Source organism: Streptosporangium sp. H16 (assembly GCF_051918855.1).
Taxonomy (GTDB): Bacteria; Actinomycetota; Actinomycetes; order Streptosporangiales; family Streptosporangiaceae; genus Streptosporangium.
Genome location: NZ_JBPXMD010000001.1, coordinates 568,958 through 682,656, shown reverse-complemented (window position 1 = coordinate 682,656; position 113,699 = coordinate 568,958). Strand labels below are relative to the sequence as shown.

Sequence of the window (113,699 nt, the reverse complement as noted above, 5' to 3'; positions counted from 1 at the left end):
CGGCCAGACCGCGACCCTCCAGACGCGGCTGGCCCACCAGGGCCGCGCGCACACGGTGCAGCTGGCCGTCACCCGGCTCACGATGCCGGGCGAGCCGCAGGAGATGGTCGCGGTCATGATCCTGCCGCTGGAGGCGCAGGTGGCGGGGCCGCCCCACGGCCCGGCCGACCGCTCGGACGCCACCCTGGTCATGGCCGCGGCGCGCCGGCAGGAGCTGCTGGCCAGGATGACCCGCCTGCTGCTCGACGAGGAGAGCCTGCGCCAGCCGGTGACCGTCACCAGGGCCTCCCGGCTGCTGGCCGCCGAGTGGGCCGACTGGGTGATCGCCGACGTGGTCCGCGACGGCATGCCCAGGCGGGCCTGCGTGCTCGGCCCGAGCGACAAGCCGGTGACCCAGCTGGTCCGCCTCGCCGAGGGGATGAACCCGCTGACCGCGCCGGCCGTCGCGCACGTGCTGACCGGAGGTTCCGGCGTGGTGCACGAGATGCTGGAGGACGACGGGCTGCTCGGCGACGTCCCCGGTGGCCCGCCGCTGCTGCGGGTGATGGGGGCCGCCTCGGTGCTGATCGTGCCGATCGGCGGTGAGGAGGGCGTGCTGGGCTCGCTGACCCTGGTGCGGCTGCGCGACCGCGAGCCGTTCTCGCTGGCCGATCTCGGGCTGATGGAGGAGATCGGCGTCCATCTGGGGCTCGCGCTGCGCGCGCGGCGCAGCTTCCAGACCCGCTCGCGGGCGGCCGACGCACTGCGTACCAGCGTGGTGCCCCGGAGCCTGCCGGACATCCCGGGATTCGAGGCGGCGGCCATCTACAACGCGGGCTCCAGCCCGGTCGGCGCCGAGTTCTACGACGTCTTCCGCGCCGGCGAGGGGTGGGGGTTCGCCCTCGGGGGCGCCGCGGGCAAGGGTGAGGAGGCCGCGTCGGTCAGCGCCATGGTGCGCAACGGCCTGCGCGTGCTCAGCGTCTGGGAGACCGACCCCGGCGAGGTGATGCGCAAGCTGAACCAGGCCCTGACCGCCCAGCACAACGGCATGTTCGTGATGGCGGTGACCGGGTTCATCAAGGCGCGCAAGATCAGGCTGGCCAGCGCGGGGCACCACCCCGCCGCGCTGCTGCTGCCCGACGGCGGGGTGCGGTTCACCGCCGGGGGCGGCGTTCCGCTGGGCATCGCCCCCGAGGCGGAGATGTTCACCGAGGAGGTCACGCTGACCTCCGGCCAGACCCTGGTCTTCTACTCCGACGGCCTGGTGGCCTCGCAGAACGAGCTGGGCGAGTCCTACGGCGAGACCAGGCTGGCGGACGTGCTGGCGCGTTGCGTGGCGCAGTCTCCCGCCGAGATCGTCAAAACCGTGGAGGAGGACCGGCACGCTTTCTCCGGCGGGAGAGTTTGGGATGAGATCGTGATACTCGCCCTCCGTGTCGTATAGCTTGACTAACTCGGTGTGACCCGTCGGTCCCGCCGAGCGACGAGGGGCCGCGCCCGGCGGCGCCCGTGTCCGACGAAGTGGGGCGGGGTATGGGATCGCTTCAGGATCGGCCCTCTTCGGGTCGGGGCGAACCGGGCGAGGGGGCCCGTCCCTCCTTCTCCGGCCTGGCCGGGTCCGGGATGCTCGGATGACCTCCATCCACCAGGCCGCGGTGTACGGCTCCGACGGGCGTTTCCTGGCGATGGCGCTGCCCTTCGTCCGGGACGGGCTGGCCAAGGGCGACCCGGTGATGGTCGCGACCACCTCGGCCAACCTGGAGCTTCTCGGGGGTGCCCTGGGCAGGGACGGCCGACTGGTCGACTACGCGGAGACGGCGTTCCTGGGCCGCCGGACGGTGGAACGTGCCACCGCCTTCCACCGCTACTGGCAGCGGCGCGGCGCCGAGGCCCCGCGCGGCGGGCACGTGCGGATCCTCGCCGAGCCGGTGTGGGCCGGACGCGCGCCCGCCGACGTGCGGGCCTGGCAGCGCATGGAGTCGGGCCTGAACCTGCTGCTGCGCGCCACCAACGTGTGGATGATCTGCCCGTACGACGAGAGGACGGCGGATCCGGGGGTGGTGGCGACCGCGCGGCGTACCCACCCCACGCTCTCCGAGGACGGCGTCTCGATGACGCCCTGCCCCGAGTACGCCGACCCCGCGGCCTTCATCGGCGAGTGCGACTCCTTCCCGCCCCTCGAACCGCCGGGTGACTCGGCCGCCGCGCACGCGGAGACGCTCCACGCCCTGCGGGTGTTCGTCACCGGCCACGCGTCCTTCATGGGGCTGAGCCACGACCGCGCGAAGCTGCTCTCGGTCGCCGCCTGCGAGGTGGCCGCCCTGCTGGGGCCGCCCGTGACGGTGCGGATGTGGGAGCGGCTGGGCGCGATCACCTGTCACGTCGACCGCCGGGGCGGGCGTGTCGCCGATCCGGTCGCCGGCTTCCTCCCGCCGGGTTCGGTGGCCGGCCCAGGCGACGGCCTGTGGATCGCCAGGCAGCTGTGCGACCGCCTCGACATCCACAATGACCGGCGCGGATGCGTGATCCAGCTGCACGTCCCGAGTGCCAGGGCCGAGGAGTCGCGGCAGAGCAGGTCCTATTAGCGAGCTCGGTTCCCTGCCGAGGGTTTGGCTTTGGCGGAGATCGGGGTATGGTTGACCTCATACAGACGTGTGCCTAAGACGCAGGCACCCCTGAAGGAATCACAGGCCTTCCATGCCTAATCTCCTCCCAGAGGTGTGCCGTGAACATTGCATTCGTCTCCTCCGAGGCTCTCTCCTCCACCCAGGACGAGTCCGACCTCGCCGCCCAGCGCGCTCACCTGATGGCAGTCGCCCGTGAGCTCGGCCGCGAGCACAAGGTCACGATCTACAGCCGGAGGAACTCCGACTCGGAGAAGTCCAAGGTCCGCGTGTCGCAGGGCGTCACGCTGGAGAACCTGACCGCCGGGCCCGCGCAGAACCTTCCCGAGGACAGCGTCCTTCCCTACCTGTCCGACCTCGGCGACCAGCTGATGCACCGCTGGGGGCAGGAGCGCCCGGACGTCATCCACGCGCACTCCTGGACCGGCGGGCTGGCCGCGATCGCCGGAGCGAACGGCCTCGACGTGCCGTTCACCCAGACCTTCAGCAGCGAGAACACCCGCGACGCCAAGAAGGTCCGGCTGCAGCGGGCCATCGGGCGCCGGGCCAGCGCGGTGATCGCCGGGTGCGGCGACGAGGAGAGCTCGCTGATCCGGCTGGGCGTGCCGCGCCGCAACATCTCGGTCATCCCGTGCGGCGTCGACGTCGAGCGGTTCCGCCGCCAGGGTCCGGCCGCCGCCCGCGGCACCCGGCCCCGCCTGCTGCACGTCGGCCCGCTCACGGCCGACAAGGGCGTGCACACCGCGATCCGCGCGCTGGAGGGCATCCCCGAGGCCGAGCTGATCATCGCCGGTGGTCCCGCGTCCGTGGACCTGGAGCACGACGCCGACGCGCACCGCATGATGCTGCTGGCCAAGGAGATCGGCGTCGACGACCGGATCACCGTTCTCGGTCACATCCCGCACTCCTCGGTCGCCAAGCTGATGCGCAGCGCCGACGTGGTCGTCTCGCTGCCCAGGGAGGCGCCGGCAGGCGTCGTGGCGCTGGAGGCCATGGCCTGCGGCGTTCCCGTCATCGCCTCCGCGGTGGGAGCCCACCTCGACTCCGTGGTGGACGGGGTGACCGGCCTGCTGGTGCCCGCCGACCGCCCGGCGCAGACCTCCCGCCTGACCCGCGAGCTGCTCGCCGACCCGACCCGTCGCACCGCGCTCGGCTTCGCCGGTGCCGACCGCGCCCGGTCCCGCTACTCGTGGGAGCGGATCAGCCAGGAGCTCGTCCACGTCTACGAGAACGCGCTGTCCGGCTCCGCCCGCTGACCGCGCCCGCCGCGCCGGCCGGCACCGCGGGCCGCGCGGGGAACGCACTCCGAGACCGGGGGTCCTGAGAAGGGCCCCCGGTCTTTCGCGTACGGAACGCGTGGTGACCGGGTCGCGCGGGGCCCCACGACCGAATCGCGTGACACCCGCGACCGGCTCCCGCGACGCCTGGAACCGGGTCGCACGGTCCCGCGACCGGCTTCCGCGACGCCTGGAACCGGGTCGCACGGTCCCGCGACGTCTACGACCGGGTCGCGCGGCGGTGCAGGACGACGCCGAGACCGCTGGCGGCCAGCAGGACGACCCCGGCCACGACCAGGATCACCGCGCCGCCCACGGCCCCGTCCGTCCAGTCCCAGACGGCCTCGGGGACGGCGAGCGTCAGCCCGGCCACGCCACTGACGATCAGCACCCAGGTGCGCCGGCGCCCGTACAGCGCCAGGCAGGCCAGCGCGATCACCGCGGTCAGCCAGTATCCCCAGGCGCCTCCGTCCCACAGGACGGGCCACTGGCCGCCGAAGATCGCGATGGCGGCGCCCATGCCCAGCCCCAGGTCGCGCGGGACGAGCAGCCCGGCGAGGGCGGCCACCAGGATGAGCACGCCCAGCGCGACGTAGGCCAGGCCCCAGCCGGCGCCCTCCTCGGCGGAGGCGTCCATCAGGCCGGTCACCGTGAGCAGGGCGAAACCGCCGCAGGCCAGCAGGCCGATCGCGGTGGGCAGCAGCGCGTAGGCCGCCGCCGCGGCCACCAGCCCGGCCACGCCGGCGACGAGCACCTCCTGGCGGTCGACCGCCACCCCGGCGCACAGGGCCGCCGTGCCCGAGCCCAGCGCGGCGAGCGTGGCGGCGACCCTGCCCTGCACGGCGGCCGTCCTGCCGGTCGCCGACCGCGCCGCCGCGCCGAGCCCCGCGGCCACCGCCAGCAGGAGGAACGTGACCACGGCGAGGACCGTGATCCTCGCCGGCTGGGTCATCCGGTCCCAGCCCAGGCCGACGAAGGCCGCGGCACCGGCCAGGACGAGCCCCCCGCCGACGTACGCGAGGATCTCGCTCCACCTGACCCGGTCTCCCGCTCCCGGCTCGCGCAGCGCCTCGCCGACGGCGAGGGCGACCGGCTCCACCTGCTCGGCGCGGAGCTCACCGGACTCCACCAGCCGGGCCAGCGCCCGTCGTACGGCGTCAACGTCGTCCATGTGCGAAATCGTGGCACAGCCGGGCCGGGAGAGCACCCCCCGAACCCGTGGGACGTATGCGAAAACGGGATACCTCTGTTACTGGAGTGCAATCGTTGCTTTGATGTTCCCATGTCGATTCGTGGCACGTTCCTGGGCGTCCTGGCCGCCTCCCTCGCGTTCTCCTCGCTGACCGCGCCAGGCGCGTCCGCGCAGGCGAGCCCGTCCGCCGCTCCCGGGTGGGGCGCCCCGGTCCTGGTGGAGAACTTCAACGGCACCCGCGTCGACGGCCGCAGGTGGGTCGTCTACCACTCCCCCGGCGCCGAGACCAACCCGCGCACCGGGCGGGCCACGAGCGTGGGCGGCGGCGTCCTGCGGCTCAAGGGCGGGTTCTACGGCGGCAGGGACCTGTCGGGGGGCATCGCGACCCGCAGCGCGCAGCGATACGGGCGCTGGGAGGTGCGGCTGCGGGCCGAGCGCGGCGCGGGCTACACCCCGGTGGCGCTGCTCTGGCCGTCCGACCAGGGCGGCGGGGAGTACGCGGAGGTCGACTTCGCCGAGATCATCGACCCGAGCCGCAGGTCGGGCGGGATCTTCGTGCACCGCGGCGACCGGCCCCAGGCCCAGCGGCAGATGCGGGCCGACTTCACCCGGTGGCACACGGTCGCGGTCGACTGGCTGCCGGGACGGCTGACGTTCTGGCTGGACGGCAGGAAGGTGTGGGACTACCGGGGGCCGAACGTACCGAGGAGCCGCTCCATGCACCTGACGCTCCAGAACGACGTGACGTGCAACGAGTGGTCGCCGTGCCGCAACCGCTCCACTCCCCCGACGGTCAGCATGTACGTGGACTGGGTGAAGGTCTACCGGGCCCCCGTCCGAGCCACCGCCTGAGCCACCGCCTGAGCCACCGTCTGAGCCACCGTCTGAGCCACCGCCTGAGCCGCCGTCTGGCGGGAGCCGGTGGGGCCGGCGGGTGTCAGAGCAGGTGGGCCGCCTTGAGGGCGAGGTGGATGAGCAGGCGGTCCTCGCCGTCGGCCAGGTTCCTGCCGGTGAGCCGTTCCGCCTTGGCCAGCCGGTAGTAGAGCGTCTGGCGGTGCACGCCGAGCGCGCCGGCGGTCTCCTGGACGTGGCCGGCGCGGTCGAGGTAGCCCTCCACGGTCCTGGCCAGCTCCGGGTCCTCGGCCAGCCCGGCGATCTCCTCCGCCAGCTCCCGCAGCCCCGCAGGGGACATCCGGGCGAGCAGCCGGTAGACGCCCAGCCCCGGCCAGGTGGCGACGGGGGCCAGCGCGGGCACCCGGCCGGCGACGCCGAGCGCGTGCACGGCCTCCCGCCAGCTTCGCCAGGCCTGCGCGGGTTCTTCCCTGGGGGCGCCGACGCCCACCACCGTCGCGTACATGCCCTGGATCCGGTCGGCCAGCTCCTCCGCCTGGCCCGCCGGGACCAGGAGGGCGACCAGCGGCTCGCCCCGTACCGGGAACGCGGGGTCGGCGAGCACGGCGCGCGGGAGCGTCCACAGGGCGGCGACCCGGTCCGGGGAGGTGCGGGCGGCGATCGCCGCCACCGGGCCGCGCACGTCCTCCAGCCGCGACAGCGCCCGGGAGCGCTCCTCGGCGTCGGAGGAGAACAGCTCCCGCAGGTTCGCGCCCAGGTCCTGGCGGCTGCGGGCCTCCTGCGCCAGGGCGGTGGCGGCCCGGGAGACCAGGTCGCCGACCGAGGCGAGGGCGTCGTCGCCGAGCGTGCCGTCGTCGAGGAGCCACAGGTAGCCGTAGGTCACCTCGTGGTGCCGCAGCGGCACGCACACCCGCGCGAGCACGCCCAGGTCGGCGTCGGCGGGGATGCGGACCGGCCCGCGGGCCCCGGCGATGCCGTACCCCTCGAAGTAGGCGCGCACCTGGTCCGTCGCGCGGCGCCGCAGGATGGACTCCTGGCGCACCACGTCGATGTCGCCGCTCTGCGCGGCGTAGGCCAGGAGCTGGAAGGCCCGGTCCTCCAGGGTGGCCGAGGCGCCCAGCCTGGCGGCGATCTCGTCTACCGTCTCCTGCAACACCTCACCATTGTCGTACATATGTATGAACGCCCCACCCGTTGATCGTGGCAGATGCACATGATGGCCGCGCGAGCCGAGGTTTTAGGCTGAGAACATGCTCGGTTCTCTCCTTCTCGGCGCATCCCGGTTGCCGCTGGTACGGCGCACGGTCTCCGGCGTGCCGCTGACGCGCAAGGTCGTCGATCGCTTCGTCGCGGGCGAGACGCCCCAGGAGGCGGTCGAGGCGATCCGCGGGCTCGCCGCCGCCGGCCTGGCCGTCACCGTCGACCACCTGGGTGAGGAGACGCGGGACTCCGCCGCCGCCGCCCAGACGGCCGGGGCGTACGTCACGCTGCTCGACGCGCTGGACGGGCTGGGGCTCGGGGACCGGGCCGAGGTGTCGGTGAAGCTCTCCGCGGTCGGCCAGGCGCTCGGCGCCGACGGCGACAAGATCGCTCTGGAGAACGCGCTGCAGATCTGCGAGGCGGCCGCTGCCTCCGGGGCGAGCGTGACCCTCGACATGGAGGACCACACCACGGTCGACTCGACGCTCGCGACCCTGCGGGCGCTGCGCGAGGACTTCCCCTCCACCGGTGTCGCCGTGCAGTCCTACCTCTTCCGCAGCGAGGCCGACTGCCGTGACCTGGCGTACGGGGGGTCGCGGGTGCGCCTGGTCAAGGGCGCCTACGCCGAGCCCGCCTCGGTGGCGCACCAGAACAAGAACGAGGTCGACAAGGCCTACGTGCGCTGCCTGCGCATCCTCATGTCGGGCGCGGGCTACCCGATGGTGGCGACGCACGACGACCGGCTGATCGCGATCACCGAGACGCTCGCCGACCGGTTCGCCAGGTCCCAGGGCGAGTACGAGTACCAGATGCTCTACGGGATCAGGGCCGACAAGCAGCAGGCCCTGGCGGGAGCGGGTCACACCGTGCGCGTCTACATCCCGTACGGGGACGACTGGTACGGCTACTTCATGCGCCGGCTGGCCGAGCGCCCGGCGAACGTCGCCTTCTTTCTTCGTGCCTTTGGAGGCAAGTAATGGATGCCATCTCCACCGTTCCCGCCCCGTCCAACGAGCCGGTGCTCGGCTACGCGCCCGGCAGCGCCGAGCGCGCGGCGCTGGAGAACCGCGTCAAGGAGCTGGCCGGGGCCCAGCTCGACCTGACGATGACGATCGGCGGCGAGCAGCGGATGGGCGGCGGCGCCTCGATCGAGGTGGTCCAGCCGCACAACCACGCCTCGGTGCTGGGTCGCACGGCGGACGCGAACGCCGACGACGTGCGCTCGGCGATCGACGCGGCGCTGGGGGCGGCGCCCGCGTGGCGCGCCATGCCGTTCGACGAGCGGGCCGCGATCTTCCTGCGTGCCGCGGACCTGCTGGCCGGCCCGTACCGGCAGACGCTGAACGGCGCGACGATCCTGGGCCAGTCCAAGTCCGCGCAGCAGGCGGAGATCGACGCCGCCTGTGAGCTGATCGACTTCCTGCGCTTCAACGTGGACTTCGCGCGCCGGCTGCTCAGCGACCAGCCGGTCTCCTCGCCCGGCGTGTGGAACCGGATGGAGTACCGGCCGCTGGAGGGCTTCGTCCTGGCGATCACGCCGTTCAACTTCACCGCCATCGCCGCGAACCTGCCGTCGGCGCCGGCCCTGATGGGCAACGTCGTCGTCTGGAAGCCCTCCCCCACCCAGCAGTTCTCCGCGCACTTCACCATGCGCCTGCTGGAGGAGGCGGGGCTGCCGCCGGGCGTCATCAACATGGTGACCGGCAACGGCGCGGCCGTCTCCGAGGTCGCGACGACCCACCCGGAGCTGGCGGCCATCCACTTCACCGGCTCCACGCCGACCTTCCAGCACCTGTGGTCCACGGTCGGCGCCAACATCGCCTCGTACCGGTCCTACCCGCGCCTGGTCGGTGAGACCGGCGGCAAGGACTTCGTGCTCGCCCACCCCTCGGCCGACCCCGCGGCGCTCACCACCGCGCTGGTCCGCGGCGCGTTCGAGTACCAGGGGCAGAAGTGCTCGGCCGCCTCCCGCGCGTACGTGCCGCGCTCGGTCTGGTCGGTGATCCGCGACGAGCTCGTGGGCACCGCCGAGTCGCTCACCGTCGGGGACGTGGCCGCGGACCTGTCGACCTTCATGGGCGCGGTCATCGACGAGCGGGCGTTCGCCAAGAACAGGGCCGCGATCGACCGGGCCCGCTCGCTCGACTCGATCAACGTGCTGACCGGCTCGTACGACGACTCGACCGGCTACTTCGTGCGGCCGACCATCCTGGAGTCCGCCGACCCCACCGACGAGATCTTCGTCAAGGAGTACTTCGGGCCGATCCTCGGCGTGCACGTCTACGACGACGCGGACTTCGACACGGTCCTGGACCAGATGGAGAGCGTCTCGCCGTACGCGCTGACCGGCTCGATCATCGCCAGGGACCGCTACGCGATCACCTCTGCGTCGGAGCGGCTGCGCTTCGCGGCGGGCAACTTCTACATCAACGACAAGCCGACCGGCGCGGTCGTCGGCCAGCAGCCCTTCGGCGGGGGCCGCGCGTCGGGAACCAACGACAAGGCCGGGTCGATCCTCAACCTGACCCGCTGGGTCAGCGCCCGGACCATCAAGGAGACCTTCGTGCCCCCGATTGTCGGGGGACCATATAGGGGTGACGTCCCGCAGAGCGGGTGGCAGCAGCCCAGCCTGAAGTCACTGGGCTTCCCCGAGTAATCCCTCCTCACGGCAAAGCGATGCCCGGGTCTCGAATCGAAGGCTCGGGCATCGGCGTCGTTCTATCCGCAGCGCTCTCGGTGACCCATCGGATCGCCACCGCCTGAGCGTCTCGCATCAAAGCTCTTCGGGTACGGCGGGCAGGCGGTTGCGCGCCCTCCGGGCAAACACGGGCACCCCGGCGCGCTCCAGCGCATGGGTGATGTCCACTCCGGTCATGGGCGGGCGCCGCTTGCCCGCCGCCATTCTGACCAGGGCCGCGACCACCTCGTGAGGGCTCTGCGCCAGCAGCGAGCACAGATAGGTGTCAGGATCGGTGACGGTCAACTCGTAGGGACTCAAGGTCGCGGCAGGGAAGTCGGCGAGATTCCAGGTGATCAAGGTCTGGGCGCGGCCGGCGATAGCGGCCGCCATGTGGTGACGATCGTCGGGGTCAGAGCGAGCATCAGATCCATCAGCGAGAACGGGAACAGCACGTTGGTGTCAACGAAGACCCGCACCATCGGCATACTCCCGGGAGGTCAGTAGGGCAGATCCGCCTCTTCGACGACATCCATGATCCTGCGACGGCCTTCCGCGCGCTGTTCGCGACGAGCCTGGAACTCCAGAACATCCGCGAGGCGAACCAGGCGATGACGGCTGTCCGGCAGATACTGAGAGGGGATCTCACCCTCGTCGAGCAGACGTGCGACGAAGGGACGTGACAGCCCAAGCAGTTCGGCGGCCTCGTTCGGAGTCAGCCGAGTCTCTACCGGCAGGGCCAGGACGGCGTTGCCCTTCGCGAGGTCGTGCGCTGCCGCCACCAGGAGGCTCACCAGCGACTGGGGCAGCTCGATGTCAGTACCGTCGGGTCCTCGCAGCACCAGCAACGCCTTCGTGGCGGCCGCAGTCGCCTCCAGGTGAGCAAGCAGCTTACGATCACCGCTATCTGCCTCGACACGTGTCGCACTGGCCAGAACACCGGTGCGGGGCATGGCCACCTCCACCTCAAGCGATATCTGAAATAAGTGTAACCCGGTGTGGCCGGAAACTCCACCGCCGGAGCCAGGTGCACGACATCGCTACATAACCGCGCGTCCGCGGCCTTTGCCCGGTGGATGCCGCCGCCCCCCGATTATCGCTGGACCATACAGGGATAAATTCCCCAGACCGGTTGGCAGCACCCCATCTCGAAAGCTCGGCATCCGCACGGCAGCGGCGCATATCCCGCGGATGAACAGCGACGCCCGGGTCGCGCGTTCGAGACCCGGGCGTCGCTCGTCACTGACGTCAGACCAGAAGTCGTCCGGCGAGTTCACGCCACTGGCGCAGGGGCGGGGTCCGTGGTGTGGACGTGACGACGAAGAGGCTCACGTGGTCGGCTCCGGCCTCCAGGTGCTCCTCGACGCGGCGTGCGATGAAATCGGCGGGCCCGCGGCTCACCAGCGCGTCGACAAGCCGGTCGTCGAGGGAGTCGACGCCCTCGAACCCCAGGTCCTGCAGCAGTGCGCGGCGGTTGGGCAGGAGCGCGGCTGCGTAGGAGCGGGCCAGGCCTGCGGTGGCGGAGCGGTCCGGGTCCAGGACGACGAGCTGGGTGACGGCCAGTAGCGCGTCCGGACCGAGCAGGACCCTGGCGATCCTGGTGTGCTCGACCGGCATGCCGAGCGGGTGCGCCCCCAGGCTCGCTCGCGGGCGAGGGCGAGCAGATCCGGACCCAGCGCGGCGAGCACTCGGCGCGGGGTGACCTGCGACTCGGGCGGGCCGAACGGAGCGGCGTCCATCGCGTCCAGGTAGCCGCGCATGGTCTCCGGCGGAGGCCGAAGCGGTGGCCACGGACGTCTTCGGCGAGGTGCTCACTCTCGTCGGGGCACAGACCAGACGCCACCACACCGCCGCGACGAGTGACGACGTCCGAATCTTGAATCCGAGATCCGGATGTCGTCCGTTGGCGAGGCGGCGCCCGTTTGCCGGTGTGACCCAATCGCTCGCCGCCGGGTCCCATCGAGAGAATGGCCCGGACTTTAGCTGGTATTCCGGCCAAAGAGGTACCATGGACTCCATGGAGATCATCCCGATCAGTGAAGCGAAGGACCGGCTGACCGAGTTGGCCGACCGGGCCGCTCGTGAGCACGATCACTTCACGCTCACCCGGAACGGGCGGCCTCATGCCGTCATCGTGTCCGTGGCCGAGTGGGAGTCCCTGCAGGAGACGCTGGAGATCCTCGCTGACCCTGAGATGCGGGCCGACCTGGTCGAGGCCGCTGCCGCCGAGGCCCGCGGCGACGTGACCACCGAGGAGGAGATGGCCGCCATCATGGCGGCCCGCCTCGGCAAGGCGAGCGCGTGAGCGACCGATACACCGTCCTCCTGGATCCGCCTGCCCGCCGCGCGCTCGCCTCGGGCCTGCCCGAGACCGTGGCGGCCGCAGCCTGGGAGTTGATCACCGGTGCCATCGCACGCGAGCCGTGGCGTGTTGGCAAACCCCTCCAAGAGCCGTACGAGGGACTGCACGTCGCCCGGCGCGGAACGTATCGCGTGGTCTACCGCATCGACGAGGACAAGCACACCGTGACGATCCAGACGATCAAACACCGCCGAGACGCCTACCACCCATAACAGCTGATGGGCCGCACTCGTCGTGCGGTGACCGCCGTCCCGCCGATTGTCAAGGGGCCATACAGGGGCGACATTCCGCAGTCCGGATGGCAGCAGCCCGGCCTCAATCAGCTCGGCTTTCCCGAATAAGCCGGAAAAACCATGACGCCTGGGCTTCATACGCGACGTCCAGGCGTCATTCGTTTCCGGCTACAGCCAGGGTGTCGATCTCAACCACGACGTGCCGCCGTTCGCATCCAGCCGGTACCAGCCCGGCCCGTACGCCGCCCGTAGCGGCACCGGCTCGTGCACGGGTCCTCCCCCGGCCCGAGCAGCGGCCCCAGCTTCCGCGCTCACCCGGTCGCTGGTGCCTCTCATGGCTATGCCTGTCCGGCTGCGGCCGGATTCCGGCGGCGGTTTCGCCGTCATCGCGACCTTGACCGACGCGGTGATGCTCGGATCGGTCCTGACGGCGCCGTCGTATCCCGAACCGCTGACGTGCCGCTTGGCCGTCGACCCCGCAGCGGCCGGCGCTTGCGGCCGGGTGCCCATCGGCACCGAAACCGATCGGCCGAACCGGCTTGTGATCACTGTGAGGAGTCCGAGGCCGCGAGCGGACGGGCAAGGACCGCCGAGCCCTCATGAACGTAGTCCGGCAGGGGACGCGCCCGGCCGTCGAGGTGCCACTGCTCCAGGGCCCCGAAATAGACACCGAACAGGTAGGCGCGGACGGTGACGCGTGCCCGTGTCGGGGTGACGCCCTTGGACAGCAGCGCGGGCACAAGGCGCTCTGCGAGATCGTCCAGGGCGGTGTACACGGCCTCCCGTACCGCCGGCTCCTCCAGCACGTAACGCATGCCGCGCCAAGGGGTGTACGCCGCCTCCTCGCCGGACGGCGCCGCGGCCGCGTACACGCTCGCGACGATCCGCCGAAGCGTGCCTGGAAGATCATCCAGGTCGAGTTGCTCCTCCAGCAGGTCATGGCCAACGGCCGCGTGGGTGTCGGTGGTGAACAGACCTTCCTTGGTACCGAAGTAACGGTAGAAGGTGCGGGGCGACACCCCGGCGGCAGCTGCCACCTGCTCGACGGTCACCGCACCGTAGCCGTGTTCGTCGAACAGGTCGATCGCGGTTTCGATGATGTGGTGCATCGCGGCCAGCCGGTTGCGCTGGCGAAGGGTCAGAGGCACCGCCCAAGCGTACCGCAAATATGACTCATACCCGCCATATGGCAGTGCATGCCATCTTGACACCAAATGCCATTAGTTGCAGGATGGGGCCGTCCACCACCAGGCAGCGAGCCGCCGTCCCCGCCTCGCCCCCCGGCTACCGAACGGCACCGGTCCGGCACCCGTCCCCCGCCGGCGCGGTCGTCTCCCCGCGCGGCATCCGAACTTCACCGTACGAACGCGGTGGCCCGCCCCGCCCGGATGCGGACACCGTCCGAGGAATTGAGGATGACAATGCCCGCCCACGCCCTCGCAGGGCACCAGGTCCTCGCCACCGCCCCGCCAGCCGCTTTGCCGGCCCTCACCTGTGCCCTAGCGGTCGGCGGCCCGTCACCGATCGCGCATCCCCCTCGTCGCCACCGGCGTAGCGAACATGGCCCCGGTCCGGCAGGGCTGAACCGGTGATCGACGTTCGCATCGCACGCCGTCGCATCGCGGGGCGGGCGAGGTGAGAGTCCTGGAAACGGTGCTGGTGGTCGCCGACCTGCTGGCCTTCCTCGCCCTGGTGATCCCGATGCCGCCCGCACTGCGCCGGCTCCGGCAGGTGGCACCTGCCACGCCCGCGGCAGCGGCGGCGGCACAGGCGTTGCTGGAAGGGCCGCGCTGGCAGTTGATCCCGGCCTACGCGCTGGCGGCGGCCATCACCGCGGTGTGTCTTCTCGGTGTCCTCGCACCGGCACGCCGACCGGTCCGGCGCCCACGGCTTCGGCGGTTCGCCACCGCCGCAACCGCGGTACTGGGCGTGATGGGGCTGGTCGCCTCGACGGCGCTACCGGTCCTGTTGCCCGTGTTCTCCTTCGCACCGCCCACCGGCCCTTACCGGATCGGCACCGTGACCCATCACTGGACCGATCGCGGGCGTCCCGACGTCCTCGCCGCGGATCCACGTGCCCGCCGCGGGCTGATGGTGCAGATCTGGTATCCCGCGGACGGCGCACCGTCCGCTCCCCGGGCCGCCTACGTGCAGGACGACGACGTCTTCGTGGCCATGGCGCGCCTGGCGCGGGTGCCGGACTTCACCTTCGGACATCTGCGTCACGTGACGACGAACGCCGTCGCGTCCGCCCCCGTGGCCGCAGAACGGTCCCGCTATCCGGTGTTGGTCTTTCTGGAGGGGGCGATGGGCTTTCGCCAGATGAACACCTTCCAGATCGAGCACCTGGTCTCCCACGGCTACGTCGTCGCGGCCGTCGATCATCCGTACGCCGCCGCCTCGGTGCGTTTTCCCGACGGGCGCCGTACCGCCGGGCTGCCCGCAGACCGGCTCAGGGCTCTGATCGACCGGAGCTTCGAGCTGGCCGACGAGCGGACCGGCGAGGCTCCGGCACTCAACAGCCGCGTGCTCGACGGCGGCCTCGTCCCCTACCTCGCGCGCGACGTCACCTTCACCCTGGACCACCTGGCCGCCCTGGACGGGGCGGATCCGGCCGGCGTCCTGACCGGGCGGCTGGACCTGCGCAGCATCGGCGCCTTCGGCATCTCGCTGGGCGGCATCGTCACCGGTGAGGCCTGCAGGGCGGAGCCGCGCCTGCGCGCCTGCCTAATGATGGACACCCGCATGACCCCAGGCGTGGTGCGCGAGGGCCTGGACCAGCCGAGCATGTGGATCACCCGGGACGCCGCCACCATGCGGCGGGAGGGCTGGTCCGCCGACGACATCGACCAGCATCAGAGCAGCATGCGGGCGGTCTTCGACAAGCGGCCCGCGGACGGCTACTTCGTGCGCGTACCCGGCATGTTCCACGCCGACTTCACCGACATCTCCTCCTGGTCACCGGTGCTGTCCCGTTTCGGGCTCACCGGCTCGGTCCCCGCGGAGCGGGCGCACGCCATCCTCAACGCCTACAGCCTGGCGTTCTTCGACCGGCATCTGAGAGACCTCCCGGCACCTCTGCTGGACGGCCCCGCGCCAGGTTGTCCGGACGTACTGCTCGAGACACGCCGGCCCTGAAAATGCCTCGCCTTTCGCGAGAACACCACGAAAATGCCCCTGACGATGACAAGAGGGAAACGATGGCAGCCACGCCGGACCACCCGAGATCGGGCATCCTTGGCCGACTGTACGCGGTCAAACGGTGGATGTACCGCGGCGGCCGCCCCCATCTGGCGGCACGGGCGCTGAACCACCTGGCCGCCCTGCAGTACTCGACCGGACTGCTCGCGCCCCGCCGGGCGGTCACACTCGAGGTACGCGGCCGCTCCAGCGGCCGGACGATCGCGGTCCCGGTGGTGGTGGCCGACCACGAAGACCAGGAGTATCTCGTGTCCATGCTCGGCAACGACGCCAACTGGGTCCGCAACGTCCGCGCCGCCGACGGCCGGGCGGTCCTGCACCGAGACCGACGCCGACCGATCGTACTCCAGGAGGTCCATCCCGGTGCGCGTGCCCCGATCCTGCGCCGTTACCTGGCGTTGGCACCCGGCGCCCGGCCACACCTGCCGGTCACCCGAGATTCCTCGCTGGAGGCTTTCGCGGCGATCGCCGAAGCACATCCCGTCTTCCGGATCGGCTCATCGCGCACGGCCGGACACGCCTGACCCGCTCACCCGCCTCGACGCGGTATGACGGGACTCGGAGTGCGGCGAAACAAAAACATACGACGGCACGACAGGTCGGCACCCACCGGATCACGTAGGAGCCGGCCCGGCGTCATGCCCGCGACAGGGGTATGCCGTCCGGGAACGAGAGATCCGCGGAGGCGGTCGTGCCTCCGGTCGACCACCGCTACCCGCACATGGGCTGACGTTCCGCGGCCCGGCTGGGAGCAGCCTGATCTCAGGAGGTCCGGCTCTTCCGAACAGGCCGTGAAAAACGGTGAGGCCCGGGTTTCGCGTGCGAAACCCGGGCCTCGGCCGTTTCCGTCGTTTTCGGCTACCGCCAGGACATCGACCCCATCCGCGATGTGCCGCCGCCCGCGTCCGGCCGGTACCGGCCCGGCCCGCACGCCGCCCGCGGCGATACCCCGGCGGTGCGGGCCGGCGCCGGGCCGCACCGCCGGCCGCCGGGCGGGACTACACCGGGCAGGCGAGCGTGCTGGTGGCGCAGCAGCCGATGCTGATGAAATGCTCCGTCCGCGGCTCGCGGCCGCCGACCAGCTCGTCCAGGCTGATCTCCCCGGCCGGGTGGGCCAGGTCGGCGGTGCGGGCCTGCGGGTTCTTCCACTGACGGATCAGCTCGTTGTCGGACATCACATGTCTCCTTGGTCAAGATTCGTTGTACGTGGGATGCGGGGGCCGGTCCGGTACGAGGACCGGGCCGGCCGCCCATGGTGACCGTTGGTGGTCGTGTCCGGCGGTCCGTCGCGGCTCTCGTGGCAGAGGTCCGCGGTGCGGCGCCCGGCACGGTCTCGGGTCGGATGCTCCGGGTCTCTCAGCAGAGGTCCACGGTGCAGCACTTGTGCGAGATCACCGGAGGCCAGGTCTCCTGCGGCATGCCACCGACGACGCGCGCGAGGTGCTCGTCAAGGTCGATCTCGCCGGCGGGGTGCACGATCCCCTCGGTGCGGGCCCGGGGGTTCTTCCACTGACGGATCAGCTCGTCGTCGGACATCTCGCGCCTCCTTGGTGCATGCGGCCGCGGGTCAGCAGTAGGCCCCGGTGGGGCAGCAGCCCCAGGAGGCGATCCCTTCGGTGGCGGGCTCACGGCCGCCGATCAGCTCGTCCAGGCTGATCTCCCCGGCCGGGTGGGCCAGGTCGGCGGTGCGGGCCTGCGGGTTCTTCCACTGACGGATCAGCTCGTTGTCGGACATCTCATGACTCCTTGGTGTAGGCCGCCGGGGATCAGCAGTAGGCGCCGGTGGGGCAGCAGCCCAGGGAGAAGAAGTACTCGGTCACCGGCGGCTGGCCGCCGACCACGCGGGCGTCGTCCAGGGTGATTTCCCCGGCCGGGTGGGCCAGGTCGGCGGTGCGGGCCTGCGGGTTCTTCCACTGACGGATCAGCTCGTTGCCGGACATGACGTCACTCCTTGGTGAGATCGGTGAGATTGGTGAGATTGGTGAGATTCGATGCTTCGGGAAGCGCCGGCCGAACCGGCGCGAAGGTGGGCCGAGACCCCTCCGCGGTGGAGTGGATCAGAAGTCGCCGCCGCACCACATGCCGGTGGGGCAGCAGCCGTAGGAGATGATGTACTCGGTCCGCGGCTCGCGGCCGCCGACCACGCGGGCGTCGTCCAGGGTGATCTCCCCGGCCGGGTGGGCCAGGTCGGCGGTGCGGGCCTGCGGGTTCTTCCACTGACGGATCAGCTCGTTGCCGGACATGACGTACTCTCCTTCTGGATTGAGATTTCGTGGATCGGAATCGGAATCGGTTCATGGGGCGTGCCGGCGGGACCCGGCGCGCCTCACGCGTTCAGTGCCCCGGCTCGTTGCCGGGGCGCCGCGTCGTGAGCGAACAGCTCTCGGTAGGTCCCCTCTCGTGCGATGAGGTCCTCGTGCGTGCCCCGCTCGACGATGCGGCCGCGGTCGAGCACGAGGATGTTGTGGGCGTCGCGGATCGCGCTCAGCCGGTGTGAGATGACGATCCGCGTGACCTCGAGCCCGGACAGCGCCGCGTCGACGCGGCGTTCGGTCTCGGGGTCGAGGTGGCTGGTGGCCTCGTCCAGGATGAGCAGGCGAGGCTTGTGGACGAGGGCGCGGGCCAGGGCGACCCGCTGGCGCTGCCCGGCCGACAGCGCGGCACCGGCCTCGCCGACGAGGGTGCCGTACTTCATGGGCATGGCGCCCACGTCGTCGTGCAGGCCGGCGATGCGGGCGGCGCGCACCACCTCCTCCTCGGTGGCGTCCTCGCGACCGAGTGTGAGGTTGTCCATGATCGTGCCGTTGAACAGGTTGAGGTCCTGCAGGACGGCCCCGCAGCGGGAGCGCAGGTCGTGGACGTCGAGGTCGTCCAGTTCGTACCCGTCGTGGCGCACCGTACCGGCGGTGGGGCGCAGCAGGCCGAGGACCAGCAGGGCGATGGTGCTCTTGCCGGAGCCGGTGCGGCCGACGATGCCGAGCTTGGTACCGGGCGGGACGGTGAAGGTGAGGTCCTCGAGCACCGGCGGGGCGTCGGCCTGGTAGTGGAAGACCAGGTCCTCGACCTCGATGCCGCTGGCGGTGTGCGCGGGCAGGCGCACGGGGCCGGTGGGTTCCTCATCCGCGTCGACGATGTCGTAGACCCGCTCGATCTGGCTTCGCAGCATCGGGTAGCTCTGGCCCGCGCTGGCCAGCCCCTGAAGGGGGGCGAGCACTGCGAGGGCGACGGTGCTGGCGGCGAGCGCGGTGCCGATCGTCATCCCGCCGTTCAGGACGAGCGCGAGCCCGGTCAGCAGCAGGAGCAGCGGGGCGGCGATGGTGAGGGCCTGGTGGAAGGCCTCCAGGCCGGCGGTGATCCGGCCGCGGACGACCAGGGCGTCGCGATACGTGTCGAACAGCCGCACCCAGTGCCGCTCGGCCCGTCCCTCGACGCCGTTGGCCTTGACCGGGACCACGGCCTCCAGGGTCTCGGTGAGGTAGCTCTGCTCCTCGGCCTTGGCCGACAGCTCCCGCTGGTAAACGGCCGCGACCCGCGGGGAGACCCGTACGACCAGCAGCACGTGGGCGGCGCCCAGGGCGAGGACGACGGGCACGTAGCCGGGAGCGAGCACGGCCAGGCCGATCAGGTAGCCCACCAGGAGCGCGGCGTCCAGCACGAGGATCAGCAGCCGTTGTGTGACGGTCTCGCGCGTGGTGGAGACGCTGCCGAGCCGGGCGAGCAGGTCTCCCCTGCGGCGCTGGATGAAGAACGACAGCGGCAGCCGCAGCATGTGGCGGATGAGCTGCCGTCCCAGGGTCGCCTCGGCGCGGATGCGCAGGGTGAGCACCGCCATCTCTCTCAGCAGGGTCGTCAGCCCGGCCAGGACGGTGGTGCCGAGCACCACCACGGCGAAGAGCGGCAGGATGTCCGTCCGCCGGTCGGGGGCGAAGGTGTCGACGACCTGCTGGGTGGCGAGCGGCAGCACCAGGGCCAGCAGCTTCAGCACGGTCGCGCAGGCCAGTACGGCGGCGAGCAGGCTCCGGCTGCCGGGCATCGCCACGAAGTCGCGCAGATAGCGAAGCATCAGCCACTCCCGCATGGGAGTGCGCCGCCGGACGAACTCGGGGCCGGGCGACAGGTGGATCAGCACGCCGCCGAAGCGCCGGTCGAAGTCCTTCGTGCTCTGCCACTGGCGGCCGCCGCCCGGGTCGGCCAGGCGGACGCGCCGAGCGCCCGCCTTCTCCACGACGACGAAGTGGTGGTCGGCCAGGTAGGCGATGGCCGGCTGGTCCAGGGGGCCGAGGCGCTCCATCCGCTCGGTCCGCGCGTGCAGGCCCATGCGGGGGGCCGCGGCGATCAGGTGGGCGGCGGACACGCCGTCGCGTCCGATGCCGAGCATTTCCCGGCATTCGGCGACCCGGGTGTCCCTGCCGTGGAAGCTGGCGATCATGGCCAGGCAGGCCGCGGCGCATTCGGTGGAGGTGAGCTGGTGTCGCAGCGGGACCCTGCCCATCAGCACTCACTCCCGATGGGCGCGTCGAGCAGCAGCACGGACGGGACGCGCTCGGGCCGGGCGAGCCGGAGCAGGCCGTACCCGATGCCGGCCAGCCCGTTCATCAGGCCGGGGGTGGGGGCGGCGCCGGGTGCGCCCCAGCGGGGGCCGCGGCGGGCCAGGTCGTCGAGGAGGTGGGTCGTGCGGGCCGTCAGCAGCTCCGCCGCCTCCGGCCGGTGGCGCGACTGGATGAGCAGTTCGAGGTTGCCCAGCTCGCCGTGGCAGAGGCTGTGGTTGGCCATCGGCCCGCGCTCCAGCTCGGCGGCGAGCGCGCGGTCGAGATCCTCGGACGCCGGGCCGCCCACGCGCGACAGGCCGATGCCGGGTGCTCCGTGGCACCAGGCGTGGAGCATGTCGTCGCCGCCCTGCCCCTGCCGGTAGTCGGGCCAGCCCCGCAGGTCCGGCCGGTAGTGCTCGCTCTCGTAGGCGAAGGCGGCCAGGGCGGTGTCACGGGCGCGCGGATCACCGCCCGCCTCGGCGTAGCGGCGCAGCGCCCAGCCGATGCCGCCGGCGCCGTGGGAGAAGCCGGTCAGCGGCCGGTCGTCGCTCATGGGCGTGTGCCAGGCCACTCCGGCCCCGGTGGGGGCCGCGGTGGCCAGCAGGCGTTCGGCGCACGCCTCCGCGGCACGCCAGGCCGCGGGTGACCCGGTGGCCCGGTGAATCGCGAGCATCGTGGCCAGGGTGCCGGCGCTGCCGACGATGACGTCCAGCGCCTCGTCCTGGCCGGCCGCCTTGGCGCACGACTCGACCAGGTTCTCCACCGGCCGCGCCAGCCGCGCGTCGTCCAGCAGGGCGGCCAGGTGGATCAGGGTGTACGCGACTCCGCCGAGGCCGGTGAAGGCGCCCATGACGCCCTCCTGCGGCGGGTCCTCGGCCAGCCTCGCGAGCGGAGTGACCGCGCGCCGTGCCAGGTCGGCGTACCGCTCCTCACCTGTGACGGCGGCGCACTGCGCCAGGAACAGCGCCACGCCGGGGTAGCCGCCGTACAGGTCCCAGCTCAGCGGCTGCGACCTCCAGTACTTCTCCTCGACCAGCTCCAGCCCGAGCCAGTTGACGCGCCCGCCGGGTCCGGAGAAACAGGTGTGGCGGTCGATGAGGTCGGCGACGTCCCGGGCGGCGGCGATCAGCCGGGCCTCGTCCGGCGGGACGGCCGCGGAGGCGGGGGCGGCGGGCGTCGTGCCGACGGCGAGAGCGGCGAGCCCGGAGCGGTCCCGGGTGACCATGGACGCCCGGATGACCCATTCCTGGCGGGCGCGGTCGGCCCGGCCCATGCCGAGGACCTTGCGGACGGCGCGGCTCAGGCTGGGCTCGGGCAGGATGTCCGGGATCCGGACGCCGCCGGAGGTCCACAGGTCGCGGCTGCCGGGCCGGGTGGTGAAGATCGGGATGTCGCCTGCCCAGAGGTCCTCCGCCTCGTGGGCGATCAGCCGCTCACGGGTGCGATCGCCGCGGGTGAGCGCCCACAGGTGGTCCAGCACGCGGTCGCGGTCGAGGCCGTGGCGGAGCACGTCCGGGTGGGTGGACTCCATTATCAGTTTGCCGTACGTGCGGGTCGCCCGCGGGACGACGCGGACCTCGTCGCCGGAGAACGTGGTCAGCAGCCGGACCAGGTCGGGGGCGTCGGCCACGATGGCCTCGTAGCCGCGGCCGAATCCGGCCAGCAGGTCGTCGAGGTGGTCGGCGGGGTCTGCCGCGTCCTCGCCCAGGCGCGGGCGGTTGCGCACGCCGGGAAAGACCAGGTGTTCGCGGACCAGCCGCATCTCGTCGGTGCCCTGTCCGGTCCAGGTCGGCGTCTTCATCGGCAGCACGGCGTCCTTGTCGCCGCCCATGCCGGACAGGTCGATCACGCCGCTCTCGCCCACCATCAGCTCGGGCAGCAGGCCGCTGCGGCTCACCGACGACTCCAGGGCCAGCGCCGCCGGGTCCTCCATGAGGCGCTCGATCCCCGCCCCGGGCACCAGCGGGTGCAGCAGGGCCTCCAGGTCGACCAGCACGGGCTGGTCGCCGCAGGCGATCAGGTTCTCGCAGTGGAAGTCGGCGCCGTCGAGGGCGTGCAGCAGCGCGAGCAGCGCGCCGAGCCTGTGGTAGTAGCGGGCTACCTCCTCCCGGTCCTGGCACGGCAGGTGGGGCGCGAACTCCACCCAGCCGTACGGACCGCGGTCCAGCACGGCCAGGCGGGTGAGGTCCAGGCCCGCGACGCGCTCGTCGAGCCAGGCCAGGGCGTCGTTGAAGTGCCGGTGAACGGCCTGCGGGCGCGGCTTGTAGACCACCTGCGCGCCCCTTTCGAACGTCAGGACGCTCACCGCGCGGCCGCCCTGATGGGTGTCGCCGCCGCCCTCGACCGCCGTCAGCGGGCCGGGATCGACGCCGCCCAGCAGCGTCCGCACGATGTCGGGACGGTCCTCGGTGTAGCGGGCGAGCATCTCGCTCCGGCCGGCCGCGAACCGGTCGGCCGTCTGGGCCAGCAGCCGGGCCAGCACCGGGTACTCCTCGCACAGCGCGGCGAGCGCCTCGGGGCGCCCGAACCACCGGACGAAGTCCGCGAACCGCTCCTCGGGCGTCGCCCCCTCAAGCCGCCGTGAGACGCGCATGACGTTGAGCTCCAGCACCAGCGTCCGCGACGCCGGCGCCACGAGCCGCTGCCGGAGTTCGGCGCTCCAGGCCTCGAGCAGGGAGTCCGCCCGGACGGCCGGGCCGCACGCGTTCAGCGCGTCGCCCAGGCGCCACAGCGCGCCCTCGGCGAACGGCGCCACGATCGCCGCGAACCCGTCCTTGGCAGGCCCCCCGTCCGCGCGGGCGACGGCCTCGGCGGACGCCGCGCGCGCCGCGGCGATCGATTCGGCGGCCTGTACGGCCCAGTCCGGCCGGGCGGCACGACCGGCCAGCGCGGCGGGCTCCTCGTCCAGCAGCGAGATCAGCTCGTCGATGGTCAGCCCGGCCGCGGCCAGCCGCCGGTCGAACTGCCCGCTCTCCAGCAGCCCGTGAGCGTTCTGCCACTCCCGCAGCCGCCAGCGCGCGGTCTCACCGGCCGACTCGGGTGACCGGCCGGCGGGGATGTCTCCGCCGGTCCGGTCCAGCCGCTCGGCCAGCGTCAGTCCGCCCGCCCACCACGCCGCGCCGAGCTCGGGCGCCGCCCCCGGGGTGATTTCGTCTCCGCTCATGGCTGGCACTCTGCCGATGCGCGGCGCCGCTCACATGCGGGCGCCGCCCCCATATTCGCGCGGGCCCGCCGGGAGCCATGGGGGCATCGGCCGCATCAGGTGGAGCGCATCAGCTCGGCCGCGTGCTCGTACATGGCGGCCCGGTCGGGCAGGCCCATCTTCTGCAGCAGGCTCGCGACGTGCTTCTCCACGGTGCGGGGCGAGATGAACAGCCGTTTGCCGATGTCGACGTTGCCACGCCGCTCGGCGAGCAGGGCGAGCACCTGATACTCCCGTACGCTGACGCCCTGGGCGCGCAGCCCGCTCGGCACCTGTTCCCGTCCGGTACGGCGCTGCGCCACAGCCGCTCCGGCCCCGCGCAGCATCGCCCGGCAAGCCCCGGTGACCGCGGGGATGCCCGCCTGGTGGAAGTACTCCTCGGCGGTGCGCAGCCAGACCAGCGGCTCACCCCAGCCGTCCGCCAGGGCGGCCTCGGCGACCAGCCGGAGCCCCAGGTGGTGGGCGAGAGGGAAGGGCCGGACGGCTTCGGCGGCCCTGCCGAACGCGGCGAGCGCGCCCTCGGGGTCGCCCCGGCGGCCCAGCAGCACGGCCCTGGCCAGGTGGAGGAAGGTGCGGTTCCAGGCCAGTTCGGCGGCCGAGGTGGTCTCCGCGGCGTCGCACTCGGTGGCGCCCGCCCGGCCGGCGAGCACGTCCATGAGCACGCCAAGGCCGTACCTGCCGGTGAGGTAGTAGATGGTGGGGTTGTCGTCCTCCCACTCCCGCGCCCTGGTCAGCATCTCGCCGCAGAGGTCGCGGTCCTCCTCCAGCAGCGCGCACATCGCCTGGCACAGGCCGTAGACCACCGGCATGTGCAGGCTGCTCTCGCCGCCCCACGCGCGAAACCGCTCCAGCGCGCTCTCCATGCCTGCGCGCTTGGCCTGGTGGGCCGCGAGCGTGGCCTGGGCGAGCAGGAGGTACTGGGTGTAGGCGGTGTGGCCGAGCCGGATGGTGGACTCGACGCACGAGACGGCGAGCTCGTGGGCGTCACCGTACTCGCCGCGCAGCACTGCCGTCATCACCAGGGACGCCCGGGCGGCGTGGACCTGGCTGATCGCGCCCGCCTGGGCCGCCACCCTGTCGACCTCCTCCAACGGATCCCGCTCACCGGTGCGCAGGGCATGGTTGCCGGCCAGGCGCAGCATCGCCCGCAGTTTCCACAGCTTCAGGCCGTGGGCGTCGGCGATGGACACCACCCGCGTCAGGCACCGCTCGGGCTCGTCGAACCCGCGGGTCCGGGAGAACATCGCCATCCGCTCCCACGCCTGGCAGGCCACCTCGGGGAGGAGAACGCGTTCGGCGACCTCCACGGCCCGCCGCACGAGGGCCTCGGCCGTGGCCATCCGCTGAGGGCTCTGCTGGAGGACCCCGTGGTCGGGAACGATGAGCTGGGCCTCGATCACGTCGATGGCCGCCGTACGGGCCTCGTCCGGGTTGATCCGGAGGAGCCTGCGCAGCGCCGCGACGTGTGCCAGGCCGTCGACGGTCCCGCCGATCTCGGCGGCGACCCAGGCCAGCTTGGTGCGCAGGTCCATCTCGTGCGAGATGGTCATCGCCGGGTCGCCGCTGATCGGGAGGTCCTTGGTGAGGGCGAAGGCACGGTCGGCCTGCCCGCTCTCGGTCAGCGCGTGCAACAACCCCTGGAGGACGCGCGCCCGCAGGTCGGCGGAGGCGGACCCGAGCATGGCGTAGGAGCGTTCGAGCAGTGTGACGGCCAGGTCGGCGGCACCGTCGTCCAGCAGGCGGCGGCCGGCGTCGGCGAGCAGACCGGCCGCGCCGAGGGTGTCCCCGGCGGTCAGGCGCAGGGTGGCCGCGATCTGGCACCACTCGCCGGGCAGCCCGGGGTGCAGGCGCTCCAGCGCGTCGGCGGCGCGGCGCGCGATCGACGCCCGCTCGGCGGGGATCAGCGAGGAGCGCAGGGCCTCGGCCATCAGCGCGTGACGGAAGGCGTACCAGTCGCCGGCGGAGTCGTCCGGCGTGATGAGCCGCGCCCCCGTCCCCGCGCGCAGGAATTCCATCACCTCGCGATCGGCCAGGCCTGTGGCCTCCTGGATCGTCGGGATCGGGAAGCGGGAGCCGAAGACCGCCGCCATGCGCAGCAGCTCCTGGGCGGAGGAGCTCAGCTGGGCGGCGCGCAGCGTGATGCTGCGCACCAGCGTGGTCGGTACGTCGATCGCGGGGTCGCCGTTCAGCCGCCACCGCCGCCCGTCGTGCTCCAGGGCGCCGACGTCCGCCATGGCGGCGAGCAGTTCCTCGACGACGAACGGGATGCCCGCCGTGTCACGTTCCAGCCGGGTGAGAAGCTGCTCGGGCACGTCGTCGGGCGGGACCTCCAGGCAGGCGGCGGTCAGCCGGGCGAGCTGCTCAGGTGGCAGGGGCGCGAGCTCGACGAGGGCCGCGGTCCGCCGCTGGGCGCAGGCCTCGGCGACGGACCGTGCCGGCCCGGCGTGGCTGCGCATGTTGGCCAGCAGGAAGGCGGGCACCCCGGCGAGGTTGTCGGCCAGGTACTCGACGACGGCGAGCGTGTCGGCGTCCGCGTCGTGCAGGTCCTCCAGGACGAGCAGGCAGCCACCGTCCCGCCCGATGACGGCCAGCAACCGCAGGAGCGCCTCGGCAAGCACCATCACCGACTCCAGATGGTCGGCGACCCCCGCCCGGCGCCATTCCGGGACCAGCTTGGTGAGCGCCGGCAGATAGGGCACCAGGGCCGGATCGTCCGGCGGCTCCTTGGTCCTGGTGTAGGAGAGCAGCGCCTCGCACAGAGGTTTGAACGGGATGTCCGCGCTGAAGCCTCCCCCTCGTCCCCGTAACGCGGTCATCCCCGTGTCGAACGCTTGGTACACGCATTCCGCGGAAAGGCGGGACTTGCCTATTCCGGGATCGCCGAGCAGGAAAACCGCGCCACCCCGGCCATCTCGCGCGGCGGCCAGGCGCCGGTCGAGCTGCTCGATTTCCCTTTCGCGTCCGACCAGAATGGGGGAAGTAAATGACATGACGACAGATTAACTGTCGTCATGTCATGAAAAATGGTATTTAGGGGTTGCTCATGGAGATGGGGTTGACGGGGTCGTCCCCGCCCGCGGCCATTACCGCGTGCGCCGCGGTGTCCGGAGAGCCGAATGCGATCGTCGTCCCCGCCGTCAGGCCGGCCAGCACCAGCGCGCGGGTCACCGGGGACACCCCGGCCAGCCTGATCATGATCGATCCGGCCGGCGTGCCCAGCCGGTCCTGCCATGACGCGGCCGGTTCCCCGGCGGTCGAACGGTTCTCAGAGTCCACGGATCTCTCCTTCATCAGTCGGCCGCAACAGCAGCACCGACGGGGTCATCTCGGGAAGGGCCAGCCTGAGCAGACCGTGGCCGATACCGGCCAGGCCGTCCAGCAGGCCCGGGGTCGACGCGTGGCGGGGAGTACCGCACCGCGCTCCGTACGTGTCCAGCGAGGCCAGCAGCCTGCCGGAGTGGCGGTGCAGTGACCGCTGTGCCGCCGGGTCGCCTCGCCGGGCGAGGGCGCTCAGCGTCTCCAGACGCCCCGCCTCGCCGTGGCACAGGTCGTGTCCCTCCAGCGGGACGCCGGAGATCGGGGACACCGCCGGATCACCCGGGAGGGCGGCGTCGGACAGTGCCAGGCGCACTCCCGCCCGGCCTTGGCACCAGGTGTCCCCCTCCGCCGCGCGCGCGGCGGCGCGGGTGAGCAGACGAGCGCCGTCCGGGCTCTGCCCATGCCTGACGAGCGCCCACCCCACGCCCGCGGCGCCGAAGGCGAAACCCGGCGGCAGATCCGCCGAGGACGCCGCGGCCGCCAGGCGTTCCGCGCACGCCGCCGCCACACGGCCGGCCGCGGCCGCCGCCGCGCCGTGCCGGACGGCGAGCATCGCGGCCAGGCACCCGGCCAGGCCGTCGTGGACGTCCAGCGACGCCTCGTCGGTGACCGCCGCGCCGGCCGCCTCCACCGCGGGCTCCACCCAGCTCGCCACCTCGGCGTCGCCGAGCAGGACGCCGAGCTGCGACAGGCCGTACGCGATGCCGCCGAGGCCGCCGAATCCCCCGCAGCCCACGGCTCGTAGCAGGGCCTCGTGCGCGGCGATCCGCTCCAGCAGCCGCGGCAGAGGCCGCACCGCCATCCGGGCGAAGTCCATGTAGCGGGAGATCCCGGTGGCGCGACTCGCCTGCGCCAGGAACAGCGCGACGCCGAGGTACCCGCTGGACAACCCCGCACCCAACGGCATGATCGTCCACCGGCCGTCCTCCACCGGCTCCAGGCCCAGCCAGTTGACGGTACGGCCATCGCGGTACGCGGTCGCGCACAGACGATCCGCGATGCCCCGCGCGGCGGCCACGAGCGCCGCTGGATGGGGCACCGTGGCCGGTAACGGCGCCTCGGACGGCTCGCCGGGCGCGTGCCGCCCGCCCGCCACCCGGGCCGCCATCGACGCATGGATGATCCATTCCTGGTTCTCCCGATCGGCGGCGCCCAGCCGGGCCAGCTTGGCGGCCACGAGGTCCAGCCCGCTCTCCTGCGGACGCCACGGCAGCGCCCTGCCCCCACTGTCGCGGATCTCCCGCTCACCGGGGGACGTGCCGAAGTACGGGATGTCCCCCGCCCACAGGTCGGCCCGCTCGGACGGCACCGCGGCCGACCGCGCGGGATCGCCGGCCGACACGGCGTCCAGCAGGTCGAACACCTCGTCCCGGTCGGCGGTGGACCGCATCACGTCCGGATGCGTCGACTCGATCAGCAGCTCGCCGTAGAAGCGGGTGGGACGGAGCAGTACGCGGACCTCGGCCTGCCCGAACCGCGCCAGCGGCCCGCGCAGCAACTCGTCGCGTCCCGCCGCGACGGCGTCGTAAGCACGCCGGAAACCGGCCAGCAGGCTCGGCACGTGGTCGGCCGGGTCGGCGTCCACCCCGTTCAGCGTGGGGCGATTGGCCGCTCCGGCGAAACGGGCGACACCGCGCACCAGCCGCATCGTGTCCGTCCCGGCCTCCTCCCACTGGGCGGACAGGAACGGGTACACCCCGTCCTTGTCCCCGCCCAGGCCGGAGATGTCCAGCGCCCCCCGCTCGCCGACCATCATCTTCGGCAGCAGCGCGGTGCGCTGGACGGAGTCCCGCAGAGCGTGCAGCGCCGGGTCGGCGGACGCCTCCGCGGGCAGCGCCGCGTGGAACAGCGTCTCGACGTCGACCAGCACCGGCCGGCCCGCGCAGGCGATGAGGTTCTCGTAGTGCACGTCGATGGCGTTCAACGCGTACAACAGGGCGAGCAGCGCACCGGCGCGCGTGTAGAACCGCTCCACCTCGGCCGCGTCCGCGCACGGCTCGGCCGGCACGAACTCGGTCCAGCCGTAGCCCTCCCGCCGCACCGCGCGCGGGACGCGCAGACCGAGGCCGGGGAGCCGTTCGTTGAGCCAGTCGAGCACCTCGGCGAAGTGCAGGTACGCCTGGACCGGCCGCGGCCGGTAGACGACCTTCGCGCCGCCGGCCAGGGTCACCACGGTGACGGCGCGCCCGCCGAGATGGCTGTCGCCGACGGCGGAGAACTCCACCAGGCCCCCGGGATCGCCTCCCAGCAGTTCCCGCAGGTATTCGCGATCCACCGCGAAGCGCGTCAGGAGTTCCAACCCCGCCTCCACCGCCTGGTCGGCGGCCTGGCGCAGCAGGCGGGCGAGGACGGGGTACTCCTCCAGCAGCCCGGCGAGCCCCTTTTCGCCGCTCACCCGGTCCACGAAATCGGCGAACCGCTCGGCCGGCGTGGCTCCGGACAGCTCTCCCCTCACCCGCCGCGCGTTCAGCTCGAACACCAGGACCCGGGAGGCGATCCGCGTGAGCCGGGCCGTCAGGTCCGTCGCGAACCGTTCCCGGACCGAGGCGGGCCCAAGCCCGCCCTCCAGTCGTACCGCGCCGACGACCAGCCGCTCCACCGCCTGCCGAACGAGCGGACGCACCACGTCCGACAGGGTCGCGTCCCGCCCCGCCGGGACGCCGTACATGTCCGCGACGGCCTCCAGCGCCCCGGCTCCGGCGACGGGACGCTCCGCGTCGTGAGCGGTGGCCCGGTCAGAGGGACGCGCCGCCGCCCGGGCTCGGGGAGGCACGACGACGGACGGGCTCGCAGGGTTCACAGCCGTCAAGTATGACGATCACCGCGAACCGCAACATGGGGGCGATGCCCCCATATTTCCGCGAATCCTCCATCCGCGGCGCATACCCACCGGCCGCCGGTTCGCGACCGTCCCCGGGCCACCACCGCCCCTGCCACCGTGGAACGCGCGGAACGGCCTACGCCTGCGGAGGCGGGTAGCGGTGGACCTCCGCCCGGTGCCCGGTCGAACCTGCGAACTCGGCACCATCGGTCCGCGATGCCGGCGTCCGCCCATGACGGCAACCGGCCGCTCGGGGAGGCGTCGCCTTCAGTCCGTCTCTCGACCGCCACGGATTGCGGCATTTACATAGCCGACTATAAGATAGCCGACTATGGAAATAGTTGACGTACTGGCGATCTGCGGGAGCACCCGTGAGGGATCGCACAACCGATCGCTCCTCCGCGCCGCGCAGCAGCTGGCGGACGCCCCGTTGCGGGTGGAGGTGTGGGACGACCACGCCCGGGTTCCCCGCCTGGACGCCACCCGCGGCCGTCCCTTCCCCCAGGCCGTCAGCGCTCTGCGCGAGCGCGTGGCGGCGGCCGACGTGCTGCTGCTGGTGACGCCGGAGCTGAGCCGAGGCATCCCGGGGCAGCTGAAGGACCTCGTCGACTGGCTGTCGATCCTCGCGCCCCCGCGCCCGCTGGCGGGCAAGCCGGTGGTGCTGATGAGCGCGTCACCCAACCGGTTCGGCGGGGTCTTCGCCCAGTTGCAGCTCGGCGACATGCTGCGGCGGGTCGGCGCCGAGGTGCTCTCCGACTTCGATGTGGCGGTCGGCTTCGCCCACCGTCACATCGACCCCGACGGAGTCCTGACGGAGGAGGAGGCGCGACACGACATCACCCGGCTGTGGCAGCGCGTCCTCGCCCGCCTCGCGGATGACCGGCCGGCGGTGCCGGCGTGACCGCCGGGCGGCAGGTCGCGGCCGAACAGGGGCCGATCGGCTACGCCCTCGCCGAGGTCACCAAGGCGCACCGCGCCGAGATGCAGCGCCGGATGGCCGAGCTCGGCCTGCACCTGGGCCAGGAGCTTCTCATCGTCGACCTCCACCACAATCCCGAGACCACCCAGGCGGACCTCGTCCAGCGCATCGGCATCGAGCAGCCCACCATCGCCAAAGCGATCACCCGCATGGAGCGGGCCGGGTTCGTCGAGCGCGCTCCCGACCCCGGCGATCGCCGGGTGACCCGATTGCGGCTGACCGGACGCGGCGAGGCCGTGGTCGACGCCGTCGTGACCGCGTGGGCGCAGGTGGAAAGCCGGGCGAGCGCCGGGCTCGGCGAGGCCGACGCCGCGCGTCTCATCCGGCTGCTGCACACCGTCCGCAACAACCTCACCTGACCACCACCCGCAGGAGAACGCATGGAACTCGGACTCGCAGGAAAAGTCGTCCTGGTGACCGGCGCGAGCACGGCCATCGGCAGGGCCACCGCGCTGGCCTTCGCCGAGGAGAAGGCACACATCGCCGTCGGCTACCACACCAACCTCCAGGCCGCGGAGGAGACCGTCGTCATGGCCGAACGGCGCGGAGCCCAGGCGATCGCCTGGCGGCTCGACCTCGGCCGCCCCGACTCGCTACAGGCGGCGGTCACGCACGCACGCGACCGGCTCGGACCGGTCGACGTCCTGGTCAACAACGCCGTCCGCTGGCCGGACTGGCCAGAGCCGGGCGAGCTGTTCGAGACCGCGCCGCCCGAGCGGTTCACCGCGTCGGTGAGCGCGAACCTGGTCGGCCCCTACCTGCTGGCCCGCGCCGTGCTGGCCGACATGCGGGCGAGCGGATGGGGCCGCATCGTCAACGTCTCCACAGGGCTGGTCGAGGACGGCCTCCCCGGCAGCGTCTCCTACGTGGCCGCCAAGGCGGGTCTGCACGGCCTCACCCGGGTGATGTCCAGGGAACTCGCCTCCGCCGGCATCCTCACGAACGTCGTCATGCCGGGCTTCACCCCCGCGGACAAACCCATGCCGCAGCACCTGCTCGACAAGGCGAGCGAGGCCGCCGCGACCAAGCGTGTCAGCCACCCCGACGACGCCGCACGCATGATCGTCTACCTGTGCTCGGCCGCCAACACCAACACCACCGGCGAGGCCATCAGAACCGACGGCCACTTCCTCACCCCCGGCTGACCCTCCGGCCCCCTGCGCCGTAGAGGAGGCGGCCGTCCGCGACGGCCGGGTGGCCGGGGTCGTCGAGGCGGAGGCCGCAGGACGCCGGGGAGACCGGCGCCGCCGCGATCGAGCCGGCGATCATGAAACCGGCCCGTCCCGCCGAGCGGGACGGGCCGGTCGAAGGTATGGATCGCGCCTACCGGGCGGCCCTGTCGGGACGCTCGCTGACACGGATGAAGTTGACGATGGGATCGCCGGTCCGCGCGGTGAAGCCCACGTTGATCTGGCCGTCGGTGACCTTCACCGTGTACTGGCGGCTGACCGCGGTGTTCTCCCCGGCCTCCCGGGCGAGGTCGAGCGCCGAGATCGCGAGCTCGCCCTCGATGCCGACGTCGAAGACCCGCTTGCCCGGACGCTTGTTCCGGGTCTCGGCGAAGCCCAGTTCGACGGTGTAGACCCCCGCGGGCACCTTGTCGAACCGGTACTCCCGCATGCCCTCGCGGGCGCTCCGGTAGAGCGCCTGCTCGGTGGTGCCCTTGACGGTCTTGCTCGAGGTGCTCGTCTTGTCGCCGTTGCCCACGTAGCCGTAGCCGCCCGGCGTGTACTTCCGGTCGGCCGCCCAGACGTCGCCGACGGCGTCGACGACCTCCTTGGAGCCGCCGGCCTCGATGGCGGCCTGGAACTTCGGCACCACGACGGACACGCTGATCGGGAACGCCGGGTTGCGGCCGCTCGCCGAGCGCACGACCAGCACGCCGGCGCGGACGCTGCCGGGCTGGACCCCTTCGCTGGACGCGGTGACCTGCAGCGTCACGGACCCGCGGGCCGCGATCTGCCCACTGGCCGGGGTCACACCCAGCCAGGTCTGGCCGGAGGCGATCTCGACGGTGTACGCCGCGTCGGCCCCCAGGTTGGACAGCTCGACCGTGCCCTTCCTGGTGGAGGAGGCCGGCATCACGAGGGTGACCTCGTCGGTCGACGCCGTCACCCGGCCGGTGGCCAGGGCCGTGTCGAGCAGGTTGCGCTCACCGGCCTTGACGGTGACCTGCTTGGTGAGAGTGCCGTAGTTCTCCCCGGAGACCTCGACCTGGTGGTCACCGGCGGGGGCCTGCCCGAAGAAGGTGCCGTCGGTTCCGGTAGTGAAGGTGGCCACGTCGCCCACCTTCACCGTCGCGTCCGCCAGCGGCTTGCCGTCGTTGGCGTCGGTGACGGTGCCGGTCACCAGCCCGTGCCGCCGGGCGGCGAAGGACAGGCTCTGGCCGTCGGCGATGGCGGGGAGAGGATCGGTCTTGAAGGAGTACTGCAGGGCGTCGGTGCCCTCCGCGTTCTCGACGCCGATCGTCGCGGTCGTGCCCGCCTCGATGGGGGCGTCGATTCCGCGGTAGCGGAACCCGATGGAGCCGTCCTCACCGAGCAACGCCTCGAACGAGAAGTGGTCGTCGCTGTCGTAGAACTGCACGTTGCGCCACTCCACGACGAAGGTGCGGTGCGGCGCGGTGCCGACGGTGGCGGTGTAGAGCCCGCTGTCGTCCCACATCGCCAGGTCTTCCCAGTACGGGTAGATGGAGGCGTTGGAATCGCCGGTGGTGGGCAGGGAGGTGTTGCTCGGGAAGGCGTAGGTGTTGGCACCGAAGGTCAGGAACCCGTTGGTGGCGACCGCGCCGCGGGTGTAGGTCTTGCCGTAGAACGGGAAGGCGAACGGCAGCGTGATCATCTGGCTCTCGTCGTCGCCGCCGAGCCGCTCCTTGGTGGTGCCCTCGATGTACGGCTCGGTGCCGCTCCTGCAGGTGTAGCCGAAGGAGTCGGTGTGGCTCGCCAGCTCGATGTCCTTGACCAGGTCGCCGGTCACCGTGACGGGCACGGTGGCGTCCTGCGCGCACCGCGAGCCCGCGGCGACCTTCAGGTCGAAGCCCCGGCGGGGCAGTGTGAGCTCGTAGTGGCCCTGAGCGTCGGTGACCGCGCCGGCCGGCGTGCCCGCCGCGGTGACCGTGGCGCCGGCCTGGGGCAGACCGACGCTGGTGACCGTCCCGGACACCGTGCTCAGGGCCTGCGCCACCAGCGACGCGTCCCGGGTGACCGTCTGGTCGGTCGTGACGGTGACGGTCGCGGTGACATCGTCGTAGGTGAACTTCCTGAAGGTGATCTCGTAGTCGCCGCTCAGGAGACGGGGCAGCGTGTAGGACCCGTCCTGCGCGGTGGTGACCGTACGGCTCACCGGTCCGGAGACGCTGATGGTCGCGCCGGCCAGGGGGGACCCGCCCGAGGTGACCGTGCCGGTCAGCGTGCCCAGTTCCCCGAGCGGGGTCGACTTGACCGCGGCGTAGGCGTCGAGCATGCCCTCGCCCCAGACATAGTTGTCGGCGGCGGTGCCGCCGCAGCTCGTGTCGTCGACGTCGGCCGCAGTCCCGTCGAGCAGGGCGCGGGTGTTCTCGACGTCGTTCTTCAGGCTGGGCGACATCGACCACATCAGCGCCACCGTGGCGGCGACGTGCGGGCTGGCCATCGACGTGCCGGAGTTGGGGCGGTAGCCGCCGTCGTTCCAGGACGAGCGGATGTTCACGCCCGGTGCGGTGATGTTCGGCTTGATCTCGCCGTTCTCGCCGGGACCGCGCGAGGAGAACTCCCCGATGCGCCCGTCGGAGTCGAACGCTCCGGCGCTGTAGGCGGCGATGTTCCCGCCGGGGTTGCCGGTGCTCTCGCAGGTGACGGGCGCCCTCAGGGCCTCGTTCCCGTTGGAGAAGGTGGGGAAGATGCCGGCGGCGACCCAGGCGCGGACCATCTCGTCGTACCAGAGGTCGAGGCCGGCGCCGCCCCAGGAGTTGTTGACGACGTCGGGCGCGAGGTCGGGCCGCGGGTTCTGGTGGTTCAGATCGGTGGGCGCGAGCATCCACTGGCCGGCGGCGAGCAGCGAGTCGCTCGGGCAGCTCCTCGGCTTCACCGTGCAGGCCTTCGCGGTGATCCACTTGGCGCCGGGGGCGACACCGATGTTGTTGGCGCCGCCGTCGCCACCGACCATGGTGCCCATCGTGTGGGTGCCGTGGCCGAGGTCGTCACAGGGCACGCCGGCCGAGCATACGCCTGTCGTGTCGACCCAGTTGTAGCTGTGGTCGACACCGCCGTCGGCCCTCGTGCCGCGATAGGCGGAGACCAGCGCCGGGTGGTCCCACTGCGCGCCGCTGTCGATGCTCCCGATGACGATGCCCTCGCCGTGGTCGCCGAGTTCGTCCCACACCTTGGTGGCGTTGATACGGTCGACGTTCCACTCGACGGAGGCCGCGGTGGCCTTGACCTCCTTGGCCGGCTCCGGGTCGGGCAGCTGGACGACCCGGGACGGCTCGATCGCCGTCACCTCGGGGAGCTTGGCGATCTCGTCCGCCAGTTTCGCGTCGCCGGTCACCTTGACGGTGTTGACGATCCAGAACGGGGTGAAGTCGGCGCGTGCGGCCTTGAGGAGCTTGCGCAGGTTCGTCTGCGAGGCGGCGGCGGTCTTCGTCTTCGCCCGGTAGACCTCCTTGCCCTTCTCGGCCTTGGTCTTCGCCGTACGCGCCGCTCGCAGGTCGGCGTCGTCCTTCAGGCGCACCCAGAAGGTGGCCTTGTCGTCCTTGGACAGGTCGGCCTGGACCACCCGGTCGATCTTGTCGAACTCAGGCGCGGCCTGTGTGGCGCCGTACGCCACGCTCTGCTGGATCAGTGAGGCGAGGGTGATGGTCCCGATCAGGACCACTCGCCAGGGGCGGGCTGTGAACACACGATCTCCTTCACGGGCAGGGGGTGCCCGCGGGGGGGGAAGCAAAATGGGCGATAAGGGATCTCCCTAACCTCCGGGGAGGGTAATGAATAAATGTTGCATTTGCCCGTAATAAGGGACGGAAAAATTTACAAGGGCTTAATTCGCACCCGCGTGAGGCGAGGGAATCCGCACGGTCCCGGCTCGGCGAAACAGGCGATGACCTGGGGCTTCAACCGTCCTGCCCAGGGGGCGGGACCCGGAGGCGGGGAGCCTTCTGCGGGGTGGCGTGTTTCTGCCACCTGACGGAACACGACACGGCGGAGCACGAGAGACATCTCGACGACGCGCTGAGGAGCGTGGGCGAGACCAACGCCGAGATCGCCGCGGAGCTGTTCCTGTCGCCCGGCACGGTCGAGAACCACATCGCCGGCATCCAGCGCAAGCTGGGGGTGCGCAACCGCGTCGGTATCGCCTCGTGGGCCTGGAGCACCGGCAGAACCCGCGCCTGGCCGCACCGGGGCTGAACGGCGCCGGGCGCCACCCGTCCGGCGGCGCCGTACCGGCCGGCCGGTCGCCGCCCCCGCACACGGCCGGGACCGCAGGATCTCCCGGGACGCGGCAGGGGGTGGCGTCAGGCCGCCCGTCCCCGTGGCGGCACGACCTCCGCGGCGGGCGGCGGGCCCGGCGGGGTGCCGTCCCCGAACGGCCTGCCGCCGAGACCGTCGCGGCCGTGCGGGACGAGCCATCCGGACAGGTCCGGGCCTCCGGGCACGATGTGATGGGGATTGCTCTCGTCCAGAACGAGGTGGTAGTGACGCTTGATGTGGTCGAAGTCGACCGTGTCGCCGAAGCCGGGGGTCTGGAACAGGTCACGCGCGTACGCCCACAGCGCCGGCATCTCCGTCAGCTTGGAGCGGTTGCACCGGAAGTGCCCGTGGTAGACCACGTCGAAGCGCACCAGCGAGGTGAACAGCCGGATGTCGGCCTCGGTGATCGTGTCGCCGACCAGGTAGCGGCGGGTCCGCAGCCGCTCCTCCAGCGCGTCCAGGTGGGCGAACAGCGCGTCGTAGGCCCGCGAGTACGCCTCCTGGGTGGTGGCCATGCCCGCCTCGTACACCCCGATGTTGACGTCCTGGAAGATCCGCTCGTTCAGCTCGTCGATCTCCGCACGCAGCGGCTCGGGGTACAGGTCCGGGGCGCCGGGGCGGGCGAGGGCCGTCCACTGGGTCGCCAGGTCCAGGGTCATCGCGTCGAAGTCGTTGGTGACCAGGCGCCCGGTGGCCGTGTCGACCATCGCGGGAACGCTGAACCCGCCGTCGTATTCCGGGTCGGCGGCCAGGTACGCCTCGCTGAGGTGGCGGTAGCCGAGGACGGGGTCCCTGCCGTCCGGGCCGAGGGCGAAGCTCCAGCCGCGGTCGTCCTGGATGGGGTCGACGACGGCCAGCGAGATCGCGTCCTCCAGGCCGAGCAGCCTGCGGCTCACCACGGCCCTGCTCGCGAACGGGCACGCGCGGCTCGCGACCAGCCGGTAACGATGCGGTTCCGCCGGCCAGGCCGAGTCCGGATCCGCGGTGATCCGGGCGTCGAAGCAACTGGGAGACATCACGGATTCGGACTCTGCTCCGGGCTTCGCGGTCAATTCGCCTCCAGGGATCGTGGACGGTCTCTCCGTTGCGACCTTCCCCGTACGCACCGGGGCATGACGACTTCGAGGAGTCCGCGGAGACCGGATTCGTGGCCGCCGGGAGGGTGCCGCGACCGCGCCCCGGTTCGGGGCACCGCGGCGGTCGCGACGTGGGACGGCGACGCCCGGGTCTCCGATCGGAGACCCGGGCGTCGCCCTCGCGAGCCGCGCGTCATCGGCCCCCGGGGCCCCTCACCTCGCGCTGGACGGCCTCGGGATCCTCGGCGCGCCCCCGCGGGTCGGGGGCGCGCGCGACGGCCGCGTCCGGTCCCCGGACGCTCAGGGAGTCGGGGCGGGGGTCGGGGTCGGGGTTTCCGTCACGGTGGGGGTCGGCTCGGGGGTGGGGACGACCGGCGTCTCCGTGGGAGGCAGCGGGGTCTCCGTGGGCGGGAGGGGGGTCTCCGTGGGGGGCGCTGGGGTCTCCGCGGGAGGCGGCACCGTGGGGGTCACGACGGGCGGCGTGGGGCAGATGCTGGGCTCGCGCCACTTGCCGATCCGCCACTTGCTGAGGGACCACCAGTCGCCGCCGCGCCAGAACTTCCTGCTGGGCCGCGTCAGGTCGAAGACGTAGGCGGCCGTCGCCATCTCGCCCGTGGTCGTCTCACCCGGCGTCGTCTCACCGGGCGCCGGGGCAGGCAGGGTCGTCTCACCGGGCGCCGGGGCAGTCGGCGTCGGGGCAGGCGGCGGCATCTCGCCCGGAGCTGTGGCGGTCGGCGTCGTGACAGGCGGTGTCTCGCCCGGCGTCGGGGCAGGCGGCATCGTCGGGATTGTCTCACCCGGGGTCGTGGCGCCCGTCGTCGTGGCGGTCACCGAGACCCAGTCTCCCTGCCTGACCACGTTGCCCCGCCGTCCCGAGAGGGACTTGGTGGAATCGGTGATCGCGTACACCTTCTCGAAGCCGTCCTGGCTTCGCACCGTGATCGAGTCCTCCGCCACAGCGATCGCCTCGCCGGTCTGGGCGAACACCGTGAAGCCGCAGCCGTCCCTCGCCGGCAGCACGAACTCTCCGTGCAGCGCGCCGGGGAACGCCACCGGCGGTATCTTGGGCGGCGTCGTGGCGGTGGGAGCCGGGGTCGGGGTCAGCGTGGGATCCGGGGTAGGTGGCTCGCTCACCGTCACCGTCACGCTGGGAGTCGGCGTCTCCGGCGGCGCGGGAACGGGCGGCGGCGATGCCGCTGACGCCGAGGACACCCCGACGCCGCCCGAGGCCGCCAGCACGACGGCGGTGGCGAAGACCATCGGGCGCGGAATGCGCCAGGGTGTTCTGCCCGATCCGCTCGACGACACCTCGTTGGAACCGCCGGGGTTTGTTCGCGTCACCTTGTCCTCCATCTGGTTTGATCCGAAACCAGCGGGGGCGTCGAAGGGGTGCCTACGCCCGCCGCCGGGACCGAGGACCACCGCCCGGTCGTGATCCTCCGTCCAGGGCGCGGGGAACAGTGCCCGCTTCACGCGAACCCATGCAAGCAAAATAAGTGCACGACACCCTAAATCGGGCTTTTCAGCAGCTCACCACCGTGTTTAAAAATTCCAATTTCGACCAGATTCGTCCCTGCGACGCCCCGCATGCCGTCGGAGGTCTCACACCCGGGGGGCACCCGAATCCCGTACGGGATGTCCGGCGGGATCCTCAGTCCGCCACGTCGCGGCCGGCGACGACCCTGCCGACGCGAAGCCTGACCAGCCACTCCCCCGGTACGCCGTTGCGCCGGCCGAACTCGCGGGCGCGCTCGCGGCCCATGTACCGGCCGCCGATCTCGGTGGCCCACCTCAGCAGCTCGTCCGTGTCCGCGGAGAGGGTGACGAGTCCTTCGATCATGACGTAGGAGAACGGCGGGGTCTCGTCGTCCACGCACAGGACCACCCTGGGGTCGCGCCGCAGGCTCCTGCCCTTGACGCTGCTCTCGTGGGTGGTGAACACCACGTCGTCCCCGTCGAGCACGAACCAGATCGGCGTCACGTGCGGCCTGCCGTCGGCCCTGACCACCCCGAGCTTGCCGGTGCGCGTCCCCGTCATCACGAACTCACGCCATTCGGCGTCCGTCATCTTCTCCATCCGACGATTGTCGTCAGCCCGTCTCCCGGACGAGCGCCGGGACACGCCGCCGGGCGCGTGCGCGCCTCGGCGTGCTCAGGAGTAGGCGGCGACCATCCCGACGACCACACCGGCGAGCGAGACGAGCGTGAGGAGGCATCCGAGGACCACGGCGGCCCGGCGGCCCCGCCGTGCCCCGGAGACGTGGAGGAGGACGTACGGCAGGAAGCCCAGCACGCCGACGCCGAGGAAGGGCATGGTCAGCGCGGCCAGCACACCCGAGGTGCCGGTCGGTACGGCGCGGTCGCCCTCGGGGGTGAGCCGGGCCCGCCTGACGTCACCGGCGGTGGAGTCGGGTGAGGCGGCGACCGGGATCGCGTCGCCGCCGCCGTCGGGCGCGAAAGCGCCCTTGCAGTCGTAGCGGCCCTGGCCCAGGTCCTCGCACGAGAGGACCGTGAGCGTGCCGGGGACGCCGATGGAGCCCGTCGCGAGCTTGAGGCCGGGCACCGCGACCACGAAGGGCAGCACGCCCAGCCCCGTCCAGAGGACCAGCAGGATGGCCATGCCGACCTTCCCCGGCGTGCGTCCCGGGCCGGGGGCCGGCACCGGCTGGAAGGCGTTCGCGATGTCGTCGAATGCGCTGCTCATGGGGAGAGGATGGGGCACGCCACTTGTGAACTACCTGTTCATGGCTTGTCGCGGGTCGCCCTGGCCTCCGCCTCGGCGGCGTCCAGCTTGGCGGCCTCCTCGGGGGTGGGCGCGGTGCCGCCGAGGTGGCGGGGCTGCCACCAGACGCCCGGCGGGATCTCCGGGTAGCTCCGCTGCGCCTTGTCGAGCATCTCGGCCATGCGCTCGCGCAGGTCCGCGGTGACGGCGTCGTAGTCGTCGCCACGCTGGGGGTACATCGGCTCGCCGACCTGGATCGTGATCGGCACGTGCCGCTGCAGCAGCTTCTTGGGGTGACCCTTGGTCCACAGCCGCTGGGTGCCCCACAGGGAGACCGGGATCATCGGCACCTTGGCGCTGACGGCCATCCGGACCGCGCCGTTCTTGATCTCCTTGATCGTGAAGGACCGGCTGATCGTGGCCTCGGCGAACACGCCGACGACCTCGCCGCCCTTGAGCGACTTCAGCGCCGCGCCGAACGCGGCGGCCCCGGCCGCGCGGTCGACCGGGATGTGGTGCATGCCGCGCATCAGCGGCCCGGAGATCCGGTGGTCGAACACCTCCTTCTTCGCCATGAAACGCACCAGGCGCCCGGAGGGGCGCGCGGCCAGACCGGCGAAGATGAAGTCGAGATAGCTGATGTGATTGCTGACCAGCACGGCCCCGCCGGTCCGCGGGATGCGCTCCGCGCCCTCGATGCGGATTTTGAGGTCCAGCGCACGGAACAAGGTCAACGCCGCCCCGATGACCGGGGGGTACACGATCTCAGCCATGGCTGAACCGTACCTCAGCTCTCCCCCCGGCCCGACCTCCCCCGATCCTCTCCCGGACGCCCTCGCGGGGCCGGGCCTCAGTGCCCCCTGAACGCCTCCTCCAGCCACCACGATCCGCGCGCGCGGCTGACCCTGGCGTGGACCAGCAGGGGCCGGTCGCGGTCCCCCTCCAGCCACCGGGCCACCGCGACGAGATCCTCCCGGGCCCGTACGGTGACCGCCTCGCAGCCGAAGCCGCGGGCGACGGCGGCGATGTCGGCGGGCGGGAAGGTCACGGTCTCCAGGGGGTGCCCGTCCGGGCCGAAGTGGTGCACCTCGGCACCGTAGCCGTCGTCGTCGTACACGACGATCACCATCGGCAGGCCGAGCCGTACGACCGTCTCCAGCTCGGCGACGCCCATCAGCGCGCCGCCGTCGCCCAGCGCGGCCACCGGGAGCCGGTCCGGCTGGGCCAGGGCCGCGCCGATCGCGGTGGCAAGGCCGAGGCCGATCGACTGGAACGCCTGCGTGAAGCAGAAACCCCGCTCATCAGGGACATCGAGAAACATCGACGGATATCCCATGAAATTTCCGGAGTCGATGGAGACCACGCGTTCCGCGGGAAGCAGGTCGTCCAGCGCGATCGTCAGCGTCCGGGGGTCGATCCTGCCGTCGCCGCTCTCGTCGGTGTAGGGAACGTCCCGCCAGCGGTTCTCCCCGGCGATCCGCGCGGCCAGCCCCGCCGAGCGGTACCCGGCTCCGCCGGCGCCCGGGACGCCGGCGCTCGCACCGCCCGGGGTTTTCGCCTCGTCACGCGACACGCCGTCCCCGTCCCCGTCACCCTCGCCCTCGCCCTCGCCCTCGCCCTCGCCCTCGCCCTCGCCCTCGCCCTCGCCCTCGCCCTCGCCCTCGCCGAGCAGGCGAGTGGTGGCCCGCGCGGTGAGGGCGGCGTCGCCGGCCACGCCGAGGTGGACGGGCCGGTGAGCGCCGAGCGCGGCCTCGTCCAGGTCGACCTGGACGACGGTGGTGTCGCGGCCGATCAGCGTGCCGTGGCGCATGGTCCACATGTTGAGGGCGCAGCCCCAGCCCACGAGCACGTCGGCGTCGCGGATGAGCTCGACGGTGAGCGGCGAGGCGAACCCGCCGCTCACGTCCAGATCCCACGGACTGCCCCGGAAGAGCCCCTTCGCCACGGCGGAGGTGGCCAGCAGCGCCCCGGCCCGCTCGGCGAGCTCCTCGATCTCGCGCCGGGCCCCGCGCGCGCCCCGCCCGGCCACGAAGACGGGACGGCGGGCCGCCGCGAGGATCTCCGCCAGCCGGGCGACCCGCTCGGCCCCGGGTTCCCGAGGCGGGACGGCCTCACCGGATCCCGGCCACCGGACGGCCTGCCCGGACTCCGGTACGGCCGCCCCTGACCCCTCCCCCTCCGCGACGACCGCCGGAGCCTCCAGGCCCGCGTCCGGGACGGCCAGGCCCTGAACCTCCAGCGGAAGGTTGAGCAGGACCGTACGGCGCCCGTCGCGGGCGGTGCGGAATGCCTCGGCCGTGTCGGCGGCGGCGGTCTCCGCCGACCCGATCCGCATCGGGACGGCGCCCACCGCCTCCGCCAGCGCGACCTGGTCGACGAAGAAGTTCGAGCGGGGCTCGGTCACCTCTCCGGCCAGCACGACGAGCGGGGTGCGGCTCTTGGCGGCCTCGGCGATGCCGGTCATCGCGTTGGTGAGCCCCGGTCCCTGGTGGACGCTGAGCACGGCGACCTCGCCGCTGAGGCGGGCGTAGGCGTCGGCCATGGTCGCCGCGCCGCCCTCGTGGCGCGCGGCGACGTAGCGCGCGCCGTACGCGACCAGGGCGTTGGTCACGTGGAAGTTGCCGCTGCCCACCACCCCGAAGGCGGTGCCCACGCCGAGCGAGGCGAGGGTCCGCCCCACGACCTCGGCGACGTTCACCTCTCGACCAGGGCCAGCACCCGCAGCGGGCTGCCCGAGCCTCCGGCGATGGGCAGCGGCGGGGCGACGACCACGGCGCCGGTCACCGGGAGCCGGTCGAGGTTGCGCAGCTGGGTCAGGCCGTACTTCCCCGCGCCCAGCAGGAACGAGTGGCACGGGAAGGCGGGGTCGAAGCCGTGCGCGGCGCCCGCGTCGGTACCGACGGTCTCCACGCCCAGCCCGGCGATCGGGGTCTCCTCGGCCAGCCACCGGGCGCACTCGACCGAGACGCCGGGCGTGTGCGGGCCCGTCTCGTTCGCGTTCAGGAAGCGCTCCTGGTCGTGGGAGCGGGCGTCCCAGCCGGTGCGGTAGAGCAGCCATCCCCCCTCCGGCAGCGGCCCGTTGGCCTCCTCCCATGCCTTGACGTGCGCGATCTCCAGCAGGAAGTCGGCGTTCTCGGCCGCCTCCGCGGCGAAGTCGAGGACCACGGCCGGGGCGATCAGCCGCTCGACCGGCACCTGCGAGACGTCCTCGCCGTCCTTGCCGGTGACCCAGTGGACGGGGGCGTCGAAATGGGTGCCGGTGTGCTCGCCCGTCACGATGTCGTTCCAGTACCAGGCGGGGCCGCGGTCGTCGTAGCGGCTGATCTCCTTGAGCGCGAACGGGACGGTGTTGCCGAACGGCTCAGGCAGCCGCAGGATCGGCGTCTCCGACGACAGTGGCGCCGTCAGGTCGATCACCTCGATCCCGCCGTTCCGGATGCTCTCCACCAGGTTCCGCAACACCGACATGACGCCTCCAACGGGATTCCAACGGGACAGGACCTCGGCAGATCCTCCTACAGCGCCGTCTTCGCCCGCCACCTTCGCGTACCCACCGGTCCTCCCTGCCCGGCGACGGCCGCGCGCCGGTCCCGCCCGCCCCGGTCCGGCCGGGAATCGAGGCCGGGAATCGAGGCCGGGAAGACGGCTTCCGCGGTCGATGCTTGCCATCGCCCGCGAACAGGGCGAGTTTGGGAACTGTGAAAAAGCTCATCAACGATGTCGAGTCCGTCGTTCCCGATGCGCTGCGCGGCGTCGCGGCGGCCCATCCAGGGCTGCGGGTGGACGTGGACAACCAGATCGTGTTCCGGGCCTCGGGGCCGCGCCCCGGCAAGGTGGGTCTGGTGTCCGGCGGCGGGTCGGGGCACGAGCCGCTGCACGCCGGATTCGTGGGGTACGGCATGCTCGACGCGGCCTGCGCCGGTGAGATCTTCACCTCCCCGGTACCCGACCAGATGATCGAGGCCACCGCGGCGGTGGACGGCGGGGCGGGCGTCCTGCACATCGTGAAGAACTACACGGGCGACGTGCTGAACTTCCAGATGGCCGCCGAGCTGAGCGGCGAGGAGGGGGTGCGGGTGGAGAGCGTGCTGGTCGACGACGACGTGGCCGTGCGCGACTCCCTCTACACGGCGGGACGCAGGGGCACCGGCGCCACGCTGTTCGTCGAGAAGATCGCCGGGGCGATGGCCGAGACCGGCGCGCCGCTGGCCGAGGTCGCGCGGGTGGCCAGGGAGGTCAACGCCCGCAGCCGCTCCTTCGGGATCGCGCTGAGCCCCTGCACCACACCCGCGGCGGGCATGCCCACCTTCGATCTCGCCGACACCGAGATCGAGCTGGGCATCGGCATCCACGGCGAGCCCGGCCGGACGCGCTCGGCCATGCGCCCGGCGCGCGAGCTGGTCCACCTGGCGATGGACGCGATCCACGAGGACCTGCCGATCTCCGGCGACACCCTCGTGATGGTGAACGGCATGGGCGGCACCCCGTTGATCGAGTTGTACATCGCCTACGCGGCCGTGGTGGAGCACCTGGCGGAGAAGGAGGCGCGGGCGGCGCGTAACCTTGTCGGCAACTACGTGACGAGCCTCGACATGCAGGGATTCTCGATCACGGTGTGCCGGTTGAACGAGGAGCTCACCCGGTTGTGGGACGCCCCCGTCGAGACCCCCGCGCTGCGCTGGGGCCGCTGATGGCCTCCGGCACGGACGCCGCCCCGAGCACCGCCCTGAACACCGGCACGAACACCGGCACCGATACCGAGACACACACCGACACGGACGACACCGAGATGAACACCGCGATGGACACCGCCCTTTTCGCCGCCTGGATCGAGGAGACCGCCAGGACCGTCGCCGCGGAAAAGGAGCGGCTGACCGGCCTGGACGCCGCGATCGGCGACGCCGACCACGGCATCAACCTCGATCGGGGTCTCACCGCGGTCACCACGGCCCTGGCCGGCAAGGAACCCGGCACCCCGGGATCGCTGCTGGTGCTGGTGGGCAACACCTTGATCCGCAAGGTCGGCGGGGCGTCCGGCCCCCTGTACGGCACGGCGTTCCGCGAGGCGGGCAAGACGCTGGGCGACACCCCCGAGGTGTCCGTCGCGCAACTCCACGCCGCCCTGGAGGCCGGGCTCGCGGGGGTGCGCAAGCTGGGATCCGCGGCCGAGGGCGACAAGACCATGGTGGACGCCCTCGCCCCGGCCGTGCGGGCGCTGGAGGCGGCCGCACAGGACGGGAAAGACCCCGCGGAGGCGGTCGACGCCGCCGCGGCGGCGGCCCGTACCGGAGCCAAGGCGACGATCCCGATGCAGGCCCGCAAGGGCCGGGCCAGCTATCTCGGGCCGCGCAGCGTGGGCCACGAGGACCCCGGCGCCGCCTCCACCGCGCTCATCCTCTCCGCCCTGCACGCGGTGGTGGCGCGATGACCCGGCACACGGTGGTGGCGCGATGACCCGCTCCCCGCTCCGGCCAAAGGCGGGCGGCCGCCGGCTCGCACCCGGTCGCGGACCGGCCGGCGGACCCGTGGTGGACCCGTGGTAGGCATCGTCCTCATCTCGCACAGCGGCCCGCTGGCGGCCGAGGTGGCGCTGCTGGCCGCGCAGATCGGCGGCACGAACGTCCCGCTGGCCGCCGCGGGCGGCACCGAGGACGGCGGCCTGGGGACCAGTCCCGACCTGGTTGCGGCGGCGATCGAGGAGGTGGACCGGGGAGACGGGGTGATCCTCATCCCCGACCTGGGAAGCTCGGTGCTCACCGCCCGGCTCTTCGCGGACGAGCGTGTGGTCATCGCCGACGTGCCGTTCGTGGAGGGGGCGATCTCGGCCGTCGTGTCGGCGGGCACCGGCTGTGCGCTGCCGGCCGTGCTCGCGGCGGCCGAGGAGGCGAGGACCTTCCGCAAGCTCTGACGCCCGGAACCCCAGCCCCCGGGGAGGGCGGGGGGTCCGGGCGTGCACGCGAGGCCGGGGCGATGGTGCGGGGATCGTCCTGGTTCGGCGGACGCGCGAGACGGGCCGGCGCGTGACCAGGTGGGGACCGTCCCGGTTCCGGCGGACGCGCGAGACGGGGCTAGCGCGTGGCCAGCAGGCCCTCCAGCAGGCCGAGGACGGCCTGGACCGGAGGGGGCGTGGTGCCGAACTCCACGTCGGTCCCGCTGACGGAGTCCATCACGCTGACCGAGCTCTGCGGCAGCCCCCAGCGCTCACCGCCGTCGTGACCCACGCCGACCTCGATACCGGCGAAGGTGACGTACTCCCAGTTCTTGAGTTCCCTCCTGAGCGCCTCGTGGCCGCGCACGGTGGCCCACTCGGCGACGGCCGCGAGGATGTCGCTGAGCGTGTTCTCGCGCTCCTTCAGGTCTCCGGACTGGAGTTCCTCGATCTGGCGGTCCAGCTCGGCGCGCTGGGCGAGGAGGGCGTTGAGGTCGCTCATAGGGGGGCCTTTCAGGGGAGGTGAGAGGTATGCGGGTGGAAGCGGCACGTTCTGTCGAAGGTCGTTCACGAGAGGATCGGGCCTCCACCCGGGCAGAACCCCGCCGCGATCCGCGAGCTGCCGGAGGCTTCGCCGATCGCCGGAGAGGACATTGCCGTCATGCGTCACATAATGGTGCCGTACGAGCCCACCCGGCGTCGATCCGTCTCGGGGAATCATCACCGCTCAGAGGCATCCGGCATCGAGACGGCCGCTCGTGTCGTCGTCTCTCCCGCCGCCCGGCGGCCGCCCCGGGAGCGGCGGGTCAGGGTACGGCGTCGTGAGAGCGGGCGGTGAGGTCGAGATACTCTTCGCGGCCCAGCGTACGGACCTCGAAGCCGAGCCCGCGCCGTGCGGCGAAGCGGTGCGCGTCCTCCGGCGGCCACGGGCCGGGCAGGTGGCGGACGGGCCTGCCCTCACCGTCCACCACGAAGAGACCGGACAGCTTCTCGTGGCGGTAGACCATCAGCCCGGCCGCGCAGCCCAGGTCAGGCCCGATCTCCAGGTCGTCGGGGACCATCCGCGCGCCGAGCCCGACCCGCAGCGCCCTCCCGTGCGGGACGCGTGCCGTCCTCCCGCGCGGGACGGAGAGGTACGGCCCCCCGGGTGGCCCAAGCGCGGCACCGCGCCGAATGCGCGAGGCGTGCCACGCCTCGCGCACGGGCTTCAGGACGACGAGCAGGGGGGCGAAGAAGACCGCCAGCCACTTGGCGTCCAGCAGGTCCAGCAGCATCCCGCCCAGTGCGGACAGCCCCCGCCACGCGAACCAGCCGCCCGTCGTGACGACATAGGCCATCGCGAACAACCCCGCCGCCCCGGCGCAGACCGCGACGGTCTTCCTGGCCCTGGACATCCGGGGGACCTCCAGCCCGGTGAGGCGCGTCCAGCCGGGGGCCCGCCTGCTCAGTGCGGTGCGGACCACGCTCGACGGCGCCACCAGGGCATCGTGCACGGGAAGTCTCCGGCCGGCCGCGAAGGCGGCCACCTCATGGGCCGGCCACTCGCCGGGAAGGTCGGCGAGCACCAGCCCGTCGGCGTCGAGCACGGCCAGCCCGGTGAGGGAGCGCGTCTCCTCCTTGCCGGAGACGAGCACCCGGCGCTCGTACCGGTAGTGGTGCAGGGCGGCGGGCGCGAGCCGCAGCGAACGACCCGCCACCGGATCCGCCGCGACCAGCGTCCGGCCGTCCCAGCTGAGCGTGGTCGCCGGGCAGGGCGTGCCCTCCAGCGCCCCCTCGCACGGCCGGAGCTCACCGGACACCTCGTCGTACGGCCGGAGCCGGAGCGCCACCTCGTGGGGAGAGTAGTCGCCGCGCACCGGCAGCCCCACGTCCGCCGTGTTGCGCCACCCGCGCGCCCGGGTCTCGATGTCGGCGTAGCCCTCCCGCTCCGAGGCATGGGACCGATACTCGAAGAGCAGCCCGGCGTGCACGGCGAACGCCTCCACCAGATGGCGGGGCCTGGCCCCCGGGGAATCGAGCATGCCCCTTTCCGCGGCGTCCAGGACCGCGACCCCGTGGACGACCCCGTTCTCGCGGGGAAGGCGGTACATGACCAGGCGTGCCGCGCGTTCCTCACCGGTGAGCGGCAACCGGATCGGATGGCGCCCCGGCACGTCGACGACGAGACAGTCCTCGTCCACACGCATCTCACACCCGCCCCCGGCGAGCGATCGTGTCACCCCTATCGCTACCCCTGCCTTTCCCCCTGGCGATGCCTCTCGCTTTCCTGGAACGACGCATAAAGCACCCATAAAGTTCCAACGCCGAGATAACATCGTCTCTGATGTTGACGAGGTTTCCATGTCCGCCCTAACATCGTCTCCGAAAGAGACGATGTTCGATGTGTCCGTGGACGCGGGACCCCGCCTCGGGCGTGGTAGTAATGGGACCCACGGAGGAGGCCGGACAGACAAGTTGGTGCGCCATGACCGAGCACTTCCTCGGCGTTCTCGGTGTCGGCGAGGCGCTGGGGGTGAGCCGGCACGCGGTGCACAAGTGGCGCTCCCGCCATCCGCGCGATTCGCGTCACCCCTTTCCCGAACCCGACGTCGAGGTCGACGGAGCCCCCGGCTGGCGGGCCGATCGGCTGGAGGAGATCGCGCGGTGGCGCGACGGCCTGCCGGGCCGCGGCGCGGGCGGAGGCCGTCCTTCCGCCGCGCGTCAGGAGTACCTGAGAGCGGCGGCGGCGCGCGGCCTGGACCGGGACGAGGCGGTGCGCGCACTCGGCACGTTCACCGAGGAGTTCCCCGAGATGACCGAGCCGGAGATCTGCGCCTGGCTCATCGAGAAATGGCGCGGCTAGCACCTCCGGCGACACACACCAAACGGAAGGCGATGACGCATGCCCGAAATCGGGGGAACCACCGCACCGGGGTTCGAAGGCGTGCGCGAGGCGTTCGCGGCCAACCTGGTCGGCGGGCAGGAGGTGGGCGCCGCGGTCGGCGTCTACCTGCACGGCCGGAAGGTCGTCGACCTGTGGGGCGGGATCGCCGATCCCGCGACCGGTCGCCGCTGGGAGCGCGACACCCTGCAGGTCGTGTTCTCCACCACCAAGGGCGTCACCGCCGCCTGCGCGCACCTGCTGGCCCAGCGGGGCGAGCTGGACCTCGACGCGCCCGTCGCCGAGTACTGGCCGGAGTTCGCGGCGAACGGGAAGGAGCACATCCCGGTCCGCTGGCTGCTCACCCACCAGGCCGGGCTGCCCGTGATCGACCACCCGATCACCCCGGCGGAGGCGATCGTCTGGGAGCCGATGGTGACCGCCCTGGCCGCCCAGCGTCCCGCCTGGGAGCCGGGCACCGAGCACGGCTACCACGCGCACACCTACGGCTGGCTGGTCGGAGAGGTCGTCCGCCGGGTGACCGGCCGCAGCCTCGGCACCTTCCTCGCCGAGGAGATCGCCGCGCCGCTCGGCCTGGACCTGTGGATCGGGCTGCCGGAAACCGAGCTGCACCGGGTCAGCCGGATCGTCGCCGCCCCCGTCGACCTGGACGCGTTCGCCCGGATCGACCTGGACGCCCTGCCCGAGCCCGCGCGCGAGGTGATGCGTGCCTACGCCGATCCCACCTCGCTGACCAGGCGGGCGACGAGCGTCATCACGCCGATGCCGAACCACGACGACCCCGCCGAGCAGGTCGCCGAGATGCCCTCCACCAACGGCATCTGCACGGCCCGCGCGCTGGCCCGCTTCTACGCCGCGCTCATCGGCGAGGTCGACGGGCATCGCGTCCTCACACCCGCCGCCCTGGCTGCGGCGACCGCGGAACAGACCGGCGGCGTCGACCGCGTCCTGCGGGTGCCGGTCCGGATCGGCACCGGTTTCGGCCTGCCGACCCCCGACGCCTTCTGGTACAGCCCGACCGCCTTCGGGTTTCCCGGCTACGGCGGATCGCTCGGCTTCGCCGACCCGGCGACCGGCCTCGCCTTCGGCTACGTGATGAACCACATCCAGGAAGGCGTGCCCGACCGCAGAGCCGCCGACCTCCTTGAAGCGGTCCACGACGCGATCGGGGCCGGGGCCCGATAGGACCCCGGCCACGACAACCCGGCGTGCGGGCGACGGGGAGGTACGGGGCCGGTCATCCTCCCGGCGTGCTCGAAGGTCCTCTCCTGGGCCGCCGCGGGAGCGGGACACTCCCCCGGACGTGACCGGCCGTCACGTCCGCGCCGGCCGGGACACGGCCTACTCCTCGATGGCTCCGCCGACGCGCCGGAGATGCCGCCGGAAGGTGTACGACGGATCGGCGTCGCGCCGGGCCAGGTAGTCGTCGAAGGCCGTCTGCCGGCGCAGCGTCTCGCCCTCCCGGATCCTGCGGGCCTGCTCGCGCTCGGTCCGCCCGATCCGGCGCGCCGTCGCCAGCACCTCCTCGACGTGCTCGGCCGCGACGAACAACACGCCGTCGTCGTCGCCGAAGACGACGTCGGCGGCACTCACCAGGTACGGCCCGAATCGCGCGGTGGCCAGCGCCTCGGGTTCCCGTTCGTCCAGCCGCACCGGACCGGGCGGGTAGCGGCCGTAGCTGAACACCGGGAGGCCGATCTCCACCAGCTCCGGCGTGTCGCGGTGCAGCCCCCACACCACCAGGCCCGCCACCCCCGCCGCCTCGGCCTCCAGCACCGCCAGGTCGCCGACACACGCCTCGTCCGAACGCCCGCCGTTGTCGACGACCAGCACATCGCCGCGCCCGGCCCGGCCGAACGCCTCCAGGAACACGTCCACGCTGCCGTAGTGCCGCGCCGGCAGCGCGCGTCCCGCGATCCGGCGTCCGGGGACGACCGGGCCGATACCGGGCGGCGCGGCGCGCAGCGGCAGGCCGCCGCGGACGCAGGCATCGGCCACCAGCGGCGTGGACAGGTCGGCGAAAGCCTCCAGCATGGCGTTCTCCCCTGCTCGGGCCTCCTCGGCGCCGGCGGCGCGCGGACGCGGCGAGGGGGACGTCGACGGTGTCCCCCGATCTTACCGAGCGGCACGACCGGCACCGGGATCCGCTGACGGCCGGCCCGATCGGCCGTGCCGCTCGGGCCGGGACCGTGGTCCGGGCGGCACCGCCCGGACAGCGTCAGGGCGCCGTCAGGGCGCCGTCAGAACACGGTCAGCCGACGGCGCAGTCCCTTCCGTTGAGGGTGAAGCTCGCGGGGGCGGGCGGGGGACCGCTGGACGAGGCGACGAACCCGACCTGCACCGTCGAGCCGGGGGCGATGACCCTGTTCCAGTGCTTGCTCGTGCCGACGATCCGTGAACCGGCCTGGCTCCAGTCCGCCGACCAGCCCGAGACGAGGCGCACGCCCGACGTCGGGTAGTGGACCGTCAGTGTCCAGTCCTCGAACGCGATCGTGCCGTTGTTGCGCACGGTGATGTTCGCGGTCAGCCCCGAACCCCACGTCGTCGCGCGGTACGACACCGTGCACGACGGCGGCAGCGGACTCGGCGAGGGGAGCCCCTCCCTGGCCAGGACGGACAGCGGGTCGGACGGCGCGCTGAGGTTGCCGGCCGCGTCCCTGGCGACCACGACGTAGGTGTAGCGCTGCCCGATGACCACGCCGGGGTCCCCGGAGCTCTGGTACGAGGGATAGGTGGTCGTGCCGACCTTGGCGTAACCCGTCGCGGTCTCGCGGTAGACGTCGTACCCCGTCACCGCCACGTTGTCGCTCGACGGCTGCCAGCAGAACGCGACGCCCCGGTAGTCCCACAGGCAGGGCTCGTTCAGGCCGGTCGGCTTGGACGGGGGCACCCGGTCGCCGGGCAGCGGGGTCGGTGAGGAGGTCGGGGTCATGCCGACTGTCGCGGACACCGTGATCAGGGCGGAGGGCGAGCTGACGTTCCCCGCCGCGTCCCTGGCCACGACGTACATCGTGTACGAGCGGTTCAGCTCGCCCGAGAAGCCGCCGATCGTGCCGGTCGTGGTGGTGGCGAGGACGAAACCGCCGGCGTCCAGGCGGTACAGGTCGTAGCCGACGACCCCCGTGTCGTCCGTCGAGGGGTCCCAGCAGATGGAGGCGTAGCCGGTCGGGGTGGCGGCCTGCGGCACCGGGCAGGGCCGCGTGCCGGCGGGACGCGTCGGCGGGGTGGTGTCGTCGGCCGCCCCCACCTGAGCGACCACGTACGGGGCGCCCCTCGCCGGGGCGGCGGCCAGCGCCGTCTCTCCGGCCGGGCCGATTATCAGTGCGGCGGCGAGTAACGCCAGGGAGAGGAGTCCGAGGGTGAGAAGGACCGCCACAAAGGATCGCCTGCCGAGTTGCATGATGCCCCTATCGAACCGCGTCGGCGTGTGACCCCCCGCAGGAATTGTGAATCATCTTCGGCACCCCGTAAAGCCGCGATGTCACCGGTCGAAGAAAGCGCAGGGGGCGAGGACGGCCGGGTCTCCGGAGGGGGCCCGCCGGTCACCGCCCGAGGGTGCTCTCCCTGACCATGAGCCGGTAGCCCGCGCCCACCTCCTTCGGGGGACGGTCGGCGGGGCCGTCGATTCGCTGCTTGAGCAGGTCGACCGCGGTCCGGGCCAGCTGGGCCTTGTCGGGGGCGACCGTGGTCAGTGTCGGGGTGCTGAAACGGCCGTCCTCGATGTCGTCGAGGCCGGCCAGCGCGACGTCCTCGGGCACTCGCAGGCCGGCGGAGAGGACGGTCCGCATGGCGCCCAGCGCCAGCAGGTCGTTGAAGCAGAAGACCGCGTCGGGCGGTTCGGCGCGCTCCAGCAGCGCGGCCATCGCCGCCGCCCCCTGGTCCCTGCGGTAGCGCTCGACCGTGGCGACCGTCTCGGGCAGCCCGTGGGCGGCCATGGCCTCGCGGTAGCCGGCGAGGCGGAGCGGGGCGGTGCCGCTGGCGGCGTTGTCCTCGGCGCCCAGCGCGGCGACGCGGGTGCGGCCGAGCCCGATCAGATGCTCGGTGACGTCTCGCGCCGCCCGCACGTTGTCGATGGCCACGTGGTCGGCGGGGCCGTCGTGGATCCGCTCGCCCAGCAGCACGAGCGCGGTGGCGTCGGTGCGCGCCGCGAGCTCGTCGGCGCCGATGGCGATGGGGCTGAGGATCACCCCGTCCACCCGGTGGTCGCGGACCCCGTCCAGGATGCGCCGCTCCCGCTCCAGGCGGCCGTCGGTCTGCTCGATGACCACCAGCCACCTCAGCTCGGCCGCGGCGTCGATGACAAACCTGGACAGTTCGGCGAAGTAGGGGGCGTCGAGCTCGGGCAGCGCCAGGGCGATCACGCCGGTGCGTCCCTGACGCAGGCTCCTGGCCGACAGGTTGGGCCGGTACTCCAGTTGGGAGAGCGCCTCCTCGACCTTGGCCCGTGTCACGGGCGACACGTGGGCGTACCCGTTGACGACGTTGGAGACGGTCTTCACCGACACCCCCGCCAGGCGCGCGATGTCGCGCAGGCTCGCACCCACCCGCTCCCCCATTCCCGCCGCGGTCTCCGCCGTCCGGCTCGGCCGACGCTCCACGAACCGTACGAGATCCGATTGCGACGATCGTAACGCCCCGGTATCGACTTCCGAAGCAGCTGTTTACAACGTTGAAACAACGTTGTAGAAACCCCCTACCACGAAATGTCGCGTTAACAGAGAGGTCGTGTCTTGGCGACCACCGCCCGTCTCACCCTGGACCCCGCCTTCCGAATCGGCCCGGTGGAGCCCCGGCTCTTCGGTTCCTTCGTCGAGCACATGGGCCGCTGCGTCTACACCGGCGTCTTCGAGCCCGGCCACCCGCTGGCCGACGCCGACGGCCTGCGCACCGACGTGCTGGAGCTGACCCGCGAGCTCGGGGTGACGCTGGTCCGCTACCCCGGAGGCAACTTCGTCTCCAACTACCGCTGGGAGGACGGCGTCGGCCCGGCCGAGGAGCGGCCGGCACGGCTGGACCTCGCCTGGCGGAGCCTGGAGGGCAACCGCTTCGGGCTCAACGAGTTCATGGCCTGGGCCGCCAAGGCCGGGGTCGAGCCGATGATGGCGCTCAACCTCGGCACCAGGGGGGTGGCCGAGGCGCTGGAGCTGGTCGAGTACACCAACTACCCCGGCGGCACGCGCCTGTCGGACCTGCGCCGCTCGCACGGTGTCGACAAGCCACACGACGTGCGGCTGTGGTGCCTGGGCAACGAGCTGGACGGCCCGTGGCAGATGGGGCACAAGACCGCCGCCGAGTACGGCCGGCTCGCCGCCGAGACCGCGCGGGCCCTCAAGCGCTTCGACGACGGCCTGTCGCTGGTGGCCTGCGGCAGCTCCAACAGCGGCATGCCGACGTTCGGCGCCTGGGAGGCCGAGGTGCTGGAGGCGACGTACGAGATGGTCGACTACATCTCGCTGCACGCCTACTACGACCCCTCCGACGGCGACGCCGACTCCTTCCTCGCCAGCGGCGCCGACATGGAGCACATGATCCGCTCGATCACGGCCACCGCCGACCACGTGGGCGCGAAGCTGCGCAGCAAGAAGCGGATCAGGCTCTCCTTCGACGAGTGGAACGTCTGGTACCAGAGCCGCTTCTCCGGCGAGTCGTCGCTGGACTGGGAGGAGCGCCCGCGGCTGATCGAGGACACCTACGACGTGACCGACGCGGTGGTGGTCGGCAGCCTGCTCATCACGCTGCTGCGCAACACCGACCGGGTCGGCGTCGCCTGCCAGGCGCAGCTGGCCAACGTGATCGCCCCGATCAGGACCGAGCCGGGTGGCCCTGCGTGGCGGCAGAGCATCTTCCACCCGTTCGCGCTGACCGCGCGGCACGCCCGCGGCCAGGTACTGCGGGTGGAGCCGGAGTGCGAGGTGATCCCCACCGCCAAATACGGGGAGGCCCCCGCGATCTGGGCGACCGCCACGCACGACGAGGCGACCGGCGAGCTGACGCTGTTCGTGGTCAACCGCGACCGGAACGCCCCGTGCGCGCTGGAGCTCACGCTGCCCGAGGGGCTGCGGCCCGTGGAGCACCTGGAGCTCACCGACGACGACCTGTCGGCGGTCAACTCCGCCGACGCGCCCGACCGTGTCGTCCCCCGGCCGGGCGAGGGCCCGCGCCTGGAGGGCCGTCGCGCCTTCCTGAACCTCTCACCTGTCTCGTGGAACATCGTCCGCTTCGCTCCCCTTTCCCCCCAGGAGTAGGAACATGACCAGTCCTCTGTCCCGCCGCTCGTTCATGGGCCTGACCGGCGCCGCCGGTCTGACCGCCGCGCTGGCCGCCTGCGGCGGCGGTACCAAGCTCGGATCCGGTGCCTCCTCCCCCGCCTCGGCCGCGCCGACCTTCTCCGGCGGGGAGTACTCCGGCCCCAAGGTGACCCTGGACTACTGGAACGGCTTCACCGGCGGCGACGGCCCGCACATGCGGACCATGCTGGAGGCGTTCAACAAGGAGTACGCCGGCCGCATCGAGGTCCGCAACGTCACCCGGCGCTGGGAGGACCTCTACCCGGCCATGCCGACGGCCATCACCGCGGGCAAGGGCCCGGACGTGGCGGTCATCCACAACGACTGGATCGGCACCTTCGCCACCCGCAAGACGCTGATCCCGCTGGACGACGTGGTCGGCGCGCTGGAGCTCAGCGAGTCCGACTTCATCCCCGCGGTGTGGAACGCCGGGATCTACGAGGGCAAGCGCTACAGCGTCCCGCTGGACGTGCACAGCCTGGCCGACTACTGGAACGCCTCCCACCTGGAGAAGATCGACCTCGACGACGCCCCCGCCGACAGGGCCGGGTACGAGGACGCCCTGGGCAGGCTGAAGGAGGCCGGCATCGAGAACCCGTTCTGGATGCCCAGCAAGTGGCCCGCCCACCTGATGTTCATGAGCCTGCTCTGGCAGTTCGGCGGCGAGCTCTACAGCGAGGACGGCGCGAACGCGCTCTGGGGCTCCGAGGCGGGCGCCAAGGCCCTGGGCTGGATGGTCGAGCAGATCGACAAGGGCTTCAGCCCGGCCAAGGTCGCCCAGGACAGCCAGTACGCCGCCTTCAAGAACGACAAGGTCAGCTTCACCTGGGACGGCATCTGGCAGATCAACGACCTGAAGACCAACGCCAGGTCGCTGAAGTGGGGCATGTCCCCGATCCCGAACATCGGCGGCACGGCCGCGGCCTGGGCCTCCTCGCACAACTTCGTGATGACCTCCCAGGCGGGCAAGGACCCCAACAAGGTCCAGGCGGCCAAGTTCTTCATCGACCACATCAGCCGCCAGTCCACCGAGTGGGCCAAGGCCGGGATGATCCCGGCGCGCAACTCCGCCCGCCAGGACCCCGCGATCGCCGACCTGCCGCAGATCAGGCTGGCCTCCGACGTGAACATCTTCCGCTTCCTGCCGCCGCTGCCCGGCGTCGGGGACGTGCAGTCCAAGGCGCTGGAGCTCGCGGTGGCCAAGGCCGTGCTGAAGCAGGCGTCCCCGGCCGACGCGCTGAAGGAGGGCGTGGCGTCCGCCGACAAGCTGCTCGCCGCCAACAAGCGGAAGTACGAGAAGTGAGCCTGCTCGCCGACCGGAAGGGCCGGTCCCCTGCCGGGGACCGGCCCTCCGCCGCCGGGACCACGCCAAGGATGCGGCCCTGGACGCCGTACGCCTTCCTGGCCCCCTACCTCGCGCTGTTCACCGTCTTCATGCTGCTGCCGATCGGCTTCGGGTTCTGGACCAGCCTGCACGAGTGGGACATCAACCTCCCCGACAAGCCGTTCGTCGGGCTGGAGAACTACGCCGAGCTGTTCGACCCGGCCAGCGTGGACGGCTCGCGGTTCTGGACGGCCATGCGGGCCACCGGCATCTTCACCGTCGCGTCGGTGCCGCTGCTCATCGTGCTGCCCCTGCTGGTCGCGCTGCTGATGAACGGCCGCTTCGCGGGACGCAACGTCTACCGCGCCGTCTACTTCGCGCCGTACGTGCTGGGCGTGGCGGTCGTCGGGTTCGTCTGGCAGTTCCTGCTGGACGGCAACATCGGCCTGGTCAACCACTACCTCGGCCTGGACGTGCAGTGGACCACCGACGTGCCGCCCGCCTGGGTCGCCCTCGTGGGCGTGACGGTCTGGTGGACGCTCGGCCTGAACTCGGTCATCTTCCTCGCCGGGCTCCAGGACATCCCGCGCGAGCTGCACGAGGCCGCGATGGTCGACGGCGCCTCCGCCTGGCACCGGTTCCGCTCGGTGACCCTGCCGGGGCTGCGGCCGGTCACGGTGTTCGTGGTCAACGCCACGATCCTGGCCTCGGCCAACATGTTCGGCCAGTCCTACATCATCACCCGCGGGGCGCCCGCCGACCAGACGAAGACCGCGATCTACCTCATCGCCGAGACCGGCCTGCGCCAGTTCGACATGGGCACCGCGTCCGCGATGAGCTTCATCCTCGCCGCGTTCCTGATGGTGGCCAGCGCCCTGGTCTTCGGCGCCTTCAGAGACAGGAGCACGCGATGACCCTCGACACCCGGCGGCTGCGGCGCGCCCTGCTGCACCTGGTCCTGGCGGTGATCGCGGCGCTGTACCTGAGCCCGCTGGTCTACATGTTCGTCACCTCGTTCAAGACCCGCGAAGCGGCCGGCTCCACCGAGCCGCAGTGGATCCCCGACCCGATCTCGCTGGACGCCTACCGGCAGCTGCTCGGCAGCGCCGACAGCCCGATCATGACGTGGTTCCTCAACAGCCTCGCCGCCGCCACCGGCCACGCGGCCCTGGTCCTGGTGACCGCCGCGCCGGCCGCGTACGCGCTGGCCCGGCTCCGCTTCCGCGGCCGGAGCACGATCTTCGCGACGGTCGTGGCGACGCTGTTCGTGCCGCCGGTGGTGCTGCTGATCCCCAACTTCCTGATCGTCAACGAGCTCGCCTGGGTGGACAGCCTGCCCGCGGTGATCGTCCCGGCGGCGGCGGGGGCGTTCGGCGTGTTCTTCCTGCGGCAGTTCTTCATCACCCTGCCCGGGGAGCTGGAGGAGGCCGCCGAGCTCGACGGCTGCAACCGGTGGCAGATCTTCACCACCATCGCGCTCCCGCTGGCCCGCCCGGCGCTGGTCACGCTGTTCCTGCTGTCGTTCCTGACCAACTGGAACGACTTCCTGTGGCCGATCTTCGTGCTGCTCAGCCCCGAGTCCCTGACCCTCCCGGCGGGCCTGGGCAACTTCCAGAGCGCCAACAGCATCCGCTACGACCTGCTGATGGCCGGGGCGGTGATCGCCAGCATCCCGGTGATCCTGATCTACCTCGTCGCCCAGCGCTGGGTCATCGAGGGCATCTCCCGTTCGGGCCTGAAGGGATGAGCGGGCCCGCCGCCGGTGGGCTCTCGCCACCGTCCGCCGCCGGCTCGTAGCGTGAGCCCTCCACGACCGGCGCCGCGCCGCCGGCGCGTGCCGCCACCCGGACCCGGCGGCGGTCGCCGTCGCGCTCACCGCCCAACCCCGCGGGGGTGGCTGAGACCGTGCGGGGCGTGCTCGCGGCCGGACCCAGCGTATGGTCCTTTCCGGAAAGACGGCGGCAGGAAGGTGGGGACCCATGGCGTGGGCCGGCTACGAGCTGGAGTTCGAGGACACCTTCGAGGCTGACCGCCTCGACGAGGATCGCTGGGTTCCCCGATATCTGCCCCAGTGGAGCGACAGCGCGGCCTCCGCCGCCCGGTACGAGCTGGACGGCGGGCGTCTGCACCTGCTGATCGAGGAGGATCAGCCGCCCTGGTCACCCGAGCTCGAGGGGTCGCTCCGCGTGTCGTCGCTGCAGACCGGCGTCTTCGCCGGTCCGGTGGGAAGCACGATCGGACAGCACAGGCGCGGTTCCAGGGCCGTCGTGCGTGAGGCCCAGCGCAACGTCCAGCTCTACACCCCGAGGTACGGGCTGATCGAGATGCGGGCCAAGGCGATCGACGACCCGGGATGCATGGTCGCGCTGTGGATGATCGGCTACGAGGACGAGCCGGAGCGCTCCGCCGAGATATGCGTATGCGAGATCTTCGGCCGGGACGTCGGACCGGACAGTGTGAAGGTAGGGATGGGGCTTCACCCGTTCGGGGACCCGGAGATCACCGACGACTTCACAATGGAGACCCTGCCCATCGACGCAAGGGAGTTTCACGTCTACGCCGCCGAGTGGACGTCCGAGCACGTCGCCTTTTTCGTCGACGGGTGCCATGTCCGGACGGTTCACCAGTCGCCGGGCTATCCGATGCAGCTGATGCTGAACATCTACGAGTTCCCCGAGCCGGACGGGCCGCCGAGGCCCGGACACGCCTATCCCAAGCGGTTCACGGTCGACTACGTCAGGGGCTACCGTCCCGTCGCCTCCGGCTGAGCCGGTCGGCGTCGCCACCACCTCAACCGTCGCCACCGCGGCTTCTCCTTCCACTGGACAGTCGGGCGTGTCGTACAGGGGCCGGCCGGAGACGCCCCTGATTGTTCACGGGAGCCGGGGGCCGAGGAGGAGCAGGGGCAAAAATCCGCACACCGGTAGTGATGCGGTTTTGACGACGGCATCCCGCAGCACTGCCTGCTGGACAGCTGATCGTCAAGGTGATGTGTGGCGGCAACCGGCCTGCGGACGGAGGGGCGCCGACGGAACCACGCGCTGAGACAGCTCCCACAACTCGTCAGGAACCAATCGATGACGGTAGGGCGGTGCGGCGCTGCGGGCGGCGGGTGCGCTAGTCGTCGTCCTGCTCGACGGCGTTCCACAGGAAGGCGCTGCTGCCGGTGATCTGGCTGCTGCGGGAGTCGGACGTCGCCGAGCCGTTCACCGCGTCGTCGTCCTCGGCCGCCGTCACGGTGAGAGGCTGAGGGACGTCCCAGTTGTCCGGGGTGAAGGTCAGCGGCGGTCCGGCGGACAGGTCCGTGTCGCCGTAGACCCGCGCGGTGCCCACGATGACGTTGCCCGGGGGCTGCTGGCTGAGCCGTACCTGGACGCTCGCCGTGCCGCCCTCGGGCACCGTGAGGTTGGAGGGGGAGATGAGGATCCGCAGCCGCGGGGGTGAGGGCGAGGGTGGCCGCGGCCGACGTCACAACCCTGTTCCTTGACGAGCCCTTACCGAGTCTCACGAATGACCGGCCTCCCGTTGAGGCACCCCGTTGGCCGCCGCCCGTCCGCGTCGGCGGTTTCAGGTTCGGACGGTTCTCGGAGGATGTACAGACACCGTCGTCGCCCGTACGGTCATCGCCTCCCCGGAGCCCGTGCGAGACCTGGGGAAGGGCCTTCAGACCTCGGGAAACGCCGCCCTCACACCCGACGCCCAAGCGGGGACGGCAGGCGGAACCGGGCGAAAGATTCACGCGGCGCCGGCGGCCCGACCGGCGAGCCGCCGGTGACCCGTGCGGTGGTCAGCGGGCTGTCGCCGGGCAGTGGGATGCGGGGGCGCGGCCCGGCGGCGGTCGCCGTCGCGCTCGCCGGTCTACTTGTAGCGGAAGTAGACGAAGAGGCGGCCGTGGTTCTTGGCGTCCTTGTCGATGCGGTGGTAGAGGGCCTTGATCTCCTTCTGCTCCAGGAAGCGCAGGACCTTCTTCTTCAGCTGGCCCGAGCCCTTACCGGGGATGATCTCGACCTCGGTGGCCTTCTTCCTGATGGCCTCGTCGATGATGCCCCGCAGCGCCTTGTCGATCTCTCCGCCCTTGTTGTAGAGGGGGTGTAGATCAAGCTTGAGCTTCAACCGAGCCTCCCGCGTGTCAGGTGGGGCCAGTTTACGCGGGGCGGGCCGCCCCGCCTTCTCGGCCGCCCCGCCCTCTCGTCCGCCTCACCTTCGCTGCGGGCACGCTCCCGCCGTGATCACGCCGGTCCGTGATCTCACATCGCGCCGGTACGGAGAAAGCCCGACGCCACCGACCTCGGGGAGACCGGAACATCGGCCCAGTCTGCAATCAAATTTGACCAATTCCCATGATTATTGTGTCAATTTAATGATCTAGGCAAACAAATGCCCTCTAGTTAGGCTCCCTGTCATGATCGGCCGCCTTTACCGGGTGGCCGATCGCGCGTCACCCACCGGGGAGGGTCACGGCCTCCCCGGCATGCCCTGCCCCGGGCGCGCGGGTGGCCTCCCTCCCTGTGGCGTGGCGGTTCACGCGTGCCTACAGGGAGGTCTCGTTGGCCAGAAAGCCCTACTCACCGAGGATCAGACGCGTGGCGGTGCTCGCCGCCGGCGTCGGGCTCGTCGCGGCGATGGCGCCGCCGGCGAGCGCGGATCCCACCCCCACCCCCACGCCGTCCGCCAAATGGACGGCGACTCCCCTGACCGGGGGTGAGCCGGTCCAGGGCGCGAAGTCCCCCACCGGCAAACTCGCCCGGAGTGACGAGGGGCTGCTGAAGTCGACCTCGGGCGCCACGGTCAACGTGATGGTCAAACTCGACTACGACTCTTTCGCCGCCTATCAGGGCGGTCTCGAAGGACTTCCCGCGACGAGCCCGGCGAAGACCGGAAAGGCTCTTGACATCAAGAGCGGCGACGCGCGGAAATACCAGAAGCACATCGAGGACGTCGAGAACACCTTCCTCGCCGAGCTGGCCAGGAACGTGCCAGGCGCCAAGGCGGGCCAGAGGCTGCGGACCGTCTACGGCGGCATCGCGCTGCGCGTCCCCGCGAACAAGGCGGCCGCGCTGCTGAAGCTGCCCGGTGTCGCCGCCGTCCAGGAGGACAAGCCCGAGCAGCTGCTGACCGACTCCAGCCCCGCGTTCATCGGAGCGCCCGCGATCTACAGCAAGCTGGGCGGCAGCTCCTCGTCGGGCAAGGGCGTCATCGTCGGCATCCTGGACTCCGGCGCCTGGCCCGAGCACCCCCAGTTCGCCGACCCCGGCACGCTGCCCGCCGCGCCCGCGACCAAGGACGGCACGCCGCGCGTCTGCAACTTCGGCGACAACCCGCTCACCCCGGCGGCCGACCCGTTCGTCTGCAACCGGAAGGTCATCGGCGGCGCCCCGTTCCTGGAGACCTACAACGCGAACATCGGCGGCGAGACCTTCCCGGACAGCGCCCGCGACTCCAACGGCCACGGCACCCACACCGCGACGACCTCGGCGGGCGGCCCGGTGGCCGACGCGAACCCGCTCGGCATCAGCCGGGGACCGATCCACGGCATCGCCCCGGCGGCACACGTGTCGGTCTACAAGGTCTGCGGCGTGGAGGGTTGCTACCCCTCCGACTCGGCCCAGGCGGTCGGCCGGGCCATCCTCGACGGCGTCCGCGTGATCAACTTCTCGATCTCCGGCGGCACCTCCCCCTACAGCGACCCGGTGGAGCTCGCCTTCCTCGACGCGTACTCGGCGGGCGTGCTCGTCTCGGCGTCGGCGGGCAACGCCGGTCCCGGTGCGGCGACCGTCAACCACGTCAGCCCGTGGGTGACCACGGTGGCGGCCTCCACGCAGACCAGGACCTTCCAGTCGACGGTCACGCTGTCCGGTTCCGGCGGCGCGACGGCCACGGTGAAGGGCGCCTCCATCACCCCGGGCATCGCCTCCCCGCTGCCGGTGGTGCGGGCCTCGGCCCCGCCGTACTCCAACCCGCTCTGCACCTCGCCCGCGCCCCCGGGCCTGTTCACCGGAAAGATCGTCGTCTGTGAGCGCGGTCCCGACCGGGTCCTGAAGGGCTTCAACGTCCGGCAGGGCGGCGCGGCCGGGATGATCCTGTACAACGCCACCCCGCTCGACGTGATGACGGACAACCACTGGATCCCCTCCGTCCACGTCGACAAGCCGGAGGGTGACGCCCTGCTGGCGTTCCTGTCGGCCAACCCCGGCGCGACGGCCTCGTTCACCCAGGGCACCAAGACCACCTGGCAGGGCGACGCGATCACCACGTTCTCCTCGCGCGGCCCCGGCGGCGACTTCCTCAAGCCGGACGTCACCGCCCCCGGCCTGCACATCCTGGCCGGTCAGACCCCGCTGCTCGAGGGTCCGGCCGGCGGCCCGCAGGGCAACCTGTACCAGGCCATCTCGGGCACCTCGATGTCGTCGCCGCACGTCGCGGGCTCCGCGGCCCTGCTGTTCGCCCTGCACCCGGACTGGACGCCGGGCCAGGTGAAGTCCGCGCTGGAGACGACGGCCAAGACCTCGGTCACCAAGCAGGACCGCGTCACCCCGGCCGACCCGTTCGACACCGGCGGCGGGCGCGTGGACCTGACCAAGGCCGGCGACCCCGGCCTGACCCTGGACGAGACCGGCGAGAACTTCACGGCCTCGGCCGACGACCCGCTCAACCGCATCGACCTGAACCTGCCGTCGGTGAACGCCCCGATCATGCCGGGACTCATCACCGCCAAGCGGACGTTCACCAACGTCACGAACAAGACGCTCACCTTCACCGCCACGGGCACGACCGTGAGCGGCGCGAACATCACGGTGCTGCCGCCGCTGTTCAGCGTGAAGGCGGGCAAGAGCGTCAAGCTCAGCGTGGTCATCACCGCACCGGACCTGCCGGAGGGCCAGTACTTCGGCCAGGTGAACCTCAAGCAGGTCGGCGGCTCGCGCAACCTGCACCTGCCGGTCGCGTTCGTCCGCAACGAGGGCGCCATCCCGGTGGACCAGACCTGCGCACCGGCCACCATCCCGCGCGACACCGGCGAGTCCACCTGCACGGTCACCGTGCAGAACGACACCCTGGAGAACGCCGAGGTCACGGCGGTCAGCACGCTCGACGGCAGGCTGCGCCTGAACTCGGTGACCGGCGCCACCAAGGTCGGTTCCCAGATCGCGACGACGAAGACCACCCTCGCGGCCAGGCAACCGGACAGGCCGGGCATCGCCCCGGGCACCGGCCCGGCCCCGTACCTGCCGCTCGACGCCTTCGGCATCGCGCCGACGCCGATCGGCGACGAGCAGGCGATCAACTTCACCGTGCCCCCGTTCCAGTACGCGGGTAACACCTACACCAGGCTCGGCATCGTCTCCAACGGCTACACGATCGCCGGGGGAAGCTCGGGCTCGGCCGACGTCTCCTACCAACCGCAGACCCTGCCCGATCCCGCGACCCCGAACAACGTGCTCGCCCCCTACTGGACCGACCTGGACGGCACCGGCGCGCCGGGCGTCTACGCCGGCACGCTGACCGACGGCGTGAGCGACTGGCTCGTCATCGAGTGGCGGGTCAACCTCTACGGCACGAGTGACCTCAAGGTCTTCCAGCAGTGGATCGGCCTGAACGGGACCGAGGACATCACCTACACCTACGACTCGGCCAACCTGCCCGGCGATCCTCCGGCGGGCTACGGCCTTACCGTGGGCGCCGAGAACGCAGACGGCACCGCGGGCGGCCAGATCAGCGGCCCGCCGGCCGAGGACCTCCGGGTGTCCAGCACGCCCGGCGCCCCGGGAGGCAGCCTGAGCTACACAATGAAGATCAAGGGCGTCAGTCCCGGGATCGGGACGGTGACGACGGGCACGTCGACACCGCAGGTCAAGGGCCTGACGATCGAGGTGGACAGGATCACCGTGCAGTAGCGGGAAACGCGACGGGCCCGGCGCGGCGCGCCGGGCCCGTCCTGGCTCGTGAGCCCGGGCCCGTCCGGGCTCACGAGCTCGGGCTCAGCGGTGGAGGTAGTCGACCAGGTGTGCCTTCTCGGTCTCCAGCGCCTCGATGGAACTCTTGACCACGTCGCCGATGCTCACGATCCCGGCCAGCCGGCCGGCGCTCACGACCGGCACGTGCCGGATGCGGTGCGTGGTCATGGTCTGGCGGAGGTCGTCGACGTCGGCGTCCGGCGGGCAGGTGCGGACCTCGGTCGTCATGATCGACGACACCGGCTCGTCCAGCACGCGGGCGCCGCGGTCGTGCAGCCGCCGCACGACGTCGCGCTCGGAGACGATGCCCGCGATGGACGAGCCGTCCTCGGACACCACCACGGCACCGATGTTCTTCTCGGCCAGAACGGCCAGCAGCGCGGCGACCGTCGCGTCCGGGCGGACGGTCGCCACCTCCGCCCCCTTGCCTTGCAGAATCGTACCGATCAGCATTGACACCACCTCGGTTCAGCCTGGCGCGGGTATCCCATTTCTTTGCCCCTTTGCGCCACACGCTAAGCGCTGAAATGGGCAAAGTGTGTGACTGTCAGATAACGGGCAGCAGCCGTACCGCGTCAAGGGCCAGCGTGAGTTCCACGATGTCGAGCGGGCGCGCGAGCGACCGGCCGGTGAGCTGCTCGATGCGGCGGATGCGGTTGAAGACCGTGTTGCGGTGGCAGTACAGCTGCCCCGCGGCGCGCATGGCCGAGCCCTCGCACCGCAGCCACGCCTCCAGGGTGCCCAGGAGCACCTCCCGGTCGGCCTGGTCGAGGGCGAGGATGGGCCGCAGCACAGCACCGCTGAGGTGACCGGCGAGCTCGGGCTGGCTGACCACCAGCGCGGCGGGCAGCCTGTCCTCCAGCCTGGCGATCTCCGGGCCCTCGCCCACGCAGGTCCGCAGGGCCAGCTCGGCGAGCCGCCTGGCGCGGCCCAGTTCCGCCAGCCCCTCGACGACCGGGCTGATCCCCGCGCATCCGGTGACGTGCGGGCGGAGCTCCTCGGCCAGGTCGTCCATGTTCGCGTCGTGCAGCAGCACGACCGAGACCTCGTAGTCGGGGCGCATCCGCCACAGCAGGCGCATCACGCCCAGGGCGGTCGGCCTGGGGGCGTCGTCCCCGTGGTCGTGGCGGCCGGGCAGCCGGGTGATGACGACGGCGTACCGGCCCAGCTCGGGCAGGTCGAGCCCGGCGGCGGCGCTGCGGACGAGGGAGGCGTCGACCCGGTCCTCCAGGAGCGCGTCGAGCAGGGCCTGGACCCTCTCGGCTGTGCGGCCGAACATCTCGGCCTCCCGTCTTCGGTAGGCCTCGGCGGCGGCGATCGCCTGCCTGTCGATGGCGTGCCACACCTTCGTGGCACTGCGGAGCAGGACCGGCAGGCTGTCTGACTCCTCTTCGGCGACCACGTCGATGAGGCCGTCCCACATCACCTGCGCGGAGAGCCGGTAGCTGCGCAGCAGGGAGTCCATGGGCAGTCCCTGCTCGGCCCTGCGCCGGGCGGTCTTCTCCGCCTGCGGCAGGTCACACCGTTCGGAGCGGGGCAGCAGGATGGCGCCGATGCCGTCCCGCATCGCCTCGTAGACGCTCTGCCAGTGGTCGTCGGTGGGGACCATCCGCCGGTACGCCTCGTCGGTGTCGCGGATCTTCGCGACGAGTTCGTCGGTGAGCTCGGGAAGCCTCAGCAGCAGCCTGCGGGCGGCCAGGCGCATGATCCTGCGTACTTCTTCGTCCGTAACCGGGCGGGTCCCCATCTGGGGATCGTGACAGCAAGGCACCTAGCCGAACAAGGTTCTGTTCTGTTTCGTGATGCGGGGTTGTGCGCGCGCACAACCGGCACCCGTCCCGCATGGGCGCCCGCCCCGACTTCACCCTGCCCTCTGGACGCCGGTGAAGCGCCTCGGTTGGGTGCGTTCATCGGCTGTCAGGAGGCACACATGGACGTGCACGACCCTCGCCCGCCCGGAGATTCCGGGCTGGTCGTCAGGGATCTGGCGGTGAGTTACGGCCCGGTCCTGGCCCTGCGGGGTGTCTCGCTGGACGTCCCGCGCGGTTCGGTCGTCGCGGTGCTCGGCGGTAACGGCGCGGGGAAGTCGACCCTGCTGCGCGCCGTGTCGGGCACCCTCAGGTTCCACCGGGGCGGGATCACCGCGGGCGAGGTCGGGTTCGGCGGTACGCGGCTGTCCGGCGCCGCCACCTCGGCCGTGGTGGCGAGAGGCGTCGTCCAGGTGCCCGAGGGGCGCAGGGTCTTCGCGCGGATGACGGTGGAGGAGAACCTGCGGGCCGGCGCCCTCGGCGCGCCCGACCGGCGGTCGGCGGCCGAGGCGAGGGAGAGCGTGCTCGCGCTCTTCCCCGTGCTCGCCGAGCGCGCCGGGCAGCGCGCGGGCCTGCTGTCCGGCGGCGAGCAGCAGATGCTCGCCATCGGCCGCGCGCTGATGGCCAGGCCGAGGATGCTGCTGCTGGACGAGCCCACCCTCGGTCTCGCTCCGATGATGGCCGCCAGGATCGCCGACACCATCCGCGAGATCAACACCGGGGGCACCACGGTGCTCCTGGTGGAGCAGAACGCCGCGATGGCCCTGTCCCTGGCCTCGTACGCCTACGTGCTGGAGGTCGGCGAGGTTGTGCTGTCGGGACCGGCCGCCGAGCTCGCCGCGAGCGACGAGGTGCGCCGCCGCTACCTGGGCATCGAGGACCCGGTTCCGGTCGTCCCGGGATCCGCGGGGAAGGCGGCGGCCGCCCGCCCGGCACTGGCGAGGTGGTCCGCGTGAGTGACACATACCAACCGGACGGTACGGATACTTCCATTCCCCGGCTCGACGTGCGTGACGTGACCGTGCGCTTCGCCGGGCTCACCGCGCTGGACGCCGTCGGCTTCAGCGTCGAGCCCGGCAGCGTCCACGCGGTGATCGGGCCCAACGGGGCGGGCAAGTCGACCTGCTTCAACGTCCTGTCGGGCGTCTACCGGGCCACCTCGGGCAGCGTGCGGTTCGGCGACGCGGAACTGACCTCCCTGGCCCCGCACCGCATCGCCGCCCTGGGCGTGGCGCGCACCTTCCAGAACATCGCCCTGTCGCCGCGCCTGTCGGTGCGGGACAACCTGATGCTCGGCCGCCACCGGCTGACCCGCGCCGGGTTCGTCTCGGCCGGGCTGCGGCTGCCGTCGGCCCGGCGCGAGGCGGCAGCACACGGCGAGCGGGTAACCGAGATCGCCGCGTTCGTCGGGCTCTCCGAACGGCTGGCCACGCCTGTCGGGCTGCTGCCGTACGGCGTGCAGAAGCGCGTGGAGCTGGCGCGGGCCCTGTGCATGGAGCCCCGGCTGCTGCTGCTGGACGAGCCGGTCGCCGGCATGAACGGCGGCGAGCGCCGCGACATGGCCGAGCTGATCGTCGCGGTGCGGGAGAGCCTCGGCATCTCGATCCTGCTGGTCGAGCACGACATGGGGATCGTCATGCGGCTCGCCGACGCGGTGACGGTCCTGGACTTCGGCAGGCGCATCGCGGACGGGTCCCCCGGCGAGGTGCAGAACGACCCCGAGGTGGTCCGCGCCTACCTGGGCGCGGCGGCGGAGAGCACACCGGCCAAGGACGAGGAGGTCGCTTCGTGATCACTTTTCTCGAACTCCTGGTGAACGGGATCTCCGTCGGAGCCGTGTACGCGCTGATCGCCCTGGGCTTCGTCATCATCTTCAAGGCGACCGAGGTGGTGAACTTCGCGCACGCCTCGCTGCTGCTGGTCGGCGGCTTTATCGTGGCCAAGACGCACCCGTCGGTCGGCTTCTGGACCGCCCTGCTGCTGGGCGTCGCCGGGGCGGCCGTGGTGGGCGCCCTGATCGAGTTCCTGATCATCCGCAGGGCGAACGTCGCCTCGCACAGCGTGCTGGCGATCGTGACGATCGGCGTCGACATCGTGCTGACGACCGAGCTGACCAGGCAGATCGGCACCGACGTGCTCGCCCTGGGCGATCCGTGGCACGACCGGGTGCTGCATTTGGGAGCCGTCAGCGTCGCCCAGACCCGGGTGGTCGCGTTCGCCGTCGCGGCGGCCCTGATCGCCGCGTTCCTGCTGGCGTTCAAGTACACGAGCTGGGGCATCGCCATGCGCGCCACCGCGGAGGACGCGGAGACCGCCGCGCTGATGGGCGTGCGGCGCGGGCGGGTCTCCATGGGGGCCTGGGCGGTCGCCGGGGCGCTCGCCGCCGTCGCCGCGCTCTTCCTGTGCGTCTTCCCCACTCCGGGGCTGGACCGCAGCACCACGTTCGCGGCGATGAAGGCGTTCCCCGCGGCGATCCTCGGCGGCCTCGACTCCACCACGGGGGCGCTGGCCGGAGGGCTGATCATCGGCATCACCGAGGCCATGATGAGCGGCTACCAGAACGACCTGGCCTTCCTCGGCCGGGGCATCGGCGACGTCGCCCCGTTCCTCGTGATGATCGTTGTCCTGCTCATCCGCCCCGCGGGGCTGTTCGGGACGAGGGAGCTGGCACGTGTCTAAGAAGGTCATCCTCTCCTGCGTCGCGCTGGTCGCGGTGGCGATCGCCGTACCGTTCTACCTGGAGGGCTTCTGGCTGCAGGCCGGGCTCTTCGCGATGTCGGCGGCGATCGGGGCGATCGGCATCAACCTGCTGACCGGCGCCACCGGCCAGCTGTCCATGGGCCACGCGTTCTTCCTCGCGGTCGGCGCGTACGCCTACGTCTACTTCGGCTCCGAGCCGGAGGGCGGCGCGCACGCCCTCGGCGGCCTGGGCCTGCCCACGCCCGTCGCGGCACTGCTCGCGGTGCTCACGGCGGGTGTCGCGGGCGGGGTGTTCAGCCCCATCGCGGGTCGCCTGAAAGGCGCCTACCTCGGTATCGCCACCCTCGCGCTGATCTTCGTCGGCCAGCACGTGCTGTTCAACGCCGAACCCGTGACGGGCGGGTACAACGGGCGGACGGTGCCGCCGATGGAGCTGTTCGGGTTCGCGTTCGCCGACACCCCCGAGCTGGTGGTGGCGCAGGTGCCGTTCGGGTCGCTGGAGCGGCTCTGGTTCCTGGGGCTGGTCCTGCTGACCGGCGCGGCGCTGTTCGCCCGCGGGGTGCTGCGCGGCCGTCCCGGGCGGGCCATGAACACCATCCGCGACCACGAGATCGCGGCCGGGGTGATGGGCGTGCCGGTGGCCCGCTACCGCGCCGGGGTGTTCGTGCTGTCGTCGATGTACGGCGGCCTGGCCGGGGTCCTGATCGCGCTGGTCTTCCAGCGCACCGTGCCCGACTACTTCGGCCTGCTGCTCTCCCTCGACTACCTCGCGATGATCATCATCGGCGGGCTCGGCTCCGTCGCCGGCGCGGTGATCGGCGCGATCTTCATCTCGATGCTCCCCCAGCTGCTCAGCCGCTACAGCGACGCCCTGCCGCTGGTGGCCGAGCCGGGCTCGGGCGGGGTGTCGCCCGCCGAGGCGGCCCGCATCCTGTACGGCGCCGCCGTCGTCGTCATCGTCCTCTTCCTGCCCGGCGGGCTGCTCGGCCTCGCCGGGCGCCTGCGCCTGATCGCCCGCCGGCGGCTCACCCCCGCCTCCACCCGCCAGGCCCCCGCGACAACAAAGACTCCGCTGTCTCCCTCTCCCTCCCCCGACCCAAGGAACTGATGACATGGGAATCCCAAGAACCCCGGTCCGACGCATCGCGGCACTCGCCGCCCTGGCCCTGGCCGTCACCGCGTGCGCCAGCGAGAAGGCCACCGGGGGCAGCGGAGGCGCCGCCCCCTCCGCCGTCGGGGGGGACGGCGTGAAGACGGGCCCCGGCGTCACCGCCGACAAGATCACGATCGGCCTGATGACCGACCTCACCGGCCCGTACGCGTCGTTCGGCAAGAGCCTGACCCAGGCGCAGCAGCTGTACTTCGAGCAGACGAACGCGGCCGGGGGCGTGTGCGGGCGGCAGCTGGAGGCACTGGTGCGCGACCACGGCTACGACGCGCAGAAGGCGGTCGCGGCCTACACCGAGATCGCCCCGAAGGTGGTGGCGATCGCCCACTTCGTCGGCTCGCCCATGGTCAACGCGCTCAAGCAGCGCATCGAGACCGACCAGATGCTCACCATCCCGCAGGCCTGGGCGACCGGGCTGCTCGGCAGCAAGTCCATCCAGGTCACCGGGACGACCTACGACATCGACATGATCAACGGGGTGGACTTCCTGACCAAGGAGAAGGGCATCAAGTCCGGGGACAAGATCGGTCACCTGTACTTCGAGGGCGACTACGGCGAGAGCGCGCTGAACGGCTCCAAGTACGCGTCGGAGAAGCTCGGCCTCACGCTCGTGGAGCAGAAGATCAAGGCCACCGACCAGGACATGAGCGCCCAGGTGGCCGCGTTCAAGGCGGAGGGCGTCAAGGCCGTCCTGGTCTCCGTCGGCCCCAAGCAGACCGCCTCGCTCGTCGGCGTCTCGCTCGCCAAGGGCATGGACGTGCCGTTCGTCGGCAGCAACTCGGCCTACTCCCCGCAGCTGCTGCCCACCCCGGCCGGGCCCGCGCTGCTGAAGGACTTCTACTACATGACCGCGGGCACGCCGATCAGCTCCGACATGCCCGCCATGAAGAAGCTGGCCGCCGACTACGCGGCGAAGTATCCGGACACGGCCATCGACAGCGGCGTCCCCTCGGGCTACTCGGCGGCGGCGATCGTCGTCGACGCGCTCAAGAAGGCCTGCGAGGGCAAGGACCTGACCCGGGCCGCGGTGGTCACCGCGCACCGCGGCCAGTCGTCCTGGGGTGCGGAGTTCGGCACGGTCATGGACTTCACCACGTTCGACAAGCCCGCCTCGCTGCTGTCGTACGTGGCCAAGCCGGACAAGGCCGCTCTCGGCGGCGCGGTCGTCTTCAAGGAGGCCGCGACCTCCGACCTGGCCAAGGAGTACCAGGTCCCGGTGGGCTGACCCGCGATCCGCGGTGCGGCTCCGTACCTGCCGGGGTGCGGGCCGCATCGCTCCGGGACTAGCGTGGGGGCATCCAGAAGACATCCGGCCCGGGGACACGATGACCCAGAAGCTCAACACCGGCAGCCACGACCTGCCGGTCTCCGACGCCCTCGCCGCGTTCATGAACACCGGCTGGGCCGACACGCACCGCGACGACCTCGCTCCGCTGCCGCAGGCCGCCTACACCGCCAAGCGGCGCGCCGCGCTCGCCGCCCGCTTTCCCGGCGAGCGGCTGGTGATCCCGTCCGGCACGCTCAAGGCCCGCAGCAACGACAGCGACTACCGGTTCCGGGCGCACAGCGCGTTCGCCCACCTCACCGGTGACCAGGAGCCCGACGACGTACTCGTCGTCGAACCCTCCGGGGAGGCCACGCTGTTCCTGCGCCCCCGCTCGCCGAGATCGGCGCCGGGCCAGGCCGGGCAGGAGTTCTACCGCGACCGCCGCTACGGCGAGTTCTGGGTGGGCCGCCGCCCAGACCTGGCCGAGGCAGAGGCCATCCACCAGATCGCCTGCGCGCCGATCGACAGGCTGGACGACGCGCTCGCCGGGCCCGCGCGGGTGCTGCGCGGGGTGGACGCGTCCGTGGACGGGCGGGTCTCGCCCGGCGGCGGCGACGAGGAGCTGGAGACGTTCCTCTCCGAGATGCGGCTGATCAAGGACGAGTGGGAGATCGCCGAGCTGCAGTTCTCGGTCGACGCGACCACGCGCGGGTTCGAGGACGTGGCGCGGGCCCTGCCCGCCGCCCTGGGGCACCGGCGCGGCGAGCGCTACCTGGAGGGGGTCTTCGGCCTCCGCGCCCGCCTGGAGGGCAACGCGGTTGGCTACGACAGCATCGTGGCCTCCGGCGCCAACGCGTGCGTGCTGCACTGGATCCGCAACGACGGGCGGCTGGACGGGAACGAGCTGCTGCTCCTCGACGCGGGCGTGGAGACCGACCACCTCTACACCGCCGACATCACCAGGACCCTGCCGGTGTCCGGGCGCTTCAGCCCGGTCCAGCGCCAGGTCTACGAGCTGGTGTACGAGGCCCAGGAGGCGGCGATCGCCACCCTGCGCCCCGGTGCGCGCTTCCGCGACTTCCACCGCGCGGCGATGCGCGTCATCGCGGAGGGACTGCACGACTGGGGCGTGCTGAAGATCGGCGCGGACGAGGCGATGGAGCCGGAAAGCGGCCTGTACCGCCGCTACACGCTGTGCAGCAGCGGCCACATGCTCGGCATGGACGTGCACGACTGCGCCAGGGCCCGCTCGGAGGTCTACCTGGACGGCGTGCTGGAGGAGGGGCAGGTGCTGACCGTCGAGCCCGGCCTCTACCTGCAGCCGGACGACCTGACGCTGCCGCCGGAACTGCGCGGCATCGGGGTGCGCATCGAGGACGACCTCGTCGTCACCGCCGACGGCGCCCGTCTCATGTCGGCCGGGCTGCCCCGCCACCCCGACGAGGTGGAGAGGTGGATGGAGAGCTCAGGCCTCGCGGGATGAGCGTCCGGGGGTGGGGAAACACGCGGGTTTTGTCAGGTTGCCACATCGCCTACCACGAGCGATCGGCACCTTCTGAGGTAAGTTCTGATCTATGACCCTGAAGCAGGCCCCGCCCGGCGGGCGGGGCGGTCGGCCGGGGGACGGATCCGCCGGAGTCGCGACCACACGCGCGGCGAACGAGAGTGGTGAGCGACCGGTGAGCGACCAGGAGCCCCGCTGGCTGTCCTCGATCGAGCAGCGGGCGTGGCGCGCCCACCTCGCCGTGCACAAGCTCCTCGACCACCGCCTCGACCGTGAGCTCCAGCCCTTCGGGCTCTCGGTCAACGACTACGAGATCCTGGTGAACCTGTCGGAGACCCCCGGTCACCGCATGCGGATGAGCGACCTGGCGGACGCCACGATCCAGTCGCGCAGCCGCCTGTCCCACCAGATCTCCCGGATGGAGGCCGCCGGCCTGGTCGCCAGGGAGACCTGCGCCGACGACCGGCGCGGCACCTTCGCCGTCCTCACCGAGCATGGCTGGGCCACCATCCAGAAGGTCGCGCCGCACCACGTGGCCAGCGTGCGACGGCATTTCATCGACCTGCTCACCGACGACCAGCTGATCGAGCTGGAAGCGGCGTACGCACCGGTGGTGGACCACCTCAAAGGCATCCGCTGACCCGAGACCGGGCGGCGAGACCCGCGAAGGCGTCCGCCGGCGCGAGACCGGGCGGTGAAACCAGTGAAGACGTCCGCCGGCGCGAGACCGGGCGGTGAAACCAGTGAAGACGTCCGCCGACGCGAGACCGGGCGGTGAAACCGGCGAAGGCGTCCGCCGACGCGAAACCGGGCGGTGAAACCGGCGAAGGCGTCCGCCGACGCGAAACCGATACCGGTCGTTACTCCTTAGTAGACCGGAGTGTCGTTACGATCCGCCCATGTCTGCTCGCCGGATCCTCATCACCGCGGTGATCGCCGCGTCCTTCCTGGTCACCGCGTGCAGCGGCAGTGGTGCCTCCGACGGCACAACGGCCCTTCCCGACGGGGCCGACCTGCTCAGGAAGTCCGCGGACGTGACGCGCACCGTGAAGTCAGCCGCCTTCTCGATGGAGACGGAGGGCACGCCCCCCGTACCGGTCAAGAAGGCCTCCGGCCGTCTCAGCGGGACCGGTGACGCGGACGGCACCCTCCAGATCGACGTGATGGGCAGTCTCCAGGAGATCAATTTCGTACTGATCGGAGAGACCGTCCACTTCAAGGGTGTGACCGGCGGCTTCCAGCGGATGTCGCGGAGCCAGCTGGCGGCGATCTACGACCCCTCCGCCATCCTCAACCCGGACAAGGGCGTCGTACAGCTGCTGGCCAACGCGCTGGACGCGAAGACCCAGGCGGCGGAGAAGCTGGACGGCGTCGACACCTACCGGGTCTCGGCGACGCTCTCCCAGCAGGTGCTCGCCACGATGGTGCCCGGTCTCACGCAGAGCGTCGACGCCGTGCTCTGGATCGACAAGGCCACCGGCCGGCTGCTCAAGGCGGAGCTGCCACTGACCGGCGGCAAGGTGATCGTGGCCTTCAGCGACTACGACGTGCCGGTCCAGGTCACCGCTCCGGCGGAGTGACGGTGACCCGCGCCGCCCCGGAGGGCGCCCCCACGGCCCGGCGGCGGACCGCCCTCGGCGTCGGCGGCACGGCGGTGCTGCTGGCGGCCCTGGACGCGTACGTCGTGGTCACCGTCCTCGTCGACATCGCCAGGGACGTCGACGTCCCCCTCAACCACCTGGAGCGGGCCACCCCGATCGTCACCGGTTTCCTGCTCGGCTACATCGCGGCCATGCCGCTGCTCGGCCAGCTCTCCGACCGCTACGGCAGGCGCCCGCTCATCCACCTGTGCCTGGCCGGCTTCGCCGTGGGCTCGGTCGTCACCGCGCTGGGCGACACGGTGCCCTGGCTGGTCGTGGGACGGGCCGTGCAGGGCGTCGCGGGCGGCGCGCTGCTGCCCATCACCATGGCCCTGATCGGGGACCTGTGGGACGAGGACGAGCGCCCGGTGGCGCTCGGCGCGGTGGGGTCGGCCCAGGAGCTCGGCAGCGTGCTGGGCCCCCTGTACGGCGCGGCCCTCGCCGCCCTGGTCCCGGCCACCCTCCAGATCGGCGGCGTGCAGCTCGGCGGCTGGCGGTCGATCTTCTGGCTGAACGTCCCGCTGGTGGCCCTGGCGGCGATCGCCGTGCAGCGGTCGGTGCCGCCACCCGCCCGCGACCGGGCCCGCGGGGTGGCCAGGCGCGTCGACGTGGTCGGCGGGCTGCTGCTCGCGCTCGCGCTCGGCCTGCTCGTGGCCGGTCTCTACAACCCCGATCCCAGCGGGTCGGTCCTTCCCCCTTGGGGCATGCCCATGATCGTCGCGGGGGTCGTGTCCGGCGCCGCGTTCGTCGCGTGGGAGTGGCGCTCCAGGACCAGGCTGATCGACATGACGGGGGTGTCGCGCGGCCCGTTCCTCGCCACGCTCGGGGTGAGCTTCCTGACCGGCGCCGCGCTGCTGGTCACCCTGGTCGACGTGCAGCTGTCGGCGCAGACGCTGCTGGGACTGGACAGCCTGGAGGGCGCCCTGGTGCTGTCGCGCTTCCTCGTCGCGCTCTCCGTGGCCGCGCTGGCAGGCGGTCTCATGGCCCGCCGCTACGGCGAGCGCGCGGTGACGGTGATCGGCCTCGCGGTGGCCGCCGCCGGATACGTCCGCATCGGCCAGTGGCCCCTGGACCTGGCCTCGGCCGGATACCGCATGGACGCCGACCTGATCGTCGCCGGCCTGGGGCTCGGCCTGGTGATCGCCCCGGTCTCCTCCGCGGTGCTGCGGGCCGTACCCGCCGCCCAGCACGGGGTGGCCTCGGCGGCGGTGGTCGTGGCCAGGATGATGGGCATGCTGCTCGGCGTCGCCGCGCTGTCGGCGTGGGGCTTCCACCGCTTCCAGTCGCTCACCGCCGACCTGGACACGCCGCTGCCCTTCGGCGTGGACCCCGTCGTGTACGCCGGGCGGCTCGCCGAGTACCAGAGCAGGGTGAAGGAGGCGCTGCACACCGAGTACAGCGAGATCTTCCTGATCACCTCCGTCCTGTGCGGGGTGGGCGTGCTGGTCGCGCTGCTGCTGCCACGCGGGTCCGGGCGGGTGGACGGGGCCTGACGCCCCGGCCGCGGACCGGAACCCGATATGGGCCGGAACCGGACACGGACACGGACCCGAACCCGGCACGGAACCAGGCTCGGGCCGGGCACGGTCGTGCGGGTGACGTCCAAGTCGGCGATCACTCCCTCCCGCTCGGGGCCGCCGTCACGACGCAAGCCGTTCCGCCCAGCGGATGAGGTCCTCCCGGCGCCGCACCTCGACACGGGTGATCGCCACCAGCGCCACCTCGACGCCCCAGTGGTGGCTCCCCTCGCCGGCTCCGCGGGCGAGGTCGACCCGCTTGGACAGCCGGGACAGGTCGCGTTTCCCGACATAGCGCCGGATCTCCGCTTCGGCGGCGGCCAGCTTGGCGCCGCCGGGCGAGCCCGGGTAGGCGGCGTAAGCCACGGGGTCGGCGACGAAGGCCCGGGCGGCCGCGTTGACCGTGATCGTGACGCCGTCACGGGTGACGGCGTCCAGCCAGAGAATGCCGACATCGCTCGTACCCATCGCCCTCTCCCGTCTGCCGGTGTTCGTCGCTCCTCCATCCCATCGGCGTCGTCTCTCCGCCGCCATCGGGGCCGGCACCCATATGAGCATGGGTGGAACATGTAGGAGCGACACGCGGGGATGAGAGGCACCCCGCATGGACGGGCCCGTCCCGCAGCGGGGAAGCTGGTCAGATGAGCGAACGCACCCATCGGCGAGCAGGAGCCCACAGTCCGGGGCGGATCCTGTTCAGGCGGTTGTTCGCGATCAACGGGCTGGTCTTCGCGGTCGGTACGCTGGTGCTCGCCCTCTCCCCCGCCACCGTGTCCTCGCCGATGCTCCTGGCCGAGATCCCGGTGCTGACGATCGGCCTGGCGCTGATGCTGACGGCCAACGCCATCCTCCTGCGCACCAGCCTGGCCCCGCTCGACGCGCTCACGACCCTGATGCAGCGCGTGGACCTGCTGCACCCCCACGACCGGCTGCCCAGTGGCGGCAACCGCGACCTGGCCCACCTGATCGGCACCTTCAACGCGATGCTGGACCGGCTGGAGGCCGAGCGCAGCGCCAGCAGCGCCCACGCCCTCGCGGCCCAGGAGAACGAGCGGCGCCGCATCGCCCGCGAGCTGCACGACGAGATCGGCCAGAGCCTCACCGTGGTCCTGCTGAGTCTCAAACACGCCGCCGACCACGCGCCCCACGACCTGCGCGAGGAGCTGCACGGGGTGCAGGAGAGCGTCCGCGCGAGCCTGGACGAGGTGGGGCAGGTCGCCCGCCGCCTGCGTCCCGGCGTGCTGGAGGACCTCGGCCTGCAGAGCGCCCTCAGCGCGCTGAGCAGCGACTTCTCCCAGAGCAGCGGCGTTCCCGTGACCCGCAGGATCGACGCCGACCTGCCCTCGCTGAGCGAGGAGGTCGAGCTGGTCCTCTACCGCATCGCCCAGGAGGGCCTGACCAACGCGGCCAGGCACGCCCGGGCGTCCCGCGTCGAGCTCTCGCTGACCGCCGGACCCGACGGCCTGGAGCTGCGCATCACCGACGACGGCCACGGCGGCGTACGCCACGAGGGGGCCGGGATCCGCGGGATGCGGGAGCGCGCCCTGCTCATCGGCGCCCGGCTGACCGTGACCTCCCCGCCGGACGGCGGCACCGACGTCCGCCTCACCGTACCGCCCGACACCGAGCGGAGGGCCCTGTGAACCCTGTGAACCCTGTGAACCCTGGGAGTCCCGTGAGTTCCGCGAGCCCCGCGCGTCCCACCAGGATCCTGCTGGCCGACGACCACGCCCTGGTCCGCCGCGGGCTGCGGCTGATCCTGGACGCCGAACCCGATCTCACGGTGGTGGCCGAGGCCGCCAACGGCGCCGAAGCGGTGGAGGCGGCCGCCCCAGAGACGGTCGACCTGGCGATCCTGGACATCGCGATGCCCCGCATGACCGGCCTGCAGGCGGCCCGCGAGATCTCCCGGCGCGCCCCCGGCATCCGGCTGCTGATCCTGTCGATGTACGACAACGAGCAGTACTTCTTCGAGGCGCTCAAGGCCGGAGCCTCGGGCTACGTGCTGAAGTCCGTGGCCGACCGCGACCTGCTCGAGGCGTGCAGGTCGGCGATGCGCGGCGAGCCGTTCCTGTACCCGGGTGCCGTCACCGCCCTGATCCGGCACTACCTGCAGCGCGACAAGCTGGGACAGAGCATGCCGGAGAGCATCCTGACCCCGCGCGAGGAGGAGATCGTCAAGCTGATCGCCGAGGGCAACTCCGCCAAGCAGATCGCCGAGACCCTGTTCATCAGTGTGAAGACCGTCGACCGGCATCGTGCCAACATCCTGCAGAAGCTCGGCATGCGCGACCGGCTCGACCTCACCCGGTACGCCATCCGGGCGGGCCTGATCGAACCCTGAGAACCTTCGGAGAAGGGGTCCGGGGCGAAACGCGAACGGGCCCGGCGCGGGCCGGGCCGTTCGGGACTCCCACCCCGGACGGGGCTCCCGTCCCAGGCGAAACCGCTGCCCGGGGCAGGACTCCTGTCCGGGCGGGATTCCTGCCCGGACAGGGCTCCCGCCCGGGGCGGAACTCCACAGGGCTCCCGTTCGGGACAGGGCTCCTACTTCTTCTTCTGCCCCTGGCGCTTCTCGCGGATCTTCATGGTGACCTCGATGGGCGACCCGGCGAAGCCGAACTCCTCGCGGATCCGGCGCTCGATGAAGCGGCGGTAGGTCTCCTCCAGGAAGCCCGAGGTGAACAGCACGAACTTCGGCGGCTCCGTCGACGCCTGCGTGGCGAAGAGGATCTTGGGCTGCTTGCCGCTGCGGACCGGTGGCGGGGTGGCCGCGACCAGGTCGGTCAGGAAGGCGTTGAGCCGGGCGGTGGGCACCCGGGTCGACCAGGAGTCGAGCGCCTTCTCGATCGCCGGGACGAGCCGGTCGACGTGCCAGCCGTTCTTCGCGGAGATGTTGACCCGCAACGCCCACGGCACGCGGACAAGCTGGCGGTCGATCTCCTTCTCCAGGTAGTAACGGCGGTCCTCGTCGAGCAGGTCCCACTTGTTGAACGCCACGACCATGCACCGGCCGGACTCGATCACCAGGGAGATGATCCGCAGGTCCTGCTCGGTCAGCACGTCGCTGGCGTCGATGAGCACCACCGCGATCTCCGAGCGCTCCAGGGCTCCCCGGGTGCGCATGCTCGCGTAGAAGTCGGCGCCCTTGAGCTCGCGGTCACGCCGTCTGATCCCGGCGGTGTCGACGAAGCGCCAGGTCTTGCCACCGAGCTCGACCAGCTCGTCCACCGGGTCGCGGGTGGTGCCCGCCATCGGGTCGACGAGCACGCGCTCGGAGCCCGCCAGCTTGTTCAGCAGCGAGGACTTGCCCACGTTGGGCTTGCCGACCAGGGCGACCCTGCGCGGGCCGCGCTCGGGGCCGAAACGCTGCTCGGGCGTCTCCGGCAGCTTGTCGAGAATCACGTCCAGCAGGTCGCCGCTGGAGCGGCCGTGCAGGGCCGAGACCGGCTGCGGCTCGCCCAGGCCGAGGGCCCACAGCCCGGCGGCCTCCAGCTCCATCTGCTGGTTGTCGACCTTGTTGGCGGCGAGGATGACCGGCTTGCCGGACCCGCGCAGCACGTGGCCGACGATCTCGTCCGCGTCGGTCACGCCCACGACGGCGTCGACCACGAACAGGATCACGTCGGCCAGCTCGGCCGCGACCTGGGCCTGCTCGGCGATCTTCAGCGCCATGCCGGTCGCGTCGGGGTCCCAGCCTCCGGTGTCGACCACCGTGAACCGGCGCCCCCGCCAGGTGGCGTCGTACGTGACCCGGTCGCGGGTCACCCCCGGCACGTCCTCCACGACCGCCTCCCGGCGGCCGATGATCCGGTTGACCAGGGTGGACTTGCCCACGTTGGGGCGGCCCACCACGGCCACTACCGGCTGCGGGGCCGTGTCGGGCCCCACATCCCGCTGCGAGCTGTCGTCGGTCCCTGAATCGGCGAGCTCCGCGTCGATCCAGCCGTTGTCGTCGTCGTATACCCCGGTCACGCCTTTTCCTTAATCACACGCAGTATTTCGGCGATGACCTCTTCGAGGTTCAGCGCCGTGGTGTCGAGCTCGACGGCGTCGGCCGCCTTCGCCAGCGGGTCTGCCTTCCTGGTCGAGTCGAGGGTGTCGCGGCGGGCCATCGCGGCCCGCTGCGCCGCCACCGTGGTGCCGGTGAGCTCCGCCGTGCGGCGCAGTGCCCTGGCGTCCGCGCTCGCGGTCAGGTAGATCTTGACCGCGGCACCGGGCGCCACCACCGTGCCGATGTCACGGCCCTCGACGACGATGCCGCCCGAACCGATGATCTCACGCTGCTCGGCCACCAGGCGGTGGCGTACCTCGGGCACCGCGCTGACCGCCGAGACGGCCGCGGTGACCTCGGCGGTGCGGATCGGCGCGACGGCGTCGACGCCGTCGACCGCCACCACCGCGAGGTCCGGGTCGGTGCCCAGCGTGAGGACCGGGTCGAGCGCCCTGGCGGCGATCGCCTCGGGATCGGCGAGGTCGACGCCCTTCTGGAGCATCCACCAGGTGATCGCCCGGTACATCGCGCCGGTATCGAGGTAACGCAGCCCCAAGGCTCGCGCCACCCCTCGTGACGCGCTCGACTTACCCGATCCCGAAGGACCGTCCATGGCGACGACCAGTCCGGTCACGACGCCTCTCCCTTGCAGCCCGCTTCAGTTGTCCGTACGAGGCTACCGGGAGCCGGGAAGGAACCACGCATCGAGCGAGAAGGCGGACGCCCGGAAGCACGGGCGCGGAAGAACCCCTGGGCGATCACGCGGAAGCGAGATCGCCCAGGGGACCAGGGGAAAGGCCACGCGGAGGCGAGGTCAGGCGGGAGAGGTCACGGCAGGTGCCAGCCGTTCTCCCGCAGGGCCTCGGCCAGCGCCGTCACCGCCTCCGGCCGCACCCAGAGCTCGGCGGCGCCCAGCGGCAGGCCGGGGGCGTGCTCGAGCCGGACGTCCTCGATGTTGACGCCCGCCTCCTTGGCCGCCTGGAACAGCCGGGCCAGCTCGCCGGGCCGGTCGCCGACGATGACCTGGACGGCCACGTAGGTGCGCGCGGGACCGCCGTGCTTGCCGGGGATCCGGCCCGTACCCGCGACGCCCCGGTGCAGCAGTTCCGTGACGCGTGCCATGGCGTCGGGATCGCCGGAGCCGGCCGAGGTACGGAGCGAGGCCGCCGCGGCGGCCAGATCGGCCGCCACCGCCTCCAGCACCTCGGCCACCGGCAGCGCGTTGCCCGACAGGATCCCGGTCCAGAGCCTCGGGTCGCTCGCCGCGATGCGGGTGACGTCGCGCACCCCCGGCCCGGCCAGGCCGAGCGCGGCGGCCGACGCCTCCGCGAGGCGGGCGGCCACCGCGGAGGCGGTCACGTGGGGGGCGTGTGAGACGACCGCCACGGCCCTGTCGTGCTCCTCGGCGCCGATCCTGACCGCCTCGCCGCCGCAGAGCTTGACGAGCCCGTACAGGGCCTCCACGGCGTCGGGCGAGGTCTCCTCGGTCGGGCACAGCGCCCACGGGCGCCCGAGGAACAGGTCGGCCCGCGCCGCGGCGGGCCCGGAGCGCTCGCGTCCGGCGAGCGGGTGCCCGGCGACATAGGTCGTCAGGTCGCAGCCGAGGCTCGCGGCCTCCCTGAGCGGGAGCGCCTTGACGCTGGCCACGTCGGTGTAGAAACGGGCCGCACCGGCCTGCTGGAGGGCGGCGAGCCGCTCCGCGACCGCCTGCGGCGGGACCGCGATGATCGCGACGTCCACCGTCACGCCCTCGGCCCACTCGACGCCCGCGCCCAGTTCCCGCGCCAGCCGCAGGGATCCCGCGTCGCGGTCGGCCAGGTGGACGGCCACGCCCTGCTCGCGCAGGGCCAGCGCGATCGAGGTACCGATCAGTCCCGTGCCGACGACCAGGACGCTTCCTAGGCCGCTCACCCGCGCTCCCTGGAGGTGGTGCCGCATAAGGGGCTCACTGGGCGATGTCCACGCGAAGGGCGACCGCGCCACGCAGGTAGACGTGCTGGATGTCCTGGCGGGGCCGGTCGACCTCGACGTGGGCCATCAGCCGCACCACGCGGGGCAGCGCGCCGGGAACGTCGATCTCGGAGGCGCAGATCAGCGGAACGTCGTGGAAGCCGAGCTTGCGGGCGGCCAGGGCGGGGAACTCGGCGGTGAGATCGGGCGTGGCCGTGAAGATCACGCTGATCACGTCGTCGGTGGTGAGCCTGTTGCGCCCCATCACCTCCGCGACCAGTTCGGTGACCCCGGACAGGATGTCGTCCCGGTCGTTGGACTCGACCTGGATCGCACCGCGGATCGCCCGCACCATCGTCGTTCCTCCAGTCCCTCCGCGCCGGACCACCCCCGAGGATGATCCGGCGCGTCCCAACACGCGTTCAGGGAAGGCTACAACCCGACGGCGGCGTAGAGTTCCCCGACTTCCGTGAGGGTCAGCGCACGCACGGTGCCCGGCTTGAGGCGGCCGAGCTTGACCGGGCCGAACTCGATGCGGGCCAGGTCGATGACCGGGTGCCCGACCTCCTCCAGCATGCGGCGGACGATGTGCTTGCGACCCTCGTGCAGCACGATCTCGATCAGCGCCTGCTGGCCGTGCTCCTGGACCAGGGCGAAGGAGTCGGCCTTGGCGAGGCCGTCCTCCAGCTCCACGCCCTTCTTCAGGCGGCGGCCGAGGTCGCGCTCGATCCGGCCGGGAACCTTCGCCCAGTACTTCTTCTGGACGCCGTAGCTCGGGTGGGTGAGCCTGTTGGCCAGCTCGCCGTCGTTGGTGAGCAGGATCAGGCCCTCGGTCTCGGTGTCGAGGCGTCCCACGTGGAACAGCCGCTCGGTGCGGTCGGCCACGAAGTCGGCCAGCGAGGGGCGGCCGTCCGGGTCGGACATGGTGCTGACGACGCCGATCGGCTTGTTGATCGCGAGGTAGACCAGGTCGGGCATGGTCGGCAGGCGCTTGCCGTCGACGTGGATGACCTGCTTGGCGGGGTCGACCCGGGCGCCGAAGCGGCGGACCACCTGGCCGTCGACCGTCACCCGGCCCTCACCGATCATGTCCTCGCAGGCCCGGCGGCTGGCGACGCCCGCCTGGGCGAGGACCTTCTGCAGCCGGATGCCGTCGGGAACCTCGGTGGTGTCGCGCTCGTCGACGTAGTCGCGGTCGTAGAAGTCGGAGTCGCGCTTGGGCTGGCGAGCGGTCTTGAACCGGTCGTTCGCGATCGTGCCCGGCCTGAGCGGCGCCTTCGCCGCGGGAGCCCGGCCGGTGGATCGATCACCGGAGCGGTCCGCGGGGGGCCGGCGCTCGCCGTACGCCCCGGCGCTGCCGCCGCCGATGGTCTGGACGTCGTCCCGGCGCCCGGTCCTGCCGAAGCGGCCACGGGAGCCACCGGCGGGCGCGTCGCCGCGGCCGCGGTCGGAGCCGGGCCTGCCGCGCGAGCCGTCACGGTCGGCGCGGAAGCCGCCGCGGTCGTCGCGGCGCGGGCCGTCGGATCGGAAACCGCCCCGCGAACCCCCCTGGGAGCCGCCCGAGGGCCTGCCACCGCCGTACTGGCCGCGCGAACCGTCCCGCTCCGCCCGGAACCCACCGCGATCATCACGACGCGGACCATCGGCACGGAAACCGTCGCGGTCATCGCGACGCGGGCCGTCCGAACGGAAACCGTCGCGGTCGTCACGGCGCGGGCCGTCGGAACGGAAACCACCCCGCGAACCACCGAACGACGAACCCCCACGGTCATCGCGGCGCGGGCCGTCGGATCGGAAGCCGCCCCGCGAACCCCCCTGGGAACCGCCCGAGGGCCTGCCACCGCCGTACTGGCTCCGCGAACCGTCCCGCTCCGCCCGGAAACCACCGCGATCATCACGACGCGGACCGTCAGAACGGAAACCACCGGACGACGAACCGCCGCGATCGTCGCGACGCGGGCCGTCGGAACGGAAACCACCCCGCGAACCACCGAACGACGAACCCCCACGGTCATCGCGGCGCGGGCCGTCGGAACGGAAGCCACCGCGATCATCGCGACGCGGGCCGTCCGAACGGAAACCGTCGCGGTCGTCACGGCGCGGGCCATCGGAGCGGTAACCGCCCTGCGAACCCCCCTGGGAGCCGCCCGAGGGCCTGCCACCGCCGTACTGGCTCCGCGAACCGTCCCGCTCCGCCCGGAACCCACCGCGATCATCACGACGCGGACCATCGGCACGGAAACCACCGGACGACGAACCGCCGCGATCGTCGCGACGCGGGCCGTCGGAACGGAAACCGCCCTGGGAGCCACCGCGGGACCCCCCGGAGGAGGACCCGCCTCGGGAGGAGCCGCCGCGGAATCCGCCGGACTGCGAGCCCCCACGGGGATTGCCACCGCGCGGGGCTCCGCCACGGCCTTGACCGCGTCCATCACCGGACGGGGTACTGCGCCTGTTGTTCACTACTTCTGCTCCTCTAGGGATTCCATGTCGTCGGGCAGGAAGGGTGCCAGCTCGGGAAGCTCGTCGAGCTCCCGCAGGCCCATCCGCTCGAGAAAATACGAACTCGTCCGGTAGAGCACGGCTTGGCTCTCCGGTTCGGTGCCGGCCTCTTCGACCAGCCCCCTCGTCATCAGCGTGCGCATGACGCCGTCACTGTTGACACCGCGGATGGCCGCCACCCGGGCCCGGCTCACCGGCTGCCGGTAGGCGACCACGGCCAGGGTCTCCAGAGCGGCCTGGGTCAGGCGCGTCTGCTGGCCGTCGCGGACGAACCGCTCCACGAGTGGCGCGCACTCGGCCCGCGTGTAGAACCGCCAGCCGCCCGCGACCTCTCTCAGGTCGAAACCCCGTCCGGCGGCGGTGTATTCCGCCGAGAGCTCACGGATCGCCCGCCCGATCTCGTGAACGGGCCGTTCCAGGACCTGGGCGAGCGTCACCTCGGCGACGGGCTCGTCGACCACCAGCAGGATGGCCTCCAGCCCGGCGCGCAGGTCCGGCTCGGCACGCGGACCGAGCTCGGCGCGCGGGCCCGGCTCGGCGGACGGGCCGGCCTCGGTACGCGAACCGGGCTCGGGTGCCAGGTCAGTCATCGGCGGGCTCTCTCTTCGGGCTGTTCGGGGTCTCGTCGTAGTCGTCGGCCACGGCGACGTCGCCGTCGTCGCTGCCGGTCCAGGTCACGTGCAGCTCTCCGAGAGGCTCCACCTGCTCGAAGGACACGGCCGCCTCCCGGTAGAGCTCCAGGACGGCCAGGAAACGCGCCACGACCTCGAAGGTTCCGGCGCAGTCGGAGGTGAGGGCCCGGAAAGTCGCCCGGCGCATCCGCCGCAGCCGCTCGACAAGGATAACCGCCTGCTCGCGGACATTGGCGAGCGGTTGGTAGATGTGGGCCGTCGAGACCGACGGGGGCACCTTGGGGGCGAAGGCCCGCTGAGCGATCTCCGCGAGGCGGTCGGGGCCGATGCCGAGGATCAGCTCGGGCAGCAGGCTCGCGAACTCGGCCTCCATCGGCACGGTACGGGGAAAGCGCAGCGCCTCCTCGGCCATCCGGCTGGAGAAGACCTTGACGACCTCCTTGTAGGCCCGGTACTGCAGGAGGCGGGCGAACAGCAGGTCACGGGCCTCCAGGAGGGCCAGATCCTCCTCGTCGTCGACCTCGCCCGAGGGCAGCAGCCGGGCGGCCTTGAGATCGAGCAGGGTCGCCGCGACGAGCAGGAAGTGGCTCGTCTGGTCCAGGTCCCACTCCGGGCCCCTGGCCCGGATGTAGGAGATGAACTCGTCGGTCACCTGGCTGAGCGAGACCTCGGTGATGTCCAGCTTGTGCTTGGAGATCAGACCGAGCAGGAGGTCGAAAGGACCCTCGAAGACCTCCAGATGCACCTTGAAGGTGTCATCGTCGGTCTTCGGCTGCTCGGTCATCCCGCCATTGTCCCGCACCCGGGGGTGGGATCACCGCTCCAGCGCGGCCCACCTGGCCAGGACTTCCCTGGCGAGCTCGCGGTACGCGCTGGCGCCGAGCGACGACGAGTCGAAGCTGGTGATGGGCTCACCGGCCACGGTGGCGTCGGGGAAGCGAACCGTCCGGTTGATCACCGTGTGGTAGACCTTCTCGTCGAAGGCCTCGACCACCCGGGCCAGCACCTCGCGGCCGTGCAGGGTGCGCGCGTCGTACATGGTGGCGAGCAGGCCCTCGATGACCAGCTCGTCGTTGATGCGCTCCTGGACCTTGATGATGGTGTCCATGAGCAGCGCGACACCGCGCAGCGCGAAGAACTCGCACTCCAGCGGCACCATGACGCCGTGCGCGCAGGCCAGCGCGTTGATCGTGAGCAGTCCCAGGGAGGGCTGGCAGTCGATCAGGCACACGTCGTACTCGGGCAGGAGGGGTTTGATGACCCGGCCGAGCACCTGCTCGCGGGCGACCTCCGTGACGAGCTGGACCTCCGCGGCCGACAGGTCGATGTTGCTGGGCAGCAGGTCCATGCCCTCGACACCGGTCTCCAGCAGCACGTCCCTGGCGGTGATCTGCCGCTCCATGAGGAGGTTGTAGACCGTCAGGTCGAGCTGGAGGGGATTGATCCCGAGGCCGACCGAGAGGGCACCCTGCGGGTCGAAGTCGACCAGCAGGACCTTGAGCCCGGCCTCCGCCAGCGCGGCACCCAGGTTGATGGTGGTCGTCGTCTTGCCGACGCCGCCCTTCTGGTTGACCATGGCGACGACCCTCGCCGGCCCGTGCACCGTACGGGGAGGCGGGTCGGGAAAGACCGGCCGGGGACGCCCGGTCGGGCCGAGGACTCCCCCACTGCGAGGGGTCCCGGCGGTCTTGGTGTCGCCCCAGGGATTCTCGGGGTTTGCCGGGGTCGTTCCCCGGATAGAACCGTCGGTGGTCACAGTCACCAGTCGAACCTCCCTGACGGCCTCTAACCGGACCGTCCGGACGGACACTATGGCGTCAACACGTATGCGGCAAGGCGGCACGCCCGGACATAAGCAAGGTCAATCCCGCGTGCGCGGATGCGCGGCGGCATAGACCTCGCGGAGTTTGTCGACCGTGACCTGTGTGTACACCTGGGTGGTGGTCACCGAGGCGTGGCCGAGTAGTTCCTGAACCACCCTAACGTCCACACCCCCGTCAAGGAGGTGGGTTGCGAACGAATGTCGCAACATATGTGGCGACACTCCTTCGAGCCCGCCACGCTCGGCGGCGGCCTGGAGGACCTCCCAGGCGCCCTGGCGGGTGAGCCGCCCGCCCCTGGCGTTGAGGAAGAGCCCCGAGGTGCCCCGGCCGTGTGAGGCGATGCGCGGGCGCGCGCGGGTGAGGTAGGCGCGCAGCGCCTCCCCCGCGAAGCCGCCAAGGGGCACCAGCCGGGTGCGTCCGCCCTTGCCGCGCAGACGCACCCGCTGGGCCTCGGCCCCCAGGTCGACGTCGTCGACGGTGAGCCCCACAGCCTCGGAGATGCGCGCCCCGGTGCCGTACAGCAGCTCGAGCAGCGCCCGGTTACGCAGCGTGAGCGGGGCTCCGTCGGGCCCCGAGGCGGCGATCAGGCGCTCCACGTCGCGGACGCTGATCGCCTTGGGAAGCCGTCTGAGCTGGCGCGGCGGGCGCACCTCGTGGGCCGGGTCGTGGCGGCAGACGCCCTGGCTCAGCGCGAAGCGGTGCAGGCCGCGCACCGCGGAGACGGCCCGCGCCGCCGAGGCGGCGACGAGGGCCTGGTGTCCCCCGTCGCCCTCCCTGAGCGCCGCCACGAAGGCGGTGACGTCACCCTCGGCGACCTCGCCGAAGGTGACGCGGCCGCGCTGCTTGAGATGCTCCACGTACCGCAGGAGGTCACGGCGGTAGGAGGCCAGGGTGTTGGCGGCCAGACCCCGCTCCACGGCCAGGTGGGCGAGGTAACTGGACAGGACGGCCTCCGTCTCGCTCAGGGTGTCCTCCTGTCATGCCTCCGGTGCGTCAGCGGGCCGCAGTGAGGCGAATCCGTCCGCCGAAGCGGCGTATGCGGCGAGAATACCGGCCACGGCTTGGGAATTGTGGATCATTCCCGCCATGGCACGCCGAACCGCGTCGGACAGGGGAATCCAGACCACCGGCATGTCGGCCTCCTCGTGCCGGTGGACGAAGTCCAGCTCCCCCTCAGGGATGGGACTGACGTCCCTGGCGAGGAAGATGCGGGTGCGCTCGTCGCTCATCCCTGGCGAGGGGAAGGCGTCGATCAGGGTGTGCCAGGTGCCCGCCCGGTAGCCCGCCTCCTCGGCGAGCTCGCGGGCCGCCCCGGCCTGCAGGGCCTCGCCCTCGACGTCGCGCAGTCCCGCGGGCAGCTCCCACAGCAGCCGCCGTACCGGGTGGCGGTACTGGCGGATCAGCAGGACCCGCCCCCGCTCGTCGAGGGCGACGACGGCCACGGAGCCCGGGTGGGTCACGTAGTCGCGGTCGACGACCTCGCCGTCCGGCATCACGACCGCGTCGGTGACCCCGGCGATGACGCGGGCGCGGAAGTGCTCGGTGGAGGAGGCGACCTTCCACTCCTCAGGAACGTCCACGACGTCCTGGCCCTCTTGGATTTCCCCCGTGCCCGCCTCCGCTCGCGAGCCGCTCACTTTCCCCGCCCCGCCTTGGCGGCGGTGCCGCGGATGTCGGCGTACGTCAGGGCGGCGCCGATCAGGCCCTTGAACAGCGGATGCGCCCGGGTCGGCCGGGAGCGGAACTCGGGGTGCGCCTGCGTGCCGATGAAGAAGGGGTGGACGTCGGCGGGCAGCTCGGCGTACTCCACCAGGCGGCCGTCGGGCGAGAGGCCGGAGAAGACCATGCCGACCTTCTCCAGCTGCTCGCGGTAGGAGTTGTTGACCTCGTAGCGGTGGCGGTGGCGCTCGTCCACCTTCGCCATGCCGTACAGCTGGCGGGCGAGCGTGCCCTCGCCGAGCCTGGCCGGGTAGAGGCCCAGCCTCATGGTGCCGCCCATGTCGCGCTCGCCGGAGACGACGTCCTCCTGGTCGGCCATGGTGGAGATGACCGGGTGGGTGGTCTCGGCGTCGAACTCGGTGCTGCCGGCGTCCTCGATGCCCGCGAGGTTGCGGGCGGCGTCGATGACCATGCACTGCATGCCCAGGCAGATGCCGAGCAGCGGGATCTTGTTCTCCCTGACGTGACGGATCGCGCCGACCTTGCCCTCGATGCCGCGCACGCCGAAGCCGCCGGGGACCAGGACCCCGTCGACGCCGTCGAGCTCGCGGGCCGCGCCCTCGGGGGTCTCGCAGTCGTCGCTCTTGACCCAGCGGATGTTGACGCGGGCGTCGTTGGCGAAGCCGCCCGCGCGCAGCGCCTCGGTCACCGACAGGTAGGCGTCGGGCAGGTCGATGTACTTGCCGACGAGCGCGATCGTGACCTCGTTGGCCGGGCGGTGCACCCGGCGCAGGAGCTGCTCCCACTCCTTCCAGTCGACGTCCCTGAAGGGCAGGCCCAGGCGGCGCACCACGTAGGCGTCCAGGCCCTCGGAGTGCAGGACCTTGGGGATGTCGTAGATGCTGGCGGCGTCGATGGCGGAGACGACCGCGTCCTCGTCCACGTCGCACATCAGGCTGATCTTGCGCTTGAGCGAGTTGGTGATCGGCCGGTCGGAGCGGCACACGATCGCGTCGGGCTGGATGCCGATGCTGCGCAGCGCGGCGACCGAGTGCTGGGTCGGCTTGGTCTTCAGCTCGCCGCTCGGCCCGATGTACGGCAGCAGCGAGACGTGCAGGAAGAACACGTTGTCGCGGCCGACCTCGTGGCGGACCTGGCGGACGGCCTCCAGGAAGGGCAGCGACTCGATGTCACCCACGGTGCCGCCGACCTCGGTGATGACCACGTCCACGTCGGGCCCGGCCATCGACCGGATACGGTCCTTGATCTCGTTGGTGATGTGCGGGATGACCTGCACGGTGTCACCGAGATACTCGCCGCGGCGCTCCTTGGCGATGACGTTGGAGTAGACCTGGCCGGTGGTCACGTTGGCCGAGCCGTGCAGCTCGGTGTCGAGGAACCGCTCGTAGTGGCCGACGTCGAGGTCGGTCTCGGCGCCGTCGTCGGTGACGAACACCTCACCGTGCTGGAACGGGTTCATCGTGCCGGGGTCGACGTTGAGATAGGGGTCGAGTTTCTGCATGGTGACCCGCAGGCCGCGCAGCTTGAGGAGGCGCCCGAGGCTGGAGGCCGTCAGTCCCTTCCCAAGACTGGAGGCGACGCCGCCGGTGACGAACAGATGCTTGGTGTGTGCGGCGCTGCGCAAGAAGGCTCCCGTGGTCGTTACAGATCGTCGGCGCACCCTGATGAATGGCCTACAGGTCCACGGGCTCTCAGAATATCAAACGGTGCAGGCGAAGTGCCCGGACAACCCCCCACCCACATTCTCCTCAAACCCAACCAAGCGGTAATTTGATCCGTTATGTCACTTCATGGTGTGGTACGGCGTGCCTTGGGCAGCCTCGTCCACCGGATCTGGGAGGCGGTCCGCAAGGTCGGCGACGTCACCCCCGCCAGCCCCGCCGGATACCGCTTCCGCCGTCTCGGCGAAGGCGCCTGCCTGTCGTTTCCCCTCGGAGCCGTCTTCGGCGAGGCCTGGATCGAGATCGGCGAGCACACCCTGATCGGCGAGCGGGTCTCCATCTCCACGGGCATGGGCCCCGGGGTGGACCTGGGCCCGGACTCGATCGTGCGGATCGGCGGGGGCTGCTCCATCGGCAGGGGCAGTCACATCGTGGGCCACCAGTCGATCGACATCGGCGACGACGTCTTCACCGGCCCGTACGTCTACATCACCGACCAGAACCACGTCTACGACGACCCCGAGGCGCCGATCGGCCGCCAGTGGCCGCGCAACAACCCGGTGTCGATCGGGTCGGGCTCGTGGCTGGGCACCGGCGCGATCATCCTGCCGGGCACCCGGATCGGCAGGCAGTGCGTGGTGGCGGGCGGGGCGGTGGTGCGCGGGGAGTTCCCCGACCACAGCGTGATCGCGGGCATCCCCGCCAAGGTGGTGCGCCACTACGTACCGGGCCAGGGGTGGCTGCCACCCCACCTGGAGGTCGCGGAGGCCGGGAACGCCCGGGACACCAGGGATGCCAGGGACACCAAGGACGCCAAGGACGCCGTGGACACCGAGACCGGAGTGATATCGCGATAGCGGACGGATCGGGATCGATCGACGGCCGGGAACCGTTGAAGGAGGAGAGAGACACTACGGAGGTGCGATGCTCGCGGCACTGACAGGCCTTGGACTCTCCACCGCGGCCGGGCTCAACGCCTACATCCCGCTGCTGGTGGTCGGCCTGCTCGCCAACTTCACCGACCACGTACGGCTGCCGCAGGAGTTCGCCTGGCTGTCCAACGGCTGGGTGCTCGGGATCATCGGCGTGCTGCTCCTGGCGGAGTTCGTGCTCGACAAGGTCCCGGTGGTCGACAGCGTCAACGACATGATCCAGACCGTCGTCCGCCCCGCCTCCGGCGGCGTGGTCTTCAGCGCCACCGAGGCCGCCGCCCGGCTGGACGGCTCGACCTGGATGACCCACAACCCCTGGCTCAGCTGGGTGCTGGGCATCGCGATCGCCCTCGCCGTGCACACCATGAAGACGACCACCCGGCCCGTGGTCAACGCCACCACCGCCGGGGTGGGAGCGCCCGTGGTCAGCACGGTCGAGGACGCCGGGGCACTGGGCATCAGCCTGGTGGCGATCTTCCTGCCGGTCCTGGTCGTCGTGGTGGTGGCGGGGCTGGCGCTGTTCGCCTGGTGGGCGACCCGCAGGATACGGCGACGGCGGCGAGAGGCCGCCCCGAGCCTGCGATGAGACCGCACCCGCGCGACACCGTCACAGGCCCCGGCGCGGTCCGTGTCACGGACCGCACCGCGGTGCCCGTCATGACCGGTGCCACGCCCCCCGCCGGGGGCGCGGCACCCCTCTTCGCACCGGCCGACCCCGCGAGGCCTGACGCCCGCGCGGGGACCACGGCGCGGGCTATGCTCGAAACACCCTGTCCAGCCCGTCCAGTCCCTGCCGGGAGGTGGCTCCGATCGGCGATTTCCTCATCGTCCTGCTGGTGATCCTGTTTTTCTTCCTCCTCCTGGGAGGAGTCGGGATCTACCTTCTGGTCAAGGTCGGCAGGAAGGCCACGAAGAAGGCCAGGGCCGTCTCCACCAGGGTCGCGACCCACGTGGCGGCGATGGGCACCGGCGACGCCGCGGAGACCGAGCGGATGCGCATCGACCTGCGGCGCGAGGTCTCCCTGACCCGCCAGGCCGTGGACCACGCGCTGCGCGACGGCTGGGGCCTGGGCGACCTGCCCCACCTCGTGGCGGAGATCTCGGTGCACGCCGACCAGCTCGACGCCCAGCTCGCCCACTACGCCCAGGAGCGCCGGGTCTCGCCCTACATCGACCACACGGCGCTGAGCCGCCTGCGCGAGCACCACGCCAAGCTGACCACGTCCTGCGCCAGGATCAGGGCCGACCTGCGCAACGACCAGATGGCGCACTCGGCCGGGAGCATCGAGGAGATCCAGGGGCGCACCGACCTGGAGATCGAGGCACGCCGCCGCGCCCCCGACCCGCTGGACCAGATCGACGAGCTCTACAACCGCACGATGATCAACCGCACACACCCCGACAACCTCAGCTGACTCCTGTCTCGACGTGCCCAGCAGCGCTGATGACCCCGAATGATCCTCCAACTTGCTACCGAAAGCGACAAGCCGACTCCATCGGGTAATGTTTCGGAGTGTCTTCGAAGGAGGTTCTCTGGTCAACGACCCTCTCCCGAAGGAGGGGGCTTGAGGCGCGGCGATGCGCTTCGAAGCCCCGCGTTGACCAGCCCCGGCCATCACGAGCTGGAGGTGTGATCCAGATGGCTACGTTGAACACAAGAGCGCAGACCGACCTTGGGGTGCTTCCTCAGCTCCAAGCTCTCGAATCCGTGGGAGCAGACACGCCCGAGGGTGGGCACGAAACGGCTCACGGACACCGCCTCGCGGCGGTATCTGGTGTTCACCATGGGCGAGGGGAGACCGGTCCGGCCGCACCGCCGCACCGGCGTCACCCCGAGGGCGCTTCGGCGCCGGAGGGAGCGAACCGTGAAGGTTCACCCGGCTGTGTTCGTCCTGGACAAGCGCGGCCACCCGCTTGACCCGTGTCACCCCGCTCGCGCCCGCCGTCTGCTGGCGGCCGGGCGGGCGGTGGTTCACCGCCACACCCCGTTCGTCATCCGTCTCAAGGACCGCGATGCGGCGACATCGGCCATCGAAGGCGTGCACGTCGGCATCGACCCTGGCAGCAAGCACACCGGCCTGGCGATATTCACCGACCATGGCGCAAACCGGACAGGGAAGTATGCGATCCAGCTCGACCACCGAGGCGGAGCGATCCGAGACAAGCTCAGCGCGCGGGCCGCGCTACGTCGGGGCCGCAGGTCACGCAACCTGCGTCACCGCGCCCCCCGGTTCCTCAACCGGACCAGACCCCAGGGGTGGCTCGCGCCGTCGTTGCGTCACCGCGTTGACACCACCTTGTCGTGGGTGGTGCGGCTCGCCCGGTGGGCGCCGGTACGTGCTGTGTACGTCGCGCGGGTGGCGTTCGACACCCACGCCCTCAGCGCGGGCAGAGCACTGGAAGGGGTGGAATACCAGCGAGGCACCCTCGCCGGGTACGAGGTCCGCGAATATCTGCTGGCCAAATGGAAGCGGGCGTGCACGTACTGCGGCGCCGGTGACGTGCCCCTCAACCTCGACCACATCCACCCGCGTCACCGGGGAGGCTCAGACCGGATCAGCAACCTCGTCCTGGCCTGCGTCCGGTGTAACCAGGCCAAGAACGCCACGCCAGTAGAGGTGTTCCTCAAAGACAGGCCCGCACTGCTCGCGAGGATCCTCAAGCAGGCGAAGGCTCCACTGCGCGATGCCGCCGCGGTCAACGCCACCCGGTGGGCACTGTGGCGCGCCCTGGAGGCGACCGGCCTGTGCGTTCACACCGCCTCCGGTGGCCGCACGAAGTGGAACCGGTCTCGCACCGGCGCCGCTAAGTCACACACCTTGGACGCGCTGCACGTCGGCCCCCTGGCAGGCGTCACCGCCTGGCCTTTCAGGGTATTGGTGGTCAAGGCGACCGGGCGCGGCACTTACGCCCGCACCCGCCCCGACCGCTACGGCTTTCCTCGGTTGCGGCTACCTCGGACCAAGCAGGTCAAAGGGTTCGCTACCGGTGATCTGGTCCGCGCCGTCGTGGCTAGCGGTAAGAAGGCCGGGGTCCACCTCGGCCGTGTCGCGGTCCGTAGTAACGGCAGTTTCAACATCACCACCCGGAACGGCACCGTGCAGGGCATCGGCCACCGCCACGTCCGCATGCTCCAGCGAGCCGACGGCTACGGCTACACCACCCACCCAGAAACGCGGCACCGTGCCGCGTTTCCTTCCCCACCTGCAGGCATGGGTCTCCACGCTGGAGGTGTCTGATGACAGCCGTTTTCCCCGAGTGGTTCTACCCGGGGCCGACCGGCGGGTGGACCGCCGACATGCTCGATCATCTTCCCCCCGGCGCGCCCCGACATGTCGAACTGATCGACGGGTCGCTCATTATGAGGCCTCCGCAGACCGCTTTCCACATGTTCATGATCATGCTCCTCGAGAGAGGGATCACACCTCCCGACGACCTTGCCGTCGTCCGGGAGATGACCGTGACCCTGGGCATGAGACAGCGGCCCGAGCCCGACATCATGGTGGTGGCGAGTTCCGCGCTGACGAGCCTGAGGACGACCTCGTTCAAGCCCGAGGACGTGCACCTGGTGGTCGAGGTGGTCTCCCCCGAGTCGCTGGAGCGGGACCGCACCACCAGCCCATCAAATACTCCGACGCCGGGATCAGGCACCTCTGGCGCGTGGAGCAGGAGGACGACAGGCCCGTCGTCTACACCTTCGAACTGGAGCCCGCCGTCAAGGCCTACGTCCCGACGGGCATCCATCGGGGCGGTTGAAGACGGATGTCGGCTTCGAGGTCGACATCGATCTCGACCTCGGTGAATTCATCGGTTCCTGACATCCTCCCGGCGGCCAGGGCCGGGGGCCTCCGCGCCGGAGGCGTTCGACGAGTCCCACATCCCGGCGAGGTCGTCGTAACCGGCTCCGGCGTTGATGCGGGCGCGCATGGCCTGGGCCTCGGCGGTGGTGGGCAGGAAACCGTCGAGCAGGGCGGGCAGGCCGAGGCGCCAGCCGAGCAGGGCGCGCGGCGACTGCCGGTGCCCGGCGCGGATCACCGAGACGCCGACCCTGATCGCGTGCTCGTTGCCTGGCGGGACGCCCGGGCGGTCGGTCTCGACGGCCGAGTAGCGGAAGCCGTCGGCGAGGTCGCAGGGCGGGCAGCCCAGCGGGCCCCTGCCCAGCCTGGCGCCGCAATCGGGGCAGACCAGCCGGTCGAGGGCGCCGTCGACGACCCGCCAGTCGTACCGGTCGGGCTCGTCGGCGACCATCTCGGCGATCGCCGACTCCTCCTCGGCGGAGAGTCCCACCCCGCCGGACCCGGCGGCCGGTCCTGTCGCACCGGACCCGGCGGCCGGTCCTGCCCCGCCATGTTCGGCGGACAGCCCAGCCGCGCCGAACCGCTCTCGCAGGAAGCCCCGCCAGCCGTCCTCGACGATCCGGTCGACCAGCGCCGCGCACCGGGCACAGCCGGGCGCCCCGCCGTACTCCCAGCAGCCGCAATCGTCACACCGTCGCATACGGCGACCGTATCCGGCCGCGCCCGCGACGGACGAGCCGTTTTCTCCCCGGCCCGGCCGCGCCCCCCGGACGCTTCGCTCCCCCCGCGTGGTCCCCGGTCCTCCCGTCGTCTTCGGCGACCGGTCGTGCCGCGGCGCATCGGACCATCCGGAAGGCGGCCGGGTCAGGAGACCCCGGCCTCGCGCATGTCGCGCACCTCCCGCTTGAGCTCCTTGATCTCGTCGCGGAGCCGGGCGGCGACCTCGAACTGGAGGTCGGTGGCGGCCTGGTGCATCTGCTCGGTGAGTGACTCCATCAGCGCCTCCAGCTGGGCCCTGGGCATCTCTCCGGCGATCGCCCTGGCGTGCTGGCCCGCCTGCTTGATCGCGAAGCCGGGGACGGGGGCCTTGCCGCGCGACTGCTGGCGGCCGCTGCCGCCGAGGAGCTGGGCGGTGTCGGCGTCCTCGCGGTTGAGCGAGTCGAGGATGTCGGCGATCTTCTTGCGGAGCGGCTGCGGGTCGATGCCGTTGGCCTCGTTGTAGGCGATCTGCTTGGCCCGGCGGCGGTTGGTCTCGTCGATCGCCCGCTCCATGGAGGGGGTGACCCGGTCGGCGTACATGTGCACCTGGCCGGAGACGTTTCTGGCCGCGCGGCCGATGGTCTGGATCAGGGAGGTCTCCGAGCGCAGGAAGCCCTCCTTGTCGGCGTCGAGGATGGCCACCAGCGACACCTCGGGCAGGTCGAGACCCTCGCGGAGCAGGTTGATGCCGACCAGCACGTCGAACTCGCCCATCCGCAGCTCGCGCAGCAGCTCGATGCGGCGCAGGGTGTCGACCTCGCTGTGCAGGTAGCGGACCCGGATGCCGAGCTCCAGCAGGTAGTCGGTGAGGTCCTCGGACATCTTCTTGGTCAGCGTGGTGACCAGGACCCGCTCGTCCTTCTCGGTGCGGGTGCGGATCTCGTGGACCAGGTCGTCGATCTGCGACTTGGTCGGCTTGACGATCACCTCGGGGTCGATCAGGCCGGTCGGCCGGATGACCTGCTCGACCACGTCGCCCTTGGAGCGGCCCAGCTCGTAGGAGCCGGGGGTGGCCGACAGGTAGACCGTCTGGCCGATCCGCTCCAGGAACTCCTCCCACTTCAGCGGGCGGTTGTCCATCGCGGACGGCAGGCGGAAGCCGTGGTCGACGAGGGTGCGCTTGCGGGAGGCGTCCCCCTCGTACATCGCGCCGATCTGCGGGACGGTCTGGTGGGACTCGTCCAGGACCAGCAGGAAGTCCTCGGGGAAGTAGTCGAGCAGGGTGTTGGGCGCGCTGCCCGGGGTGCGGCCGTCCATGTGGCGCGAGTAGTTCTCGATGCCGGAGCAGGTGCCGATCTGGCGCATCATCTCCAGGTCGTAGGTGGTGCGCATGCGCAGCCGCTGGGCCTCCAGGAGCTTGCCCTGGCGCTCCATCGTCTCCAGGGTCTCGGCCAGCTCGGCCTCGATGCCCCGGATCGCGCTCTCCATCCGCTCGGCGCCCGCGACGTAGTGGGAGGCGGGGAAGATGTAGAGCTCCTCGTCCTCGGTGATCACCTCGCCGGTGAGCGGGTGCATGGTCGCGAGCTTCTCGATCTCGTCGCCGAACATCTCGATCCGCACGGCGAGCTCTTCGTACTTGGGGATGATCTCGACGGTGTCGCCGCGCACCCGGAAGGTGCCCCGGGTGAAGGCCACGTCGTTGCGGACGTACTGCATGTCGACCAGGCGGCGCAGCAGGGTGTCGCGGTCGATCTCCTGGCCGACCTTGAGCCTGACCATGCGGTCGACGTACTCCTGCGGGGTGCCCAGGCCGTAGATGCACGACACGGAGGCCACCACGATCGTGTCGCGGCGGGTGAGCAGCGAGTTGGTCGCCGAGTGGCGCAGCCGCTCGACCTCCTCGTTGATCGAGGAGTCCTTCTCGATGTAGGTGTCGCTCTGCGGGACGTACGCCTCGGGCTGGTAGTAGTCGTAGTAGGAGACGAAGTATTCGACCGCGTTGTTGGGCATCATCTCGCGCAGCTCGTTGGCGAACTGGGCGGCGAGCGTCTTGTTGGGCTGGATGACCAGGGTCGGCCGCTGGAGGCGCTCGATCAGCCAGGCGACCGTGGCGGTCTTGCCTGTGCCCGTGGCACCCAGCAGGACGTTGTCCCTGTCGCCGGCCTTGACGCGCCGTTCGAGCTCGGCGATCGCGGCGGGCTGGTCGCCCGAGGGGGTCATGTCGGTGACGACTTCGAAGGGCGCCACCCTGCGCTGCAAATCTGTTACCGGCCTCACCTGTCCCACTGTAGGCGGCGTGACCGACAATCCTTCTTCATAGGTCCGCGCACCGGCGGACCGCCGTCAACCGCACGGGTCCGTGTACGGACGGACCGCCGTCAACCGCGTGGCAAGCGATCCGCAAGCGGGATCCCCTTGACTGTCTCGCGTGCCAATGATCACAAAGCGTGATATATCGGGCTCTCGATCTATCACCATCCCGGAGGTGTGATGTCCCGGCCAAGAGAAGCCGCGCAGTACGCGAGGGCCGCAGCCCAGGCCATAGGACAGGGCGGCGACGTACGCCAGGTCGTCGGGCAGGTCGTGGGGCAGTACGCCGGCCAGTCGGCGGGCCAGTACGCCGGGCAGGTGGCCGAGCAGTTCATGGGCCAGGCGGGCGCGAACCCCGGCTCCGGCGGCTCCGGCGGTTCCCCCGGTGAGAAGGGCTTCGCGCTCAACCCCTCCGACTTCATGGCCGCCCGCGACCAGGGCTCGTCCCTGGGCACGGTGATCGAGGCCCGCAGCGCCCCGCTCAACGAGGCCGGGGAGATCGTCAACCGGAGTTTCAGCGGCAACGGCCCGAACGGCGAGCCGGTCCACGTCATCTCCCCCGTGGTCATCCCCAAGGGCACCACCGCCAGGGTGGTCGTCCCGCTGGTCGTGCTGGCCGGGCTCGGCCTGGTCGGGCTCGTCGCCACCGGCCTGCCCGAGGGGGCCCGGGTGCTGTTCGGCCCGCACTACTGGGCCGTGCTCGTGCTGGCCGCGGCGTTCCTGTGGTGGCGCAGGAGCGTGGTCATGGTGCCCGAGGGCTGCAAGGCCCTGATCACGAAGTTCGGCAAGCTCGTGACCATCGCCGAGCCCGGCCGGGTGACGCTGTTCAACCCGTGGAAGCGGGTCAGCTACATCGTCAACACCACCCGCGAGTATCCCTTCAACGCCCCCATCCGCGAGGCCCCCACCCAGCAGGGCGTCAAGGCCAGCGTCGACCTGTTCCTGCAGTTCCGGATCGAGAACCCGGCGGAGTTCATCTTCGTGCTCGGCTCGGTCAGCGGCTTCCAGGCCAAGCTGCAGAACGCCATCAGCGAGGTCACCCGCTCCCTCATCTACGCCCAGCGCGCCGAGGAGATCTACGACCTGGTCGGCGAGAGCACCATGGGCATGCTGGACAACCTCAACCAGCAGTTCCTGCCCGCCGTACGGCTCACCGACGTCAACATCACGCACGCCGAGCCGTCCAGCCAGGAGTACCGGATGGACCTGGCCGCCCCCGAGATGATCAGAGTCGCCAAGGAGGCGTACACCTACGAGTACGAGCTCCAGCTGCGCAAGGAGCAGAACGAGGGCGACCTGATCAAGGAGCTGGCCGGGCTGCAGGAGCAGCTGTCGGCCATCCACGCCGAGATCGCCGGGCACCAGGCCAGGATCGACACCGCGCTGGAGCGCGCCTCCCACCAGGCCAAGGCCGCCGGCGGCCAGCGGCTGGTGGAGGCGGAGTCCACCGCCAAGGCCAACGCGGCGCTGCTGGAGGCGCAGGCGCTGGACATCCGCTCGCTGAGCGCCGCCGAGGCGCCGGAGATCCTCGACTACCGCTTCCAGCAGGACCTGCTCGACAAGCTGGAGTCCGTCGCCTCGCACCTGCCGCGCCTGGTGCAGGTCGGCGACGCCGTCGACATCGACCTGCTCGCCCTGGCCAGGCAACTGGTCGGCAACCCCGAGGCCCAGCTGTTCTCCCAGGCGGACATGGCCGCGATCAGAGCGCGGATGAGCGAGATCGGCGGCCGCGTCGAGGAGCGCGGGGCGGAGATCAGCGCCCTGCTCAACACCCCCGCCGACACCGTCGTCCCCGCCCCCGTCGCGGGCCAGGTCGTCCGGGAAGCCCAGGAAGCCCAGGAAGAGGTCCGATGAGCGGCAGAGAGTTCTCCAAGATCAAGGAATCCCTGGCCTCCTGGTCGGAGATCCGCCAGCTGCTGCGCGGCGGCGAGTCCGGCCAGCTGGTCCCGGTGGTGATCCCCAAGGACCGCCGCGGCTTCGCCTGGGTGGCGCTGCTCCTCTTCGCCCTCTACCTGGCCGGCACGGCGGTGTTCGCCGACGGGGCGATCTCCTTCCTGGCGGCGGTCGGAGCGGTGTTCTCCCTGGTCGCGGCGCTGGTGTGGCTGTGGCGCCGGGCGATCATCGAGATCGAGGAGGGCACCACGGGCGTGCGCAGCCGGTGGGGCGCCATCGTCGGCACGCTGCCCCCGGGGCGCCACTACCTGTGGCTGCCGTGGGACCGGGTGGACGCGGTGGTCGACACCTCCACCGAGATCCCCTACTCCGCGCCGATCGTGGCCTGCCCGACGGCGGAGAACGTCCCGCTCAAGTCGATCGAGTTCTTCCTGAAGTTCCGCATCGTCGACCCGGTGGCCTTCGTCCGTACGATCGGCGCCGGTAACTTCGACCTGGTGCTCAGCAGTGCCGTACAGGACGCCATCCGCCAGCGCAGCCGCCTGGTGAACACCGAGCGCGCCTACGACCTGCGCGGGTCCGACGTCGGCGACATGCAGGAGCTCCTCACCCGCCAGCTCGGCCGGTACGGCGTGCGCATCACCGGCGCCAACATCCCCGACGTGCAGCTGCCCGACCAGTACCAGCAGCATCTGGCCACCCGCGAGAAGGTCGCCAAGGAGCTGTCGGCCTTCGAGCGCGAGTGGGAGCTCACCCGCAAGCGCAGGATCGACACCCTGCTGATGGAGATCGAACGTTCCAAAAAGACGCGCGACGCGCGTATCGTCGAGGTGAGAGCCGCCGCCAACACCGCCCGTAAGGACGTCGCCCGCATGCTGGAGGAGCACGAGACCGAGGCGCAGCGGGTGCGCTGGGAGATCGAGGCGAAGGGCCGGGCCGAGCTCACCTCCGCCGAGAACGAGGCGAAGGGGCTGCGCAGGCTGGCCGACTCCTACCGCGACAACCGCGCGGTGCTCCAGTACGAGCTGGCCCGCCGCAGGCTCGACGTGGGCGCCAGGCTCGCCGAGAGCGCCCCGCGCCCCGTCGTCGTCCGCACCTCCGGCGCCTCCGGCGACACCTCCGCCCTGTCCACCCTGCTGCTGGCCCAGATCCTGCCCCAGCTGAACGGCGGCAACGGCGGCAACGGCCAGGCCGGGCCGCAGAACCAAGCCCCCTGACAAGCCCTTGATGAGAACAGTCTCCAACCCCTGGGAGTCCTAGATGGTGTTCCGTAAGTTGATGGCAGCGTTCGGCGCCGGTGTCGAGGTCGACACCGTGCTGCAGAACTCGCAGGTGCGGCCCGGCGAGGTCCTGCGCGGACAGGTCAACTTCCGCGGCGGCGGCTCCGACTACAAGGTGGAGGGCATCTTCATCGACTTCACCGCCGTAGTCGAGGTCGAGAGCGGCGACAGCGAGTACAAGTCGACGTACAGCTTCCTGCGCCAGCAGATCACCGGCTCCTTCCACCTCGCCGCGGGCGCCCCGCAGTCGGCCCCCTTCGAGATCCAGGTCCCCTGGGAGACCCCGATCAGCGCCATCGGCGGCCACCCGCTGCGCGGCATGCAGCTCGGCGTCTCCACCGAGCTCGCCCTCGCCGGCGCGCTCGACAAGGGCGACCTCGATCCGCTGTTCGTCAACCCGCTGCCCGCCCAGGACCACGTCCTCGGCGCGCTGGACAACCTCGGCTTCCGCTTCAAGAAGGCCGACCTGGAGCGGGGCACCCTGCACGGCTCGCGGATGCCGTTCTTCCAGGAGATCGAGTACTACGCGGGCGGCGACTACCGCCGCAACTTCAACGAGCTGGAGCTCACCTTCATCGCCGGCCCCCAGGCCATGGACATCATCCTGGAGGCCGACAAGCGCGGCAGCTTCGGTTCCAGCAACGACACCTACAGCCGCTTCACCGTCCGCTACGACGACCACCCGGGCCAGGTGGAGCAGTCGCTGCGCGGCGGCCTGCAGTCCATGGCCCAGAAGCGCGGCTGGTTCTAGCCTTCCTCGCCCTCTCGTGAGTGACGGGTGTGCCCTGGTCGCCGGGGCACACCCGTTTCGCTGTTCACACGGCGCGTTCCGCCGCTCGCATGACGCGTTTCGCCGCTCGCATGACGCGTTCCGCTGCTCGTACGGCGCGTTCCGCTGTTCGTACGGCGCGTGAGGAGCGCTGGGCCGCGCCTCCGTCATGTCTGTCGTAGGGTTCCCCGCAAAGGCCGGCCGGTGGCCGGAGTACGGGCGAAGGGCGGTCGGGTGGGCGCGGGTGACGGCGACGCGGTGGTGGCCGCCGCGCGGGCGGGCGACGAGTCCGCGTTCGCGGCGCTCGTCGAGCGCCATCGGGGCGAGCTGCGGGTGCACTGCTACCGGATGCTGGGCTCGTTCGACGAGGCGGAGGACCTGACGCAGGAGACGTTCCTGCGCGCGTGGAAGCACCTCGGCGGTTTCGAGGGGCGCTCGTCGTTCCGGGCCTGGCTGTACCGGATCGCGACGAACGTGTGCCTCGACGCCCTCGACGGGCGGACGCGCCGGGTGCTCCCCCGCCACCTGTCAGGGCCGTCGGATCCGAGTGCCTCGCTGTCGCCCCCCGCGGACATCGCGTGGCTGCAGCCGTTCCCCGACCGGCTGTGGGAACCGGTCGCGCCGAGCGAGACCGAGCCGGATTCCGTGGCCGTCACCAGGGAGACGATCGAGCTGGCGTTCCTGGCCGCGCTCCAGCGCCTGCCGGCCCGGCAGCGGGCGGTGCTGATCCTGCGCGACGTGCTCGGCTGGCCCGCCAAGCAGACCGCGGCGCTGCTGGAGGGCAGCGTGGCATCGGTGAACAGCGCGTTGCAGCGGGCCAGGGCGACGATGAAAGAGCACCTGCCGCAGCGCCGCCTGGACTGGGCGCCGCCGGCGGAGCCCACCGGGCGGGAGCGGGCGGTGTTGCGGCGCTACATGGACGCGATGGAACGCGCCGACCTCGCCGCGGTCGCCGACCTGCTGGCCGAGGACGTACGGGCGGAGATGCCGCCGTGGCCCATGTGGTTCCGGGGCCGCGACGCGGTCGTGGCGGCGCTGGCGGAGAGCTGGGACGCCGGCTCGCCCGACTACGTGGGCCGGTTCCGGATGGTGCCCGTCCGGGCCAACCGGCAGCCGGCCGCGGCGGCCTACGTACGGCGCCTCGGCGAGCCCGTCTACCGCGCCTTCGGGATCGGCGTGCTGCGGATCGAGGACGACCTGATCGCGGAGATGACCGCCTTCCACGATCTCGGCCTGTTCCCGGCGTTCGCCCTGCCCACGACGTTGCCTCCCGGAGACCGATGAGTTTTCGCGCGATCCGCCGTCTCAGAACGGGTCAACCACAATTGATCCCGACGGAGGCACCTCATGGGCAAGATGCTGTATTCGGTCACCATGTCACTGGACGGTTTCATCGCCGGTCCCGGCGGTGACATGTCCTGGCTGGCCGAACACCTCGGCCCCGACCCGGCGGTGGACGAGCTCATCGGCGAGATCGGTGCGCTTCTCGTCGGCAACCGCACCTTCCGCGGCGACGACCCCCACCGGGGCACGGAAAGCGAGGGCAAGGCATTCGGCGGCGGGTGGACCGGGCCGCAGTTCGTGCTCATCCACCAGATCCCGGACACGCCGGTGCCGGGCATCACCTTCGTCGACGACCTCGGCAACGGCGTCGCCGCGGCCAAGGCCGCCGCGGGTGACAGGTATGTCAACATCCTCGGCGCCCACGTCGCCCGACAGTGCCTCGAGGCGGGTGTGCTCGACGAGATCCTCGTGTTCATCGCGCCCGTCATGCTGGGCGACGGCGTCCGGCTGTTCGACCACCCGGGCGGGACCAACGTGAGGCTGGAACGCATCGCCCTGAACCACGTGCCGCACGCGACGAGCATCCGGTTCCGCGTCGTCGGCTGAGCCGTCTCCGGTAACAGCGGCGGGACGTTCAGCGGTCACCTGATCGGCGTCCTGCCGCCTCGGACCGAGCCGCCGCCGTACCGGGACGGCACCGCCGGGCCGTCGTAATCAGGACAACAGAGGCATTCTCTCGCCTCAGCAGATCCGCCCGGGGAATATCAAGCCGCGGTCAGCGGATGATCGGCACGTATCCTGATCATCGAATCCCAGGGAAAGGACCTGCGGCGTGGACGACCACCCTTCCTTCTTCGAAGGCCCCTTCGACAGTGACGAGGGTTCTGACGCCATCGCGGAACTGGAGGGGGAAGACGACGTCGTCGCGACGATGGCCGAGTCGCTTGACGAGTTCTTGCGCGAGAACGAGGAGTACGCCGAAGAAGGAGCCGTGGATGAGGCGCTGGCGTTCGCGTGCCTGATCGCTGCCCGGATCTCCGGCATCGCCCCCGACGAGGCCGCCCATCACTGGCTGGACCGCAATCCCTTCATCGTCTCCGACGATCTGCGCCGGCTGGCCGTCGCCGCGTTCGCCCTGGCCACCCGTTCGCAGGACAACTGGCTCAGTGAGGTCCGGGTCAGGGACTGGCAGGTGTTCCTGGAGTACCTGGAGCCCTACCGTAAGGCTCTCCACGGTGAGCCGCAGGACCCGCCCGTCCCGTTCGTCCCGGACTTCTCCCGTCAGGGGAAGCAGTGGCTGCAGATGTACTGGAGTCTCGACGACCGAGGCCTGCCGGACGACACCGCCTACGCGGACGTGGCGGAAAGCCTCGTCCTGGCCATCAACGAGGCACCGGCCTGGCTCGCGTGGTGGCGCCCCGCCGGCCTGCAAGAACTCACTGTTTTCGGGCAGCTCACGCCAGGCGCGTACACGGAGCGGATCTCTCGTGGCCGCACCACGGCCGAGGCCTGGATCGGCTTTGGCCACTCCCACGAGGGTTTCGGAGAATCCGTCCCCCGGCAGGTCTTCGACGACGTCCACAAGGCTCTGGCCGCCGCGGGCCGCTATCTCGGCCTCGATCCCGTCCCCCCGCTTCCTGTTCCGCAGGGGTGACCCCCCGGTCCTCGCCCGCACGCCGGGATCAGGGTGCCTTGCGGGCGAGGGTGAGCACGTGGCCGCTGACGCCCAGCAGGGAGGGGACCGACTCCAGGCGGCGCTGGGCGTCGAGCATGAGAGCGCGGCGCTCGGGGTCGTCGAGCCAGTCGTCGACGTCACCGTACAGCCAGAAGGCTCCCTCCAGGCCGTAGCGGGCGACGTCCGGGAGCCCCGCGTCGGCGAACTCGGCCGGGACGTCGTCGGGGTCGTGCATGTAGGCGGTGAAGCCGACGCCCGGGCCGGACAGGACCCCGTCCACCAGGGCCGCGTTCACCGTCTCCCTCGGCTCCTCCCGCAGGTACAACCCCTGGTAGACCATGTCGTGCACGGCCGCGTAGCGGTTGATGGTCGCGGCGGCCACCAGGCCGCCGGGCCGCACCACCCGTACCGCCTCGGCCAGCGCGCGGACCCGGTCAGCGCGGTCGGCGAGGTGGTAGAGGGGGCCGAGGAGCAGCACCGCGTCCGCGCTCTCGTCGGGCAGCGGCAGTTGCCTGGCGTCGCCCTGCCTCGCGGTGACCCCGGCCAGCCGCGCCGCCCGCTCCACGTGCGACGGCATGAGGTCGATGAGCTCGACCCGGTATCCGTCGGCGGCCAGCCACTCCGCGTGCACCCCGGTGCCGCCACCCACGTCCAGCACCCTGGCCGGAGCCGGAGGCAGCGCCCTGCGCAGCACGTCCTGCGTCCGCCAGAACTCCAGCCGCCCGCGGCCCGCGCGGAGCCTGCCGTCTTCCTTGTCCTGCTCGTAGTAGGCGAGCAGTTCCGGTGTCATCGCCATGCTCGATCATTTCTTCACCCCTGGTCCACGGGCAAATGAATTAGACGACCGGACGAACAGCAGACATATGCCCTAATGTCCATGACCATGAAAATCCGCGTGATCATGGCGACGGCCGCCGCCTCCGTCCTACTCTTTCCCGGTACGGCCACCGCCTTCGCATATCCGGTCGAGGACGCCCCGCTCCTGACCGGCAACCCCCTCTACTCCGCCGGCAAACTCCCCGCCGCGGGGTGCGCGAGGAAACCCGCCAAGGGCAAGAGCCTCGCCTCGGTCAAGAAGCACGTCAACGCGCTCATCACCTGCATGAACGACACCTGGGGCCCCTACATGAAGAAGGCCAACCTCCAGTTCGTGCCGCCCAGGGTGGAGGTGACCGGGACCACCCTGGAGAAGAAGTACGAGCGCTACTGCTTCGGGGCCAAGATGAATCCCGCCAAGTCGGAGGCGGTCCACTGCTTCGGGACCAACCTCTCCGTACACATCCGTCCCGACTGGATCAAAGCATCCGACGACGTCCCGATCCTCGCGGAGCTGAGTTCCGCCTACGCCGAGCACGTGCTGAGCCTGGTCGACGTCACCGAGGGCTACAACGCCCTGCACGCCGACGACAGCGACGAGATCCTGGAGCAGCTGCGCCGCTTCAACCTGCAGGCGAAGTGCCTGGGCGGGATGACCGCGAAGAGCCTGTGGTCGGCCCTCGGCTACCCCGCCAAGAACGCCGGGCGCCTGCTGGACCTGGCCAAGGCCGAGGCCGACGCCAAGGGCGAGTTCCGTTACTTCGGCAAGAGCGCCAACCTCGTCTACTGGACCAAGCGGGGCTACTCCACCTCAGACCCTCGCTCCTGCAAGACCTGGGTGGCTCCCTCCTCCAAGGTCTCGTAACCCGCTCCCGGACTCCCCCGCCACGCTGCCCCGCAGCCCCGTCGCCCCGTCGCCCCGTCCACCGGCCTGGTTCCCGCTCGCCGGGACCCAAACCGGTCAAAACCCGAAATTTCAGGGTTTGGCATTTCCGGGGAACGGTTTGGATCCGTCAGGCGAACATCGGCGCATTCAGAATATTCAGCGGGCATTCGAACGGCCGAGGATCACAATTCGGCTCGCCTGCCGCGCCATCCGTACACGAAGAACCGCGACCGAACTCAAAAAGGGATTTCCCTCCTCCTCCCGGATCATCGCCCCTCGCGCTCATTCTCGGCCGCCAGGCGGCGCGCCATTTCCCCGAGGGTGACGGCGCACATCACGTTGGACAGGTTCCTCCTGCCGAGAACCTCCTCGGACAGGCTGTGGCGGCGTACGGCGTAATAGCCGCCTCCCGCAGCCTCGGAGATGAGCCAGTGCCTGCCGTACCGGGCGATGAGAATGGCTATCGTCCCGGGTTTCGCGTCGTCCGGTGCGCCGGTCATCGCCGGGCCAACTGGAACCAGACGACGCGCCCGCGCCCCGCCGCACCCTCGTACCAGCCCCACGACAGAGCCACCTCGCTGACCAGCCAGAGCCCACGACCACCCTCGGCCTCCTCGTCAGGCTCGTACGGTTCGGCCGGGAGTCTGGGCACGCAGGTGGAGGACCCCTCGTCGATCACCGCCACCCGGATGACGTCGCCGAGGTTCGCCACCACGACCGTCACCCGGCCTCCGGCGCGTCCCGACTCCGAATGCCTGACCGCGTTGGAGACCAGCTCGCTGACCAGAAGCTCGGCGTCGTACGTATCGCGCCCGCCGGAGTTCTCCAGCACGCTCCGCACGTATCGCCGGGCCGTGGAAACCGACTCGGCCACCCCGGGCAGATCCACCCGGCCCAGCAGACCGAGCGCGGGAACCGTTTCGGCACCCATCGGATCACCGCCATTCCTGTGAGGTCGCAGGCGTCGAGAATTCACCTGCCCCAATGGCTCCAATAACCAGGCGAATTGTCCTTTTAGTTCCCTTGCATCGCCCGGATAAAGTCTTGGCCTATAGAGTGCACACAGTTATGCTGCCGTTGCAGAACAGATCGGTCGACGAATTGACGACAAAAAGCCACACAGGCTGTAGGCGTTTGTCGTTCATTCGACGGCCGACGTCATCGCGACGATTGGGAGGCGAACATGGGAAACGACCTCGACCCACGCCTGACACCGGCTCAGCGCTTCGGCCGCGAGCTGGGGCGGGTCCGCAGGGAGGCGGGCCTGTCGCAGGCCCGGCTGGGTGATCACCTGGGCGTCTCGTCGTCGTTCATCGGGCACATCGAGACCGGCAACCGGAGGCCCGGCACCAAGCTGGCGGCCGACTGCGACAGGTTCTTCAAGACGGACGACCTCTTCACCCACCTCTGCCGCAACATCACCGCCCCCACCGGACCGGCATGGTTCCTCAGATGGTCCGACGAGATCGAACCCCGGGCCCGCGTGCTGCGTAGCTGGGACCCGCTCCTGGTCTCCGGCCTGCTCCAGACGGAGAACTACGCGCGAGCCGTCTTCCGTGGCGACCTGGCAGGCTCGGAGGAAGAGGTCCAAGAGCAGGTCGACGCCCGCATGCGACGGCAACTGATCCTCAAGAAGGACAACCCGCCCGTGCTGTGGGCACTTCTCGACGAGTGGGTGCTCCGCCGCCCCGTCGGAGGTCCCGAGGTCATGTGCGAGCAGCTCGACCAACTCGCGACCATCGCCGGTCGCCAGAACGTGACGGTGCAGATCGTTCCGCACGACGCCGCCTGCACGGCCGGCATGATGTCCGGATTCGTACTCGCCCAGCTGGCGGACGCGCCGACCGCCGTCTCCGTGGAGTCGGCGGGAGAAGGCGAAGTTTCAGCGGAACACAAACTGGTAGGCGTCGTCTGGGACAGATATGACAGGATCCGAGCAGAGGCGCATCGTCCTGGCCAGTCGCTAGAGATGATCAAAGAAGCGAGGGACCAATGGAAGCAGCAGACCTGACCGGCTTCGATCTCTCCGAGGCCATCTGGAAGAAGAGCTCCCTCAGCGGCGGGAGCGGCGGAAACTGCGTCGAGGTCGCCGGAAACCTCCCCGGAGCCGTCGCCGTCCGCGACAGCAAGGACCCTGCGGGCCCGGCCCTCGTCCTCACCTCGGGCGAGTGGCGCAGCTTCCTCACCGTGGTGAAGTCGGGCCACTTCGACTGATCGGTTAGACCGCTCCCGGCACCTCGGTTCGGAACACCCGGCCAGAACCTCTCTTGGCTGGAAGCCGCACGCCCAACCCCCGGAGCGCAGGCAGAGGCTCAGGCGTCATAAACGACATCAACGATCTGCATCTGCCGGATGCTGCGGTTCTTGGACAGTTTCGTCAGCTCTTCTGGGCGCCCCGTCGCGAGGTACCCGTGCACAAGCCCCTCCTGGACACGGGTCCGTATCTCATGCAGGTCGAGGTTCAGTCGTCTGAGGGCGGGCGCGTCGTTCTCTTCGAGCAGGGAGACCCGACGCTGGAACTGTCGTACGGGTGATCGCATCATCTCCGCGTCGCAGTCGCCGATGCCTCTCCAGCCGCACGCGGAGGGCGACCACGAGACGGGAGAGGGCTCGGCATCCGGCGGACCCAGGAAAACGGTGTCAAATCCATTGCCCCACGACTTCCGTGCGGCATCCTCACTCAACGGGCGCGTCAACCACACGAGAGCCGTCACCGCTACCGGCCCCTCCACTCCGCGAAGCGTTGCCGCGGCGGACTCCACACCGGTCTCGACCCCCTCAGCGAGTGCGTCAAGCGCTCCGGCGGCACCTGTGTCCATGAGCCAAGGAAGATCAAGCTCGCCCGATGAAAGAAGCTCCACATCCGCCCTGAACTGTTCCGTTCATATAGGGAGATCGAGGGCTGAGGACAAACGACACAGAGCCCCCATCAAGCCGGACATCCACATCATCGTCCTTGAGATCCTCGAAGGCGACGTAATGGCCCGAATGGCTGACAGCGAACGCGTTGACGACGACCAAACGGGCCCTGTCGTTGTTCGAGTATTCCTTCCATGGCCCGAACACACGCCCGGAAAAAGAGCAGGGAGGACGGTGGCCGCCGCCCCGACGGCAACGAGAGAGACCAGCCGAAAACTCTTCACAACCGTTTACCGGCCCCTTCAACGAGGAGACGGAAAGTCAGCATCAAGGGGTGCGCAGGGCACATGTTTCCCTCTCGATGATCTTCACAACACGACCATCAAGAATACAAGTCAAACCCGCCTCCAAGCGCTGTTCGCCCCCGACGGCATGCCTTTGTGGGCCTCCGACGTCGAACCCGGATCGGCCCATGACATCACTGCCGCCCGCGCCCACATCCTGCCGACCCTGTATCCCGCCCGCGTCCTGCCCGTCCTGGCCGACTCCGGCTACGACGGCGGACCGGCGTGCGCATCCCCATCCGCCAACCTACCGACGGCAACGCCCTCGATGTCGACACCCGCACCCGCAACATGCTGCTGCGCGCTGCCTGGGCGAACGCAGCTTCGCTCTCCTCGCCCAACGCCGGCGCACCCTGCAGCACATCACCGCCAGCCCCAGCAAGATCGGTGACATCGCCCGCACCGCCCTTGTCCTCACCCATTTCGAGCACAGCAGACTCATTTAAAAGTCGCTGAGATCACCTCACCGAATCACATGTCCGATGTTGGTACGGCGTGGTAACCGTACGGCGATGCCCCGCGTGACGCCGGTAGATTATCACGAACAATCGAGGCTGATGAGGATGAAACTTTCAGCGCCACGTCGGATTTCTGTGCACTGCATCTCCTCATATTCCCTGGTCACCACAAGAACGGCGCGACCGGTGATACGTAAGGCGCTTTTGGGGCTGGCCCTAAAAGCACCATGCTGGACGGTTCAAGATCCGCTATATAACCTCCGGGTGTTCCCGCACTTTTTAATGATGAGGTGTGAATTGACCGAACGCTCGTGGGGACGTCGCCTGACGACGTCGATCACACTCGCCATCACGGCATTGGCCGCGACTTTCCTGCCCGTCACCCCCGCCCACGCCGCGTACGGCCCGGATCAGCAGGTCTACGTGCAGGTGACCGCCAACGACGGATCCGGGATGCAGTTGGCCCGCCTGGAAGGGACCGTCGCGTTCGACGATTCCAACACGAAGTACCGCTACTCGCTGAACCTTTGCTGGCAGAGCGGCGCCTACCCCCAGCCGTCCTTCCTCATCAAGGTGAACGGATCGACCACGAACTACCCGGTCTGGACCGGTTCCACCTCGGCTACCGGGTGCCAGCAGGTGTCCCTGTACAGCGCCGACGTCGACCTCGGCAGCACCGTCCACAACCTCCGCTTCGACGTGACCGCCGGCTGGTTCAGCAGCAGCAACGGGTACCAGTACATGATGCGCACCAAGAGCAGCGGCACCTACGACAATCCATTCAACTGAGTCGGCGCCATGGAGACCGGCGAGCGGACGGCATGGCCGGCAACGGCGGAACATGGGGACGCAACACTCGTCCCGGCTGACTGACGAGCCTTTCCGACCTCCCACGTCACAAACAGCGCTCCCTGCCCCGCCGGCCACGGCGTGCCAACCTCCGGCACGCGTAGGTGTCAGTGCTCAGCTGTGAGCGCGTCCTGGCGCGGCTTGAGCCTGACGTCGACCCGGCAGAGGGTCAGATCCCGGCTCAAGCCGCCGCGCAGGAGCGGAATCCACGGGAGAGGCGAGTGACGGCGCGGTCGGTCAGGGTGAACGCGACCGGGGTACCCGGTGCGCCCCAACCAGGGCGGATGGCGTTTGGTCTTCGTCCCGCAAGGTGGCCTGTGCTTCTTCGCACATGCGACTCAGCTTTCGAATCGACCAGGAGAAGGAATCTGGAACGGAGGGTGGCGGCACCGGGGGTCACGTCAGTGCGCTCGCGCATGCCCGTGCGCCGCGCATTGTCCCGTTTCGGGATCGTCAATCGGTCCGGCTGCGGAGGCTCCGCGCCATGGTGGGGATCATCACCGCCGCAAGGACGAGGTGTAGCCCGAGGAGGGTGCTCGACCCAGTCGTTCACCACCGTCTCGCGGCCGACGTACAGGCCCGGCGTGGGCGGCATCGAGCAGCGGACGTCGTCTCGCAGCAGTGCGGCGAGCCCGTCGACGTCCGTGGCCACGCTGGCGTCGGTATAACGGCGCACCAGCTCGCGCGTCCCGGCGCCCTCCTCGCCGCCGGTCGCAGGCTCCGGGCGGCACTTGGCGAGCAGGTCCAGGCAGGCGTTGGTGGCGATCCGGTACAGCCAGGCCCGGAACGTCGACCGCCCCTCGAAGGTCTCCCGCCGCCGCCAGGCGCGGAGGAACTTCTCCTGCACGGTGTCCTCGGCGTCCTCGAACGACCCGAGCATCCGGTAGCAGTGCGCGTGCAGCTCCCGCCGGTGCCGCTCCGCCAGCCCCGAGAACACCGGCTCGTCGACCTCGTCCAGACCGCTCACGCCCAGCTCCTCCAGCCGCGTGTCCGCACTCATCACGTCATCCTTCCGCCTTGTCGTGTCCCGTCGTAGGTGTGACGGGTGCGGGCGCGACAACTCATCACCGGGGCCGGCCGGCATAGCCGATCCGGTGACGGATCCGGGGGCGGAGCACGACGCGCGGTACGGCGAGAAGGGCGCGGATGCGCGACCGCCGGGCGCGTTCCGGGGTCGCCTGGTTCACGACGACGCGGCGGGCGTGGACGCACGAGCACGGCACGAGGTCCACCGAAAAGGGTGGGCTTGATCTTGGAGCCGGGACCCGGCACCTGAGGAGATGCGCGCCCGAAGGGATTCCGGACCACGACGCTGTCGCCTTACCGGATCGGCGGACACGCCAGGCCCGCCGCCTACCTGTCTGCGAGATCAGATGGGAAAAGGCTCACTGATGGGTCGAGTGTGACTCACCACACTTGACTCATAGGTCACGAGATATCCGTACACAAATCCCCATTCGACGCGGATCCACACCCTGTTCAGGTGAGGTTGATTTTCCTCAGAGCAGGCGCGCCGCTTTCTTCGAGCGGAGGAGAACCGACGCCGAAAAAGGAGAGAACGTTACGGCGTCGTTGAGTTCGGCGGCGGGGGCGCTGGGATCACCTTGGTCGCGGCCGTGGTCACCTCCTAGTCGCCCACAGCGGACAGGGCGATCAGCCGGAAACCTCCATAAACCGAAAAACTTGCCGGAGGGAACCAGCGCTCCGTGAATCACGAAGATCGACAATCACCATGAGAATTCTACATTTTTAATGGATTGTCACCCATCGTAAAGATGACGTACGCCAAGAAACTTACAGAGCACAACATCCACCCGACAGCGGCGTTCCTCCACTCCCGCTTCCCCATTGCTACGATTCCTATAAATATCCAACCAATGGGAAGCACCCACACCACCATGTATCTACTGAAAGAAATCCCAAAAATCAAAACCAAAACAAAGCTGCAAATAATGTAGGACATTGTCGCGGCCAGCACCCCGCCGACAATATGCACGGCGGCCGTAACTTTTGATTTCACAGCAGAAGCCCTTTCTTGAGAGTCTCCAAAATAACGAATATTTAGCATCTACATTTAAGGCAGTCGACATCGATCCCGCCGGCTCGCGGGCTGCCGACCTTCCATTCCCTTGCTGTCCATCGGCTTACCGCTAGCGGCCCAGGTCTTGGCGGAACAGCCATGGCATGGGCTGGTTTGGACCATGCCCCCAGTTCAGCCCTTGCTTCTCAAAGTCTTCGAGAGAGCAGCAGGTTGCACTGGGGGCACGAGACCGACGGATCGCCCTCAGCACCTACTAGAGATCGTAAGGCATCCGAACTGCGATGTTTCGAGCGAATTTCGCCCACATATCGTGACGGATCGCATCAACGAGAAGGAGGGATTTCCATGGTTCGCTTTGAACTCCCTCCACGTTCCCCCAAGCGGTCACTCGGAGCCAAAGGTATTTTCCCACCCCCGTCGCTTTCCTGTTGGTTCCATTCAATACAGAAAATCTGATGCGAGACCCTGTTGGCTCGAAATGCTCTTCGAGGGCTTCGAATGTAAAGTGGTCACCAGCTACGCCGACCACCTTGATGGGGAAGGTGTCAAACAGTCCTAACAGTGGAATGCCCTCGAGCTCGCACACCTGCCCCACCTTTAGGACCTTCGCACATCCCCCCAAAGGGAAGACCGTCGAGAAGTTCCTTGTGATCCACGACACGGATTCCTTCGGTGTAACGCCTGGGCGGTAGGCGATATAGAAGTTGTAGATATAAAAGAGCTGATCTCCTTCACTCGAGCAAGAAGTCACTCCCAGGGCCGCACTAGTTGACCGCACAGCCCCTCCGGAACCACATGCGCCGCCCTGGTCGTCGGAGGAATCGTTCGGGTCTTGATATTCGGGAAGAGGGACCGTGATTATTTCGACACCACAGTTGGGGCCGAGCACGAAGATGCTTA

At 70.9% G+C, this 113,699-nt stretch carries 104 protein-coding genes (2 of these 104 running past the window's edge); 51 read left to right on the top strand and 53 right to left on the bottom strand.

Going from position 1 to position 113,699, the window contains the following annotated elements; all coding sequences use genetic code 11:
- The 3 genes from ACTOQ2_RS02875 to ACTOQ2_RS02865 form a co-directional block, all read left to right on the top strand.
- On the top strand, nucleotides 1-1,423 hold the 3' portion of the coding sequence (locus tag ACTOQ2_RS02875) for a SpoIIE family protein phosphatase (RefSeq protein ID WP_440082160.1). It extends 437 nt beyond the left edge of the window; the window shows 1,423 of its 1,860 coding nt (coding positions 438-1,860); the start codon falls outside the window, past its left edge; the stop codon is at nucleotides 1,421-1,423.
- 187 nt (nucleotides 1,424-1,610) lie between these two features.
- Nucleotides 1,611-2,564 carry an anti-sigma factor RsbA family regulatory protein gene (locus tag ACTOQ2_RS02870; protein ID WP_440098055.1) on the top strand — a complete coding sequence of 318 codons (954 nt, stop codon included), beginning with the start codon at nucleotides 1,611-1,613 and terminating at the stop codon, nucleotides 2,562-2,564.
- Nucleotides 2,565-2,704: 140 nt separating this feature from the next.
- Nucleotides 2,705-3,859: a glycosyltransferase gene (locus ACTOQ2_RS02865; protein ID WP_440098054.1), complete on the top strand. Its 1,155-nt coding sequence runs from the start codon at nucleotides 2,705-2,707 to the stop codon at nucleotides 3,857-3,859.
- Between the two features lie 241 nt (nucleotides 3,860-4,100).
- Here the strand turns inward: ACTOQ2_RS02865 and ACTOQ2_RS02860 are convergent, their stop codons facing one another.
- Nucleotides 4,101-5,051 (bottom strand): hypothetical protein, encoded by a 951-nt coding sequence (locus tag ACTOQ2_RS02860; RefSeq protein WP_440098052.1) that lies wholly within the window; start codon nucleotides 5,049-5,051, stop codon nucleotides 4,101-4,103.
- A 111-nt stretch (nucleotides 5,052-5,162) separates the two neighbouring features.
- On the opposite strand from ACTOQ2_RS02860, the gene ACTOQ2_RS02855 reads away from it, so the two are divergent.
- Nucleotides 5,163-5,924, top strand: coding sequence for a glycoside hydrolase family 16 protein (locus ACTOQ2_RS02855; RefSeq protein ID WP_440098051.1), 762 nt, complete (start codon nucleotides 5,163-5,165; stop codon nucleotides 5,922-5,924).
- An 85-nt stretch (nucleotides 5,925-6,009) separates the two neighbouring features.
- Here the strand turns inward: ACTOQ2_RS02855 and ACTOQ2_RS02850 are convergent, their stop codons facing one another.
- Entirely contained in the window at nucleotides 6,010-7,080 is a 1,071-nt protein-coding gene (locus ACTOQ2_RS02850; RefSeq protein WP_440098049.1) for a PucR family transcriptional regulator, read from the bottom strand.
- Between the two features lie 94 nt (nucleotides 7,081-7,174).
- Here ACTOQ2_RS02850 and ACTOQ2_RS02845 point away from each other — a divergent pair, with 94 nt between their 5' ends.
- On the top strand, nucleotides 7,175-8,101 hold the full coding sequence (locus ACTOQ2_RS02845; protein ID WP_440098047.1) for a proline dehydrogenase family protein: 927 nt from the start codon (nucleotides 7,175-7,177) through the stop codon (nucleotides 8,099-8,101).
- On the top strand, nucleotides 8,101-9,780 hold the full coding sequence (gene pruA / locus ACTOQ2_RS02840; protein WP_440098045.1) for an L-glutamate gamma-semialdehyde dehydrogenase: 1,680 nt from the start codon (nucleotides 8,101-8,103) through the stop codon (nucleotides 9,778-9,780). Before ACTOQ2_RS02845 ends, pruA begins: the two co-directional genes overlap by 1 nt.
- Nucleotides 9,781-9,897: 117 nt before the next feature.
- Here pruA and ACTOQ2_RS02835 read toward each other — a convergent pair whose 3' ends face one another.
- The 3 genes from ACTOQ2_RS02835 to ACTOQ2_RS02825 form a co-directional block, all read right to left on the bottom strand.
- Complete coding sequence (locus tag ACTOQ2_RS02835) at nucleotides 9,898-10,194, bottom strand: hypothetical protein (protein WP_440098044.1); 297 nt, start codon at nucleotides 10,192-10,194, stop codon at nucleotides 9,898-9,900.
- A 107-nt stretch (nucleotides 10,195-10,301) separates the two neighbouring features.
- Nucleotides 10,302-10,754 carry a helix-turn-helix domain-containing protein gene (locus ACTOQ2_RS02830; protein ID WP_440098042.1) on the bottom strand — a complete coding sequence of 151 codons (453 nt, stop codon included), beginning with the start codon at nucleotides 10,752-10,754 and terminating at the stop codon, nucleotides 10,302-10,304.
- A gap of 295 nt (nucleotides 10,755-11,049) precedes the next feature.
- A complete protein-coding gene (locus tag ACTOQ2_RS02825) occupies nucleotides 11,050-11,418 on the bottom strand; it encodes a hypothetical protein (RefSeq protein WP_440098041.1) in 369 nt (122 codons plus the stop codon).
- Between the two features lie 400 nt (nucleotides 11,419-11,818).
- Here ACTOQ2_RS02825 and ACTOQ2_RS02820 point away from each other — a divergent pair, with 400 nt between their 5' ends.
- Nucleotides 11,819-12,106 (top strand): type II toxin-antitoxin system Phd/YefM family antitoxin, encoded by a 288-nt coding sequence (locus ACTOQ2_RS02820; protein ID WP_326643521.1) that lies wholly within the window; start codon nucleotides 11,819-11,821, stop codon nucleotides 12,104-12,106.
- A complete protein-coding gene (locus tag ACTOQ2_RS02815; protein WP_362801328.1) occupies nucleotides 12,103-12,375 on the top strand; it encodes a type II toxin-antitoxin system RelE family toxin in 273 nt (90 codons plus the stop codon). The genes ACTOQ2_RS02820 and ACTOQ2_RS02815 overlap by 4 nt, the downstream gene beginning before the upstream one ends.
- Before the next feature lie 566 nt (nucleotides 12,376-12,941).
- On the opposite strand, the gene ACTOQ2_RS02810 is transcribed toward ACTOQ2_RS02815, so the two are convergent.
- A complete protein-coding gene (locus ACTOQ2_RS02810) occupies nucleotides 12,942-13,544 on the bottom strand; it encodes a TetR/AcrR family transcriptional regulator (RefSeq protein WP_440098040.1) in 603 nt (200 codons plus the stop codon).
- A gap of 487 nt (nucleotides 13,545-14,031) precedes the next feature.
- Between ACTOQ2_RS02810 and ACTOQ2_RS02805 the strand changes: the two genes are divergently transcribed.
- A complete protein-coding gene (locus ACTOQ2_RS02805) occupies nucleotides 14,032-15,534 on the top strand; it encodes an alpha/beta hydrolase family protein (RefSeq protein WP_440098039.1) in 1,503 nt (500 codons plus the stop codon).
- 62 nt (nucleotides 15,535-15,596) lie between these two features.
- Complete coding sequence (locus tag ACTOQ2_RS02800) at nucleotides 15,597-16,121, top strand: nitroreductase/quinone reductase family protein (protein ID WP_440098038.1); 525 nt, start codon at nucleotides 15,597-15,599, stop codon at nucleotides 16,119-16,121.
- 474 nt (nucleotides 16,122-16,595) lie between these two features.
- On the opposite strand, the gene ACTOQ2_RS02795 is transcribed toward ACTOQ2_RS02800, so the two are convergent.
- The 10 genes from ACTOQ2_RS02795 to ACTOQ2_RS02750 all read right to left on the bottom strand — a co-directional run bounded on the left by ACTOQ2_RS02795 (nucleotide 16,596) and on the right by ACTOQ2_RS02750 (nucleotide 29,446).
- Nucleotides 16,596-16,772 (bottom strand): hypothetical protein, encoded by a 177-nt coding sequence (locus ACTOQ2_RS02795; protein WP_440098037.1) that lies wholly within the window; start codon nucleotides 16,770-16,772, stop codon nucleotides 16,596-16,598.
- A 181-nt stretch (nucleotides 16,773-16,953) separates the two neighbouring features.
- A complete protein-coding gene (locus ACTOQ2_RS02790) occupies nucleotides 16,954-17,133 on the bottom strand; it encodes a hypothetical protein (protein WP_440098036.1) in 180 nt (59 codons plus the stop codon).
- Between the two features lie 31 nt (nucleotides 17,134-17,164).
- Nucleotides 17,165-17,332 carry a hypothetical protein gene (locus ACTOQ2_RS02785; protein WP_440098035.1) on the bottom strand — a complete coding sequence of 56 codons (168 nt, stop codon included), beginning with the start codon at nucleotides 17,330-17,332 and terminating at the stop codon, nucleotides 17,165-17,167.
- Nucleotides 17,333-17,363: 31 nt separating this feature from the next.
- Nucleotides 17,364-17,537: a hypothetical protein gene (locus tag ACTOQ2_RS02780; RefSeq protein ID WP_440098034.1), complete on the bottom strand. Its 174-nt coding sequence runs from the start codon at nucleotides 17,535-17,537 to the stop codon at nucleotides 17,364-17,366.
- 117 nt (nucleotides 17,538-17,654) lie between these two features.
- Nucleotides 17,655-17,840 carry a hypothetical protein gene (locus ACTOQ2_RS02775; protein ID WP_440098033.1) on the bottom strand — a complete coding sequence of 62 codons (186 nt, stop codon included), beginning with the start codon at nucleotides 17,838-17,840 and terminating at the stop codon, nucleotides 17,655-17,657.
- Between the two features lie 83 nt (nucleotides 17,841-17,923).
- Nucleotides 17,924-20,089: a peptidase domain-containing ABC transporter gene (locus ACTOQ2_RS02770; RefSeq protein ID WP_440098032.1), complete on the bottom strand. Its 2,166-nt coding sequence runs from the start codon at nucleotides 20,087-20,089 to the stop codon at nucleotides 17,924-17,926.
- The gene (locus ACTOQ2_RS02765; RefSeq protein ID WP_440098031.1) at nucleotides 20,089-23,289 is read right to left on the bottom strand and encodes a type 2 lanthipeptide synthetase LanM family protein; all 3,201 of its coding nucleotides are present in this window, start codon (nucleotides 23,287-23,289) and stop codon (nucleotides 20,089-20,091) included. The genes ACTOQ2_RS02770 and ACTOQ2_RS02765 overlap by 1 nt, the downstream gene beginning before the upstream one ends.
- Before the next feature lie 95 nt (nucleotides 23,290-23,384).
- Nucleotides 23,385-26,318 (bottom strand): helix-turn-helix transcriptional regulator, encoded by a 2,934-nt coding sequence (locus ACTOQ2_RS02760; RefSeq protein ID WP_440098029.1) that lies wholly within the window; start codon nucleotides 26,316-26,318, stop codon nucleotides 23,385-23,387.
- Between the two features lie 40 nt (nucleotides 26,319-26,358).
- Nucleotides 26,359-26,604, bottom strand: coding sequence for a hypothetical protein (locus ACTOQ2_RS02755; RefSeq protein WP_440098028.1), 246 nt, complete (start codon nucleotides 26,602-26,604; stop codon nucleotides 26,359-26,361).
- On the bottom strand, nucleotides 26,594-29,446 hold the full coding sequence (locus ACTOQ2_RS02750; protein WP_440098027.1) for a type 2 lanthipeptide synthetase LanM family protein: 2,853 nt from the start codon (nucleotides 29,444-29,446) through the stop codon (nucleotides 26,594-26,596). Before ACTOQ2_RS02750 ends, ACTOQ2_RS02755 begins: the two co-directional genes overlap by 11 nt.
- Before the next feature lie 352 nt (nucleotides 29,447-29,798).
- Between ACTOQ2_RS02750 and ACTOQ2_RS02745 the strand changes: the two genes are divergently transcribed.
- The 3 genes from ACTOQ2_RS02745 to ACTOQ2_RS02735 are packed head-to-tail and all read left to right on the top strand — an operon-like array spanning nucleotide 29,799 to nucleotide 31,591.
- A complete protein-coding gene (locus ACTOQ2_RS02745; protein ID WP_440098025.1) occupies nucleotides 29,799-30,368 on the top strand; it encodes an NADPH-dependent FMN reductase in 570 nt (189 codons plus the stop codon).
- Nucleotides 30,365-30,805, top strand: coding sequence for a MarR family winged helix-turn-helix transcriptional regulator (locus ACTOQ2_RS02740; protein ID WP_440098024.1), 441 nt, complete (start codon nucleotides 30,365-30,367; stop codon nucleotides 30,803-30,805). Before ACTOQ2_RS02745 ends, ACTOQ2_RS02740 begins: the two co-directional genes overlap by 4 nt.
- Nucleotides 30,806-30,826: 21 nt before the next feature.
- Complete coding sequence (locus tag ACTOQ2_RS02735) at nucleotides 30,827-31,591, top strand: SDR family NAD(P)-dependent oxidoreductase (protein ID WP_440098022.1); 765 nt, start codon at nucleotides 30,827-30,829, stop codon at nucleotides 31,589-31,591.
- Nucleotides 31,592-31,769: 178 nt separating this feature from the next.
- Here the strand turns inward: ACTOQ2_RS02735 and ACTOQ2_RS02730 are convergent, their stop codons facing one another.
- The gene (locus ACTOQ2_RS02730) at nucleotides 31,770-35,321 is read right to left on the bottom strand and encodes a S8 family serine peptidase (RefSeq protein WP_440098021.1); all 3,552 of its coding nucleotides are present in this window, start codon (nucleotides 35,319-35,321) and stop codon (nucleotides 31,770-31,772) included.
- A gap of 263 nt (nucleotides 35,322-35,584) precedes the next feature.
- Here ACTOQ2_RS02730 and ACTOQ2_RS02725 point away from each other — a divergent pair, with 263 nt between their 5' ends.
- The gene (locus ACTOQ2_RS02725) at nucleotides 35,585-35,827 is read left to right on the top strand and encodes a response regulator transcription factor (protein WP_440098019.1); all 243 of its coding nucleotides are present in this window, start codon (nucleotides 35,585-35,587) and stop codon (nucleotides 35,825-35,827) included.
- Nucleotides 35,828-35,934: 107 nt separating this feature from the next.
- Here ACTOQ2_RS02725 and ACTOQ2_RS02720 read toward each other — a convergent pair whose 3' ends face one another.
- From ACTOQ2_RS02720 to ACTOQ2_RS02690, 7 genes are all read right to left on the bottom strand, one after another.
- The gene (locus ACTOQ2_RS02720) at nucleotides 35,935-36,906 is read right to left on the bottom strand and encodes a glutathione S-transferase family protein (RefSeq protein ID WP_440098084.1); all 972 of its coding nucleotides are present in this window, start codon (nucleotides 36,904-36,906) and stop codon (nucleotides 35,935-35,937) included.
- A 360-nt stretch (nucleotides 36,907-37,266) separates the two neighbouring features.
- On the bottom strand, nucleotides 37,267-38,307 hold the full coding sequence (locus tag ACTOQ2_RS02715) for a hypothetical protein (RefSeq protein ID WP_440098017.1): 1,041 nt from the start codon (nucleotides 38,305-38,307) through the stop codon (nucleotides 37,267-37,269).
- Nucleotides 38,308-38,617: 310 nt separating this feature from the next.
- Nucleotides 38,618-39,043, bottom strand: a complete 426-nt coding sequence (locus tag ACTOQ2_RS02710) for a PPOX class F420-dependent oxidoreductase (RefSeq protein WP_440064832.1) — start codon at nucleotides 39,041-39,043, stop codon at nucleotides 38,618-38,620.
- Nucleotides 39,044-39,118: 75 nt separating this feature from the next.
- Nucleotides 39,119-39,670, bottom strand: a complete 552-nt coding sequence (locus ACTOQ2_RS02705) for a hypothetical protein (RefSeq protein WP_440098015.1) — start codon at nucleotides 39,668-39,670, stop codon at nucleotides 39,119-39,121.
- A 38-nt stretch (nucleotides 39,671-39,708) separates the two neighbouring features.
- The gene (locus tag ACTOQ2_RS02700; protein ID WP_440064836.1) at nucleotides 39,709-40,461 is read right to left on the bottom strand and encodes a lysophospholipid acyltransferase family protein; all 753 of its coding nucleotides are present in this window, start codon (nucleotides 40,459-40,461) and stop codon (nucleotides 39,709-39,711) included.
- Nucleotides 40,462-40,538: 77 nt separating this feature from the next.
- Entirely contained in the window at nucleotides 40,539-42,386 is a 1,848-nt protein-coding gene (locus ACTOQ2_RS02695; protein ID WP_440098013.1) for a thiamine pyrophosphate-binding protein, read from the bottom strand.
- A complete protein-coding gene (locus tag ACTOQ2_RS02690) occupies nucleotides 42,383-43,156 on the bottom strand; it encodes a cyclase family protein (RefSeq protein ID WP_440064840.1) in 774 nt (257 codons plus the stop codon). The genes ACTOQ2_RS02695 and ACTOQ2_RS02690 overlap by 4 nt, the downstream gene beginning before the upstream one ends.
- 230 nt (nucleotides 43,157-43,386) lie before the next feature.
- Between ACTOQ2_RS02690 and dhaK the strand changes: the two genes are divergently transcribed.
- From dhaK to ACTOQ2_RS02675, 3 genes are all read left to right on the top strand, one after another.
- Complete coding sequence (gene dhaK, locus ACTOQ2_RS02685; RefSeq protein WP_440098012.1) at nucleotides 43,387-44,379, top strand: dihydroxyacetone kinase subunit DhaK; 993 nt, start codon at nucleotides 43,387-43,389, stop codon at nucleotides 44,377-44,379.
- Nucleotides 44,379-45,116, top strand: coding sequence for a dihydroxyacetone kinase subunit DhaL (gene dhaL, locus ACTOQ2_RS02680; protein ID WP_440098011.1), 738 nt, complete (start codon nucleotides 44,379-44,381; stop codon nucleotides 45,114-45,116). Before dhaK ends, dhaL begins: the two co-directional genes overlap by 1 nt.
- A gap of 108 nt (nucleotides 45,117-45,224) precedes the next feature.
- Nucleotides 45,225-45,596, top strand: a complete 372-nt coding sequence (locus tag ACTOQ2_RS02675) for a PTS-dependent dihydroxyacetone kinase phosphotransferase subunit DhaM (protein ID WP_440064846.1) — start codon at nucleotides 45,225-45,227, stop codon at nucleotides 45,594-45,596.
- Nucleotides 45,597-45,756: 160 nt separating this feature from the next.
- Here the strand turns inward: ACTOQ2_RS02675 and ACTOQ2_RS02670 are convergent, their stop codons facing one another.
- Both ACTOQ2_RS02670 and ACTOQ2_RS02665 read right to left on the bottom strand, forming a co-directional pair.
- Complete coding sequence (locus ACTOQ2_RS02670) at nucleotides 45,757-46,119, bottom strand: hypothetical protein (RefSeq protein ID WP_440064848.1); 363 nt, start codon at nucleotides 46,117-46,119, stop codon at nucleotides 45,757-45,759.
- A 304-nt stretch (nucleotides 46,120-46,423) separates the two neighbouring features.
- Nucleotides 46,424-47,797 (bottom strand): hypothetical protein, encoded by a 1,374-nt coding sequence (locus ACTOQ2_RS02665; protein WP_440098010.1) that lies wholly within the window; start codon nucleotides 47,795-47,797, stop codon nucleotides 46,424-46,426.
- A gap of 284 nt (nucleotides 47,798-48,081) precedes the next feature.
- On the opposite strand from ACTOQ2_RS02665, the gene ACTOQ2_RS02660 reads away from it, so the two are divergent.
- On the top strand, nucleotides 48,082-48,459 hold the full coding sequence (locus ACTOQ2_RS02660) for a hypothetical protein (protein ID WP_440098008.1): 378 nt from the start codon (nucleotides 48,082-48,084) through the stop codon (nucleotides 48,457-48,459).
- Nucleotides 48,460-48,498: 39 nt separating this feature from the next.
- The gene (locus tag ACTOQ2_RS02655) at nucleotides 48,499-49,683 is read left to right on the top strand and encodes a serine hydrolase domain-containing protein (protein ID WP_440098007.1); all 1,185 of its coding nucleotides are present in this window, start codon (nucleotides 48,499-48,501) and stop codon (nucleotides 49,681-49,683) included.
- 156 nt (nucleotides 49,684-49,839) lie between these two features.
- Here the strand turns inward: ACTOQ2_RS02655 and ACTOQ2_RS02650 are convergent, their stop codons facing one another.
- The 3 genes from ACTOQ2_RS02650 to ACTOQ2_RS02640 all read right to left on the bottom strand — a co-directional run bounded on the left by ACTOQ2_RS02650 (nucleotide 49,840) and on the right by ACTOQ2_RS02640 (nucleotide 53,096).
- Nucleotides 49,840-50,532 (bottom strand): RraA family protein, encoded by a 693-nt coding sequence (locus ACTOQ2_RS02650; RefSeq protein ID WP_440098005.1) that lies wholly within the window; start codon nucleotides 50,530-50,532, stop codon nucleotides 49,840-49,842.
- Between the two features lie 217 nt (nucleotides 50,533-50,749).
- Complete coding sequence (locus ACTOQ2_RS02645; protein WP_440098004.1) at nucleotides 50,750-51,874, bottom strand: cellulose binding domain-containing protein; 1,125 nt, start codon at nucleotides 51,872-51,874, stop codon at nucleotides 50,750-50,752.
- A 166-nt stretch (nucleotides 51,875-52,040) separates the two neighbouring features.
- The gene (locus ACTOQ2_RS02640) at nucleotides 52,041-53,096 is read right to left on the bottom strand and encodes a LacI family DNA-binding transcriptional regulator (protein ID WP_440098002.1); all 1,056 of its coding nucleotides are present in this window, start codon (nucleotides 53,094-53,096) and stop codon (nucleotides 52,041-52,043) included.
- A 132-nt stretch (nucleotides 53,097-53,228) separates the two neighbouring features.
- Here ACTOQ2_RS02640 and arfA point away from each other — a divergent pair, with 132 nt between their 5' ends.
- The 5 genes from arfA to ACTOQ2_RS02615 all read left to right on the top strand — a co-directional run bounded on the left by arfA (nucleotide 53,229) and on the right by ACTOQ2_RS02615 (nucleotide 58,877).
- Nucleotides 53,229-54,743 (top strand): arabinosylfuranosidase ArfA, encoded by a 1,515-nt coding sequence (gene arfA / locus ACTOQ2_RS02635; RefSeq protein ID WP_440098000.1) that lies wholly within the window; start codon nucleotides 53,229-53,231, stop codon nucleotides 54,741-54,743.
- A gap of 4 nt (nucleotides 54,744-54,747) precedes the next feature.
- Nucleotides 54,748-56,088 carry an extracellular solute-binding protein gene (locus ACTOQ2_RS02630; protein WP_440097999.1) on the top strand — a complete coding sequence of 447 codons (1,341 nt, stop codon included), beginning with the start codon at nucleotides 54,748-54,750 and terminating at the stop codon, nucleotides 56,086-56,088.
- A 71-nt stretch (nucleotides 56,089-56,159) separates the two neighbouring features.
- Nucleotides 56,160-57,023 carry a carbohydrate ABC transporter permease gene (locus tag ACTOQ2_RS02625; protein WP_440064863.1) on the top strand — a complete coding sequence of 288 codons (864 nt, stop codon included), beginning with the start codon at nucleotides 56,160-56,162 and terminating at the stop codon, nucleotides 57,021-57,023.
- Nucleotides 57,020-57,856, top strand: coding sequence for a carbohydrate ABC transporter permease (locus ACTOQ2_RS02620; RefSeq protein ID WP_440097997.1), 837 nt, complete (start codon nucleotides 57,020-57,022; stop codon nucleotides 57,854-57,856). The genes ACTOQ2_RS02625 and ACTOQ2_RS02620 overlap by 4 nt, the downstream gene beginning before the upstream one ends.
- Nucleotides 57,857-58,088: 232 nt before the next feature.
- Nucleotides 58,089-58,877, top strand: coding sequence for a glycoside hydrolase family 16 protein (locus ACTOQ2_RS02615; RefSeq protein WP_440097996.1), 789 nt, complete (start codon nucleotides 58,089-58,091; stop codon nucleotides 58,875-58,877).
- 349 nt (nucleotides 58,878-59,226) lie between these two features.
- Here ACTOQ2_RS02615 and ACTOQ2_RS02610 read toward each other — a convergent pair whose 3' ends face one another.
- Nucleotides 59,227-59,508, bottom strand: coding sequence for a hypothetical protein (locus ACTOQ2_RS02610; protein WP_440097995.1), 282 nt, complete (start codon nucleotides 59,506-59,508; stop codon nucleotides 59,227-59,229).
- A 459-nt stretch (nucleotides 59,509-59,967) separates the two neighbouring features.
- Nucleotides 59,968-60,222 (bottom strand): Smr/MutS family protein, encoded by a 255-nt coding sequence (locus ACTOQ2_RS02605; RefSeq protein ID WP_329093428.1) that lies wholly within the window; start codon nucleotides 60,220-60,222, stop codon nucleotides 59,968-59,970.
- A gap of 470 nt (nucleotides 60,223-60,692) precedes the next feature.
- On the opposite strand from ACTOQ2_RS02605, the gene ACTOQ2_RS02600 reads away from it, so the two are divergent.
- Nucleotides 60,693-64,001, top strand: a complete 3,309-nt coding sequence (locus tag ACTOQ2_RS02600) for a S8 family serine peptidase (RefSeq protein ID WP_440097994.1) — start codon at nucleotides 60,693-60,695, stop codon at nucleotides 63,999-64,001.
- Nucleotides 64,002-64,085: 84 nt separating this feature from the next.
- Here ACTOQ2_RS02600 and ACTOQ2_RS02595 read toward each other — a convergent pair whose 3' ends face one another.
- Both ACTOQ2_RS02595 and ACTOQ2_RS02590 read right to left on the bottom strand, forming a co-directional pair.
- A complete protein-coding gene (locus ACTOQ2_RS02595; protein ID WP_440097992.1) occupies nucleotides 64,086-64,514 on the bottom strand; it encodes a CBS domain-containing protein in 429 nt (142 codons plus the stop codon).
- Between the two features lie 94 nt (nucleotides 64,515-64,608).
- Complete coding sequence (locus tag ACTOQ2_RS02590; protein WP_440097990.1) at nucleotides 64,609-65,808, bottom strand: PucR family transcriptional regulator; 1,200 nt, start codon at nucleotides 65,806-65,808, stop codon at nucleotides 64,609-64,611.
- Between the two features lie 183 nt (nucleotides 65,809-65,991).
- On the opposite strand from ACTOQ2_RS02590, the gene ACTOQ2_RS02585 reads away from it, so the two are divergent.
- From ACTOQ2_RS02585 to ACTOQ2_RS02545, 9 genes are all read left to right on the top strand, one after another.
- Complete coding sequence (locus ACTOQ2_RS02585) at nucleotides 65,992-66,825, top strand: ABC transporter ATP-binding protein (RefSeq protein WP_440097988.1); 834 nt, start codon at nucleotides 65,992-65,994, stop codon at nucleotides 66,823-66,825.
- A gap of 50 nt (nucleotides 66,826-66,875) precedes the next feature.
- The gene (locus tag ACTOQ2_RS02580) at nucleotides 66,876-67,661 is read left to right on the top strand and encodes an ABC transporter ATP-binding protein (RefSeq protein ID WP_440097986.1); all 786 of its coding nucleotides are present in this window, start codon (nucleotides 66,876-66,878) and stop codon (nucleotides 67,659-67,661) included.
- Entirely contained in the window at nucleotides 67,658-68,548 is an 891-nt protein-coding gene (locus tag ACTOQ2_RS02575) for a branched-chain amino acid ABC transporter permease (protein WP_440097984.1), read from the top strand. The genes ACTOQ2_RS02580 and ACTOQ2_RS02575 overlap by 4 nt, the downstream gene beginning before the upstream one ends.
- On the top strand, nucleotides 68,541-69,677 hold the full coding sequence (locus ACTOQ2_RS02570) for a branched-chain amino acid ABC transporter permease (protein ID WP_440097982.1): 1,137 nt from the start codon (nucleotides 68,541-68,543) through the stop codon (nucleotides 69,675-69,677). Before ACTOQ2_RS02575 ends, ACTOQ2_RS02570 begins: the two co-directional genes overlap by 8 nt.
- Nucleotides 69,678-69,681: 4 nt before the next feature.
- On the top strand, nucleotides 69,682-70,962 hold the full coding sequence (locus tag ACTOQ2_RS02565; protein WP_440097980.1) for an ABC transporter substrate-binding protein: 1,281 nt from the start codon (nucleotides 69,682-69,684) through the stop codon (nucleotides 70,960-70,962).
- 100 nt (nucleotides 70,963-71,062) lie between these two features.
- Nucleotides 71,063-72,487 carry an aminopeptidase P family protein gene (locus ACTOQ2_RS02560; protein ID WP_440097978.1) on the top strand — a complete coding sequence of 475 codons (1,425 nt, stop codon included), beginning with the start codon at nucleotides 71,063-71,065 and terminating at the stop codon, nucleotides 72,485-72,487.
- 196 nt (nucleotides 72,488-72,683) lie between these two features.
- Nucleotides 72,684-73,148, top strand: coding sequence for a MarR family winged helix-turn-helix transcriptional regulator (locus tag ACTOQ2_RS02555; RefSeq protein WP_440064879.1), 465 nt, complete (start codon nucleotides 72,684-72,686; stop codon nucleotides 73,146-73,148).
- Between the two features lie 259 nt (nucleotides 73,149-73,407).
- Nucleotides 73,408-74,088, top strand: coding sequence for an LppX_LprAFG lipoprotein (locus ACTOQ2_RS02550; protein ID WP_440064885.1), 681 nt, complete (start codon nucleotides 73,408-73,410; stop codon nucleotides 74,086-74,088).
- 2 nt (nucleotides 74,089-74,090) lie between these two features.
- A complete protein-coding gene (locus tag ACTOQ2_RS02545; RefSeq protein WP_440097976.1) occupies nucleotides 74,091-75,641 on the top strand; it encodes an MFS transporter in 1,551 nt (516 codons plus the stop codon).
- A gap of 147 nt (nucleotides 75,642-75,788) precedes the next feature.
- Here ACTOQ2_RS02545 and ACTOQ2_RS02540 read toward each other — a convergent pair whose 3' ends face one another.
- Nucleotides 75,789-76,133, bottom strand: a complete 345-nt coding sequence (locus ACTOQ2_RS02540; RefSeq protein ID WP_440097975.1) for a hypothetical protein — start codon at nucleotides 76,131-76,133, stop codon at nucleotides 75,789-75,791.
- A 173-nt stretch (nucleotides 76,134-76,306) separates the two neighbouring features.
- Here ACTOQ2_RS02540 and ACTOQ2_RS02535 point away from each other — a divergent pair, with 173 nt between their 5' ends.
- Both ACTOQ2_RS02535 and ACTOQ2_RS02530 read left to right on the top strand, forming a co-directional pair.
- Entirely contained in the window at nucleotides 76,307-77,308 is a 1,002-nt protein-coding gene (locus ACTOQ2_RS02535; RefSeq protein ID WP_440097973.1) for a HAMP domain-containing sensor histidine kinase, read from the top strand.
- Nucleotides 77,309-77,340: 32 nt separating this feature from the next.
- Nucleotides 77,341-78,009 carry a response regulator gene (locus tag ACTOQ2_RS02530; protein WP_440097972.1) on the top strand — a complete coding sequence of 223 codons (669 nt, stop codon included), beginning with the start codon at nucleotides 77,341-77,343 and terminating at the stop codon, nucleotides 78,007-78,009.
- 203 nt (nucleotides 78,010-78,212) lie between these two features.
- Here ACTOQ2_RS02530 and der read toward each other — a convergent pair whose 3' ends face one another.
- From der to ACTOQ2_RS02475, 11 genes are all read right to left on the bottom strand, one after another.
- A complete protein-coding gene (gene der, locus ACTOQ2_RS02525) occupies nucleotides 78,213-79,640 on the bottom strand; it encodes a ribosome biogenesis GTPase Der (RefSeq protein WP_440064892.1) in 1,428 nt (475 codons plus the stop codon).
- Nucleotides 79,637-80,293: a (d)CMP kinase gene (cmk, locus tag ACTOQ2_RS02520; protein ID WP_440064893.1), complete on the bottom strand. Its 657-nt coding sequence runs from the start codon at nucleotides 80,291-80,293 to the stop codon at nucleotides 79,637-79,639. The genes der and cmk overlap by 4 nt, the downstream gene beginning before the upstream one ends.
- A gap of 194 nt (nucleotides 80,294-80,487) precedes the next feature.
- Nucleotides 80,488-81,597 carry a prephenate dehydrogenase gene (locus ACTOQ2_RS02515; protein WP_440097971.1) on the bottom strand — a complete coding sequence of 370 codons (1,110 nt, stop codon included), beginning with the start codon at nucleotides 81,595-81,597 and terminating at the stop codon, nucleotides 80,488-80,490.
- Between the two features lie 7 nt (nucleotides 81,598-81,604).
- A complete protein-coding gene (aroH, locus tag ACTOQ2_RS02510) occupies nucleotides 81,605-81,964 on the bottom strand; it encodes a chorismate mutase (RefSeq protein WP_362676088.1) in 360 nt (119 codons plus the stop codon).
- A 77-nt stretch (nucleotides 81,965-82,041) separates the two neighbouring features.
- Nucleotides 82,042-84,072, bottom strand: coding sequence for a pseudouridine synthase (locus ACTOQ2_RS02505; RefSeq protein WP_440097970.1), 2,031 nt, complete (start codon nucleotides 84,070-84,072; stop codon nucleotides 82,042-82,044).
- Entirely contained in the window at nucleotides 84,072-84,701 is a 630-nt protein-coding gene (gene scpB / locus ACTOQ2_RS02500) for an SMC-Scp complex subunit ScpB (RefSeq protein ID WP_440097968.1), read from the bottom strand. Before scpB ends, ACTOQ2_RS02505 begins: the two co-directional genes overlap by 1 nt.
- Nucleotides 84,694-85,527 (bottom strand): segregation and condensation protein A, encoded by an 834-nt coding sequence (locus tag ACTOQ2_RS02495; protein ID WP_440064898.1) that lies wholly within the window; start codon nucleotides 85,525-85,527, stop codon nucleotides 84,694-84,696. Before ACTOQ2_RS02495 ends, scpB begins: the two co-directional genes overlap by 8 nt.
- A 30-nt stretch (nucleotides 85,528-85,557) precedes the next feature.
- Complete coding sequence (locus ACTOQ2_RS02490) at nucleotides 85,558-86,505, bottom strand: ParA family protein (RefSeq protein WP_329093373.1); 948 nt, start codon at nucleotides 86,503-86,505, stop codon at nucleotides 85,558-85,560.
- Between the two features lie 99 nt (nucleotides 86,506-86,604).
- Nucleotides 86,605-87,531: a tyrosine recombinase gene (locus tag ACTOQ2_RS02485; protein WP_440065449.1), complete on the bottom strand. Its 927-nt coding sequence runs from the start codon at nucleotides 87,529-87,531 to the stop codon at nucleotides 86,605-86,607.
- Nucleotides 87,532-87,543: 12 nt separating this feature from the next.
- Nucleotides 87,544-88,146 (bottom strand): NUDIX domain-containing protein, encoded by a 603-nt coding sequence (locus ACTOQ2_RS02480; protein ID WP_440097967.1) that lies wholly within the window; start codon nucleotides 88,144-88,146, stop codon nucleotides 87,544-87,546.
- 53 nt (nucleotides 88,147-88,199) lie between these two features.
- Nucleotides 88,200-89,870, bottom strand: a complete 1,671-nt coding sequence (locus ACTOQ2_RS02475; protein WP_440064901.1) for a CTP synthase — start codon at nucleotides 89,868-89,870, stop codon at nucleotides 88,200-88,202.
- 156 nt (nucleotides 89,871-90,026) lie between these two features.
- Between ACTOQ2_RS02475 and ACTOQ2_RS02470 the strand changes: the two genes are divergently transcribed.
- The 5 genes from ACTOQ2_RS02470 to ACTOQ2_RS02450 all read left to right on the top strand — a co-directional run bounded on the left by ACTOQ2_RS02470 (nucleotide 90,027) and on the right by ACTOQ2_RS02450 (nucleotide 94,641).
- Complete coding sequence (locus ACTOQ2_RS02470) at nucleotides 90,027-90,764, top strand: acyltransferase (RefSeq protein WP_440097966.1); 738 nt, start codon at nucleotides 90,027-90,029, stop codon at nucleotides 90,762-90,764.
- Nucleotides 90,765-90,831: 67 nt separating this feature from the next.
- Nucleotides 90,832-91,425 (top strand): DUF4126 domain-containing protein, encoded by a 594-nt coding sequence (locus ACTOQ2_RS02465; RefSeq protein WP_440097964.1) that lies wholly within the window; start codon nucleotides 90,832-90,834, stop codon nucleotides 91,423-91,425.
- 214 nt (nucleotides 91,426-91,639) lie between these two features.
- Nucleotides 91,640-92,254, top strand: coding sequence for a hypothetical protein (locus ACTOQ2_RS02460; protein WP_440097962.1), 615 nt, complete (start codon nucleotides 91,640-91,642; stop codon nucleotides 92,252-92,254).
- 450 nt (nucleotides 92,255-92,704) lie between these two features.
- Nucleotides 92,705-94,078, top strand: coding sequence for an RNA-guided endonuclease IscB (gene iscB, locus ACTOQ2_RS02455; protein ID WP_440097960.1), 1,374 nt, complete (start codon nucleotides 92,705-92,707; stop codon nucleotides 94,076-94,078).
- On the top strand, nucleotides 94,078-94,641 hold the full coding sequence (locus tag ACTOQ2_RS02450) for a Uma2 family endonuclease (RefSeq protein WP_440097959.1): 564 nt from the start codon (nucleotides 94,078-94,080) through the stop codon (nucleotides 94,639-94,641). The genes iscB and ACTOQ2_RS02450 overlap by 1 nt, the downstream gene beginning before the upstream one ends.
- Nucleotides 94,642-94,643: 2 nt before the next feature.
- On the opposite strand, the gene ACTOQ2_RS02445 is transcribed toward ACTOQ2_RS02450, so the two are convergent.
- Both ACTOQ2_RS02445 and uvrB read right to left on the bottom strand, forming a co-directional pair.
- Nucleotides 94,644-95,336, bottom strand: a complete 693-nt coding sequence (locus tag ACTOQ2_RS02445; protein ID WP_440097958.1) for a hypothetical protein — start codon at nucleotides 95,334-95,336, stop codon at nucleotides 94,644-94,646.
- Nucleotides 95,337-95,500: 164 nt separating this feature from the next.
- Complete coding sequence (gene uvrB / locus ACTOQ2_RS02440; protein ID WP_440097957.1) at nucleotides 95,501-97,612, bottom strand: excinuclease ABC subunit UvrB; 2,112 nt, start codon at nucleotides 97,610-97,612, stop codon at nucleotides 95,501-95,503.
- Between the two features lie 213 nt (nucleotides 97,613-97,825).
- Here uvrB and ACTOQ2_RS02435 point away from each other — a divergent pair, with 213 nt between their 5' ends.
- From ACTOQ2_RS02435 to ACTOQ2_RS02410, 6 genes are all read left to right on the top strand, one after another.
- A complete protein-coding gene (locus ACTOQ2_RS02435) occupies nucleotides 97,826-99,499 on the top strand; it encodes an SPFH domain-containing protein (protein WP_440097956.1) in 1,674 nt (557 codons plus the stop codon).
- Complete coding sequence (locus ACTOQ2_RS02430) at nucleotides 99,496-100,755, top strand: SPFH domain-containing protein (protein ID WP_440097954.1); 1,260 nt, start codon at nucleotides 99,496-99,498, stop codon at nucleotides 100,753-100,755. Before ACTOQ2_RS02435 ends, ACTOQ2_RS02430 begins: the two co-directional genes overlap by 4 nt.
- A 61-nt stretch (nucleotides 100,756-100,816) precedes the next feature.
- On the top strand, nucleotides 100,817-101,569 hold the full coding sequence (locus ACTOQ2_RS02425; RefSeq protein WP_440097953.1) for a sporulation protein: 753 nt from the start codon (nucleotides 100,817-100,819) through the stop codon (nucleotides 101,567-101,569).
- Between the two features lie 252 nt (nucleotides 101,570-101,821).
- Nucleotides 101,822-102,871 (top strand): sigma-70 family RNA polymerase sigma factor, encoded by a 1,050-nt coding sequence (locus tag ACTOQ2_RS02420; protein WP_440097951.1) that lies wholly within the window; start codon nucleotides 101,822-101,824, stop codon nucleotides 102,869-102,871.
- A 63-nt stretch (nucleotides 102,872-102,934) separates the two neighbouring features.
- Nucleotides 102,935-103,477, top strand: a complete 543-nt coding sequence (locus ACTOQ2_RS02415) for a dihydrofolate reductase family protein (protein WP_440097950.1) — start codon at nucleotides 102,935-102,937, stop codon at nucleotides 103,475-103,477.
- A gap of 226 nt (nucleotides 103,478-103,703) precedes the next feature.
- Complete coding sequence (locus ACTOQ2_RS02410; protein ID WP_440097949.1) at nucleotides 103,704-104,525, top strand: DUF4259 domain-containing protein; 822 nt, start codon at nucleotides 103,704-103,706, stop codon at nucleotides 104,523-104,525.
- 28 nt (nucleotides 104,526-104,553) lie between these two features.
- Here the strand turns inward: ACTOQ2_RS02410 and ACTOQ2_RS02405 are convergent, their stop codons facing one another.
- On the bottom strand, nucleotides 104,554-105,342 hold the full coding sequence (locus tag ACTOQ2_RS02405; protein WP_440097948.1) for a class I SAM-dependent methyltransferase: 789 nt from the start codon (nucleotides 105,340-105,342) through the stop codon (nucleotides 104,554-104,556).
- Between the two features lie 81 nt (nucleotides 105,343-105,423).
- On the opposite strand from ACTOQ2_RS02405, the gene ACTOQ2_RS02400 reads away from it, so the two are divergent.
- A complete protein-coding gene (locus ACTOQ2_RS02400; protein ID WP_440097946.1) occupies nucleotides 105,424-106,227 on the top strand; it encodes a hypothetical protein in 804 nt (267 codons plus the stop codon).
- A gap of 287 nt (nucleotides 106,228-106,514) precedes the next feature.
- On the opposite strand, the gene ACTOQ2_RS02395 is transcribed toward ACTOQ2_RS02400, so the two are convergent.
- Together ACTOQ2_RS02395 and ACTOQ2_RS02390 are read right to left on the bottom strand one after the other, a co-directional pair.
- Nucleotides 106,515-106,748, bottom strand: a complete 234-nt coding sequence (locus tag ACTOQ2_RS02395) for a hypothetical protein (protein ID WP_440097944.1) — start codon at nucleotides 106,746-106,748, stop codon at nucleotides 106,515-106,517.
- Entirely contained in the window at nucleotides 106,745-107,179 is a 435-nt protein-coding gene (locus ACTOQ2_RS02390; protein WP_440097943.1) for an ATP-binding protein, read from the bottom strand. Before ACTOQ2_RS02390 ends, ACTOQ2_RS02395 begins: the two co-directional genes overlap by 4 nt.
- A 252-nt stretch (nucleotides 107,180-107,431) precedes the next feature.
- Between ACTOQ2_RS02390 and ACTOQ2_RS02385 the strand changes: the two genes are divergently transcribed.
- Nucleotides 107,432-108,259 carry a helix-turn-helix domain-containing protein gene (locus tag ACTOQ2_RS02385; protein ID WP_440097941.1) on the top strand — a complete coding sequence of 276 codons (828 nt, stop codon included), beginning with the start codon at nucleotides 107,432-107,434 and terminating at the stop codon, nucleotides 108,257-108,259.
- A complete protein-coding gene (locus tag ACTOQ2_RS02380) occupies nucleotides 108,241-108,462 on the top strand; it encodes a DUF397 domain-containing protein (RefSeq protein WP_440097940.1) in 222 nt (73 codons plus the stop codon). Before ACTOQ2_RS02385 ends, ACTOQ2_RS02380 begins: the two co-directional genes overlap by 19 nt.
- 98 nt (nucleotides 108,463-108,560) lie before the next feature.
- Here the strand turns inward: ACTOQ2_RS02380 and ACTOQ2_RS02375 are convergent, their stop codons facing one another.
- Nucleotides 108,561-109,067, bottom strand: a complete 507-nt coding sequence (locus ACTOQ2_RS02375; RefSeq protein WP_440097939.1) for a hypothetical protein — start codon at nucleotides 109,065-109,067, stop codon at nucleotides 108,561-108,563.
- Between the two features lie 1,139 nt (nucleotides 109,068-110,206).
- Between ACTOQ2_RS02375 and ACTOQ2_RS02370 the strand changes: the two genes are divergently transcribed.
- The gene (locus ACTOQ2_RS02370; protein ID WP_440097938.1) at nucleotides 110,207-110,698 is read left to right on the top strand and encodes a hypothetical protein; all 492 of its coding nucleotides are present in this window, start codon (nucleotides 110,207-110,209) and stop codon (nucleotides 110,696-110,698) included.
- A gap of 241 nt (nucleotides 110,699-110,939) precedes the next feature.
- Here the strand turns inward: ACTOQ2_RS02370 and ACTOQ2_RS02365 are convergent, their stop codons facing one another.
- Nucleotides 110,940-111,758 carry a sigma-70 family RNA polymerase sigma factor gene (locus ACTOQ2_RS02365; protein WP_440097937.1) on the bottom strand — a complete coding sequence of 273 codons (819 nt, stop codon included), beginning with the start codon at nucleotides 111,756-111,758 and terminating at the stop codon, nucleotides 110,940-110,942.
- A gap of 1,294 nt (nucleotides 111,759-113,052) precedes the next feature.
- A protein-coding gene (locus ACTOQ2_RS02360) for a LamG-like jellyroll fold domain-containing protein (RefSeq protein WP_440097936.1) crosses the window boundary here: on the bottom strand, nucleotides 113,053-113,699 show its final stretch. 4,039 nt of this gene lie beyond the right edge of the window; 647 of the gene's 4,686 nt are visible here — the last part of the coding sequence; its start codon lies off the right edge, out of view — the gene reads right to left on this strand; it ends in the stop codon at nucleotides 113,053-113,055.

Coding starts and splice junctions, on each gene's coding strand:
- ACTOQ2_RS02870 (WP_440098055.1), top strand. CDS start 1,611: ATGACCTCCATCCACCAGGCCGCGGTGTACGGCTCCGACGGGCGTTTC.
- ACTOQ2_RS02860 (WP_440098052.1), bottom strand. CDS start 5,051: ATGGACGACGTTGACGCCGTACGACGGGCGCTGGCCCGGCTGGTGGAG.
- ACTOQ2_RS02855 (WP_440098051.1), top strand. CDS start 5,163: ATGTCGATTCGTGGCACGTTCCTGGGCGTCCTGGCCGCCTCCCTCGCG.
- ACTOQ2_RS02845 (WP_440098047.1), top strand. CDS start 7,175: ATGCTCGGTTCTCTCCTTCTCGGCGCATCCCGGTTGCCGCTGGTACGG.
- pruA (WP_440098045.1), top strand. CDS start 8,101: ATGGATGCCATCTCCACCGTTCCCGCCCCGTCCAACGAGCCGGTGCTC.
- ACTOQ2_RS02835 (WP_440098044.1), bottom strand. CDS start 10,194: ATGGCGGCCGCTATCGCCGGCCGCGCCCAGACCTTGATCACCTGGAAT.
- ACTOQ2_RS02830 (WP_440098042.1), bottom strand. CDS start 10,754: ATGCCCCGCACCGGTGTTCTGGCCAGTGCGACACGTGTCGAGGCAGAT.
- ACTOQ2_RS02825 (WP_440098041.1), bottom strand. CDS start 11,418: ATGCCGGTCGAGCACACCAGGATCGCCAGGGTCCTGCTCGGTCCGGAC.
- ACTOQ2_RS02820 (WP_326643521.1), top strand. CDS start 11,819: ATGGAGATCATCCCGATCAGTGAAGCGAAGGACCGGCTGACCGAGTTG.
- ACTOQ2_RS02800 (WP_440098038.1), top strand. CDS start 15,597: ATGGCAGCCACGCCGGACCACCCGAGATCGGGCATCCTTGGCCGACTG.
- ACTOQ2_RS02795 (WP_440098037.1), bottom strand. CDS start 16,772: ATGTCCGACAACGAGCTGATCCGTCAGTGGAAGAACCCGCAGGCCCGC.
- ACTOQ2_RS02790 (WP_440098036.1), bottom strand. CDS start 17,133: ATGTCCGACGACGAGCTGATCCGTCAGTGGAAGAACCCCCGGGCCCGC.
- ACTOQ2_RS02785 (WP_440098035.1), bottom strand. CDS start 17,332: ATGTCCGACAACGAGCTGATCCGTCAGTGGAAGAACCCGCAGGCCCGC.
- ACTOQ2_RS02780 (WP_440098034.1), bottom strand. CDS start 17,537: ATGTCCGGCAACGAGCTGATCCGTCAGTGGAAGAACCCGCAGGCCCGC.
- ACTOQ2_RS02775 (WP_440098033.1), bottom strand. CDS start 17,840: ATGTCCGGCAACGAGCTGATCCGTCAGTGGAAGAACCCGCAGGCCCGC.
- ACTOQ2_RS02770 (WP_440098032.1), bottom strand. CDS start 20,089: ATGGGCAGGGTCCCGCTGCGACACCAGCTCACCTCCACCGAATGCGCC.
- ACTOQ2_RS02765 (WP_440098031.1), bottom strand. CDS start 23,289: ATGAGCGGAGACGAAATCACCCCGGGGGCGGCGCCCGAGCTCGGCGCG.
- ACTOQ2_RS02760 (WP_440098029.1), bottom strand. CDS start 26,318: ATGTCATTTACTTCCCCCATTCTGGTCGGACGCGAAAGGGAAATCGAG.
- ACTOQ2_RS02745 (WP_440098025.1), top strand. CDS start 29,799: ATGGAAATAGTTGACGTACTGGCGATCTGCGGGAGCACCCGTGAGGGA.
- ACTOQ2_RS02735 (WP_440098022.1), top strand. CDS start 30,827: ATGGAACTCGGACTCGCAGGAAAAGTCGTCCTGGTGACCGGCGCGAGC.
- ACTOQ2_RS02720 (WP_440098084.1), bottom strand. CDS start 36,906: ATGTCTCCCAGTTGCTTCGACGCCCGGATCACCGCGGATCCGGACTCG.
- ACTOQ2_RS02710 (WP_440064832.1), bottom strand. CDS start 39,043: ATGGAGAAGATGACGGACGCCGAATGGCGTGAGTTCGTGATGACGGGG.
- ACTOQ2_RS02705 (WP_440098015.1), bottom strand. CDS start 39,670: ATGAGCAGCGCATTCGACGACATCGCGAACGCCTTCCAGCCGGTGCCG.
- ACTOQ2_RS02700 (WP_440064836.1), bottom strand. CDS start 40,461: ATGGCTGAGATCGTGTACCCCCCGGTCATCGGGGCGGCGTTGACCTTG.
- ACTOQ2_RS02690 (WP_440064840.1), bottom strand. CDS start 43,156: ATGTCGGTGTTGCGGAACCTGGTGGAGAGCATCCGGAACGGCGGGATC.
- dhaL (WP_440098011.1), top strand. CDS start 44,379: ATGGCCTCCGGCACGGACGCCGCCCCGAGCACCGCCCTGAACACCGGC.
- ACTOQ2_RS02670 (WP_440064848.1), bottom strand. CDS start 46,119: ATGAGCGACCTCAACGCCCTCCTCGCCCAGCGCGCCGAGCTGGACCGC.
- ACTOQ2_RS02660 (WP_440098008.1), top strand. CDS start 48,082: ATGACCGAGCACTTCCTCGGCGTTCTCGGTGTCGGCGAGGCGCTGGGG.
- ACTOQ2_RS02655 (WP_440098007.1), top strand. CDS start 48,499: ATGCCCGAAATCGGGGGAACCACCGCACCGGGGTTCGAAGGCGTGCGC.
- ACTOQ2_RS02650 (WP_440098005.1), bottom strand. CDS start 50,532: ATGCTGGAGGCTTTCGCCGACCTGTCCACGCCGCTGGTGGCCGATGCC.
- ACTOQ2_RS02630 (WP_440097999.1), top strand. CDS start 54,748: ATGACCAGTCCTCTGTCCCGCCGCTCGTTCATGGGCCTGACCGGCGCC.
- ACTOQ2_RS02625 (WP_440064863.1), top strand. CDS start 56,160: ATGCGGCCCTGGACGCCGTACGCCTTCCTGGCCCCCTACCTCGCGCTG.
- ACTOQ2_RS02620 (WP_440097997.1), top strand. CDS start 57,020: ATGACCCTCGACACCCGGCGGCTGCGGCGCGCCCTGCTGCACCTGGTC.
- ACTOQ2_RS02615 (WP_440097996.1), top strand. CDS start 58,089: ATGGCGTGGGCCGGCTACGAGCTGGAGTTCGAGGACACCTTCGAGGCT.
- ACTOQ2_RS02595 (WP_440097992.1), bottom strand. CDS start 64,514: ATGCTGATCGGTACGATTCTGCAAGGCAAGGGGGCGGAGGTGGCGACC.
- ACTOQ2_RS02590 (WP_440097990.1), bottom strand. CDS start 65,808: ATGGGGACCCGCCCGGTTACGGACGAAGAAGTACGCAGGATCATGCGC.
- ACTOQ2_RS02585 (WP_440097988.1), top strand. CDS start 65,992: ATGGACGTGCACGACCCTCGCCCGCCCGGAGATTCCGGGCTGGTCGTC.
- ACTOQ2_RS02565 (WP_440097980.1), top strand. CDS start 69,682: ATGGGAATCCCAAGAACCCCGGTCCGACGCATCGCGGCACTCGCCGCC.
- ACTOQ2_RS02560 (WP_440097978.1), top strand. CDS start 71,063: ATGACCCAGAAGCTCAACACCGGCAGCCACGACCTGCCGGTCTCCGAC.
- ACTOQ2_RS02550 (WP_440064885.1), top strand. CDS start 73,408: ATGTCTGCTCGCCGGATCCTCATCACCGCGGTGATCGCCGCGTCCTTC.
- ACTOQ2_RS02540 (WP_440097975.1), bottom strand. CDS start 76,133: ATGGGTACGAGCGATGTCGGCATTCTCTGGCTGGACGCCGTCACCCGT.
- ACTOQ2_RS02535 (WP_440097973.1), top strand. CDS start 76,307: ATGAGCGAACGCACCCATCGGCGAGCAGGAGCCCACAGTCCGGGGCGG.
- ACTOQ2_RS02515 (WP_440097971.1), bottom strand. CDS start 81,597: ATGCGGCACCACCTCCAGGGAGCGCGGGTGAGCGGCCTAGGAAGCGTC.
- aroH (WP_362676088.1), bottom strand. CDS start 81,964: ATGGTGCGGGCGATCCGCGGTGCGATCCAGGTCGAGTCCAACGACCGG.
- scpB (WP_440097968.1), bottom strand. CDS start 84,701: ATGACTGACCTGGCACCCGAGCCCGGTTCGCGTACCGAGGCCGGCCCG.
- ACTOQ2_RS02495 (WP_440064898.1), bottom strand. CDS start 85,527: ATGACCGAGCAGCCGAAGACCGACGATGACACCTTCAAGGTGCATCTG.
- ACTOQ2_RS02470 (WP_440097966.1), top strand. CDS start 90,027: ATGTCACTTCATGGTGTGGTACGGCGTGCCTTGGGCAGCCTCGTCCAC.
- ACTOQ2_RS02465 (WP_440097964.1), top strand. CDS start 90,832: ATGCTCGCGGCACTGACAGGCCTTGGACTCTCCACCGCGGCCGGGCTC.
- ACTOQ2_RS02450 (WP_440097959.1), top strand. CDS start 94,078: ATGACAGCCGTTTTCCCCGAGTGGTTCTACCCGGGGCCGACCGGCGGG.
- ACTOQ2_RS02445 (WP_440097958.1), bottom strand. CDS start 95,336: ATGCGACGGTGTGACGATTGCGGCTGCTGGGAGTACGGCGGGGCGCCC.
- ACTOQ2_RS02435 (WP_440097956.1), top strand. CDS start 97,826: ATGTCCCGGCCAAGAGAAGCCGCGCAGTACGCGAGGGCCGCAGCCCAG.
- ACTOQ2_RS02430 (WP_440097954.1), top strand. CDS start 99,496: ATGAGCGGCAGAGAGTTCTCCAAGATCAAGGAATCCCTGGCCTCCTGG.
- ACTOQ2_RS02425 (WP_440097953.1), top strand. CDS start 100,817: ATGGCAGCGTTCGGCGCCGGTGTCGAGGTCGACACCGTGCTGCAGAAC.
- ACTOQ2_RS02415 (WP_440097950.1), top strand. CDS start 102,935: ATGGGCAAGATGCTGTATTCGGTCACCATGTCACTGGACGGTTTCATC.
- ACTOQ2_RS02405 (WP_440097948.1), bottom strand. CDS start 105,342: ATGGCGATGACACCGGAACTGCTCGCCTACTACGAGCAGGACAAGGAA.
- ACTOQ2_RS02400 (WP_440097946.1), top strand. CDS start 105,424: ATGACCATGAAAATCCGCGTGATCATGGCGACGGCCGCCGCCTCCGTC.
- ACTOQ2_RS02395 (WP_440097944.1), bottom strand. CDS start 106,748: ATGACCGGCGCACCGGACGACGCGAAACCCGGGACGATAGCCATTCTC.
- ACTOQ2_RS02390 (WP_440097943.1), bottom strand. CDS start 107,179: ATGGGTGCCGAAACGGTTCCCGCGCTCGGTCTGCTGGGCCGGGTGGAT.
- ACTOQ2_RS02385 (WP_440097941.1), top strand. CDS start 107,432: ATGGGAAACGACCTCGACCCACGCCTGACACCGGCTCAGCGCTTCGGC.
- ACTOQ2_RS02380 (WP_440097940.1), top strand. CDS start 108,241: ATGGAAGCAGCAGACCTGACCGGCTTCGATCTCTCCGAGGCCATCTGG.
- ACTOQ2_RS02375 (WP_440097939.1), bottom strand. CDS start 109,067: ATGGACACAGGTGCCGCCGGAGCGCTTGACGCACTCGCTGAGGGGGTC.
- ACTOQ2_RS02365 (WP_440097937.1), bottom strand. CDS start 111,758: ATGAGTGCGGACACGCGGCTGGAGGAGCTGGGCGTGAGCGGTCTGGAC.